This window comes from Sinomonas humi, assembly GCF_000802235.1.
In the GTDB taxonomy this organism is placed as follows: Bacteria; Actinomycetota; Actinomycetes; order Actinomycetales; family Micrococcaceae; genus Sinomonas; species Sinomonas humi.
Genome location: NZ_JTDL01000140.1, coordinates 54,312 through 163,344 on the forward strand (window position 1 = coordinate 54,312; position 109,033 = coordinate 163,344).

General features: G+C 67.3%; 115 protein-coding genes, 2 pseudogenes and 1 riboswitch (2 of these 118 only partly in view). Of the genes and pseudogenes, 62 read left to right on the forward strand and 55 right to left on the reverse strand.

All coding sequences use genetic code 11. The annotated features are described in order from the left end of the window. Nucleotides 1–13, reverse strand: partial view of a hypothetical protein gene (locus LK10_RS15055; RefSeq protein ID WP_043125324.1) — the beginning only. The gene continues 476 nt to the left of window position 1, outside the view; 13 of the gene's 489 nt are visible here — the first part of the coding sequence; its start codon is at nucleotides 11–13; its stop codon lies beyond the left edge, outside the window. Between the two features lie 292 nt (nucleotides 14–305). Here LK10_RS15055 and LK10_RS15060 point away from each other — a divergent pair, with 292 nt between their 5' ends. Beyond that, on the forward strand, nucleotides 306–1,511 hold the full coding sequence (locus tag LK10_RS15060) for a Fic family protein (protein WP_043125326.1): 1,206 nt from the start codon (nucleotides 306–308) through the stop codon (nucleotides 1,509–1,511). A gap of 75 nt (nucleotides 1,512–1,586) precedes the next feature. On the opposite strand, the gene LK10_RS15065 is transcribed toward LK10_RS15060, so the two are convergent. From LK10_RS15065 to LK10_RS15105, 9 genes are all read right to left on the reverse strand, one after another. Further along, the gene (locus tag LK10_RS15065; protein WP_043125327.1) at nucleotides 1,587–1,766 is read right to left on the reverse strand and encodes a hypothetical protein; all 180 of its coding nucleotides are present in this window, start codon (nucleotides 1,764–1,766) and stop codon (nucleotides 1,587–1,589) included. Between the two features lie 130 nt (nucleotides 1,767–1,896). Beyond that, a complete protein-coding gene (locus LK10_RS15070) occupies nucleotides 1,897–2,481 on the reverse strand; it encodes a recombinase family protein (protein ID WP_043125329.1) in 585 nt (194 codons plus the stop codon). Next, nucleotides 2,478–3,071, reverse strand: coding sequence for a hypothetical protein (locus tag LK10_RS15075; protein ID WP_043125330.1), 594 nt, complete (start codon nucleotides 3,069–3,071; stop codon nucleotides 2,478–2,480). Before LK10_RS15075 ends, LK10_RS15070 begins: the two co-directional genes overlap by 4 nt. Beyond that, entirely contained in the window at nucleotides 2,965–4,272 is a 1,308-nt protein-coding gene (locus tag LK10_RS15080; protein ID WP_081998585.1) for a relaxase/mobilization nuclease domain-containing protein, read from the reverse strand. The genes LK10_RS15075 and LK10_RS15080 overlap by 107 nt, the downstream gene beginning before the upstream one ends. Further along, nucleotides 4,269–4,724: a hypothetical protein gene (locus LK10_RS15085; protein WP_231567793.1), complete on the reverse strand. Its 456-nt coding sequence runs from the start codon at nucleotides 4,722–4,724 to the stop codon at nucleotides 4,269–4,271. The genes LK10_RS15080 and LK10_RS15085 overlap by 4 nt, the downstream gene beginning before the upstream one ends. A gap of 128 nt (nucleotides 4,725–4,852) precedes the next feature. Next, nucleotides 4,853–5,161, reverse strand: a complete 309-nt coding sequence (locus LK10_RS15090) for a hypothetical protein (protein ID WP_052207418.1) — start codon at nucleotides 5,159–5,161, stop codon at nucleotides 4,853–4,855. Between the two features lie 81 nt (nucleotides 5,162–5,242). After that, a complete protein-coding gene (locus LK10_RS22360; RefSeq protein ID WP_197061955.1) occupies nucleotides 5,243–7,960 on the reverse strand; it encodes a hypothetical protein in 2,718 nt (905 codons plus the stop codon). 275 nt (nucleotides 7,961–8,235) lie between these two features. Further along, nucleotides 8,236–8,541 carry a helix-turn-helix domain-containing protein gene (locus tag LK10_RS15100; protein WP_043125332.1) on the reverse strand — a complete coding sequence of 102 codons (306 nt, stop codon included), beginning with the start codon at nucleotides 8,539–8,541 and terminating at the stop codon, nucleotides 8,236–8,238. A gap of 300 nt (nucleotides 8,542–8,841) precedes the next feature. Further along, complete coding sequence (locus tag LK10_RS15105) at nucleotides 8,842–10,356, reverse strand: recombinase family protein (protein WP_043125334.1); 1,515 nt, start codon at nucleotides 10,354–10,356, stop codon at nucleotides 8,842–8,844. A gap of 823 nt (nucleotides 10,357–11,179) precedes the next feature. Between LK10_RS15105 and LK10_RS15110 the strand changes: the two genes are divergently transcribed. From LK10_RS15110 to LK10_RS21985, 3 genes are all read left to right on the forward strand, one after another. Then, entirely contained in the window at nucleotides 11,180–11,929 is a 750-nt protein-coding gene (locus tag LK10_RS15110; protein ID WP_156144196.1) for a hypothetical protein, read from the forward strand. Between the two features lie 118 nt (nucleotides 11,930–12,047). Next, entirely contained in the window at nucleotides 12,048–12,575 is a 528-nt protein-coding gene (locus tag LK10_RS15115; protein WP_156144197.1) for a hypothetical protein, read from the forward strand. Nucleotides 12,576–12,582: 7 nt separating this feature from the next. Continuing rightward, nucleotides 12,583–12,768 (forward strand): hypothetical protein, encoded by a 186-nt coding sequence (locus tag LK10_RS21985; RefSeq protein ID WP_156144198.1) that lies wholly within the window; start codon nucleotides 12,583–12,585, stop codon nucleotides 12,766–12,768. A 492-nt stretch (nucleotides 12,769–13,260) separates the two neighbouring features. On the opposite strand, the gene LK10_RS15120 is transcribed toward LK10_RS21985, so the two are convergent. The 4 genes from LK10_RS15120 to LK10_RS15135 all read right to left on the reverse strand — a co-directional run bounded on the left by LK10_RS15120 (nucleotide 13,261) and on the right by LK10_RS15135 (nucleotide 15,047). Continuing rightward, nucleotides 13,261–13,554: a hypothetical protein gene (locus LK10_RS15120; protein ID WP_043125341.1), complete on the reverse strand. Its 294-nt coding sequence runs from the start codon at nucleotides 13,552–13,554 to the stop codon at nucleotides 13,261–13,263. 111 nt (nucleotides 13,555–13,665) lie between these two features. Beyond that, a complete protein-coding gene (locus LK10_RS15125; protein ID WP_043125343.1) occupies nucleotides 13,666–14,019 on the reverse strand; it encodes a hypothetical protein in 354 nt (117 codons plus the stop codon). 310 nt (nucleotides 14,020–14,329) lie between these two features. Then, complete coding sequence (locus LK10_RS15130; protein WP_052207419.1) at nucleotides 14,330–14,677, reverse strand: hypothetical protein; 348 nt, start codon at nucleotides 14,675–14,677, stop codon at nucleotides 14,330–14,332. A gap of 148 nt (nucleotides 14,678–14,825) precedes the next feature. Further along, nucleotides 14,826–15,047: a hypothetical protein gene (locus tag LK10_RS15135; protein WP_043125345.1), complete on the reverse strand. Its 222-nt coding sequence runs from the start codon at nucleotides 15,045–15,047 to the stop codon at nucleotides 14,826–14,828. 487 nt (nucleotides 15,048–15,534) lie between these two features. Here LK10_RS15135 and LK10_RS15140 point away from each other — a divergent pair, with 487 nt between their 5' ends. The 9 genes and pseudogenes from LK10_RS15140 (at nucleotide 15,535) to LK10_RS15180 (ending at nucleotide 20,436) form a co-directional block, all read left to right on the forward strand. Next, nucleotides 15,535–15,882 carry a hypothetical protein gene (locus LK10_RS15140; protein ID WP_052207420.1) on the forward strand — a complete coding sequence of 116 codons (348 nt, stop codon included), beginning with the start codon at nucleotides 15,535–15,537 and terminating at the stop codon, nucleotides 15,880–15,882. Between the two features lie 119 nt (nucleotides 15,883–16,001). Beyond that, nucleotides 16,002–16,496 carry a hypothetical protein gene (locus tag LK10_RS15145; RefSeq protein WP_043125348.1) on the forward strand — a complete coding sequence of 165 codons (495 nt, stop codon included), beginning with the start codon at nucleotides 16,002–16,004 and terminating at the stop codon, nucleotides 16,494–16,496. Between the two features lie 169 nt (nucleotides 16,497–16,665). Then, complete coding sequence (locus LK10_RS15150) at nucleotides 16,666–17,100, forward strand: hypothetical protein (protein ID WP_043125351.1); 435 nt, start codon at nucleotides 16,666–16,668, stop codon at nucleotides 17,098–17,100. Between the two features lie 7 nt (nucleotides 17,101–17,107). Continuing rightward, complete coding sequence (locus tag LK10_RS15155; protein WP_043125353.1) at nucleotides 17,108–17,482, forward strand: hypothetical protein; 375 nt, start codon at nucleotides 17,108–17,110, stop codon at nucleotides 17,480–17,482. A 90-nt stretch (nucleotides 17,483–17,572) separates the two neighbouring features. Then, nucleotides 17,573–18,229 carry a hypothetical protein gene (locus LK10_RS15160; RefSeq protein WP_156144199.1) on the forward strand — a complete coding sequence of 219 codons (657 nt, stop codon included), beginning with the start codon at nucleotides 17,573–17,575 and terminating at the stop codon, nucleotides 18,227–18,229. A 119-nt stretch (nucleotides 18,230–18,348) separates the two neighbouring features. Then, a complete protein-coding gene (locus tag LK10_RS15165; protein WP_043125357.1) occupies nucleotides 18,349–18,861 on the forward strand; it encodes a helix-turn-helix domain-containing protein in 513 nt (170 codons plus the stop codon). Between the two features lie 25 nt (nucleotides 18,862–18,886). Next, nucleotides 18,887–19,429, forward strand: a pseudogene (locus LK10_RS15170) (PIN domain-containing protein); the annotation flags it as partial. 309 nt (nucleotides 19,430–19,738) lie between these two features. Further along, nucleotides 19,739–20,143, forward strand: a complete 405-nt coding sequence (locus LK10_RS15175) for a hypothetical protein (protein ID WP_043125359.1) — start codon at nucleotides 19,739–19,741, stop codon at nucleotides 20,141–20,143. 110 nt (nucleotides 20,144–20,253) lie between these two features. Next, entirely contained in the window at nucleotides 20,254–20,436 is a 183-nt protein-coding gene (locus tag LK10_RS15180) for a hypothetical protein (RefSeq protein WP_043125361.1), read from the forward strand. A 465-nt stretch (nucleotides 20,437–20,901) separates the two neighbouring features. Here LK10_RS15180 and LK10_RS15185 read toward each other — a convergent pair whose 3' ends face one another. Further along, nucleotides 20,902–21,216 (reverse strand): helicase associated domain-containing protein, encoded by a 315-nt coding sequence (locus LK10_RS15185; protein ID WP_231567797.1) that lies wholly within the window; start codon nucleotides 21,214–21,216, stop codon nucleotides 20,902–20,904. Between the two features lie 197 nt (nucleotides 21,217–21,413). Here LK10_RS15185 and LK10_RS15190 point away from each other — a divergent pair, with 197 nt between their 5' ends. Beyond that, on the forward strand, nucleotides 21,414–21,638 hold the full coding sequence (locus LK10_RS15190) for a hypothetical protein (protein ID WP_156144200.1): 225 nt from the start codon (nucleotides 21,414–21,416) through the stop codon (nucleotides 21,636–21,638). 236 nt (nucleotides 21,639–21,874) lie between these two features. Here the strand turns inward: LK10_RS15190 and LK10_RS15195 are convergent, their stop codons facing one another. Together LK10_RS15195 and LK10_RS21505 are read right to left on the reverse strand one after the other, a co-directional pair. Then, complete coding sequence (locus tag LK10_RS15195) at nucleotides 21,875–22,162, reverse strand: hypothetical protein (RefSeq protein WP_043125370.1); 288 nt, start codon at nucleotides 22,160–22,162, stop codon at nucleotides 21,875–21,877. A 289-nt stretch (nucleotides 22,163–22,451) separates the two neighbouring features. Continuing rightward, on the reverse strand, nucleotides 22,452–23,522 hold the full coding sequence (locus LK10_RS21505; protein ID WP_081998600.1) for a DUF805 domain-containing protein: 1,071 nt from the start codon (nucleotides 23,520–23,522) through the stop codon (nucleotides 22,452–22,454). A 544-nt stretch (nucleotides 23,523–24,066) separates the two neighbouring features. Here LK10_RS21505 and LK10_RS23070 point away from each other — a divergent pair. From LK10_RS23070 to LK10_RS21990, 3 genes are all read left to right on the forward strand, one after another. Continuing rightward, entirely contained in the window at nucleotides 24,067–24,375 is a 309-nt protein-coding gene (locus tag LK10_RS23070) for an RNA polymerase sigma factor (protein WP_081998601.1), read from the forward strand. Continuing rightward, nucleotides 24,372–24,536: an RNA polymerase sigma factor gene (locus LK10_RS21515; protein WP_081998587.1), complete on the forward strand. Its 165-nt coding sequence runs from the start codon at nucleotides 24,372–24,374 to the stop codon at nucleotides 24,534–24,536. Before LK10_RS23070 ends, LK10_RS21515 begins: the two co-directional genes overlap by 4 nt. A gap of 136 nt (nucleotides 24,537–24,672) precedes the next feature. Continuing rightward, nucleotides 24,673–25,404 (forward strand): hypothetical protein, encoded by a 732-nt coding sequence (locus LK10_RS21990; protein ID WP_156144201.1) that lies wholly within the window; start codon nucleotides 24,673–24,675, stop codon nucleotides 25,402–25,404. Between the two features lie 85 nt (nucleotides 25,405–25,489). On the opposite strand, the gene LK10_RS20995 is transcribed toward LK10_RS21990, so the two are convergent. After that, on the reverse strand, nucleotides 25,490–25,996 hold the full coding sequence (locus LK10_RS20995) for a MarR family transcriptional regulator (RefSeq protein WP_052207423.1): 507 nt from the start codon (nucleotides 25,994–25,996) through the stop codon (nucleotides 25,490–25,492). 44 nt (nucleotides 25,997–26,040) lie between these two features. On the opposite strand from LK10_RS20995, the gene LK10_RS15215 reads away from it, so the two are divergent. Beyond that, entirely contained in the window at nucleotides 26,041–26,703 is a 663-nt protein-coding gene (locus LK10_RS15215) for a hypothetical protein (RefSeq protein WP_043125375.1), read from the forward strand. Between the two features lie 332 nt (nucleotides 26,704–27,035). Next, a pseudogene (gene trpS / locus LK10_RS15220) lies at nucleotides 27,036–28,024 on the forward strand (tryptophan--tRNA ligase). Between the two features lie 210 nt (nucleotides 28,025–28,234). On the opposite strand, the gene LK10_RS15225 reads toward trpS, so the two are convergent. From LK10_RS15225 to LK10_RS15240, 4 genes are all read right to left on the reverse strand, one after another. Beyond that, nucleotides 28,235–28,588: a hypothetical protein gene (locus LK10_RS15225; RefSeq protein ID WP_043125377.1), complete on the reverse strand. Its 354-nt coding sequence runs from the start codon at nucleotides 28,586–28,588 to the stop codon at nucleotides 28,235–28,237. A gap of 299 nt (nucleotides 28,589–28,887) precedes the next feature. After that, nucleotides 28,888–29,298, reverse strand: a complete 411-nt coding sequence (locus LK10_RS15230) for a hypothetical protein (RefSeq protein WP_043125379.1) — start codon at nucleotides 29,296–29,298, stop codon at nucleotides 28,888–28,890. Nucleotides 29,299–29,570: 272 nt separating this feature from the next. Further along, on the reverse strand, nucleotides 29,571–29,993 hold the full coding sequence (locus tag LK10_RS22710) for a toll/interleukin-1 receptor domain-containing protein (protein WP_231567794.1): 423 nt from the start codon (nucleotides 29,991–29,993) through the stop codon (nucleotides 29,571–29,573). A gap of 512 nt (nucleotides 29,994–30,505) precedes the next feature. Next, nucleotides 30,506–31,105 (reverse strand): TetR/AcrR family transcriptional regulator, encoded by a 600-nt coding sequence (locus LK10_RS15240; RefSeq protein ID WP_043125384.1) that lies wholly within the window; start codon nucleotides 31,103–31,105, stop codon nucleotides 30,506–30,508. Between the two features lie 122 nt (nucleotides 31,106–31,227). Here LK10_RS15240 and LK10_RS15245 point away from each other — a divergent pair, with 122 nt between their 5' ends. The 4 genes from LK10_RS15245 (at nucleotide 31,228) to LK10_RS15260 (ending at nucleotide 33,905) form a co-directional block, all read left to right on the forward strand. Then, a complete protein-coding gene (locus tag LK10_RS15245; protein WP_052207424.1) occupies nucleotides 31,228–31,842 on the forward strand; it encodes a DUF6230 family protein in 615 nt (204 codons plus the stop codon). Then, nucleotides 31,833–32,282, forward strand: coding sequence for a DUF6114 domain-containing protein (locus LK10_RS15250; protein ID WP_043125568.1), 450 nt, complete (start codon nucleotides 31,833–31,835; stop codon nucleotides 32,280–32,282). The genes LK10_RS15245 and LK10_RS15250 overlap by 10 nt, the downstream gene beginning before the upstream one ends. Beyond that, nucleotides 32,279–33,070, forward strand: a complete 792-nt coding sequence (locus tag LK10_RS15255; protein WP_043125387.1) for a hypothetical protein — start codon at nucleotides 32,279–32,281, stop codon at nucleotides 33,068–33,070. Before LK10_RS15250 ends, LK10_RS15255 begins: the two co-directional genes overlap by 4 nt. Before the next feature lie 349 nt (nucleotides 33,071–33,419). Beyond that, nucleotides 33,420–33,905: a hypothetical protein gene (locus LK10_RS15260; protein WP_052207425.1), complete on the forward strand. Its 486-nt coding sequence runs from the start codon at nucleotides 33,420–33,422 to the stop codon at nucleotides 33,903–33,905. A 148-nt stretch (nucleotides 33,906–34,053) separates the two neighbouring features. Here LK10_RS15260 and LK10_RS15265 read toward each other — a convergent pair whose 3' ends face one another. Together LK10_RS15265 and LK10_RS15270 are read right to left on the reverse strand one after the other, a co-directional pair. Continuing rightward, nucleotides 34,054–34,923 carry a class II glutamine amidotransferase gene (locus tag LK10_RS15265; protein WP_043125389.1) on the reverse strand — a complete coding sequence of 290 codons (870 nt, stop codon included), beginning with the start codon at nucleotides 34,921–34,923 and terminating at the stop codon, nucleotides 34,054–34,056. A 217-nt stretch (nucleotides 34,924–35,140) separates the two neighbouring features. Continuing rightward, a complete protein-coding gene (locus LK10_RS15270) occupies nucleotides 35,141–35,899 on the reverse strand; it encodes a hypothetical protein (protein ID WP_156144202.1) in 759 nt (252 codons plus the stop codon). Nucleotides 35,900–36,009: 110 nt separating this feature from the next. On the opposite strand from LK10_RS15270, the gene LK10_RS15275 reads away from it, so the two are divergent. The 4 genes from LK10_RS15275 (at nucleotide 36,010) to araA (ending at nucleotide 40,984) form a co-directional block, all read left to right on the forward strand. After that, nucleotides 36,010–37,008 carry a LacI family DNA-binding transcriptional regulator gene (locus LK10_RS15275; RefSeq protein ID WP_043125393.1) on the forward strand — a complete coding sequence of 333 codons (999 nt, stop codon included), beginning with the start codon at nucleotides 36,010–36,012 and terminating at the stop codon, nucleotides 37,006–37,008. 78 nt (nucleotides 37,009–37,086) lie between these two features. Then, nucleotides 37,087–38,766 carry a xylulokinase gene (locus tag LK10_RS15280; protein ID WP_052207426.1) on the forward strand — a complete coding sequence of 560 codons (1,680 nt, stop codon included), beginning with the start codon at nucleotides 37,087–37,089 and terminating at the stop codon, nucleotides 38,764–38,766. Further along, nucleotides 38,763–39,467 (forward strand): L-ribulose-5-phosphate 4-epimerase, encoded by a 705-nt coding sequence (locus LK10_RS15285; RefSeq protein WP_052207427.1) that lies wholly within the window; start codon nucleotides 38,763–38,765, stop codon nucleotides 39,465–39,467. Before LK10_RS15280 ends, LK10_RS15285 begins: the two co-directional genes overlap by 4 nt. Further along, complete coding sequence (gene araA / locus LK10_RS15290; protein WP_043125396.1) at nucleotides 39,467–40,984, forward strand: L-arabinose isomerase; 1,518 nt, start codon at nucleotides 39,467–39,469, stop codon at nucleotides 40,982–40,984. Before LK10_RS15285 ends, araA begins: the two co-directional genes overlap by 1 nt. 125 nt (nucleotides 40,985–41,109) lie before the next feature. Here the strand turns inward: araA and arfA are convergent, their stop codons facing one another. Continuing rightward, entirely contained in the window at nucleotides 41,110–42,630 is a 1,521-nt protein-coding gene (gene arfA, locus LK10_RS15295) for an arabinosylfuranosidase ArfA (RefSeq protein ID WP_043125400.1), read from the reverse strand. A gap of 118 nt (nucleotides 42,631–42,748) precedes the next feature. Next, nucleotides 42,749–43,813 carry a LacI family DNA-binding transcriptional regulator gene (locus tag LK10_RS15300; RefSeq protein ID WP_331377488.1) on the reverse strand — a complete coding sequence of 355 codons (1,065 nt, stop codon included), beginning with the start codon at nucleotides 43,811–43,813 and terminating at the stop codon, nucleotides 42,749–42,751. A 542-nt stretch (nucleotides 43,814–44,355) separates the two neighbouring features. Here LK10_RS15300 and LK10_RS15305 point away from each other — a divergent pair. From LK10_RS15305 to LK10_RS15315, 3 genes are all read left to right on the forward strand, one after another. Then, nucleotides 44,356–46,143, forward strand: a complete 1,788-nt coding sequence (locus LK10_RS15305; protein WP_043125404.1) for an ABC transporter family substrate-binding protein — start codon at nucleotides 44,356–44,358, stop codon at nucleotides 46,141–46,143. A 186-nt stretch (nucleotides 46,144–46,329) separates the two neighbouring features. After that, entirely contained in the window at nucleotides 46,330–47,859 is a 1,530-nt protein-coding gene (locus LK10_RS15310; RefSeq protein WP_043125406.1) for an ABC transporter permease, read from the forward strand. Nucleotide 47,860: 1 nt separating this feature from the next. Then, nucleotides 47,861–49,084, forward strand: a complete 1,224-nt coding sequence (locus LK10_RS15315) for an ABC transporter permease (protein WP_081998589.1) — start codon at nucleotides 47,861–47,863, stop codon at nucleotides 49,082–49,084. A 28-nt stretch (nucleotides 49,085–49,112) separates the two neighbouring features. Here LK10_RS15315 and LK10_RS15320 read toward each other — a convergent pair whose 3' ends face one another. Further along, nucleotides 49,113–49,736, reverse strand: a complete 624-nt coding sequence (locus tag LK10_RS15320) for a PH domain-containing protein (protein ID WP_043125582.1) — start codon at nucleotides 49,734–49,736, stop codon at nucleotides 49,113–49,115. 191 nt (nucleotides 49,737–49,927) lie between these two features. On the opposite strand from LK10_RS15320, the gene LK10_RS15325 reads away from it, so the two are divergent. Both LK10_RS15325 and typA read left to right on the forward strand, forming a co-directional pair. Further along, on the forward strand, nucleotides 49,928–51,703 hold the full coding sequence (locus tag LK10_RS15325) for an ABC transporter ATP-binding protein (protein ID WP_052207445.1): 1,776 nt from the start codon (nucleotides 49,928–49,930) through the stop codon (nucleotides 51,701–51,703). Nucleotides 51,704–51,907: 204 nt separating this feature from the next. Beyond that, nucleotides 51,908–53,833: a translational GTPase TypA gene (gene typA / locus LK10_RS15330; RefSeq protein ID WP_043125408.1), complete on the forward strand. Its 1,926-nt coding sequence runs from the start codon at nucleotides 51,908–51,910 to the stop codon at nucleotides 53,831–53,833. A 110-nt stretch (nucleotides 53,834–53,943) separates the two neighbouring features. On the opposite strand, the gene LK10_RS15335 is transcribed toward typA, so the two are convergent. Further along, nucleotides 53,944–54,435 (reverse strand): helix-turn-helix domain-containing protein, encoded by a 492-nt coding sequence (locus LK10_RS15335; RefSeq protein WP_043125410.1) that lies wholly within the window; start codon nucleotides 54,433–54,435, stop codon nucleotides 53,944–53,946. Between the two features lie 66 nt (nucleotides 54,436–54,501). Between LK10_RS15335 and LK10_RS15340 the strand changes: the two genes are divergently transcribed. Beyond that, the gene (locus tag LK10_RS15340) at nucleotides 54,502–55,776 is read left to right on the forward strand and encodes an MFS transporter (RefSeq protein WP_043125413.1); all 1,275 of its coding nucleotides are present in this window, start codon (nucleotides 54,502–54,504) and stop codon (nucleotides 55,774–55,776) included. Between the two features lie 12 nt (nucleotides 55,777–55,788). Here the strand turns inward: LK10_RS15340 and LK10_RS15345 are convergent, their stop codons facing one another. Further along, a complete protein-coding gene (locus LK10_RS15345; protein WP_043125415.1) occupies nucleotides 55,789–56,031 on the reverse strand; it encodes a putative acetyltransferase in 243 nt (80 codons plus the stop codon). Nucleotides 56,032–56,239: 208 nt separating this feature from the next. Here LK10_RS15345 and fdxA point away from each other — a divergent pair, with 208 nt between their 5' ends. The 3 genes from fdxA (at nucleotide 56,240) to LK10_RS15360 (ending at nucleotide 59,151) form a co-directional block, all read left to right on the forward strand. Continuing rightward, a complete protein-coding gene (gene fdxA, locus LK10_RS15350) occupies nucleotides 56,240–56,563 on the forward strand; it encodes a ferredoxin (protein ID WP_043125416.1) in 324 nt (107 codons plus the stop codon). Between the two features lie 2 nt (nucleotides 56,564–56,565). Beyond that, complete coding sequence (gene dapC, locus LK10_RS15355; protein WP_269429519.1) at nucleotides 56,566–57,756, forward strand: succinyldiaminopimelate transaminase; 1,191 nt, start codon at nucleotides 56,566–56,568, stop codon at nucleotides 57,754–57,756. Nucleotides 57,757–57,867: 111 nt separating this feature from the next. After that, the gene (locus LK10_RS15360) at nucleotides 57,868–59,151 is read left to right on the forward strand and encodes a citrate synthase (protein WP_043125418.1); all 1,284 of its coding nucleotides are present in this window, start codon (nucleotides 57,868–57,870) and stop codon (nucleotides 59,149–59,151) included. A 317-nt stretch (nucleotides 59,152–59,468) separates the two neighbouring features. On the opposite strand, the gene galE is transcribed toward LK10_RS15360, so the two are convergent. Next, the gene (gene galE / locus LK10_RS15365; protein WP_043125421.1) at nucleotides 59,469–60,485 is read right to left on the reverse strand and encodes a UDP-glucose 4-epimerase GalE; all 1,017 of its coding nucleotides are present in this window, start codon (nucleotides 60,483–60,485) and stop codon (nucleotides 59,469–59,471) included. 130 nt (nucleotides 60,486–60,615) lie between these two features. On the opposite strand from galE, the gene LK10_RS15370 reads away from it, so the two are divergent. Then, nucleotides 60,616–61,188, forward strand: coding sequence for a TetR/AcrR family transcriptional regulator (locus LK10_RS15370; protein ID WP_043125422.1), 573 nt, complete (start codon nucleotides 60,616–60,618; stop codon nucleotides 61,186–61,188). Between the two features lie 47 nt (nucleotides 61,189–61,235). Beyond that, complete coding sequence (locus tag LK10_RS15375; protein WP_043125423.1) at nucleotides 61,236–61,847, forward strand: hypothetical protein; 612 nt, start codon at nucleotides 61,236–61,238, stop codon at nucleotides 61,845–61,847. Nucleotides 61,848–61,868: 21 nt separating this feature from the next. Here the strand turns inward: LK10_RS15375 and LK10_RS15380 are convergent, their stop codons facing one another. After that, nucleotides 61,869–62,720 carry a hypothetical protein gene (locus tag LK10_RS15380; protein ID WP_052207428.1) on the reverse strand — a complete coding sequence of 284 codons (852 nt, stop codon included), beginning with the start codon at nucleotides 62,718–62,720 and terminating at the stop codon, nucleotides 61,869–61,871. A gap of 66 nt (nucleotides 62,721–62,786) precedes the next feature. Next, a complete protein-coding gene (dapD, locus tag LK10_RS15385; RefSeq protein ID WP_043125590.1) occupies nucleotides 62,787–63,806 on the reverse strand; it encodes a 2,3,4,5-tetrahydropyridine-2,6-dicarboxylate N-succinyltransferase in 1,020 nt (339 codons plus the stop codon). A gap of 60 nt (nucleotides 63,807–63,866) precedes the next feature. Between dapD and dapE the strand changes: the two genes are divergently transcribed. Further along, nucleotides 63,867–64,997, forward strand: a complete 1,131-nt coding sequence (dapE, locus tag LK10_RS15390) for a succinyl-diaminopimelate desuccinylase (RefSeq protein ID WP_043125426.1) — start codon at nucleotides 63,867–63,869, stop codon at nucleotides 64,995–64,997. Here dapE and LK10_RS15395 read toward each other — a convergent pair. The 4 genes from LK10_RS15395 to LK10_RS15410 all read right to left on the reverse strand — a co-directional run bounded on the left by LK10_RS15395 (nucleotide 64,987) and on the right by LK10_RS15410 (nucleotide 68,269). Next, nucleotides 64,987–65,838 carry an amino acid ABC transporter permease gene (locus tag LK10_RS15395; protein WP_052207429.1) on the reverse strand — a complete coding sequence of 284 codons (852 nt, stop codon included), beginning with the start codon at nucleotides 65,836–65,838 and terminating at the stop codon, nucleotides 64,987–64,989. The genes dapE and LK10_RS15395 overlap by 11 nt on opposite strands. Continuing rightward, complete coding sequence (locus tag LK10_RS15400; RefSeq protein ID WP_043125428.1) at nucleotides 65,835–66,482, reverse strand: amino acid ABC transporter permease; 648 nt, start codon at nucleotides 66,480–66,482, stop codon at nucleotides 65,835–65,837. The genes LK10_RS15395 and LK10_RS15400 overlap by 4 nt, the downstream gene beginning before the upstream one ends. Nucleotides 66,483–66,551: 69 nt before the next feature. Beyond that, nucleotides 66,552–67,451, reverse strand: coding sequence for a glutamate ABC transporter substrate-binding protein (locus LK10_RS15405; protein ID WP_231567795.1), 900 nt, complete (start codon nucleotides 67,449–67,451; stop codon nucleotides 66,552–66,554). A 62-nt stretch (nucleotides 67,452–67,513) separates the two neighbouring features. Continuing rightward, on the reverse strand, nucleotides 67,514–68,269 hold the full coding sequence (locus tag LK10_RS15410; protein ID WP_043125429.1) for an amino acid ABC transporter ATP-binding protein: 756 nt from the start codon (nucleotides 68,267–68,269) through the stop codon (nucleotides 67,514–67,516). A gap of 93 nt (nucleotides 68,270–68,362) precedes the next feature. Between LK10_RS15410 and LK10_RS15415 the strand changes: the two genes are divergently transcribed. The 4 genes from LK10_RS15415 to LK10_RS21525 all read left to right on the forward strand — a co-directional run bounded on the left by LK10_RS15415 (nucleotide 68,363) and on the right by LK10_RS21525 (nucleotide 71,109). After that, nucleotides 68,363–69,211, forward strand: a complete 849-nt coding sequence (locus tag LK10_RS15415; protein WP_081998591.1) for an LOG family protein — start codon at nucleotides 68,363–68,365, stop codon at nucleotides 69,209–69,211. After that, nucleotides 69,208–69,534 carry a DivIVA domain-containing protein gene (locus LK10_RS15420; protein WP_043125432.1) on the forward strand — a complete coding sequence of 109 codons (327 nt, stop codon included), beginning with the start codon at nucleotides 69,208–69,210 and terminating at the stop codon, nucleotides 69,532–69,534. The genes LK10_RS15415 and LK10_RS15420 overlap by 4 nt, the downstream gene beginning before the upstream one ends. Continuing rightward, the gene (locus LK10_RS15425) at nucleotides 69,531–70,796 is read left to right on the forward strand and encodes a hypothetical protein (RefSeq protein WP_052207430.1); all 1,266 of its coding nucleotides are present in this window, start codon (nucleotides 69,531–69,533) and stop codon (nucleotides 70,794–70,796) included. The genes LK10_RS15420 and LK10_RS15425 overlap by 4 nt, the downstream gene beginning before the upstream one ends. A gap of 145 nt (nucleotides 70,797–70,941) precedes the next feature. Continuing rightward, nucleotides 70,942–71,109, forward strand: a complete 168-nt coding sequence (locus LK10_RS21525; protein WP_077489993.1) for a DUF3117 domain-containing protein — start codon at nucleotides 70,942–70,944, stop codon at nucleotides 71,107–71,109. Nucleotides 71,110–71,202: 93 nt separating this feature from the next. Here LK10_RS21525 and LK10_RS15430 read toward each other — a convergent pair whose 3' ends face one another. Beyond that, nucleotides 71,203–71,832 (reverse strand): O-methyltransferase, encoded by a 630-nt coding sequence (locus LK10_RS15430; protein ID WP_043125434.1) that lies wholly within the window; start codon nucleotides 71,830–71,832, stop codon nucleotides 71,203–71,205. Nucleotides 71,833–72,025: 193 nt separating this feature from the next. On the opposite strand from LK10_RS15430, the gene sigE reads away from it, so the two are divergent. The 3 genes from sigE (at nucleotide 72,026) to LK10_RS15445 (ending at nucleotide 73,900) form a co-directional block, all read left to right on the forward strand. Further along, entirely contained in the window at nucleotides 72,026–72,643 is a 618-nt protein-coding gene (gene sigE, locus LK10_RS15435) for an RNA polymerase sigma factor SigE (RefSeq protein WP_043125604.1), read from the forward strand. Between the two features lie 8 nt (nucleotides 72,644–72,651). Then, a complete protein-coding gene (locus LK10_RS15440; protein WP_156144203.1) occupies nucleotides 72,652–73,401 on the forward strand; it encodes an anti-sigma factor in 750 nt (249 codons plus the stop codon). 109 nt (nucleotides 73,402–73,510) lie between these two features. Continuing rightward, entirely contained in the window at nucleotides 73,511–73,900 is a 390-nt protein-coding gene (locus LK10_RS15445; RefSeq protein ID WP_408021464.1) for a twin-arginine translocase TatA/TatE family subunit, read from the forward strand. Nucleotides 73,901–73,910: 10 nt separating this feature from the next. Here LK10_RS15445 and LK10_RS15450 read toward each other — a convergent pair whose 3' ends face one another. Genes LK10_RS15450 through LK10_RS15460 form a run of 3 tightly spaced genes read right to left on the reverse strand, consistent with a single transcriptional unit; the run spans nucleotide 73,911 to nucleotide 76,916 of the window. Continuing rightward, nucleotides 73,911–75,026 carry an Mrp/NBP35 family ATP-binding protein gene (locus tag LK10_RS15450; RefSeq protein WP_043125439.1) on the reverse strand — a complete coding sequence of 372 codons (1,116 nt, stop codon included), beginning with the start codon at nucleotides 75,024–75,026 and terminating at the stop codon, nucleotides 73,911–73,913. After that, entirely contained in the window at nucleotides 75,023–75,640 is a 618-nt protein-coding gene (locus tag LK10_RS15455; protein WP_081998593.1) for a DUF1003 domain-containing protein, read from the reverse strand. The genes LK10_RS15450 and LK10_RS15455 overlap by 4 nt, the downstream gene beginning before the upstream one ends. Then, nucleotides 75,633–76,916, reverse strand: a complete 1,284-nt coding sequence (locus LK10_RS15460; RefSeq protein ID WP_043125441.1) for a magnesium transporter MgtE N-terminal domain-containing protein — start codon at nucleotides 76,914–76,916, stop codon at nucleotides 75,633–75,635. The genes LK10_RS15455 and LK10_RS15460 overlap by 8 nt, the downstream gene beginning before the upstream one ends. 86 nt (nucleotides 76,917–77,002) lie before the next feature. Here LK10_RS15460 and LK10_RS15465 point away from each other — a divergent pair, with 86 nt between their 5' ends. Then, the gene (locus tag LK10_RS15465) at nucleotides 77,003–77,971 is read left to right on the forward strand and encodes a general stress protein (RefSeq protein ID WP_081998594.1); all 969 of its coding nucleotides are present in this window, start codon (nucleotides 77,003–77,005) and stop codon (nucleotides 77,969–77,971) included. Between the two features lie 135 nt (nucleotides 77,972–78,106). Here the strand turns inward: LK10_RS15465 and LK10_RS15470 are convergent, their stop codons facing one another. The 5 genes from LK10_RS15470 to LK10_RS15490 all read right to left on the reverse strand — a co-directional run bounded on the left by LK10_RS15470 (nucleotide 78,107) and on the right by LK10_RS15490 (nucleotide 84,423). Continuing rightward, the gene (locus LK10_RS15470) at nucleotides 78,107–79,366 is read right to left on the reverse strand and encodes a sugar ABC transporter permease (RefSeq protein WP_043125442.1); all 1,260 of its coding nucleotides are present in this window, start codon (nucleotides 79,364–79,366) and stop codon (nucleotides 78,107–78,109) included. Next, nucleotides 79,363–80,175 (reverse strand): ATP-binding cassette domain-containing protein, encoded by an 813-nt coding sequence (locus LK10_RS15475; RefSeq protein ID WP_043125615.1) that lies wholly within the window; start codon nucleotides 80,173–80,175, stop codon nucleotides 79,363–79,365. Before LK10_RS15475 ends, LK10_RS15470 begins: the two co-directional genes overlap by 4 nt. 177 nt (nucleotides 80,176–80,352) lie before the next feature. Then, nucleotides 80,353–81,462 carry an ABC transporter substrate-binding protein gene (locus LK10_RS15480; RefSeq protein ID WP_043125445.1) on the reverse strand — a complete coding sequence of 370 codons (1,110 nt, stop codon included), beginning with the start codon at nucleotides 81,460–81,462 and terminating at the stop codon, nucleotides 80,353–80,355. Nucleotides 81,463–81,570: 108 nt separating this feature from the next. Next, nucleotides 81,571–82,770 (reverse strand): ROK family transcriptional regulator, encoded by a 1,200-nt coding sequence (locus LK10_RS15485; RefSeq protein ID WP_043125447.1) that lies wholly within the window; start codon nucleotides 82,768–82,770, stop codon nucleotides 81,571–81,573. Nucleotides 82,771–82,821: 51 nt separating this feature from the next. After that, nucleotides 82,822–84,423 (reverse strand): aminopeptidase P family protein, encoded by a 1,602-nt coding sequence (locus tag LK10_RS15490; protein WP_052207432.1) that lies wholly within the window; start codon nucleotides 84,421–84,423, stop codon nucleotides 82,822–82,824. A 79-nt stretch (nucleotides 84,424–84,502) separates the two neighbouring features. On the opposite strand from LK10_RS15490, the gene LK10_RS15495 reads away from it, so the two are divergent. Next, a complete protein-coding gene (locus tag LK10_RS15495) occupies nucleotides 84,503–85,351 on the forward strand; it encodes a PHP domain-containing protein (protein ID WP_043125449.1) in 849 nt (282 codons plus the stop codon). A 21-nt stretch (nucleotides 85,352–85,372) separates the two neighbouring features. Here LK10_RS15495 and LK10_RS15500 read toward each other — a convergent pair whose 3' ends face one another. From LK10_RS15500 to LK10_RS21995, 3 genes are all read right to left on the reverse strand, one after another. Next, nucleotides 85,373–86,245 (reverse strand): DNA-methyltransferase, encoded by an 873-nt coding sequence (locus LK10_RS15500; protein WP_043125619.1) that lies wholly within the window; start codon nucleotides 86,243–86,245, stop codon nucleotides 85,373–85,375. Nucleotides 86,246–86,273: 28 nt separating this feature from the next. Beyond that, nucleotides 86,274–88,082, reverse strand: coding sequence for a DEAD/DEAH box helicase (locus LK10_RS15505; protein WP_043125452.1), 1,809 nt, complete (start codon nucleotides 88,080–88,082; stop codon nucleotides 86,274–86,276). 428 nt (nucleotides 88,083–88,510) lie between these two features. After that, the gene (locus LK10_RS21995) at nucleotides 88,511–88,984 is read right to left on the reverse strand and encodes a hypothetical protein (protein ID WP_156144204.1); all 474 of its coding nucleotides are present in this window, start codon (nucleotides 88,982–88,984) and stop codon (nucleotides 88,511–88,513) included. A 267-nt stretch (nucleotides 88,985–89,251) separates the two neighbouring features. Here LK10_RS21995 and LK10_RS22000 point away from each other — a divergent pair, with 267 nt between their 5' ends. Next, the gene (locus LK10_RS22000; RefSeq protein ID WP_156144205.1) at nucleotides 89,252–89,389 is read left to right on the forward strand and encodes a hypothetical protein; all 138 of its coding nucleotides are present in this window, start codon (nucleotides 89,252–89,254) and stop codon (nucleotides 89,387–89,389) included. 316 nt (nucleotides 89,390–89,705) lie between these two features. Here LK10_RS22000 and LK10_RS15515 read toward each other — a convergent pair whose 3' ends face one another. Genes LK10_RS15515 through thiE form a run of 3 tightly spaced genes read right to left on the reverse strand, consistent with a single transcriptional unit; the run spans nucleotide 89,706 to nucleotide 93,010 of the window. Next, nucleotides 89,706–91,418, reverse strand: coding sequence for an RNB domain-containing ribonuclease (locus tag LK10_RS15515; RefSeq protein WP_408021463.1), 1,713 nt, complete (start codon nucleotides 91,416–91,418; stop codon nucleotides 89,706–89,708). A 48-nt stretch (nucleotides 91,419–91,466) separates the two neighbouring features. Further along, the gene (locus tag LK10_RS15520; RefSeq protein ID WP_043125454.1) at nucleotides 91,467–92,309 is read right to left on the reverse strand and encodes a prephenate dehydratase; all 843 of its coding nucleotides are present in this window, start codon (nucleotides 92,307–92,309) and stop codon (nucleotides 91,467–91,469) included. Further along, the gene (gene thiE, locus LK10_RS15525; RefSeq protein ID WP_043125456.1) at nucleotides 92,306–93,010 is read right to left on the reverse strand and encodes a thiamine phosphate synthase; all 705 of its coding nucleotides are present in this window, start codon (nucleotides 93,008–93,010) and stop codon (nucleotides 92,306–92,308) included. The genes LK10_RS15520 and thiE overlap by 4 nt, the downstream gene beginning before the upstream one ends. A gap of 14 nt (nucleotides 93,011–93,024) precedes the next feature. Beyond that, nucleotides 93,025–93,158, forward strand: a riboswitch (TPP riboswitch). A gap of 23 nt (nucleotides 93,159–93,181) precedes the next feature. Between thiE and thiO the strand changes: the two genes are divergently transcribed. The 3 genes from thiO to LK10_RS15540 are packed head-to-tail and all read left to right on the forward strand — an operon-like array spanning nucleotide 93,182 to nucleotide 95,446. Then, the gene (thiO, locus tag LK10_RS15530; RefSeq protein WP_052207434.1) at nucleotides 93,182–94,372 is read left to right on the forward strand and encodes a glycine oxidase ThiO; all 1,191 of its coding nucleotides are present in this window, start codon (nucleotides 93,182–93,184) and stop codon (nucleotides 94,370–94,372) included. Continuing rightward, nucleotides 94,369–94,623, forward strand: coding sequence for a sulfur carrier protein ThiS (thiS, locus tag LK10_RS15535; RefSeq protein WP_043125461.1), 255 nt, complete (start codon nucleotides 94,369–94,371; stop codon nucleotides 94,621–94,623). Before thiO ends, thiS begins: the two co-directional genes overlap by 4 nt. A 1-nt stretch (nucleotide 94,624) precedes the next feature. After that, a complete protein-coding gene (locus LK10_RS15540) occupies nucleotides 94,625–95,446 on the forward strand; it encodes a thiazole synthase (RefSeq protein ID WP_043125464.1) in 822 nt (273 codons plus the stop codon). An 82-nt stretch (nucleotides 95,447–95,528) separates the two neighbouring features. On the opposite strand, the gene LK10_RS15545 is transcribed toward LK10_RS15540, so the two are convergent. From LK10_RS15545 to LK10_RS15555, 3 genes are all read right to left on the reverse strand, one after another. Next, nucleotides 95,529–95,840 carry a hypothetical protein gene (locus tag LK10_RS15545; RefSeq protein ID WP_043125466.1) on the reverse strand — a complete coding sequence of 104 codons (312 nt, stop codon included), beginning with the start codon at nucleotides 95,838–95,840 and terminating at the stop codon, nucleotides 95,529–95,531. Nucleotides 95,841–95,845: 5 nt separating this feature from the next. After that, nucleotides 95,846–96,070, reverse strand: coding sequence for a DUF3107 domain-containing protein (locus LK10_RS15550; protein ID WP_043125467.1), 225 nt, complete (start codon nucleotides 96,068–96,070; stop codon nucleotides 95,846–95,848). Between the two features lie 74 nt (nucleotides 96,071–96,144). Continuing rightward, nucleotides 96,145–96,741, reverse strand: coding sequence for a TetR/AcrR family transcriptional regulator (locus LK10_RS15555; RefSeq protein ID WP_081998603.1), 597 nt, complete (start codon nucleotides 96,739–96,741; stop codon nucleotides 96,145–96,147). 124 nt (nucleotides 96,742–96,865) lie between these two features. Here LK10_RS15555 and moeB point away from each other — a divergent pair, with 124 nt between their 5' ends. After that, nucleotides 96,866–98,053, forward strand: coding sequence for a molybdopterin-synthase adenylyltransferase MoeB (gene moeB, locus LK10_RS15560; RefSeq protein ID WP_043125472.1), 1,188 nt, complete (start codon nucleotides 96,866–96,868; stop codon nucleotides 98,051–98,053). A gap of 83 nt (nucleotides 98,054–98,136) precedes the next feature. Here moeB and LK10_RS15565 read toward each other — a convergent pair whose 3' ends face one another. Next, nucleotides 98,137–99,492 carry a glutamyl-tRNA reductase gene (locus tag LK10_RS15565; protein WP_043125474.1) on the reverse strand — a complete coding sequence of 452 codons (1,356 nt, stop codon included), beginning with the start codon at nucleotides 99,490–99,492 and terminating at the stop codon, nucleotides 98,137–98,139. 120 nt (nucleotides 99,493–99,612) lie between these two features. On the opposite strand from LK10_RS15565, the gene hemE reads away from it, so the two are divergent. The 9 genes from hemE to hemL form a co-directional block, all read left to right on the forward strand. Continuing rightward, nucleotides 99,613–100,668: a uroporphyrinogen decarboxylase gene (gene hemE / locus LK10_RS15570; protein ID WP_052207435.1), complete on the forward strand. Its 1,056-nt coding sequence runs from the start codon at nucleotides 99,613–99,615 to the stop codon at nucleotides 100,666–100,668. A gap of 7 nt (nucleotides 100,669–100,675) precedes the next feature. Continuing rightward, complete coding sequence (gene hemG, locus LK10_RS15575) at nucleotides 100,676–102,139, forward strand: protoporphyrinogen oxidase (protein ID WP_052207436.1); 1,464 nt, start codon at nucleotides 100,676–100,678, stop codon at nucleotides 102,137–102,139. 84 nt (nucleotides 102,140–102,223) lie between these two features. Beyond that, nucleotides 102,224–102,952 carry a hydrogen peroxide-dependent heme synthase gene (gene hemQ, locus LK10_RS15580; protein WP_043125478.1) on the forward strand — a complete coding sequence of 243 codons (729 nt, stop codon included), beginning with the start codon at nucleotides 102,224–102,226 and terminating at the stop codon, nucleotides 102,950–102,952. 74 nt (nucleotides 102,953–103,026) lie between these two features. Then, nucleotides 103,027–104,178: a ferrochelatase gene (locus LK10_RS15585; RefSeq protein WP_052207449.1), complete on the forward strand. Its 1,152-nt coding sequence runs from the start codon at nucleotides 103,027–103,029 to the stop codon at nucleotides 104,176–104,178. Nucleotides 104,179–104,180: 2 nt separating this feature from the next. Further along, a complete protein-coding gene (gene hemC / locus LK10_RS15590; RefSeq protein ID WP_043125481.1) occupies nucleotides 104,181–105,170 on the forward strand; it encodes a hydroxymethylbilane synthase in 990 nt (329 codons plus the stop codon). A 2-nt stretch (nucleotides 105,171–105,172) separates the two neighbouring features. Then, entirely contained in the window at nucleotides 105,173–106,081 is a 909-nt protein-coding gene (locus LK10_RS15595) for a uroporphyrinogen-III synthase (RefSeq protein ID WP_043125483.1), read from the forward strand. Then, the gene (gene hemB, locus LK10_RS15600; RefSeq protein WP_043125486.1) at nucleotides 106,078–107,058 is read left to right on the forward strand and encodes a porphobilinogen synthase; all 981 of its coding nucleotides are present in this window, start codon (nucleotides 106,078–106,080) and stop codon (nucleotides 107,056–107,058) included. Before LK10_RS15595 ends, hemB begins: the two co-directional genes overlap by 4 nt. Nucleotides 107,059–107,109: 51 nt before the next feature. Further along, complete coding sequence (locus LK10_RS15605; RefSeq protein WP_043125489.1) at nucleotides 107,110–108,162, forward strand: LLM class flavin-dependent oxidoreductase; 1,053 nt, start codon at nucleotides 107,110–107,112, stop codon at nucleotides 108,160–108,162. A 35-nt stretch (nucleotides 108,163–108,197) separates the two neighbouring features. Then, nucleotides 108,198–109,033, forward strand: partial view of a glutamate-1-semialdehyde 2,1-aminomutase gene (hemL, locus tag LK10_RS15610; protein ID WP_052207438.1) — the 5' portion only. The gene runs 532 nt beyond the window's last position; the window shows 836 of its 1,368 coding nt (coding positions 1–836); the start codon lies at nucleotides 108,198–108,200; its stop codon lies beyond the right edge, outside the window.

Below are 109,033 nucleotides of genomic sequence, written 5' to 3' on the forward strand. Positions count from 1 at the left end.
TCTCGCCGGGCATCGGTTTCCTCCGTCTCCTGCTGATCCCACATTCTGCCTGTCCCTGGTCCGAACCGTCCATGTCCTCGACGTCGTCGCGGCCGGAGGCATCGGGCACGGGTACTGCGGAGCTGACCTGTGGTTCCCCCTCCTGGCGGATGATCAACAGTGGGACCGGCCCACTCGCTAGATGCAACGGAGCTAGTCCACGGTTTTCATGTCCGGAACTAGTTGAAAAGATCCTGCGTCAGATCTTTTCAACTAGTAAGCTAGTTGAAAAGATCGTTGTAATGGATTCCCAGGTTGGAGGGCGGATGACCGTGCAGGAGGTCCCCGCGGGGACGTGGCCCCGTGTCACAGCCGAGCCGCTCGAGTGGACGAGCCGCCACGAGTACGGGCCGCGCGCGGCGCTGGGGGAGCGCAGGCAGCGTTACCGCGCTGCCGTGCCGGCTTTGATCGGCACGGCGTCCTACGCGCCCTCGGGCAGGCTCGCGGCCGAGCTCGAGGACGCGGCCGTGGCCGTGCGCGAGTTCGACGCCGAGCTCGGGGCCGGGCTCGCGCCGTTCGCCTCGGTCCTGCTGCGCACCGAGTCTGTCTCCTCGTCGATGATCGAGAACGTCTCGGCCAGCGCGCGCAGCGTGGCCATGGCCGAGCTCGGCGACACCTCCAGGCGCAACGCGACCCTCGTCGTGGACAACGTTGCGGCGATGCGCGCAGCGCTGGCCGCGGCCGACAATACGACCCCGGAGAGCATCCTCGCCATGCACCGGGCCCTGATGGTCCACTCCGACCCCGATCAGGCCGGCCACTGGCGGCAGGAACCGGTCTGGATCGGGACCAGCGCCACGAGCCCGGTGGGCGCCGACTACCTCGCGCCGCGGTTCGAGCGCGTGCCAGCGCTGATCGAGGACCTCGCCGGCTTCGTGCGCCGCAACGACATCCAGGTGCTCGCGCACGCGATGCTCGCCCACGCCCAGTTCGAGACCATCCATCCGTTCACCGACGGCAACGGCCGCACCGGGCGCGCGCTCCTCCAGGCGATCCTGCGCGGGAAGGGCCTCACCCGAAACGTGACGGTGCCGATCTCCGCCGGGCTGCTCGTCGACGTGCGCTCCTACCACCGGGCACTCGACGCCTACCGTGAGGGCCAGCCCGACGAGATCGTGCGGATGGGAGCAGCGGCCGCGTTTCTGGCGATCGAGAACGGGCGCGAGCTGGCCGCGGACATCGCGCGGGCGCGCGAAGGCTGGAACGGGAAGGTCACCGCCCGGGCCGACAACGCCGTCTGGAAGGTCATGGACCTGCTGGAGCGCCAGCCGGTGGTGACCGCGCGCGTCCTGGCGGACGAGCTCGGCCTCTCCTCCACGACGGCCTGGCGCGCGATGGGCCAGCTCGAGGAGGCCGGCATCGTGGTGGGGGTGGACAAGCACAGGATGGGCCGCAACTGGCGCTCCGAGGAGGTGCTCCGGGCACTCGACGCGTTCGCGCAGCGCGCGGGACGCCGCGGCCGTGCGGATTGAACGACGCCTGGGCTGACAAAGAAGGCCTCGCCGGTGTGAACCGACGAGGCCTTCTTCGTAGTGGGTGGTCGGAGCTCAGCTGGCTCGTCGGGCCAGCCTACGGACGGCCTCGGGGACTTCTTCCCCGGCCTTGGTCATAGCCGCCTCGTAGACCTTCGCGGCCGCGATCCTGTTCGCGAGCCTCTTGGACACCACACCGGCGCCGGGCTTCTTGCTCGTGACGCCTGCGTCATTGCGCTTGGTCTCGTCAGCCATCAGTGTCCCTCCGTTTCCTGCTGTTCCCATTCTGCCTGCTCCTCCTCGTCGCAACCATGTCTTGTATTTAGTTATCGCCGAACACACCAGCCCACCAGCCGGGCCTGGTCTGGCACGTCTCAGGTCGGCTTCACGACGCTGCGGCCGCTGAACGGTGGCGATAGTACGTTGCCTTGGACCAGCCGACGGTCCTGGAAGCCTCCACCACGCCGAGTCCTTCGGAGTCGATGAGGTGCTGCACGGTCCGGAGGTTCAGCGCCACCTTCTTCGCATCCGGCGCAGGCCGTCCGAACCTGACCCCTCGCGCTCGGGCCGCATCGACGCCTGCCTGGACGCGCTCCTGGATGAGCTCGCGCTCGTACTCGGCGAAGGTGGCCATGAGGCTGAGCATCAGGCGGCCTTCACGGGTCGACGGGTCGATGCCATCGGAGAGGGACCTCACCTCGACGCCCCGGTCGAGGAGGTCCTTCACGGTCGTGATGACATCGATCATCGAGCGCCCGATGCGGTCGATGCGCCACACGACGAGCTCGTCGTCGGCGCGGAGGCGTTCGTCGAGGTCTGTCCATCCCGAGCGGGTCCTGGCTTCCCTGGATCCGGACACCTGGTCGGAGAAGATCTGCCTCGAATCCACGCCGGCATCGAGGAGCGCCCTCCGCTGGAGATCGTCGTCCTGCTTGTCTTTGGTGCTCGTGCGGGTGTACCCGTACTTCATCGCCTGTTCCTTCCCAACAGCTTCGCGGCTTCGTCGAGGGCGGCCTTCACCCAAACGGTCATGCGCCACAGCCCGAACCCTGCGCCGGCGACGAGGCCGGTTAGACCAATGCCCGCGGTGATCTCTAGCCAGAGTGCCCAGTCCTGGGCGAGGACCCACTGGATGCCCACCACGAGGGCCCAGATGGTCTGCACCGCCATGAGCAGCGCGACAGCGACGGGGAGGAGGGCCAGCCCCATCCGGGCCGCCGCCGCCCATCCCAACGGCTTCTGCAGCCGCTCGGCGACCTCCACGAGGCGCTCGGCACTCTGCCGGGCAGCGTTGAGGCGTCCAGTGGCGGCCTCAACGTATTCCGCGGCGGTGCTGGCCGCACCGGAGGCGGTCTCCCGGATCGCCTTCACCGCCTCATCCCTTGCCCTGTGGAGCGTCCGTCCAGCGACGTTGAGAGCTTCGTCGTACTTCGCAGCGAATCCGCTGGCCTGCTCAGAGCCCCATACCGTCGTCCTCTCGATCCGGGTCGCCGCCGAATTCAAAGTCGAGACGGCGGCGCCGATCTGCTTCCCGTCGATCGCGCTGGCGAGCGCGCTCATCGTCTGGCCGATCTCGTGCAGCTCGCTCTTGGTTCTCTCGTGCGTCGAGGAGTCGTTGGGCGCGGGCACGGATGCCGCCGTGATCGATTGCAGGAGCCGTAGCTCCATAGCTGCGTTCTGCCTGTTCGACTCCTCGTCCATGGCCTTCACGTAAGAGGCGAGCTTCTGCTGCCGGTCCGCCAACACCGCGAGGCGGCTGTTCTGTGCCTCGACGGCGGCGCGGAGCGAGTCCAGCACCTCCATCACCGTCTCGGTCTGCGATACAGGCAGCTCCTGCTGCGCGTCGTGCTGCTTCAGCCGTTCGAGCGCTGCGCTCATCGTCCCGCTCCTTCTGGGTCTGGTTCTGCTGGTGGTAGTCGAAGAACGCCTGGGCGCCCTCGGGGATGAAGTCCGCCGAGAGTGCGGAGGTGCGCTTGCGGCGTTCGGACCGGCCGCTCTCGCCGCGCCGGTCTTCGATGTAGAGCGTCCAGGTCTCCTGGCCTTGGCGTTTGCCCTTCTTCACGACCGAGGTGTGCAGGCGCATCCTGGGCACGGGCGTGCCGTCGTGGCCGGGCAGCCGATTCTGTTCGGCAAGCACCGCCATGAGCGTTGCCTTGTCCGTCGTACGGGGGTCGCCGAGTGCGGCAGTCATGCGGTCGCCCATCTGGCGGTCGAGGGAGCCTTCGGCGAAGTCCTCCCGCCGGAGCTCCCAGTCCTTGGGCTGGTGCTCGACGCGCTTGACCACCGAGAGGCCGTGCTCGGCCATCAGCTCGTCGTTGACAGACTGCACGCCGCGCTGGTCGCCTGCCTTCCGGTCGTGGAACGTCCGGTACTGCGAGAGCGCCCTTCCGGTGGCGTTGTCGTGGTTGATCACGAGGATGTGGTTGTGGGCTTTCCCGCCACGTCCGTCGATGTGCGTGACGACGAGAGCGTCCGAGTCCGGATGCATCTTCTTCGCGAGCAGGTACCCGAGGTCGTTGGCGCGCTGGACGTGTTCGGGATCCTGCGGGTTGAACTCCTCGTCGCTGAACGACTGCCGGTAGTGGAGGGCCTCGACTTCGCGGCGGGTGTTCTGCGTCAATGCACGGGCTCGCGCGGCGAATGCGCCGGGCGCGCCAGGCACGTCGCACGTGATCGCCGCACCCCGTGAGTTGTCCTTGCCCCTGATGTATTGCTCGGTGTCGGCAGCACTGTTGCTCGGGCTGTAGTGCGTGGTGCTCATCCGGCCCGCCGATCACCCAGCAGTCCACGCACCTCGCGCAGGAGACTGATCAGCTCGGGCACGGCGATGTCGAGAGACACGGGCTCACCGGCACGGGCGCGGCGGTCGAGGTCGTTGACGTTGATCGCCAGTGGGCGGATCTGGGCGGCCAACGCCCGAACGTCGGCAGAGACCTGAGCTCGTTGCTCGCTGTCGACCAGGGCAGCGGCGACGGCAGCGTCGAACTCATCCGTCCGTGACGCGTGGAGCGCGTCACGGACGACGGCCTTCACCCACACGCCGGGCTGGAGCCCGAGGCGGCCCGCGCGGGCGCGGACCGCAGGAAGGGTCGTGTGGCCGAAGTCCACGTCGAGCTTCGCGCGACTGGCACGACGCTTCGCGCCGTGGCTCTGACACACCGCTTCCACAGCATCCCGACCGGCGTTGCTTTGGGTGTCGGGCTGCTGTTCCACCGGTACGTCAGAGCGGCAAGCAGTAGCCCCGTCAGACATCTCGCTGGCGCTCGTGCCTTCCGGTGCTGCTTGCGAGGGGGCTGCGCCCCCTTCGATCCCCCTGGAGCGGACGCTCGACTGATCGTCCATCATGCTCCCTCCCCGAACGCCCGGCGCGTGAAGCCGTCGCCGTCCGCCGGCGCCGGCGAGCCTGTTGCAGCGGCGGAGCGGCGGGCACTGTCCGAGCTCTTGGCCCTGCGTGCCTCCAGAGCGTCCAGAGCCGACCTGACCAGGGTGTCGTAGAGGTCTGGGTCCTGCGTGCGGAGCAGCTCGATGACCTTCGCATCGATCTTCTTCTGTTCAGCAGCGGCCTCGCGCTTGAGCTTCGCGATGCGCGCGGCCGCCTGCTTCTTTGCCTTCGCGATCTCGGCGTCGAGGTCAGTAATCGTGTTCTTCATGCCAGGCTTCCTTTGTCCGGGTTGGTGCGCGGAGCCGATCCCGCAGTGCGGCGACCACGCGATGTGGTCCGGGCTTTTGGATCAGTACGGCAGGCGGTCAGCGTCGCCGGGGCTGGCCCCGAAAGGCATCGCGAGCATGCGGTGGAGGTAGGGGTCCAGAGCATGCAAGGGAAGCATCTGAGAGGTGCGCTCGGGTCTGCGGGCGTTCTTCCAGTCGCCTTCGGAGACCGTCCCGAGCCCCCACTGCGCGAGCCAGGCGATCTTGTCGGTGACGGTCATCGATCGGTCGGCCAGGGTGGGAATGCTGACGATGCCCTGGCGGTGCGCCATGACGATGCTCATGAGCACCGAGCGCTGGGCGGTGACGATCCGGCGGCCCTTGCCGTGGGTGTACTTGATGTGCCATGCCGCCCATTCATCGACGGTGCGAAGGCATCCGGTCTTCGACATCTCGCGAGCGATCTCTCTCGCGCGCAGGCACTCCTCGACGGTCTCCCACGGCTCGGTCGTGAAGGTCGCCATCTCGTGACGCGATCCGTCCGGGAGGGGGACGAACTCGGCGGTCATCGAGCCCATGACGGGGCGCCGCTTGAGGTCGAAATCCATGGATCGGGGTGCCGACACCCAGGAGGGCAGGAAGTCTTTGCGGTTGTCCTTGCGGGAGAGCTCGCTGAAGCTGGGGAACCGCTTGTATTTGTTCTCGACGCGTCCCGTGCGGGTGACGACCAAGGTCAGCAGGTGCTCGCGGTCCTCCGGGCTGTCCTCATCCACGCCCTCAGGGCGCTTGATTCCGTTGTGGGCGCAGACCCCGCCGGGCGAGAGCGAGACGTTGCCGCGGGTCGTGAAATTCACCAGATCGTTCTGACGGTGCTTGTCTTCCCATATGGCCGGGTCACCGGTGAGAGCCGTACGAGCCTCCTGGAGGTGATCGGCCAGCCCGTAGAGATCGAGGTCGTTGACGTCGTCAAGGGTCATGTCAGTGATGAAGCCGTCGGTCGTGACGCTGTAGACCGCACCCCCGCGTTCGGTGATCTGGTTCATCGTCGCGAGCAGCTGCGCCCTGACCAGACTCGTCGACGTCGCTGCATGGTAGGGACTGGTGATGGCGGAGCCGCCGACGCTGTCCATCTGCTGCTCGTGGGCGTTCCATGCGCGTTGCTCAGCGACGTCCTGGGCGGTCTTGCCGTAGACCGAGCTCGCCGCTGTCTTCAGCGTCTGCTCTTCAATGGACTTCGCGCCAAAGAGCACCTTGGCGGTGTTTCGGTCGTCGATGAGCTGCTTCACTCCGTGACGAAGTACTCGTGAAGGACTACCGTCCTCGCGCGTGACAGGTGTTGCGGTGTAGCCGATCTGGCAGAAGACTTCAGCACCGAGGGTGAGCGCGAGCCACAGCTCGGGGCCGCATGCCCAGGTGCCGGCCGTTCCCTCGCTGGTGCGCGGATAGACGAGCGTGTTGTCAGCGACGATCGGCAGGCACGGGAAGCCAACGTCCGGAGGGAACGCGAAGGACACGAATCCGACGATCGGTGTTGTCGGCTCCGGCACGTCCGCGAGTGTGAGTCGGCGTTTGTTCACGGTGGTGTCGATGACGCCGACTTCCCAATCAAGGTCCTGGACGAGCGACATGGCGGTCGGGTAGGCATTCTGCGCATCTATGTCGACGGTTGGATGGGGGTAGTAGCCGGGCGCGCTGCACGCGTTCAGACCCCCGTGGTACGCCTTGGCATAGGCGGACATCAGCTGGTCGGCTGCACCATCGACGGGACGACGGAGACGTTTGCCGTAGAAGCTGAGCTGGTCATCCTCGTCCACGATCTCCACGCCGTCCTCCTGGACGAGTCCGGCGAACAGGAGCCGGAAGTCGCTAGGAGACTGGACACCGAAATAGTCGGATCCCGCCGCAACGAGCGCAGCAGCAGCGCCACCGCTCAGGGTGATCGGAGGGATGACGCCATCGCCCCAGAGCCGCGCGAGGTATTCGACGACGATGACGGCATCGTTGACGCCGTACTCGAGGAAATCGACGAGGTGGGCGGCCCGGTAGCCAGTCATGTTGAAGATCCAGTTGTCCGGGACCTCGAGCTTCGGGACATCGCATGCAGGCCCGATGACCGACAGGCTCTTCTTGCCGGCAGGGGCGTGGCCCATTGTGTCCCGGACGGTCACAGACAGTACCCGCCACCAGTCGCCTTGGCCGTCGCCGCGCTGGAGGCGGAAAGGCAGGAGCGTGACGAGACCGCCGGCAGCAGACGTGAGCCGCGTGAGGTGGTCCGTGACGAACCGGTCGTCGCGGAAGGCCGTGAGATCAGCGGACCCGTAGTGGGACGCGAGCACTATCGGAACCCGCCAGGGCGCCAGGGCCGCCGCACGGGCCTCCCAGTCACGGGCATCCGCCTCCCACGCCAGCGCGGCATTCTTCGCGGTCCCGTTGGGAGGCTCGGCAAGCACCCGGTCTCGGCGCACGCCTCGGTCGTCGACGCCGTCGGGCACGAACGGGGAGTGCCAGAGCCGGGCGGCCACGACGACCTCCCACAGCGCGGCGTGGAGGCTGATGCGTCGCTCATCGAGAGGCAGGATGACCATTTCGACCATGAACGCCGGATCGAGAGGGTGGGGGACTGCGAACTGGTACGAGTCGATGACGCGCGTGCCGGAGCCGGTGGTCGTGAATTCCGTGTCGAAGCCGACGACGATCCCGGCGCGGCCTGTGCCCATGGCGCGTACCGAGGGCAGGTCGCCAAACGAGATAGGTGCCGCCGAAGCGGTGCCTTGAATGGGCTGCGCTGGCGGCGGGGTCATAACCCCGTAATTCGGGGGGCCCATAGGGGGCTTATGACCCCGTGATGAAAACCCCGGAATTCCGGGGAAGTCGACCGCTCCTTTGCGCTCGATTGCTCCGGGCACCTTCAAAGTGCCCGGAGCAATCGAGCGGTTCTGAGCGGAATGGGCCGGGTGCGCCGGGGACGTGTGCGCGGCGAAGGTGCCCCCGCGTCGAGTGCGTCGGGCGAGCACCTGGAAGCGTCCGCCGCCATCCTCGATCTCGTGGGCCTTCCATCCGGCAGGCACCGGGGCGCTCATGCAGCACCTCCACCTAGGAGGCCGGCGAGGCGTTCGCGCTGTTCCTTCGAGAGCCGGGGTGCGGAGGCGACGAGCCGGTCGATGGCGGCACTGACGGAGGCGTGCTCCGTCGGGCGGCCGACGACGGGCTTGACCATGGCCTCGAGGTCGGTCTCGAGGATGACATAGCGCCGTCCAACCCGCTCGGCAGGGAGTTCGCCGGAGGCGATCTTCTTGCGGAGGGTTGAATACGCACCGTAGCCACGAGCGACGCCTTCCTGAAGCGTCAGTCGGGCAGGGGGAGCAAGGGTGGCGGCAGGCAAAGGCCCGCTCCTCTCATGAGGAGTGAGCACCTTGTACCTCTTACAGGACGCTACCGCGCTTGACCCTGCCAGGGTCGCTTCCGGCCGACCCAACCTCACCAGACACGGCTCAGAGGCTCATCATGCGCTGGTGATCGCACTCGCCAAGAGTTTGGGAACATCTCTCGACGGGAGGGATCCCGTCCCCTTTGCCCCGTCGGGTGCACCTGACCGGATGGTCAGACAACTACAATTGTAGCGCTCCTTGACAGCAGAATAACGTCATTGCTGTCGTCGGCGAGTCGCGTGTCGGGTCCTGATTCACCGCCATGTGACCGTGACAGAATCTGGATCGAAGGCCTTGACTCCCCGAGGATGCGGATGGAGCCGCACCTCGCAGAGGATCTCGATCGCCTGCCGGCGGAGGGCTAGATCGCCGGCATCGAAGGCGGACAGGGGGTCACGGGCCTTCAGAACGCTGTTGTGCGACATCCCAAGCGAGAGACGCAGGCGCTCCACCTCCAAGGTGTCAATAGCGGCGTTTTCCCTGTCACGAATGCGCTTGAGATCGAGCCCTTCAATGAGCTCGTCGTCGTAGTCGCGCTGCGCCCTGTGGATCCGGGCGCGGCGTTCGTCGATCTCAGTCTTGATTTCCAGCATTCGTGGCTCATCAGCAGATGGCAGGAGATCGTGGAGGTCCGGCAGCGCGAGCCGACGGCGGACAGCTTCCACTACGAAGTCATCGATCTGCTCCCGTGACCGCATGATGTGTCCCGCGCACCGGTAACGCTGACCGTGTGCCTTCACCGGCCTGTCGCATACCGCACACCGATACAGGCCTGAGCCAAGATGCTTCCGGTCGGTCCCCGTCCGGTTCGAGATTCGCGCAGGGTCGTCGAGGCGGTCCTGCACAGCTTCCCAAACCGGAAGAGCCACAATCCCGTCCCAGTTGCCGGTGATCGGGTCGCCGTGCTCGTCACGTAGGATCTGGGCCCGCCAGGATCGCCGCCGATCACCGTTGGCCAGAACTTCCTTCGGGGTGTATGTGCTGTAGCCGGCATAGCGCGGGTTGCGCAGGATGCCCAAGACGGTTGACGACACCCAGGGACCGTCCTCTGGAACCGGGCGTGGCTGGAGGCCTTCTTCGGCGCGGCGGGCGTTGCGCTCGATCATCAGGGTCCTGTTGTGCCGGGGGAGGGCCGGGAGGTGGGGAACATCTGCACCCCGGTAACCGGACAGAGCCGCGGCAATCGCGCGCAGCGACGCCCCAGAGGAGAACGCGGCATACATCTTCCTGACTGCTTCCGCCTCGTGCTCGATGACCTCACCGTTGGTGGCATAGCCGAGCGGGCGTACTCCCTTCGGTGGCCTCCCTTGCTCGGCGCGCTGGCGCTGAGCCCGCGACTGCCGTTCGGCCTTGACCTCGATCTCGTTGCGGGCGATCGCCGAGAACATGTCGGCCGACAACCGGCCAGCCGCTGTCGTGCAGTCGATGTCAGAGCCCTTGGCGAAGGTCAGCAGTACATGATGCCGCTGGGCTGCCTCGATGATTCGGACGCCGTCTGTCCGGTTGCGCTCCAAGCGGGGCCATTCCTGGGCAACGACGACGTCGATGAGCCCAGCTTCGATGTCCTTGAGGAGCCGTTCAAAGGCTGGGCGCTTCTTGTGCCCCTTGCCGGAGATGTCGTTGTCCTCGTAGACGCCGACGGCTAGCCAGCGTCGGGCTGCGATCAGCGCCTCGGCGTCCTCCCGGTGCCTGTCCACGCCGAGGCGCGTGTTCTCGCGGTCTTGGGAGATACGCAGGTAGACGGCTGCACGCCGCTGCTCGGAACCCATGAGGACACGCTACAGCTTATTTTGCTACAGAACTTTAAATAGATCCGGCCGCACCGGACGGGCCCTGCGCAGGGCGGTTCCGCGGGTGTTTTTCCGCCCCCAGTTCGCTGGCACAGTGTGGATCTTCCTCGGATTATCGAGGAGAAGAGCCCGTACCGTTTCTGGGTTTCAGAGACGGGACGGGCTCTTCACGGGTTGGTCAGTCACCCTTCAGCTTCCGCAGGTACTCGTCGATCGTAAACTCGCCGCGGAGACAGGCATTGATGTTCTCGACGGTCTCAGGGGTGGGCGGCAAACCATCCAAGGCCCAGCTTATCGACCGTGGCCTCCAGCTGCCTGTGTCCGATGGCGTGGCCGCCGACGACGGCGTGCCTGGATAATTCACCGCCGGCGCCTCAACGGTGGTCCATGTGGTGGGCGTCGAACCAGTGGTGCACTAGCTGCCCCAACGTACTCCGGAGAGCGTCGTCGCAGCTCTGCGGGGGCAGCCGCCGAGGCTTCGGCCGTGCTGTCTGAGGGGCCGCCCGAGGGGCCGAGCGCGTCCTGAGTCCGTCGCTGGCGTAACAAAGAGAGCCGGCTCCGTCATCTCCGCGACGGTCCAGTTCTGTCCATCGGGACCGGAGACTGCTCGTCGCCGAGCAGACCTATTTTCCTACGGCTTTGCCGATGACCGGCGGACGGGGTTCTGCCCGGTCGCGCGGGCCGTCTCACCGAGGCTACCGTCGTCCTCATGACTCTCCATGTGCGACCCAGAAGGAGCCGGCGCGGAGCGTCGAGTGCGAAGCGATTGCGGCGCTACGTGCGGCCCACAAGGACCTACGACATGGGGATCAGCAAGGAGGCCCTCGCAGCCGGGTGGCGCAACGTCCTCGCAGCCCGGCTGCGACTCAAGCGCGACAAGAAGTTCCGGCGCCGGACCCCGCGCCGGGTGTGGTTCCTAGCGGAGATCAACCTGCCGCAGGTGCACCCCCGGTACCGCGTCCTGCACACCGAGGTCGGTCGTCGCATTCACAGTCTGGTCGAGACCCCGGCCGTCCGGGCGCCGAACTTGGCCGATGGAACAGGCCCGGTCGCGGCGGCAGTGGAACCCACGGAGGAAGGCAGAGATCTGCCACCACAGCCTGCCTCCCGTGCCCCCGTTGTTGTTGTGGCGCCCGCCGCAGTCGACGCCGGCGAGGCCGAGCATTCGGGCAACGTCACCCTCTACCTGGCCAAGGAGCTGAACCAGTGGCTGTCAGAGCACCATTGGGCTTCCGGCCTCTCGTACCCGGACATCGTGCTGGACGCCGTCAGCTGGGCAGCCGCGGGAGACCGATTCAGCGAGATCTTCTCGCCCGACAGCAGCACCGTCCCGCTCAACGACATCTTCGGGCGGCCGCGTGTTCCCTCCCGACCGTCACTGGGTCCATCCGAAGCCGAGACCCGCGCAATGCGTGTCCGCAAGGACCACCTGAAGGTGATCGACGCACTCGCCAGCACCTGGACGGGTGGCAACAGGAACGCCTTCCTCGTCGATGTCCTCAAGGCCTATCGCGAGGCCTGTCGTGGGCAAGAGAGTCAGCGCTTGGTGTGACGGGGGCCGATCATCCGCGAGCGGCACCAGATCCGCGTGCTTCTCGCAGCGCCGCTGGCCCTTGGCGGCTGATTGGCCCGCTGCCATGATGGCCGCAGATGCAGAAAGGGGGATGCCGATGTCTGCTGGCGAGGAGCGATCCCTGCCCCGGAGGGAACAGATCGCCCTGCGGATACGCCACGGTATCCGCATGGCCAAGCTGCGGGTCGCCTTGGACGGGGCCCGGGGACGTGAGACCCCACCCGCAGTAGTGCAGCTGTCGCAGCTGCCCCTGCCGCTGCTGCCGTCGGCTGTTGAGGAGCGATCCCCGGCGTCGAGGGAAAAGACGGCGCTACGGATACGCCACGGTATCCGAATGGCCAAGCTGCGGGTCACTTTGGACGGGGTCCTGGGACGTGAGACCCCTCCGGCCGTGGTGCAGCTCTCGCAGCTGCGCCTGCCGCCGCTGCCGTCGCCTCTGGAGGCCCTGAGGTCGCCAGAGGGGAGGCTCCGGAAGGATCCGGAGTCACGCAGGGAGACGGCCCTCTACCTGCGCCGCTCGATCCGGGCCGTGCGGCTGAGGGTTGTCCTGGACGAGGAGCTCGGCCGGCCCACTCCCGAAGCAGTGAAGCAGCTGTCCCGGTTGAAGCTGCCGCGACTGGAGTAGCCGCTCGGTGGCCTGCCCGACTCCCAAGCCCGTGGCCCGGCTCTGCTGCCGATCCTCGTCGACGACAAGCAGGACGAAGTCATGGACGGTTCCGAACTACCTCGCACGCCTGAACCTCAACGACGGAACCGTCACCCCGCTGGAGATCTCCGGCACCAACGTCGTCCCCCACGGCGTCATCTACATGCCCTGAAACAGGGCCTGAGCCGGGCCGAGGGCCTCGGACCGACACCGCGTCGGTCCGAGGCCCGCGCGGTATCACTGCCTGCCCAACGGCGATGTCAACGACAAGACGGCGGGGGGCGCTGAAGGAACCGGTCAAGAAGCAGAAAATCGTCGGCACTGGGATCTCGGCGTCGTCTTGCTTCCTATGGCCTCCGAGGCGCAGATGTTCCGGGACACCCGAGCGGAGATCCCAAACTAGACCAGGACGGGGACGCCTGAGCACCTTCCAAAGTGAGTCGTATTGGCCCTCGTTCCCGTTGGCATGGTCATCACGAGTCTGGACGCATTTTCGAGTCCATGAGCCTGGGCGCAGGATCGAGCCGCATCGGCTCGGCCGCCCGGACTAAGGGGCGGCGGGCTAGCTGGGGCAGCCGATGAAATCCCACCATGCGCGCCAGTGGCTGCATCCCAAGCCACGATGCGTGTACAGGGATGAACCCACCCGAGGCTCAGCATTCGCCTACATAGGCTGTTGAATTCGTCCGCTTCTGCGAGGGGATTCCAGCCAGCGGCGCCCGCGCACGACCGCGAACGCAATCGTGCCGACAGGTGGGATAACGACAATCATAAGCACCCACAGGATTCGGACCCGACGGGGCAGGCGCAAATCCGTCGCCGCCATTACGAGGACTATGACCCAAATCAATGCGAGCAACAGTGTGGGCAATGCCGCCAGCGCAGCAAGCCAATAGTTCGGCGGCAGCGGGCTGGCCGCCGACGTGGAAAGGAACATCACTACGAGTTGCTGGCCCATTCTCCACTCCCCATGCACGTCAAGTTGAACCCAGACATCCCACGATCCGTACTAGCGCACCAGCTGATGCAGTCGCTGGTGCTCCTCTTTGAGAGCGCCAGGGTTCCGCGTTCAGATGCGCGGCATGCCGCCCAGACCGCCTCCGCCTCCTAGAAGCGGTGGCTTGGGGAAGCTGTCCGGGTCGTGGTCCTTGTACTCGCCGCGCGAGTCCCTCGTGGCGACCACCGCGAGACGTCGCCGCCGGATCACCAGGGATGCGATTCCAAGCGATACCGCACTCACCATGCAGAGGATTCCGGCGACACCGGCCAGCAAGGACATGCCTGCGGCCGCGCCGGTGACAGCGAGCCAGATGTCATAGCCGAGCAGCGCCGCGGGCAGCAGGAGGAACCCCGCCGTCGTCATCAGGCTGTCCGGGAGCGCGAGCCGTTCGCTGCTGTCCCGGTTCTTCGATGCTCGAATCATCAGTCCCCCCAAATCGTGGACACCGACCGCCTTGCAGGCCACGGGCCCTGGATTCCCCGGCCATTGCGCCTGAGCCAGCCAAATCTCTCCCCGCGAAGAGGGTTCTGTCAAGGCTCCGCGCAGGCCATGATCGGGTAAGGGATCCAGGGCATTCTCGGCCCCTTGTGTGCTACCCCACCGTCTGACGGCAACTGCGATCGCCTCCGGTCTGGACTAGGAGGCGGCCCAATAGGTGTCGATGACACCTATTGGGTATCTGCGTGGCCGAGGTTGGTCCGCATATGCGGGACTGACTGATGGTTGCGGTGCCTCAAGAACAGGTTCTGAGGAAGCTCGTAGCGGCGGAACGTTCGTGGAAGGTCACCGTGTGGCCGACGTCGTCTCGGAAGATGGCCGTCGGGCCGTCGACCGTCATCGTTCCCGATTGGTACGGGTTGCCCCAGCCTGGGGGTGGATTGCCGTTGCCGTCGTCCAAGGGTTCTGCGGCAACGTAGAAGGTGTCGCCCACGCGTGTTTCATAGACTCCACAGTGGGTGTAGAGCATGAAGGTCGTCGCCGTCTTCGTCGAGGCTCCGGTGGTGACGCCCGTTGGCGCGCATCCGCACAGCACGGCCAGAGACGCTGCGACGGCGATGCCGCGGATATGCCGTGCTGCCATGGGCCAAGCCTCTCGGGAAGGTGCTTCACCGGTCAAGGGTCCACACCAGCCCCAACGTGTTCCGCGTGGGACAACAGCGAAGAAGACACCAGGATCGACCGCCTCTGGAGCGCGGGACGAGTCAGGTCAATCCGCCTTCACGGGTTGGTCAGTCACCCTTCAGCTTCCGCAGGTATTCGCTCGCGGAGAGTCCACTGCGCAGGAATGCGTTGATCTCTTCGATGGTCTGACGGTCAGGTTCCATGCCCTCCAGGGCCCAGCTGGCCATGGTGTCGATGGTGAGCTCGTGCATCTGCTCAGGGGTCAGGACGCGGTCAGCCTGCTCGGGGGCCGTGGGCATCGGGTGTGTGCGTTTGCGGGCGGTAGCCATGGCGGCCTCCTCTGCTGGTTCTCCCAGACTATCGACTGGGGTCTCACGGGGCGCCTGTGCTCGACGGAGTGGCTGTCAGTGAGGACGTGCTCGGCATACTTCGTTCGCGCCCGCCAGAGCGCCGGCCGGTGAAAAAAATGCAGCCCGAAGGCTGCAAAGTGTGGACACTCGGATACCGCTCTTGGGCCAGCATTGGCCACGAGGGACCGCACGATGGCCGCACGGGACCGCGATTCCCGCTGATCCGGGCCTCGTCCTCTGCTGGCGGGCCTCCAGGAGAACCGCTGGCCCAGAAAGCGCCCATTCTTGGGCCGGAATTGTCCCAAGAACGGGCGGCGTCACGCGGCTCCCCTCGGGACCCGGCCCGCTTCCGCCCAGGTCTGGCCACTTAGTGGCCAAGAACGGGCCCTCCCTTGGGCCCCCAGGTGTCTGGGCAATCGTCTGAGTGGCAGACGGAGGAGCGCCCAGCGCATGCGATAGTTGCGGCATGAAGCAGGGGAAGCGGATTGTCGGGGGAGTGGTCGGCACGGTCGCTGTCATCGGCGTCACTTCAGCGGGCATTCAGCTCTGGAACGTTCATCGGATGACCTCTGACTGGATGCTTTGGCCGAAGGCGGTGCCCTCCAAGGTCCAGTTCGCTGATCGTGATTATCAATGCGGGCCGAACCCGGTACCAAACACGCACTCGCTCGAGGGGTTGACCAAGCAGGGAAGGACCGCCGGTGGAGCTGACATCTACGCGGCCGACCAGGGGGCACAGAACAGCACCGTGACTTGGATCGTTATCGCGACGGGCCCGGCAACCTACGCATGCGATCTCATGGGCGGCCCGTAGCCACAAACAGGCTGTTGACGGAACGGGCACGATCGTTCCCATGTCGATTGCCTGCGCGCATACTGGGGCCACTCAGCGCCCGATTCGGCGGTCGTCTTGAACAGGGATGGAGGCCTGGAGTGGTCCGACGTCGAGCCCTGCCCGGAACCGTACCGGCACGTGGCGGTCTCTTCGGCGCGGCCGTGCTGTTCACGGTCGCGGCGCTGGCCGGCTGCGGCCTCGGGCCGAAGCCGACTCCTTCCCTAGACCAGCTGCGCTCCGACTCGGTGACCTCCGTGCAGTACCCCTCCGCCGCGCTTGTGGGCACCGCCGCTGCCGACAGCAACAACGACTTCGGCCCGAACTCGGCATTCCTGGACCGGACGTGGGCGACCAGGGGCCAGGCCTCTGCGGTCTTCGCGTTCTTCGACCGCAAGCTGGTGTCGCTGGGCTGGACGCGCCACGACGGCGCCGGCGTCGGCACCACCTCGTGGTCGGACGCCCAGACGTGGACACTCGGGAAGCGCATCTACGAGGTCGCCATTGACGCACGGGACCATGCCGGGCGCGTTGCAGCACTCCACCCGGACGTCGTCGCCACCACGGACACCGTCTTCGAAACCCTTCAGGAATAGCGACGCGCATTCTCGCACTTGGTGGGCCCTTCTTGGGCCAGCGGTGTGGATCGCTCTTTGACGGCCGTGAGCAGGCCGTGGAGTGAGCTATCGGCCTCAGCGAACTCGAAGTTCGAGAACGAGAGGCCAGCAGCGAGGTCTAGAGCGACGGCCCGAGTAGGATCCGGTCATGATGTCTGCTCGACCGAGGGTCATCTCGGTGCGGCACGGAGGTATTCGGCCGGCTGGCTCCTGGCTCTATGTCTGGATCGACACGGCGGACGGCTCGATCGCCTATGTGGGTGCTACCGGGTTCGACCCGGAATTGCGGGCGTACCTGCACCTAACGAGCCAGAACCCCGATCACGGGCGGGTGCGAGCAACCGTTCCGGACTACGAGAAGCGCGACTTTGACGTGCTCTCGTTCGAGCTGGCCGAGGATGTACCGCGGGATCAGGCGAAGAAGTTGCTGATCGCGAGACTTGGGGAGGAGCGCCACATCGAGACCGAGGACGTCGGCATCGAAGCAGTGCGCTCTGTAATCGACCCCATTGTCGACGCGGTCGAGGGATACATCGGAGCGCTTCGTTCTGTCCGGCCCTGTCCCGTGGCAGGCAATCGATAGGAGTGGAATGGATTTCCCTCCCACGTGGGACCGTGCCCGCCAGGAACCGGAGCGGTCCCAGCCGCGCAGGCAATCCCCTGGCATGCGGGGTCTTCGCATCGCCGTCCTGGCCGCTGACGCCCTGCCTCTGCTGGCCGTCATCCTCATCCGTTTGGCTTTGCCTCCGCACTCCGGAGAGGACGGAGAGGCTCAGTTCTGGGCCGGACTCTTGCTGGCGTACGCCCTGACTCTCCTCTTCGGATTTGCTCTGGTCCTCAACGTCATTTACCTGATCGCACTCGGAATAATGCGCAGACGCTACGACAACGGATACGGCCCGATCTCGCGCGCCCTTCTGTTCCTGCTCCCGGCGGCCGCGACCCTGGGGCTCATGATTCGGTGAAGACCCTTGCCGATGATTACACTCCTGTGCCGAATTCGGTTCACCAGTGAAATGCAGCTGAGTGTGTCGGAGTCCGCCAAGCGGCTTGGAGTGTCCGAACGTCGCGTACGCGCCATGCTTGGGGCCGGCGGCATCGGCGGCGAGAAGATCGGCGGACGCTGGATCGTCACTGATCTCGATCGGGGCGCCGTCGAGCGCGCGCCGATCCGGCCTCTCTCCCCTCGGGCATGCTGGATCCTCATCGACTCCGCCGACGCTTCCCGAGCGCGCGCAGCGCGCGTGACGTCGGCCGTGGAGAAGCATAGGCTCGGTGAGCGTCTCGGCCGGCTGCAGGCTGCACCTGATCCGCTGCCGCTCCTGCGCGCGTGGCTCGTCAACCGCGCTGTGTTGCGCGGGCTTCGCGCGAGCCTGGAGGACCTGAAGGACCTGCGCGCCGACTCCAGGCTGGCACTCTCAGGGGTCTCGCCCCCGGAGGCCGGTCTCCTGGCCGGCAACGAGGTCGAGGCGTATATCTCAGCGGCGGACCTGAGAGACCTGGTCGACGACTACCTCCTCGTCGAGCCGCGACCGCACAGCCCCGCGAACGTGGTGCTCCACGTCGTCTCCGCCGAGGGCGCTGAGAGTCTGGCCGGTCACAGCGTCCCGCTGCTTGCCATCGCCGCGGACCTGGCCGAGCGCCCTGGGGTCCGCGAGCATGATGCCGCCCGCGACCTGGTCAGGAGGATTCTTGACGATCAATCTGCCTGACATGCCGGAGCCCGGAAGTCCGGACGCGCAGCCTCTGGGCGGTAGCCCGAGAGGCGCGTATGCTGGAAACGATCAAAACGAGCGGTGTGCTCGTTTTGTCTGATGGAAGGAGGAAGGCCATGGCACAGACAGCAGCCGCCGCGCCGAGCGCGCTCCTGCCTTCGGCGGAGCAGGCGGAGGTCATCGACTTCATCGAGTCCCTCCGCGCACGCGGCGGCACGCCCGCAGAACCCAGCGCCCGCATCGTCTCCGCCGACGGCACGCGGGGCGTGGTGATCCCGGAGTCGATGTTCCAGATCCTGGTGGACGTCGCCGAGGCGCTGAAGGCCGGGCTCGCGGTCACCGTCGCTCCCCGGCACCTGGCGCTCTCGACCCAGGAGGCCGCGGACCTCCTCCAGATCTCACGGACCACGCTGGTCCGCCTGCTCGAGTCGGGCGCGATCCCCTTCGACAAGCCCAGCCGCCACCGCAGGGTACGGCTCGAGGACGTGCTGGAGTACATGAAGCGCCAGCGGGCGGCCGCAGCGCAGGCCCTGGACGACATGGTCGCTGACGCCGAGCGCCTCGGCATGTACGACGTGGCCGGCGAAGAGATCGCCGATGCCCTGAAGCACGCGCGCAGGGCACGCTGACGGGTGGTCGGCGCTCCTTGACGCGTGCGTCCTCGTCCCGAGCGTCAAGAGGGTCGTGCTGCTGGAGGTCGCCGTCCAAGGCGTGTGCCGGCCCCTCTGGAGCGCTGAGATCCTCGACGAGACCGAGCGGGCCATCCGCCGGATCCGAGACGTCCGCGGCGAGGACGCAGAGGTCACCTCGGGCTACATCGCCCGGCTCCGCTCCCAGTTCGGGGTGGCGTTCCCCGATGCGATGGTCACGGGCTGGGAGTCGATGGCCCACGTCTTCGACCTCCCCGATCCCGACGATCGCCACGTCGTCGCGGCAGCTGTCGTCGGGCGCGCCGACATGATCGTCACCGAGAACGTCCGGGACTTTCCGCGCGACCGGCTCCCCGATGCCCTGTTCGCCGAACCCACCGACGCCTTCCTGCTTGACTCGCTGGACCTGCACGAGGAGCGCGTGGTCCGCGCAGTGCGCAACGTCGCCCGGAGGACCGGGAGGTTCGGGCTGCCTCGGTCCGCGTCGGAGATCGCCGCCCAGACCGGCTGCCCGGGATTCGCGGGCGCGATCGAAGGGCTGATCTAGCCCGTGGCAGACGACGAACCACAGGCAGCGCGCCCGGCGCCGCGGTTCCTGACGCCGAAGGGCGTCCAGGAGGAGCTCCAGATCTGCCCGTCGCAGGGTTTCCTTCCCGCCGAGTACACTCGCGCTGTTGGGGGAGCGCGGGCAGTTAGCGAGCAGCACCCGCAGTCAGAACCAAAGCCTTGGCCAACAGAACCTCCGGTAGGGCTGTGGTCGAGCCAGCCCCCGAATCCGGCGCCGGTCCTCTGGCAGGCTCCTCCGGCAACACAGCCCCGGCCGTGGCCGACCCAGTTCAACCCGGCGCACCGCGGGATGCGGTTTGTCAGCGCCCATGAGGCCGAGTACTCCCGGCGGTGGCGCCTCGCCATCGGAATCGCCGGGCTCGTCCTCGAGGCCGAGGGCCGCTACGTCTCCCAGAGTGCGATGACGAACGCGGTGCTCATCATCGCCGGCTACGTCCTCGTCGCACTCGCCTACCTCGCCGTGGGCATCTGGAACATCCTTGCCCGCCGTGGGGTATCGGCAGGCCCCGTGAGCGCCAGCCTCGTGCTCTCAGCGATCGTCATTGCCCTCATCGTGCTCCTGCTGGTCCGGTCGGCCGAGACCGGAGTCGCCCCGCAGTTCGGCGGGATCATCACCAACGTGCTCATCATCCTGCGCTCGATACGGATCCTGCGGATGAAGAAGGAGCCGGTTCCGTACGCGACTGGATACTGAGGCGTGCCCGCGGGGCCTGGGTCCGGTTGGGCGGGCCGTGGCCGAACGCCGACACTGCCACCCGATACATGGAGATCGGCCCCTCGATGAGAGGCGGCTATAGTCCCGCCATGGGCGCCATCTCTTCGACGAGGATCGTGAAGGTCCGCTTAGGACGCGTACAGCCAAGCGGCTCGTGGCTCTATGTCTGGATTGATGTCGAACAGCGGGCCGTGGTCTACGTCGGCGGGACGGGACGAAATCAGCGGCGCTCCGAGTGCGAGCACGCCACGCACCGAACCGAGGTGAGCTAGCGAACCAGAGCGACGCATCGCGGCCCCTCCGTTGCGTAGGATCCATTCCTTTGTGGGTCACCAATCATTGATGGAGCACCACCGGGGCCGCCGTCTTGCTCTCCGTCGAAACGACAAGAAGTGGACCGTATGCCATCTCGAGCTCGGCTGCCGCAGCCGGCGAAAACTTCTGCAGGTGCAGCAGCACGACCACGTCCTGCACGACGTCCGGCCCGTAGGAACTGAAGATGCCGCGTCACAGACCTGCCGTCGCCGCTAATGCTGCTCCACCGCCTGCACGTCATGATGATCCGGCGATCCGAGCAGCGGTGCGACCGCACTGTGGTTCCCTCAGCAGGGGCCAGCAGGATTCCTGCACGGGGCCGCCCCGCCGATCAGCTGAGCCTATTGACGCTGCGATGGAGGGCCGCCACATGGCTTCCGGTAGTTCCCCGGCACAGCGCGGAGCCGTGCTCGCCTGCCCTGCTACTCCATGGCACGGGCTCGGGCCAGAGGGGGCGCGGGTGTGACGGCGTCGAAGGCCCAGCCTGCCCCGAACGCGCGGTCGATCATCCGCCGGCGTTCCGCGGACAGCGTTCCGCGCCGGGCGTCGGCCCGCTGGGCCTCGAGCCATCGGCCGAGGCTTGCTTCGTGCGGGCTGGCGGTCGAAGGCCGCGGTGTCCGTCCGTGGCTGCCTTGGAAGGCGACGGCCTGCTCGAGCATCCTGCTGAAGACCTCGTCGCTGCTCTGCGACGGCAGCTGGATGCCGGTGATCTGCCATGCGAGCTCGCGTCTGAGCATCTCGTCCACGTGATTTCCCCAATGTTTGGAATAATGCGGCCCAGCCCACATTAGACATGTCAAGTGTGTGACGCCAGAGGACCAACGCTCTCGGATCAGCAGGCTCGTGCCCGACGCGGGGCACGCCCCCGCCCCCACTTCCACGCAAGGCAGAGAGCCACGACAATGGCCGTCACCGACGAGTCGGCTTTGCCTGCTTGAGCGAAGGGTCCGTCTGGCACGCCATCGACATGCTCCGGGTTGTCGCCGCGCACCATCGGAGCGCTGACGTGGATCAGGACCGGATCCACGTGATCTTCGCGACCAACGGCCTCCGCAGCGACGATTCCGACAGGCATCCTGCCGTGATCTCGGTTCGCGACTTGGAGGCTGCCACTGCTGTTGACGAGTTCGTCCTGAGAGTCGTAGTGGAGGACAAATAGCGGTCCCTCATTAGCGAATTCAGCATCGACAGAAGGTCCTGGAAGCCGCTGGACACCTCGTTGGAGGATCTCATCCGGAGGCGCCCTGAAGATCTGGACCGGATCACAAAGTGCGTGGTCGAGCGCACCCGACCAGACTGGCACCCAGGCGCAAGCGATGTGGAGGAGTGGCTGGACTCAGGGACCACCACCGCCCTGGCCGACGGGTACCTCTCCGGCAGCTGCCCTGACAGGCCTCACCTCACAGGAACCGTGTTGTCCTCGTACAGGAATGTGGGTGAGAAGAGGGGGATCGCGCTGGGGGGCAGCTTGTAGCAGAGCATCCCGTCACCGTTCTGGTCCGCCGCCCGGATCTTCTGGGCGAACTGGGTGTTCGCGGCGAACCCCACCACGTAGTCCACGGTTCTGAGCTGCCAGCCTGCCGGGCACCCATATGCACCGGGATCGGCCTTTGCCGGTGCCGCGACGCCGAGCGCCGCCATCCCTGCGCAGGCTGCCGCCAGCGCCGCTGTCTTGAGTCTCATCACGTGCTCCTCGATGTGCGTCCGAGACCAATTCACAGCCCCCAGGCTCGCGGTGGATTCGCGACCGCCCAGTGCTGTCGGCCGCCTTGACCCCCGCGCCGGATCGTATGGATCGCCAATGGCAGCTTCTCGAACGACGGGGCGCACGACAATACGCGCCTATGCGTACCGTCGTGCTCTCAATAACGGCCGAATGCCGTGATACTTCGGGCTCAGCCGCTGCCGGCTAAGCATCACGTTGGCATCGCCGCCTCTGGCGGCAAGGCAGCCGACATCTCCGGGGCGCCCCCTAGCTGCAGGTGATCCTGTCCAGCCTCACCTGGTCGCCCTTCAGCGTCGCGCTGAACGGCACGCCCACCTCCAGCGGATCCCCCTGGACGAGCATCATGATGGACTGCGAGCTGCTCCCCACCGGTGTCCCATTGCTCAGGAGCGTCATCTCCACCGTTCCCCCGTAGCACGTGCCCGACGTCACCTTCTCGATCAGTACCGTCGCGCAGCCGCCGCCGAAGCTCGTGCACGCGTTCTTCCCGGACTCCCATTTGAAGTACAGGCTGCTGCTGTACTTCTGCCACCCAGGGGCCGACTCGACCTGTGCGCGAAACGCAGCCTCCCTGGCGTCGGTGGCCGGGGCAGGTCGAACCGGGACAGCCGGGACAGCCTGCTGCCGGGGCTGGACGGTCTGCTGCGTGCGCACCGCCGCGGAGGTGGCGACCGACGCCGTCTGCCCGGTCTTGGACTGCTCGGCAACGGAGACTCCGGCCACGATCAGAAGCAGGAGGACGAGGCCGCCGACGAATGCCAGCACGAGGCGTCGATCCCCGTCTGATGGGGCGGTGGCCGTGCTGGCCGCAGCACCGGTCGGCAAGGTCTCCGGCGGCGCCGCTCCCTGCTCTGCGGGGGCCGCCGCCGCAGTCAGGTCAGCCAGCGACGCCGGTGTGTTGGCACTGGGCAGGTCGAATCGCGAGCCGCGCGAGTTCGACTCCAGCGCCAGCATGACCAGCACGGCGATGGAACCGAAGGGGACAAGTCCCAGGAGCAGCCACCACCCGCTGAAGTTCGCGTCGTGCAGCCGTCGCACTGCGAGAGCGAGGCCCGGAACGAGGGTCGCGAGTGACACGACCAGGCCGCCGATCACCACGAGCCCGACCCCCGAGCGATCACCGGAGGAGCCCGCAGCGTACCCGATGCCGTACGCAACCAGGGAGGCGACAGTCCCGAGCAGCCACATCAGCCAGTACTCGCTCCGGCTCGCCCGCCCCGTGAACGTGAGGCCCTTCTTCCAGAACCGGACGAACGCCTCACCGAAGGCCGCACCGTGGCGCGGCTGGTCGAGACGCGGCTCCGGCGACTGCATCATGGTCACGGCGACCTTCTTCCCCAGCAATAGCAGCGGACGGCGTCAGCGTACGGCCCAGCGCGCCCTCGCACCAGAGCGCTCCACTTGCTTCCCTAGCATGACGCCCGACCGCCGCTGGCGCCGTCACGTCCCTAGCGCTGCACTCGACAGCCGATACATCGAGAATGCAAGACGTCTTAGCCCGGATCACTCTGTCGGCTATCGACTGAGTGCCGCACCAGACGGAAGGTTAGGGAAGCCTCAGAAGCGGGCCTGAGGCGCTCTGCGGGGCGCCCGCGGCTCCTGAGCAATGACTCCCGCCGAGGCCCCCACGCCGGGCGCTTCCCGGGGACAGCATCTCGGGACCAACGCGCAAGCGGGGCGCCGCGGACGCCTGTGACACGCGGTTCGGACCGGCGACGGTGCAAACTGTGCTCGTGAGCGACCCCGTCGACCGGCTATTACTTGGGGGCTCATCTGTGACTCCTCATCGTCACCACCATACGTTCAGGCACACCGGGACCTGCCATCGACGTAGGCAGGTGTCCGTCCACCACAGGAGGAACTGGTCTCGATCACCTTCCTGGAGGCCTGGAGGCAGAGGACCAGCCTCAGACCGGAGAAGGACACGCTCCTGCCGTGGCTCCTCGGAGTCGCGACCAACGCCGACCGCAACCGCACCCGGGCCTCTCGTCGGCACGCTGCGTTCCTTGCCCGGCTGCCCTACTCGAACCCCCGTTGGGGTGAGAACCAGTCCGACCACGCAGACGCAGTCGCCTCGAGGCTCGACGCCGAAAGAGCCGAGCGCGAAATGCTCGACACCACCGCCGGACTGACCGACGGCGAACGCGACGTCGTCCTACTGTGCCGATGAACGGGTACGGCCAAGGCGAGGCCGCCAAGGCCCTCGGGATCCGGCCGGGCACCGTGAAGTCGCGGCTCCACAGGGCACTCGCCAAACTTGCCGTCTTGAACGCTGGCACCGAATCGGTGGACCAGGTCCACGCCGCCTTCGTTGAAGCGAGGATGCTATGAACCTGAGCGAGATCTCCTACCCGAAAGACACGAAGAGCCGCGTCCGGAACCTGCTCGTCCAGGAAGCGCGCCGGGAGCCGAAGCCCGCGCGCAGGTGGCGAAGCCTCCCTGTCGTCATGTCGTCGCCGGTGCCACCGTGGCAGGCACTACCGCCGCCGGGATCTACACGGCGCTGGCCCCCGTGAACGACAAGCGCGACATCCGCTGCTACTTCCACGCTGACCTCACCACGGTGCACCATCTCAAGCCACCGCAGGAGGGCGCGATGCCCCCGTACGTCACGGCCGGCATTTTCGATACCGATGGATCGAACGCGACGAAGGACCCGAAGACGGGCCATCTGGTCACCGGGATGAAGCAGGTCAGCGACCCGGTGAACCTCTGCAGCCGCATCTGGAGTGAAGGGATGATGAATCCCGACGGGATCACCAACGACCTCATCCCCGCGGACTTCGTGGCCCCCGCCCCCGGGGATCCGCACTCGCGGACACGACTACGAAGACCAGAACGGCAGTCCGCTCGTGCCGGATCCGCACCTGCTGGGGACCTTCGGGCACTACATCCCACACCTCAGCGAATGCGTCGTGGACAACACCGTCGCCGTCATCCCCGGCGGCCCCGAAGTCTGCGCCCACCTCGGAGTCCCGACGCTGCAGAAATAGCCCGCTCCGAACCGGGTGGTCCCGAGTCAGTCGAACCACCAGCCGTGCACGACCCTGACGAGCTCATGGACCGGGCGGCCCTGCACGGCGATGAGCACGTCATCAAGCTCACCGACGCCGTGCTCGACACCTACGCGGCTACGGGCGATCCCCTCCTCCTCGCAGCCGCGACGGCATGTGCCGATCGGATCGAACCACCGCTCTGAGCCTCCGCTGACCGGCCACCGATCGTCCGCCGACGCGGGATTTCGACTGGCGGGCCGCCGCCGAATCGCTGCTGGCCCTGGCCGGTCAGCCCGAGCGATCGGTGCGGGGGACTCCATTGCCCGGTCGCTGATCGAGGTAGTCGTGGATGAAGGCGGTGTGTTCGGTCAGGAAGGCGGCGATGTCCCGCAGCGCCGCGTTGGAGCGCGCAGCCGCTTGCCGGGTTGTGGCCACCTCGATGGGGCCGAAGAGGTCGGCACATCGTGCCTCTGCCTCTTCGGTCATCGTGACCCGCGTGCGGCGGCGGTGTTCCGGATCTGGGGAGCGGCGCACGTACCCGGCGGCCTCGAGCCTGTCCAGCACGGCACTGGTGGCCCCCGTGGACATGCCCAGGGCTGATGCCAGCGCCGCAGGTGAGTCGGTGCCCGAGCCGATCATGTCCAGGGCCCGCTGGTCCGTGCGGTTGAGTCCCAGGAGCTGGGCGGCGTACTGGTCGAGGCGGTCCTGCGCGACCGAGAGATCGCGCAGGGCGTCCACGACCTCGTCCTGGGGGGCGCGCAGGGACGCTGAGTGGGGTGTTGACGGGTCGATCACGGATACGATATTACTCCAATATGGAGTTACTCGAAAATAGAGCAATGCTTCGTGGTCAGGTCGTCCGCCGGTTCGCGGTCGCGGCCGGCATCCTCGGGCCCCTGCTTCTCGTGGCCTACTTCGCGACGCCCGCCTTCGTGGGCTGGCCCTACGCCGGCGCGGACCCGGACCAGCTGGTGGCCTATGCGAACGGCCACACACTGCTGTTCTACGCGGGAGGCTGGCTTCAGGTGACGGGGGCGGCGGCCAGCATCCTGTTCTTCCTCTGGATCGTGCACCGGTCCCGCGCACGGGGCACGCTGGCAGGTGTCGTCACGAGCACTGCTGCGGCGGTGCTGCTGGCGGTCGTCTGCGTCGAGGCGGCGCTGCTCGAGGCGGTGCCGATGGCTGCGGCGGCCGGGGACAGGGCGACCGTCGCGACGGCATTCGCCCTCTCGAACGGGGTCTTCGCGCGCATCTTCGGTCTCGCACCGGCGCCTCTGCTGCTCGGCGGGATCGGGGCCGTGCTGCTCCCCGGAGGGCTTCTGCCCCGGTTCCTCGCGTGGTCGGCGATCGGCTTGTCCGCCGCATTCGTGCTCTCCGGGATCGCCGCCGTCTTCGGACCCGTCGGGTTGATCGTGTCCATCGTGCTCTCGGTCCTCCAGGCGTTCTGGACGGCCGGGGCGGCCATCACGACCCTCGTCCGGCGACCCGGCCGCCCCCGATGAGGCCACCACCGCCGCGTCGTAGTTCCCGCGGAGACCGAGTGCAATGGAACACTCGGGGATCACGGACTGAGGGGATGGGCCGGAAGCGCAGAGTCTCGATGATGATGCACCGCGTTTACGCCGGGCAGCGGACAGACCATCGGGGGCAGTGCTGGTGATCTTTCACGCGCAGGGTGGGTGCCGTGGGCTACGCTTTTTTCATGCGTTCCCTCCGTTCTTCGTGGTGGTGGCTGCGGTAGCAGCCAGGTGACGCATGTCCGCGGGCTGCATGGCAGCCCGCGGTGGTCGCGGTGATCCGTCGGTGCAGCCCCTCGTCAGGAGGGATGATCGGAATGGATTCGTTTGCTGCGACGCGTTCGCGGGTGCAGGGGCTCGAGGGCCGCATCAACGCCGACCCGGAACGTTTCCGGGTCCTCACTGGGGAGCGCCCGACCGGGCTGCTGCATCTGGGCCACTACTTCGGCACCATCCGAGAACGAGTCCGCCTGCAGACCCTGGGTGTGGAGACGTTCGTGATCCTGGCCGACTATCAGGTCATCATCGACCGGGACACTGCGGCGAACGTCGCGGTCAATGTGCGCGAGGCTGTGCTCGACTATCTTGCGGCCGGTCTGGACCCGGCCCGAACCACGGTCTTCACCCATTCGGCCGTCCCGGCTTGAACCAGCTGGTCCTGCCGTTCTTGAGCCTGGTCACGGAAGCGGAGCTGCACCGCAACCCGACGGTCAAGGCCGAGCATGCCGCGTCGGGCAGGGCACTGAGCGGGCTCATGCTGACCTATCCCGTGCACCAGGCAGCGGACATCCTCTTCTGCAAGGGCAATCTCGTGCCTGTCGGGAAGGACAATCTCCCGCACGTCGAGCTCACGCGCACGATCGCGCGCCGCTTCAACGACCGGCACGGGCACACCTTCACGGAACCGGAGGCCCTCGTGACGGACACCCCGGAGATCCCGGGTCTCGACGGGCGCAAGATGTCGAAGAGCTATCGAAACGCGATCGCCCTGTCGATGACGGAAGATGAGACGGCTGCGGTGATCCGCCGGGCCCGAACTGACGACGACCGCCGGATCACCTACGACCCGGGACGCCGTCCCGGCGTCTCCGGGCTGCTCTCGATCGCGGCCCTGTGCAGCGGGTCGACCCCTGAAACGATGGCCGAACAGCTGGGCGATGCCGGAGGCGGGGCCCTGAAGCGGATCGTCACAGATACGGTCAACGCATTTCTGGCTCCACACCGCCAGAGGCGCTCCGAACTCGCGGCTGAGGCTGGCCTGGCCGACCGGGTGCTCCGCGCCGGCAACCACGGGGCGCGCGGATAGTCGTTAGACATCGCTGACAGCCGTCCAGCAGGACCAGACGGGGAGCTCCCACATCGGCCCAGCCTTCCTCCTGCTCTTGGCTGCCTTCCCGTGGGGTGCCCTCGCATTCTTCCTCGCTCGACCGTTCCGCCGTCTTCCCTGAGCCGAAGCAAGCCCGCGACGGCACTCGGATTGCCTGCCTCAGTCTGAGAGCGCGATAGGCTAGCGCGTTCAGATGCGCGGCATACCGCCCAGGCCACCTCCGCCGCCCAGAAGCGGCGGCTTCGGAAAGCTGTCAGGGTCGTGGTCCTTGTACTCGCCGCGAGAGTCCCTTGTGGCGACAACCCCGAGCCGTCGCCGCCGGATCACCAGGGAAGCGATTCCAAGCGATACGGCACCCGCCGCGCAGAGGATTCCGGCGACACCGGCCAGCAGCGACATTCCGGCGGCCTCGCCGGTCACAGCGAGCCAGATGTCATAGCCCAGCAGCGCCGCTGGCAGCAGCAGGAACCCCGCCGTCGTCATCAGGCTGTCGGGGACCGCCAGCCGTTCGCTGCTGTCCCTGGCTTTCGATGCTCGAATCATCAGTCCCCCCAATCTTGGACGCCGACGGCCTGCCTGGCCCCGGGCCCCGGATCCTCCGGTCAATGCGCCGGAGCCAGCCAAATCTCTCCCCGTGGAGAAGGTTCTGTCAATGACCCGCGCAAGCCATAATCGAGCTCGTCGCCGCGCACCAGCGGGACGGCTGGGTGGTTCGGGCCCATGACAGAGCTGAGCGTCGGCGGCGCGGAGGCACGGCTAACTTGTGGCGATCAGGGGATAGGGGCGCAGACGAGAACCCGGTCGATCCGGGGCCGTCCGTACCGCAAGACGAACCCGACTGGTTACCCGGCAGACTTTCTCTCCCGTGCGTTGAGGCGCAGGCGCTTCATTGCTGTGACGGGGTGGCGCATGACGTCACGCCGAATTTGTTCCCTCTCCTCGCGGAGGACCATCTGGGTATATCCGCTCGACTGCACTTTTCTGGAGTAGTTGGCAAAGGCAACACGAGCATCGCTCCACCGGCGTTCTGCCGCCTTAAAGCGCTCCTTGTTGACGTCCGATGGATCCGCAGCGAATTGGCTACCGACGTGTTCAACTGCCGAGTACGAGTGCTCCAAGTGTTCCAGCAGAGTGAATCCCTCACGCTCGGGAAGAACCGCGCGCCAACGATCGATCGGATAACGACTCGCAGCGATGTGGAAGTCACCACCCCGCGTCTGAGGGTTCCAGGCCACCAGCTCCAGATCCTTCATCGCAACTTTCCACTCTTCCCATAGATCGTCGTGCCGTTCCCGTTTCGCTCGCCTCCGATCAGGGATCCAGAAGAACAAAGTTGCAAGAACACCGGCCGGGACACCCAGTCCAAACCCGACGAGAGCATTGGGCCAATCGATCACTTTTTGTAGGCACCCCCTGAGCAGTTTCGGGTCTAGCGGAGAGCGGGTTCTTCTGCCAGCGTTCCCCGCCTCGGCTGTCTTGACGGATTAAACCAGGGGCGGCCGTAGAGAACGTACTACACGTGCAATTAGAAGGCGTCGATCGAAACCAACTCTCGGATCTTGGCGGCGATCACTTCCATGGTGTCCTCCGCCGTGCTCAAACCGCTTCGGGAACCGAGCAGGGGACTGACGTCTCGCAGTTCTTCGTATGTCGTACCGTGGACGATGGGCACGAGCAGCTCACGTGCTAGTAGCGCTGAGAGCTCTTTCTCGGCGATGCCTGCTGCCTCCAAACGGCGCAGGAACGCACGCGTGACCAGAACGAGACCGGCTCGAGACCTGGCCAGCCCCTTATCGATTTCGCGCAGCAGTGGCGTGCCGAGCAGCACGTTCTTCTCGCTAAACCAGACCGACACGCCAGCCGCCTTCAGCCGATCGTGCAACTGGGCGGCCGCACCTTGTCTGTCGTCCCAAGCGTGGCAAAGGAAGACATCCCACCGGTCGGGCACGGTCCCCTGCGTCTCGATGTGCTCTCGAATTGGAGTTAGAGCCCTTACTTGAGCGGGCGTGTATGCGACCGATGAGTTGCTGGGTGACCACCTCGGCCGTGCAGTGCGTGACGAACCGCTCGTAGAGCCGCCGGAAACACCTCCACCAGGTAGCGTGTAGTTCGGTATGTACGAGGGGCGATATGAGTAGGAGAAGGAGCCTCGTCGACCGTGAACCGGGCATGCCGCTGCGCCGCTTGCTGTCTTGTGGCCGTGGACCGGCGCTGTACATCCGGTCATGCTCAGATACTAGGTCGCGAAGGTGCCAAATCTCGTCTACTCGACCCGGTAACCTCGACGAGCATCAACGAGGCATCGCACCAGCCCCGCGTAGTGCGTGCCGACGATTCCAGAGGGTTTTTGGGTACTGAACGTGGTGGAGTTCCGCTTCAACGTGTGATCCGGGTGGGGCAAGAGTGGGCTAGCCGACCTTCGACCGCCGTTGAAGAGTAGCGGGGCCCCACGCCCGGGCCTCAGAGCCGCTGGTCGCGGATGGAGTTGACCATGCCGTGCAGGGACGCCTCCAGGAACCGCACGATGCCGTCGGCGTTCGTCTCCCGCTCGATCGCCAGGCTGATCAGGGTCTCCTCGGCGAACGCGACCCAGGACCGCAGGGCGACGCGCAGCAGCGTGGTGTCCGCCAGGCCAAGCTCGATGAAGGAATCGTACAGGCGCTCGGCGTTCAGGTCCCGTGACTCGTCCACGATCCTCCGCACCTCGGGGTCGCCGCTGGCAGTGCCCCTGACCAGCGAGTAGAAAGTTCCGCGGTGTTCCTGCACGAACACGGCGATCCTTAGCAGCGTGTCCCGGATCCGCTCGCGCGGCGCGAGGTCTTGGCGGGGAACGCTGGCGACGAGCAGGCTGTCCCGAGCCGTCGTGACCACTGCGCGGTGCATGCCCTGCCGGGTCTCGAAGTAGTGGAACACCAGTGGGCGCGAGACGCCTGCCCGGCGTGCGAGCTCGTCCATGGTCAGCTCGTCCAGCGCGTGGTCGGCCAGGAAGTTCACTCCGACGGCGATGAGCTGCGCCCTCCGATCCTCGGGGCTGAGGCGGACGCGCTGCTGCTCGGACACAGCAGAAAGTCTACTGATCGGCGGGCTTCCTCACCGGCAGCCTATTGACTAGCAGTCAATAGGCTCGGTATCTTCGACCGAGTTCCCGCCGCTCGGGGCGGGGCCCTGTTCCAGGAGGATCAATGAAGTTCCCCGTCTCGCAGCGCGTCCGGAGGATGCGCGCGTCCCACGCAGGCCGCATCATGCTCGTCGCCGTGCCTTCGGCCCTCGCCGCCTCACTCCTCATGGGCGGCGTCGCCGAGGGAGCGGTGCCCGTCTCCTTCGCCGTGTCCGGCAGCCAGTTCCAGATCGGTGCCTCCAAGCTCGAAGGAACCGGGTTCTCCCAGTACGCCGGGGTCGCCAAGGACACCGAAGGCAAAGAGCATCCCGTGGCTATCGCCAACATCAAGAGCGCCACCCTCTCCGATCTATGCCAGTCCGTGGTCACGGAGACTCCGCTCGGCAAGGTGGGCGTGCTCATCAAGGCTGGCGGCGGCGGCAGCCCCGCCTCGGCCTCCGACCTGCAGATCGGGATGACCGGGCTGAAGGGCGATGCGGCCTTCGGCAACATCCGCATCGGCGTGGACGCCTCGACCGTCAACACCGCGGCGAAGGGTTCCGCCGGCGACTTCGCGCAGGACTCCGGCAGCATCTCTATCACGAACCTGCAGCAGACGGCTTGGAGCACGCAGGCCTCGGTGTTCACCCTGACCGGGATGAGCATGCAGCTGACGGATGGGTCCAAGGGATGCTTCTGAGCAACCGCGCGTCGACGACGACGGAGGACGGCATGCACGTGCGGTCCCCGAGCGCCACAGCGCCCCGACGGGCGACCGGGTTCCGCGACTGGCGCCGGGGGCGGCCGTTCATCGGCGGACTGCTGGCCGCCCTCGGCGGGGTGGAGATGTTCTTCTCCGGCCAGCTCGATCTCGGCCACCTGCACATCCAGCTCGGGATCGAGGGGCTCCAGGCCACCGTCATCCCGATCGCGTTGGTGCTGCTGGGAGTCCTGTCGGTCACGATGCCGGCCCACCACGTGTTCTACGGAAGCCTCACGCTTGTGGTGGCCATCTACTCCCTCGTCGGCGTGAACATGGGTGGATTCATCATCGGCATGCTCCTATCCGGGGCCGGCGGAGTCCTGGTCGTCGCCTGGATGGGGCCGCCGGGAGCCAAGCGAGGAAAGAGGGCGGAGTGAACGCACGCCGCATCCGCGCCGTGGCCGCTGTCCTGACCGGCTCGGTCCTCGCGCTGCCCTTCACGCTGGGAGCCGCTCGGGCCCCTGAGAGCGCCCCGACTGCACTGTGCGTGCCGCTCCTGATCTCCTGCCCCACCTCGACGCCGAGCCCCTCGACGCCGAGCCCCTCGGCGCCGCTGCCGGGCACTCCCACCCAGGGGCCAGCCGCCCCTGGGCTGCTCCCCACGGTCCCCGGCACCGCGCTGCCGGGCCTCGCGTCCAGCCCCAGCGCGCCGGCGGTCCCGGGAGCGGGGTCGACGGCGAGCCCGGCCCCCACCGGGACCCCCGAGCCCACGTCCAGCACCCCGGTGGCGGCTCCCCGAGACAGCGGGACGCCCGTCTTCACCAAGACGCCGGCCTCGATGGGCTCCCAGAGCCTGTCTTTCACGGGCCTCAGCTCGGTCAGCATCGTGACCGTGCCGACCGCGGACGGCAGCGGCCAACGCGCCCTGAAGATCACCGCCGACTCGATCACCATCACCGGGTTCACCCTCACCGTGCGGCACGCCAACGGCCCCGGCCTCGTCACGTCGGCGGACAAGATGGTGCTCAGCGGGCACGTCAGCGTCTACCTGGGGTCGGTCACCGGCACGACTTCCAACGGGCACAGCCTGGCGCTAGGAACCGATACGCCTCCGCCGCTCGACGACGTCGCGCCCGGGCTCCTGAGGGTCACCATGGGCCTCGTAGGAGCCACGGCAGACTCGATCAGCTACACGAATACCGACCAGCGAATGGTGCAGCCCTAGCCTTCCTGCCGGCCCCGGCGGCGGCGCTCCGGCGGGAGAGGCATCGGCTTCGCGGTGGCCGGGTCCGCGTTGAAGGCTGGCTCCGTCGTAGGCGCGGGCGGCGAAGCCCTGGTAAATGACCGCAGCGCCGGTGTTGCTGCTAGCGGTACTATCGAACGCCCGAGACGCGAGCTTCCAGGACGATTAGCGCCATCTGGTCGGTGCGCATGGGTCGCCCCGGTGTTCCAGTGCAGCCACGACCAACGCGGCCTTCACCACCTCTGGTGTGTTCCTGGGCGCCCGGGCGAGGCTTTTGGAACGCGTCCGAAGACGCTTCTAGTACTCGTTCGCCCGAAGGGAGCACCAACATATGATGTCCACCCGCCCGCCTGCGACGGTTGGCTCCGCTTGGATTCATCCGCTGTCCAGGCCGTTTGTGATCATTGGCGTACTCGGCGTGATTGGCGGCGGCTTGCTCTCGGCCATCACGGCGCCGGCGCCCAGCTACCATGCCAGCTGGGCGGTTGCCTATACGGTCCTCGTCATTGGGGTCGCTCAGATCGCACTCGGGGTGGCTCAGACTTCGCTCACCGGTGCAGCGGTTGGGGGCCGCGCTGTCGTGGCGGAGGCTGTCTGCTGGAATCTGGGCAATGCCCTCGTGCTCGCCGGCACTCTGGCCGGCGCCTTGGCCGTCCTCTACGCGGGCATCGTCCTCTTCCTCGTGGCGCTCGTCCTGTTCGCGATCGCTCTCCGACACGGCCGCCGGGGGATGCCGCTTGTGGTCGCGTGGGTGGTCCTCGTGATCCTCTTCGTGAGCGCGCCAGTCGGCGTCATCATCCAGGCACTTACGGGCTGAGCCGACGGCGCATCCTCCTCGTGCTGGTGAGGTGACGGGCCCGGTGCTCCCTCACGGCACCGAATGGGTCGTGGCCGGACCCGCCACTCCTAAGGGCCTACCCTCCGGTAGCCTTCCAAAACGGGGCGCTCAAGTGCAGCCGCGACGGCTAGTCCTCGCGGGACTGCTGGGATGCCGCGGCATTTGCATCAAGATCTGACAGCTCCATTTGCATAGCTGGCCGGGCAGGGAAGGGACGGTTTGACCGCGGGCGCAGATCAGGACCGACATGGATTAGCTCGCCGGATTCCATGAGGCGCCACCGCGGATCGTCATCCATCCTCTTGGTGGCGATGAGGACGCGATCCGAGATGTCATGGCTGCGAACGCTGATCCGAGGGCTCGTTGCCTCAAGGCCATCGGGCGTGGCGGCGGGTCCAACGTGATCCTCGCGCACGTAGAGCTCGTGCGACTCTGGATAGCGAAGCGCCCACATGCCCGTGGCCGTGGTGATGATGAAGTTCAAACTGAAGATCGGGAGATGTCCGGCCATCCAGGAAACGGCATTGACAATGCCTTCCTCAAGGTTTCCTCCGGAATGGCGGGTTTCGGCCGTGATGAGGGCGAACATGCGCTCGCTGTCCGTCTCGCCGTGCACGAGGCCTGCCGCCCCGACGTCCTCAAGCCGCCGCTCCAGCTTGTCCAGCCCAGCGAGAGCTCCGTTATGGGCGAAGAGCCGGCCGCCTTGCTCAAACGGATGGGTGTTCACGTAGGTGTGGGCACCGGTGCTTGCGTACCGAACATGGGCGATGAAAGTGGTGCTTTCGAGGCTGCGGGCTTCCCTCGCGAAGGCCTGGTCCTGCCAAGCGGCCAAGGCTTGCTTCTCGACCCTCGGACGCCCCTCCGGAGTGAAGACGCCCACGCCCGTTCCGTCGGGCTCCCGGCGGCTCTGCTCAAGCAGACTGGCCGGAGCGTTCAGCAGCCAGAAGGTTGCCTTGGCTCGCGCTTGTCCTGAATGGAGTCCGAACAGGCGGCACATTGCCCCTCCCAGCGCCCTTTCATGCAACGTCGTCTGTCGACAGCGACACTCTACTCGCCCGGCTCATCGCCTCGGACGCGAGTGAAGGCTCCAACATTGCTGACGGTTCACCGAATCCTCTTGGCACGGAAGAGGCGTTAGAGGCAGCTTTCTCTATGGGGACCCGCCTTCACCGGCCGGTAGCGGGGCCGAGGAAGGGCGGGTCCCCCTGCGAGTTCTATGCCCGAGGTGCCTCCCCAAGGGCCGGGCGGAGAGCCGCTGGGTCGAAGGTCCCTTGTTCGCGAACCGCAGCCGCCCATCGCCTTGGATCCCGCAGATGTTCGCGGGCGAACTCTGCGACCGGGTCCGCGGGCTCGTGCATTGACGCCCACCCAAGGTAGGGAAGGTTGCGTTCGTAGGCGAGAACGAAGGTCATCAGGAATGCACCGGCGCGCTCGCGCAGGTCGTCGTCGGCTGCGAGGTAGTCGATCTGCGGAAGGGCCGCGAGGGCGAATGCCTCGGTGTCCTCGGTGGCGTCTTCCGGTGGTCTGGGAACCTCGCCGGTCTCGAAGACTTTGAGCGCAACGGGAAGAGCATTGTCCCTGAGCTCGTCGTCCCGGTCTTCGCAAACGCCGTCGAGGACTTCCCGATATGCAAGGGTGTTTGCGACGTTGGCGGACATAATGCCGCAAGCGGCGCCCGGTGACATGTCGCCGTCGTCCGCTCTGCTTTCGGGATTCATGAATCCGTCGGCGACGGTGCTCGCAAGCATTCCCACTGCCTCACAGATCTGGCGCCGTGCGCCCGGTGTGGCGCTGGGGAAGTCACCGGCAAGCGTCTGAAGCGTACGCGGCGGTAGCAGGGCCAGTGCAGTTCGGGCAGTCGGTTCGTCTGTCGGCCAGAGCCGCCCATCGAAACCCATGAGGGTTCCGGTCTCAGGATCGGCGAGGGGGCAGAGCATGGTGAGGACGTCATGTGCTTTGTCGGCGTGGGTCACCCTCACTGTCTTCCCGCTCATCGCGGCTCTCAACCCGGCGAGGCTTGGTCGCTTTACCTCGACTCCACGAATCGGCTTTCCTGCCCGGATCTGGTCCTAGAGTGTCCACTGTGACCCAAACCCCCGCACCCCGCGCCCCGGGAGTCCGAGAAGTTGCCGCCGCCGCCGGCGTCTCCCGCCAGACGGTCTCGCGGGTGTTGAACGATTCGCCGAGCATCAGGCCTGAGACGCGGGAGCGGGTGCTAGCCGCAATGGCCGAACTGCAGTTCCGCCCGAATCGGGCTGCGCGGATGCTGACGACGGCGCGTTCCCACACAGTAGGGGTGCTCGCTTCCTCCGCGTCATCGCTGTACGGGCCTGCCTCGAGCCTCGACGCTGTGGAGAAGGCTGCGCGCGACGCGGGCTATTTCGTCACGGTGGCTCACGCAGCTTCTCCGGCCAGGGAGGAGATCCTGGCTGCACTGGACCATCTCGTCGCCCAATCGGTGGACGGGGTTGTGGTGATCGCACCACAGCAGCGGGTGCAGGAGGCTATGGCCTCGGTATCCTTCGGCGTTCCGGCCGTCGAACTGCACGGCGCGGGTGACAAGGGCGGATTGGTGGTGGACCAGGCTGAGGGGGCACGGCTGGCCGTGCGGCGCCTCATCGAGAAGGGGCACCGGAGGATCCTGCACGTGTGCGGCCCGCTCGACTGGGCCGAGGGCCGAGCCCGTCATGAGGGTTTCCTGCTCGAGGCCGAGAGGGCTGGAGCCGAGGCGTTCGTCTCGCGGGAGGGGGATTGGACGGCGGCTTCTGGTGCCGCGATCGCCTCCGAATTCCTCTCCGACTCGAGTATCACGGGGGTCTTCTCCTCGAACGACCAAATGGCCCTCGGAGTCCTGCATGCCGCCCGCGTTGCTGGACGCCGCGTGCCCGAGGACCTCGCCGTCGTCGGCTTCGACGACATCCCCGAAGCCGCCTTCTTCGCCCCGCCCCTGACCACCGTGCGGCAGGATTTCGCTGAGCTCGGCCGCCGCGCTGTCGCTCGCCTGGTCGGACTGATCGAGGGACGCGAACTCGCGTTCGCTGAGCCGGTCGCGCCCTCGCTCGTGGTGCGAGAGTCCGCCTGACGCTTGCCCCTTCCGTTCGTTGCGGGCATACTCGTACCCAGTAATGTGACCGGTCACAAGGAATGCAGGGATCGCACTATGGCACTTCAGCCGACGCCGCTTGGCGCCCGTGAGGCGATTTTCCGGGCTCGCACGGCCCTTGGGATCGAGCTCGGTTCTACGCGGATCAAGGCGTGCCTGACTGACATCGAGGATCCCTCGCTTGTGCTGGCAGTGGGCAGTCACGAGTGGGAGAACGAGTTCGCCGACGGGATGTGGACTTATTCGCTCGAGTCGGTCTGGGCCGGTCTGCAGGCTGCCTATGCGGATCTGCTCGCCGACGCTGAGCGGCGTCACGGGGCGCGGCCGGACTCGTTCGGCGCGATCGGGGTTTCGGCGATGATGCACGGCTACCTCGCGTTCGACGGTGCTGGCGAGCTGCTCGTGCCATTCCGGACATGGCGGAACACGACGACCGGCCCGGCGGCGGCGGAGCTGACCGGGCTGTTCGGAGTGAACATCCCGCTGCGCTGGTCGATAGCACACCTGCACCAGGCGGTGCTCGACGCCGAACCCCACGTCCCGGACATCCGGTTCTGCACGACTCTTGCCGGCTACGTCCACTGGCGCCTCACGGGCCGGAAGGTCATCGGCGTCGGGGATGCCTCGGGGATGTTCCCCATCGATGCCGAGACCAAGTCCTACGACCTCGGGCTTGCCGCCCGCTACGACGAGGTGGCCGACGGCCGGGTGCCGAAGCTTGTGGACGTGCTGCCCGAAGTCCTCCTCGCCGGCCAGAGGGCCGGCGAGCTCACCCCGGAGGGGGCGGCGCTGCTGGACCCGACCGGGAGGCTGAAGGCGGGCATCCCGCTGTGCCCGCCCGAGGGCGACGCCGGCACGGGAATGGTCGCGACCAACTCGGTCGCGCCGCGGACCGGGAACGTCTCGGCGGGGACGAGCATCTTCGCGATGGTCGTCCTTGAGCACCCTCTCGGGGGCGTCCACCACGAGCTCGATCTGGTGACCACGCCCGCTGGGGACCCGGTGGCGATGGTCCACTGCAACAACGGCGCGAGCGAACTCGCGGCCTGGGCGGGCCTGTTCGGCCGCTTCGCCGCCGTCGTCGGCTCCCCTCTGCAGCCGGACGCAGTCTACGAGGCCTTGTTCTCCGAGGCGCTGAAGGGCGAGGAGGCCGACGCCGGCGGCCTCCTCGCGTACAACTACCTCGCCGGGGAGCCGATCACCGGATTGGAGCGGGGGCGCCCCCTTATGGTGAGGACCCCGGACAGCCAGCTGACGCTTGGCAACTTCGTCCGGGCCCAGCTCTACGGCGTCTTCGGCACCCTCGCCTTGGGGATGCGGACTCTGGCGGCTGAGGGCGTCGACTTGGAGCGGCTGTTCGCCCATGGGGGCATGTTCCGCACCGCTGGCGTCGCGCAGCGGTTCCTGGCAGGTGCCCTGGACGTACCGGTGTCCGTCGCCGAGACCGCCTCTGAGGGCGGTGCGTGGGGAATCGCGGTGCTCGCCGCGTACCTCCCCGTGGCCGAGGCAGGGAACGTACACCCGGATCTGGGTTCTTGGCTGTCCCAGCGCGTGTTCGGAGGCTTCGCCTTCGAGACCCTGGCCCCTGATCCCGATGACGTCGCGGGCTTCGCGGCGTACCTCGAACGCTACCGCGCCGGGCTGGCAGTCGAACACGCCGCCGCAGAGGCCATCCCACTGAAATCCGCCGCAATCCCGCTCGAGGATGCGACCGCCCCGGAAGGACCGACCGCATGACGCACGAATCCGAGACCCCAACGATCCGCGCCGCGCGCGAGCAGGTCGCCGCGCTCCACACAGAGCTCGTCCGCTACGGCCTGGTCGTGTGGACGGGCGGGAACGTCTCCGGACGCGTCCCGGGGGAGGACCTGTTCGTCATCAAGCCCAGCGGCGTCGACTACGACGTGCTCGCGCCCGAGGACATGATCCTCTGCACGCTCGAGGGCGAGGTGGTCGCCGGCTCGCTCGGCTCGGAGCGTTCACCGTCGTCGGACACCGCGGCGCACGCCTACGTGTACCGCAACATGCCCGAGGTCGGGGGAGTGGTGCACACCCATTCGACGTACGCCACGGCGTGGGCGGCGCGCGCAGAGGCCGTCCCCTGCGTGATCACCGCGATGGCGGACGAGTTCGGCGGCGAAATCCCGGTGGGCCCCTTTGCGATCATCGGCGATGACTCGATCGGCCGCGGGATCGTGGCGACCCTGACCGGCCATCGCAGCCGCGCAGTGCTCATGCAGAACCACGGCGTGTTCACCATCGGCAAGGATGCGCGGGACGCCGTGAAGGCTGCCGTCATGGCCGAGGATGTCGCCCGCACCGTTCACATCGCCCGCCAGGGCGGAGCGCCGGTGCCTATCCCACAGGACGCGATCGATTCCCTCTTCGACCGCTACCAGAACGTCTACGGACAGAACCCGGAAGGATCCCTCGCCTGATGCCCAAGCTCACCACCGCCCTCGACGCCTACGAGGTCTGGTTCCTCACCGGCAGCCAGCACCTCTACGGGCCCGAGACCCTGGCCCAGGTCGCCGAGCAGTCCCGCCGCATTGCCGACGAGCTCGCCGCGGCCAAGGCCGTGCCCGTCAAGGTCGTCTGGAAGCCGGTCCTGACCGACGCGGACGCGATCCGCCGGACCGCCCTCGAGGCCAACGCGGCCGACCGCGTCATCGGCCTGATCGCCTGGATGCACACCTTCTCCCCGGCGAAGATGTGGATCGCCGGCCTGTCCGGGCTCCAGAAGCCGCTCCTGCACTTCCACACCCAGGCCAACGTCGAGCTCCCGTGGGGCGAGATCGACTTCGACTTCATGAACCTGAACCAGGCCGCCCACGGGGACCGCGAGTTCGGCTACATCCAGTCCCGCCTCGGCGTGCCGCGCAAGACCGTCGTCGGGCACGTCTCAGACCCTCGCGTCACGGACAAGATCGGCACCTGGGCGCGCGCCGCGGCCGGCTGGGCGGCGACTCGGACCCTCAAGCTCGCCCGCTTCGGGGACAACATGCGCTTCGTCGCCGTGACGGAGGGCGATAAGACCGAGGCCGAAATCCGCCTCGGCGTCCAAGTCAACACGTGGAGCGTCAACGAGCTCGCCGCCGCGGTCGAGGCAGCCGATCCGGGCGACGTCGACGCGCTCACCGCCGAGTACGAGGACCTCTACGACGTCGCCCCCGAGCTGCGCAAGGGAGCCGAGCGGCATCAGTCGCTCCGTGACGGGGCAGCGATCGAGCTCGGCCTGCGCTCCTTCCTCGAGGGCGGTGGATTCGGGGCGTTCACCACGAGCTTCGAGGACCTCGGATCGCTCAAGCAGCTGCCCGGCCTGGCCGTGCAGCGTCTGATGGCCGAGGGCTATGGCTTCGGCGCCGAAGGCGACTGGAAGACAGCGATCCTCGTCCGCGCCGCGAACGTCATGGGCGCCGGGCTGCCCGGCGGCGCCTCACTCATGGAGGACTACACCTACGACCTCACGCCGGGCGCGGAGCGGATCCTCGGCGCCCACATGCTCGAGGTCTCCCCGTCCCTGACCACCGCGCGGCCCACCCTCGAGGTCCACCCCCTCGGCATCGGCGGCAAGGAGGATCCCGTCCGGCTCGTCTTCACCGCGGACCCGGGCCCCGCCGTCGTCGTCGCCCTTTCCGACATGCGCGACAGGTTCCGCCTCGTCGCCAACGCAGTCGAAGTCGTCGAGCCGTCGGCGCCGCTGCCCAAGCTCCCCGTCGGCCGGGCTGTCTGGAAGCCGGCCCCCGACTTCGACACCTCGGCGACCGCATGGCTCGAGGCAGGCGCCGCCCACCACACCGTCATGAGCACCGCCCTCGGCGTCGAGGCCTTCGAGGACTTCGCCCGCATCGCCGGAACCGAACTCCTTGTCATCGACCAGGAGACGACCTGCCGCGGCTTCGCCCGAGAACTGCAGTGGAACGCCGCGTACTACCGACTCGCGCAAGGCATCTGACAGAGACAGCGCGGCGTGCCTCCCCCAACGGAGGCACGCCGCGCTGTCGCGTGTGAGGGTTTCAGCCCTTGAGCCACGAGGCGAGGACGGCGGTCGCATGGACCTGCGGGAGGACTACTGCCCGTTCATTGCTCACGTCCCAGCTCGATGACGGTCCAGGACACGGGCGGGAGCGTCACGTGCACGAGGTTGCCTTCCTCCTTCGCGAGGCCGTCGCGAGGCACGACGGCGCCGGGGTCCTCGGCGCTGTTGCGCCGGTACGGATCGTCGTCCGTCAGCAGGCTCACCTTCCGGACCTTCGCGCCCGGGATCGCACCCAGGTCGATTTCGACGTCGATTGTCGTGCCGGGAGTCCGATTGACCAGGAAGGCGGCCCCTGAGTCCGAGTCCTCGTCCCACGTGGCAACGCCGTCGACGCTTGCGACCGCACCGTGCTCCTGCGTCTCATGCGTCGGGGCGTCGAGGTGCAGGGGGACAGCGACACCGCGGGCCAGCCGGGCGGCCTGTGCGAACGGGTGGAAAATGGTCTGCCGCCAGGCCGGCCCTCCTGGTTCGGCCATAATCGGGGCGATCACGTTGACGAGTTGGGCCTGGCAAGCGGCGGTAACACGGTCGCAGTGCTTGAGGAGCGAGACGATGAGCCCGCCCACCACCACGGCGTCGGCGACGTTGTACTTGTCCTCGAGCAGTCTGGGGCCGACGGGCCACTCGTCACCGCTCGGCACCTTCGATTCCGCACGGCCTTGGTACCAGACGTTCCACTCGTCGACGGAGATCGCGATCTTCTTGCTGCTTCGACGCTTGGCACCCACATGGTCCGCCGTCGCGATGATGGCCTCGATGAAGTGGTCGAGATCGACCGCGGAGGCGAGGAAGCTCGCGAGGTCTCCGTCCTTCTCCTGGTAGTAGCGATGGAGCGAGATGTAATCGACCTCGTCGTAGCAGGCCTCAAGCACCGTGCGTTCCCAATCGCCGAACGTCGGCATGAACGGGCCGGAGCTTCCGCAGGCCACCAACTCGAGGTCGGGATCGACCATGCGCATGGCGCGGGCGGCGTTCACGGCTGCGGTTGCATAGGCTTCGGCATTCATATGGCCGATCTGCCAAGGCCCATCCATCTCGTTTCCGAGGCACCACATCCGCACGCCGTACGGCTCCTCATGGCCGTTCGAGCGCCGCTGTTCGGCCATCGCTGTCGGCGCCGAGCCGTTGACGTAGTCAAGCAGGTCGACCGCGTCGAGGACTCCCGCCGTTCCCAAGTTCACGGCCCACATCGGTTCGACGCCGGCCTTGGTGCACCAGCTGAGGAACTCGTCGGTGCCGACTTTGTTGGGCTCGAGGCTGTGCCACGCGAGGTCCAGCCGTGCGGGCCGGTCTTCGACCGCGCCGACGCCGTCGCGCCACCGGTATCCCGAGACGAAGTTGCCGCCCGGGTACCGGACGATCGTTGCCCCGAGCTCGCGGACGAGTTCGAGGACGTCCGTCCGGAAGCCTTCCTCGTCTGCACTCGGGTGGTCGGGTTCGAAGATGCCTGTGTAGACGCAGCGCCCGAGGTGTTCCACGAAGGAGCCGAAGATGCGGCGGGAGACGGGGGCGAGAGCTTGGCGCGGATCGATCACGCCACGAGCAATGGTAGGGGACGACATAGGACTCCAATCGGTTGCGGCGCCGGAGGCGAGACCACGTCGGTGTGATCTGCGCCTCACGTTACATCGTTGTAATTGAAGGGACAAGAGGTCATTGTGACCGGTCCCAAATTGGGGCCTAGACGTTCGCGCCGCCCGTGCTGTCCCGGTGCTGGATGGAGAAGGGGACCATCACGGTGCGCGGTGGGCGGCCGCGGTTCTCTATCTGCTCGAGCAGCAGGCGGACTGCTTCCTCCGCCATAGTGCGGCGGCTGAAACGAACGCTGGTCAGGGCTGGAACGGCATACGGACTCATGGCGAGGTCGTCGAACCCGGCCACGGAGACGTCCCCGGGGACCGAGTGTCCGGCGGAGGCGAGGACCGAGAGCGCGCCGTAGGCGAGGCTGTCTGTGAAGCAGAAGAGCGCATCGGGCGGCTCGTGGCGGGCAAGGAACTGGGATAGAGCGTTAGCTCCGCCCTCGGAGTGCCAGTCTTCGCAGATGATCTCGAGTTCGGGAGCCCATGGAAGGCCCGCCTCGGCGAGCGCTTCCCGATAGCCCCTTGTGCGGGTTTCGGCCGTGGCAGCGGCTCCGGGACGCCGCGCACCCAGGACCGCTATCCGCCGTCGTCCTTGCTCGGCGAGCATCCGCGTCACGGCGCGGGCTGCCCCCACGCTGTCCACGCCGACTGCGTCGACGATGTTCTGCTGCACTTCGCCGAGGATCACAGCCGGGGGCAGGACCATGCGCGGCGCGATGGCGCTCTGGTCAAGGACGAGCGGATTGAGGATCAGGCCGTCGACGAGGTTCGCCCGGGCCCGCGTGAGCAGTTGGAGCTCTCGCTCGGGGTCGTAGCCTGTCTCTTCAAGCTGGATCGCGAGCTGGTGGCGGTGGGCGGCCTCGACCACTTCATGGACTAGTTCGGCAGAGTATGGGGTGCTCAGGTCTGGGAGCGCGAGTGCAATGAGGCCGGAGCGTCCGTTCCGCAGACCGCGGGCGGAAAGGTTTGGGACGTAGTCGAGGGTCGCCATGGCGGCTTCGACCCGTTCGCGAGTGTCGGGATTGACCGGCACCGTTCCGTTGACGACGTTCGAGACTGTCTTCGGGGACACGCCCGCGAGACGTGCAACATCCCTGACCGTGGCTCGCATCGGCCGCCTCCCATATTGAGCCATGGCACTCGACTGGGCCATGGCACTTGCCATGGCTCTCGATTCTTCCATGGGAGGCGAAAGCGGTGGTGAGGGCCGACGGCGGCTGGGGAGGAAGGTCACCTCCACCGAGCGTGTCCTTCCGACGCCGCCGGCCCAGTCCCCATGAGGCCCTTGCTTGACCTAGCGTCCACGCTAGAGACCTGTGGGGCTGAGGAACAAGGCCCTAGGTCCCTTCCGCCTGGCTTGATGCAAGGCCTAGTGGGCCACGCTCCCGGTACGTTGAAGGGCTGATCGAGGGCAGCAATGTAGCGATTGGACTGGGAGGCCTACCGTGGAGTATTCCGCGAAAGCCCGCGGAAGAAGCGATTGAGACTTCCCAATCAGAGTCGATGAGTCGGAGACGTCTGAGGGAAATCTGAAAGATATGTTGCAGCTCGATAACAACCGCAATCTGAAACGTCGCTTTCGTAGCCAGCGCCCCGTTACTGTGCGTAGGCTGTGTGGCATGTGAGGCGCGCCACGTCCCTGCGTCTGGGGGTAGGGCCCTCCGCCGGAAGAGTCCGGCACAGAATTCACCAAACATAGGAGGCGGAATGCGTTTCAGGCGTATTTCGAAGGTGGTTGGGGTTGCAGCTGCGGCTGTCCTAGCACTCAGCGCCTGCGCGACCCAAGGCGGCGGAACGGCGGCATCGTCTTCGTCGAGCAGCGGGGCGGCCAAGACCGGCGGCAGTGCCACGGTTGTCGAGGTGAACGCGTTCAACACGTTCAACGCGAACACGGCCAACGGCAACACGGACATCAACTCGAAGATCAGCTATGCGACCCACATGGGCTTCTACTATGTGGACAACAATCTGAAGATCGTCCACAACGACAAGTTCGGTTCGTACGAGAAGACCTCGGACAACCCTCTGACCGTCAAGTACACGATCAACGACGGCGTGAAGTGGTCGGACGGTACTCCCGTGACGGCCTACGACGTCGCTCTCAACTGGGCGGCCAACTCGGCTTGGTTCGATGATGCGAACGCCGATGGCACGACCGGGACGAGCTACTTCTCGACGGCGGCCTCTACCCAGGGTCTCAACAACACGAACTTCCCGGACGTCTCCTCGGACGGCAAGACGTTCACGTTGACGTACACGACGCCCTACGCCGACTGGGAGAGCGCGATCGGCGGCAACAACGGCACCATCGACATCCCTGCGCACATCGTTGCGAAGCATGCCGGTCTCGCGGACGCCAAGGCGCTCTACGACCTCATGAAGGGTATGAAGAAGGGCGATCCGGCTCACCCGCAGCCGGCCAACGAGACGCTCAAGAAGGCTGCTGACTTCTACAACACGGGCTTCGACACCAAGACCCTTCCCTCGGACCCGAACCTGTTCCTTTCGAACGGCCCGTACATCGTCAAGGACATGGTGCCGGACCAGTCCATGACCCTCGTGCGCAACAAGGACTACAACTGGGGTCCCGCGGCTCACCTCGACCAGATCGTCGTGCGCTACATCGGCTCGGCCCCGGCTCAGATCCAGGCGCTCAAGAACGGCGAGGCAGACATCATCGCCCCGCAGGCTTCGTCTGACACGATCCAGCAGCTCAAGGCGCTTCAGGGCGTGACGGTCGATCAGGGCAACCAGCTCTCGTACGACCACATCGACCTGAACTTCAACGGTGTCTTCGCTGACCAGAACGTGCGTACGGCGTTCATGCTCACGGTTCCCCGTCAGGACATCGTGAACAAGCTCATCACTCAGATGGACCCGAACGCGAAGCCGCTCGACTCGCAGATCTTCGTGCCGCAGCAGGCGGGCTACGCCGACTCGGTCAAGAACAACGGCTCGTCAGCCTACGATTCGGTCAACATCGACAAGGCCAAGCAGCTCCTCGCGGGCAAGACGCCGACCGTCCGGATCATGTACAACAAGGACAACCCGAACCGCGTTGACTCCTACACGCTCATTGCGGCGAACGCCGCGAAGGCGGGCTTCAAGGTGGTCGACGACGGACTGGGCGCCTCGGACTGGGGCAAGGCACTGGGCAACGGCACCTACGACGCCTCGATCTTCGGCTGGATCAACCCGGGCATCGGTGTCTCCGGCGTCCCGCAGATCTTCCAGACGGGAAGCGGCTCGAACTTCAACAAGTTCTCCGATCCCCAGGCGGACGCGCTCATGAAGCAGCTCATCCAGACCACTGACCAGGCAAAGCAGGTCAGCCTCGAGCAGCAGATCGATCAGAGGATCTGGGCTTCGTCCTACGGCCTCCCGCTCTTCCAGGCGGTCGGCGTGGATGCGTACAGCAACCGCGTGACGGGCGTGAAGTACATGCCGAACAGCAGCGGCGTGTGGTGGAACTACTGGGACTGGGCGACCACGTAACCACCTTCAGTTCTGATGCTGTGAAGCGCCGGGACCGAGCTCCATGGTCCCGGCGCTTCACAGCGCCACCCGGCATACCCGCCACCCGCCGTCGGGCCCCCGCCGACCGCGGGGCAGAGCCCCAGGCCCCCTAACGAGCTGTCGTCCCACCTATCCGGCAGCCGACTTCCAGAGGTACAACAAACCATGGTGACTTACGTCGTCCGGCGCCTCATCACCGCAGCCTTGATCCTCCTCGGCGCATCGTTTCTGGTCTACAACCTGACTGCGCTCTCCGGAGATCCACTCGCTGATCTGCGTGCCAGCAATCTCCCCAATGCGGCGCAGCTCATGCAGGCGCGCGCCCAGCTTCTCGATTTGGGCACCCCCGCCCCCATCCGTTACTTCAAGTGGCTCGGAGGAGCTGCCGGCTGCATCGTCGGCAACTGCAATCTGGGCATGAACCTCGTGGGCCAACCGGTGACCCAGGCCCTCGGTCAGGCCCTCGTCCAGACCCTGACGCTCGTCACCGGCGCCACGGTCCTCGCGATCCTTATCGGCGTGGCCCTCGGCATCATCACCGCACTGCGCCAGTACAGCGCGCTCGACTACGGCGTGACGTTCATGGCGTTCCTCTTCTTCTCTCTGCCGATCTTCTGGGTAGCCGTCCTCCTCAAGGAATTCGGCGCGATCGACTTCAACAACTTCCTCAACAACCCCGTCATCCCGCTTCCGGTCTCGCTGGGAATCGGCGTGGTGTTCGGCATCGTCGCAGCAGTCGTCTCATCCGGCGCCCCACGACGACGAGCCATCGTCGGAGCGATTGCGTTCGCCTTCGTCTCGCTCGTCTGCATCGTCGCGAGCCTCACCCGCTGGTTCGCCACCCCCGGACTGGGCCTCGGAGTCATCGTCATCCTCGGCGTCGGACTGGCCTTCGGGATCACCGTCCTCGTCGCCGGCCTCCAGAACCGCCGCGCCCTCTACGCGGGCCTCACAACTGTGCTCGTCGGCGCGATCATCTACTTCCCGATCCAGCCCCTGCTCGATGTGGCCACCGGACTCATGATCTTCATCCTCGCGGTCATCGCGGTGTTGGTCGGCGTGGCCGTCGGATGGTTCTGGGGCGGGTACGACCGCGGGCAGGGCATGCGTGTCGGCGGCATCACCGCGTTCCTTGTCGCTGCAATGGTGCTCCTCGACCGGTTCATGCAGGCCTGGCCTGCCTACTTCAGCAACGACAGCATCCGCGGCCGCCCGATCGCGACGATCGGCGCGAACACCCCGAACCTCCAAGGGGACTTCTGGCAGCAGGGCCTCGACAGCTTCACGCACCTCATCCTGCCGACCATCGCCCTCGTGCTCATCTCCCTCGCGAGCTATACGCGTTACACGCGCTCTTCGATGCTCGAGGTCATGAATACCGACTACATCCGCACGGCCCGAGCCAAAGGCGCGAGCGAGCGGTCCGTCGTCATGCGCCACGCCTTCCGCAACGCGCTCATCCCGATCTCGACCGTCGTCGCCCTCGACATCGGCCAGCTCATCGGCGGCGCGGTCATCACCGAGACGGTGTTCTCGGTGCCCGGCATGGGCTACATGTTCCTGCAGGGCATCTCGCACGTCGATCCGAACCCGGTGATGGGCGTCTTCGCATGCGTCGCGATCACGGCCCTCGCGTTCAACCTCATCGCGGACCTCGTGTACTCCGCGCTCGATCCTCGCGTTAGGGTGAAGTGACATGAGCCAGCAGTCTCAGCAAGAAGACGTCACGGCCAGCGTCGGCGGGGACACCGCCACTGCCGCCCAGCCCGCCGCAGGCATCGAGCCGATCGTCGAGGCGAAGGGCCTGAGCCTCGGGCAGATCGTCAGGAAGCGTTTCTTCGGGCACTCCGGCGCACTTGCGGGCCTTGTCGTGTTCGCGGCAATCTTCGTGCTCGCCTTCTCCGCCGAGGGCTGGGGCCCGTTCCCCGGCTGGTGGAAGTACCGGTATGACCAGGTGACCCCGCTCGTGAACTTCGGGCAGCCCACGTGGACGTTCGTCCCGTTCAGCTTCGGCGACCACCCGTTCGGCCAGGACCGGATCGGCCGTGACCTCTTCGCGATGACCATGCGCGGTGCGCAGCAGTCGATCACGATCATGATCATCATCGGCCTCGTGGCCGGGATCATCGGCGTCGTCGTCGGAGCCCTCTCCGGCTACTTCCGCGGCTGGGTCGAGGCCGTCCTCATGCGCATCACCGACATCATCATCATCATCCCGGTGCTGCTCCTCGCTGCCGTCATGTCGCAGACCGCGGGGCGGCGCGACTCCGGGAGCTGGTTCGCGCAGTTTGCGGCGACCAATGGCGTGGTGGTGCTTGGCATCTTCCTAGGCCTCGTCGCCTGGGTGTCCCTCGCCCGCCTCGTACGCGGCGAGTTCCTCTCGCTTCGCGAGCGCGAGTTCGTCGACGCAGCGCGCATCTCGGGTGCGTCGAATATGCGCATCATCTTCAAGCACATCCTCCCGAACGCCGTCGGCGTCGTGATCGTCAACGGCACGCTCCTCATGTCCTCGGCGATCCTGCTCGAGACCGCGCTGAGCTATCTCGGCGTCGGCGTCAAGGCGCCCGACACGTCGCTCGGCCTCCTCATCTCTCAGAACGAAGAGGCTTTCTCGACCCGTCCGTGGCTGTTCTGGTGGCCTGGCCTGTTCATCGTGCTCATCTGCCTCAGCATTAACTTCATCGGCGACGGCATGCGCGACGCGTTCGATCCGCGGCAGAAGAAGTTCAACGCGAAGAAGGCGAAGTCCAGGCAGAGCAGGGCGCAAGGGGCCCCCGTTGGGACTCCCGCGGTCGCCACCGCCGGGGGCTCGGTGCCTTCGCTCGATGTCGACGGCACGATCAACCCGGCAAGGGGCGTGGTGCCGGACGAAGAGGCCCACGGCGGAGCCCCAGACTCCGAGCGTGACGGGACTCCGTGACGTGGGCGCGATCCCGGCGTTGCTTGCGCTAGACGAGGGTTGCGAGGGTCGCGGCGGCAAGCAGGACTGCGACAGCGAGAATCCACCACTCGGCGCCGCGGGCCACGGGCGTTTCATCGACCCGGCCGCCTTCGAGCAAGCCGCGCTCCACCTGATCCGCCCAGCGGCGGCGCACAAGGAGCGCGGCCTGGCCCGAGACGGTGTGGCTCAGGTCGCCCGGGCGCACGGTCTGGCCCGGGCCGTAGCTTGTCGCCGGCAGACCCGTGAGGCTCTCCGGGCGGGCGTGCCGGGCGCCCAGGACGCCGGGGGCCGGGGCCGCCCAAGCGGCGAAACGCCCGGCTCCCGTCCCCAGGGTGAGGGCGTACTTCGTGTCCACGAACGCGAGCGCCTCCCACGAGACCCCGATGCGGCGGAGCGGGTTGACGAGTTCCACCCCAGCGTCGCTTACGACGACGGCGGGTCGCCAGAACAGGGACCAGCCCGCGAACGCCATGAGCGCGAGGGGCGCCGCGAAGCGCAGGCCCGTGATGCCCGACTGGGCGAGCGTGACGACCAGTCCGAATGCAGCGAGGGCCCACAGGACAACGGCGAGCGCCTTGTTGCTGCGGGCCTTGAAGACTTCGACGGAGCCGGTGTGGTGGAGGGCGCTCATTCCCTCATCATGCAGGATCGGCCCCACGATATTCGCCAATTCCGTCCGGGAGGGTTCATGACCCCCGGCACGGTGCAGGGAAGGAAGAGCAGAGGATGACCGAGAACCTCGGCATGGCAGGAAAGCCTGGACGACAGCGCCGCTCGGAAAGGGGCGGAGGCATCGTCGCCGCCGATCTCGTCAAGGGCCAGATGGTCCTCGAGGTCAGGGACTTGAGCGTCGACTTCGGAGTCGAGAAGGAGTGGGTGCCTGCGGCGATCGGCCTCAACTATGAGGTGCGCGCCGGCGAGGTCCTGGCGATTGTGGGCGAGTCGGGCTCGGGCAAGTCGGCGAGCTCCATGGCGCTGCTCGACCTCCTCCCCTCGAACAGCCGTGTGAAGGGCAGCGTGAAGCTGACCGGCCAGGAGCTGCTGGGGAAGGACCGCTCGACGATCCGCCGCGTGCGCGGCAACGACGTGGCGGTCATCTTCCAGGAGCCCATGACGGCCCTCAACCCCGTCTACACGATCGGCAATCAGATCGTCGAGACGATCCGCCTGCACAACCCGATCTCGCCGGATGAGGCGAAGTCGCGGGCTCTCCGGATGCTCGAGCTCGTAGAGCTCCCGGATCCGATGAAGGCCTTCAAGTCGTACCCGCACCAGCTCTCGGGCGGCCAGCGCCAGCGCGCGATGATCGCCCAGTCGCTCTCGTGCGATCCGAAGCTGCTCATCGCCGACGAGCCCACGACGGCTCTCGACGTCACGGTCCAGGCCGAGATCCTCGACCTCATGCGCCACCTCAAGGACAAGCTCAACAGCGGCGTCATCCTCATCACCCACGATATGGGCGTGGTGGCAGACCTCGCCGACCGCATCGTCGTCATGCGCCGCGGCCTGATCGTGGAGTCAGGCACGGCCGAGCAGATCTTCCGCAATCCGCAGCATGAGTACACCCAGGCGCTGCTTGCCGCGGTGCCTCACCTGGGCCAGGGCTCGGATGCGGAGGCCGAGGTGGACATCACGGCCGCCCTCGCCGCCGCGACCGGTGCTGAACTCGATGCGGTCGACGCCGCGGAGCTCGCCCACCGCGAGCAGGAGAACCGGGAAGCCCTCGCGGAGGCGGCCGAGGCCGAGGCGAAGCGTCGCGGCACCCCCGTGCTCGAGCTCAAGGACGTCGCCATCGAGTACCCCAAGCAGGGGCGCGTCCCGGCTTTCCGCGCGGTAGAGGGCGCGAACCTCATTGTGTATCCGGGTCAGGTTGTGGGCCTCGTCGGGGAGTCGGGCTCCGGCAAGACGACGATCGGGCGTGCCGCCGTCGGCCTTCTCCCGGTCGCGGAAGGTTCGCTCAAGGTCGCAGGCAGGGAGATCTCGGGCCTCAAGAAGAACTCGAAGGAGCTCCACGAGATCCGTCGCTCGGTGGGCATGGTGTTCCAGGACCCGTCGTCGTCCCTCAACCCCCGCCTTCCGATCGGCGAGTCGATCGGCGAGCCCATGTACCTCGCGGGCGTTGCGAGGGGGGCCGATCTGCAGAAGCGCGTCGAGACCCTGCTCGACCAGGTCGAGCTGCCCCGCTCGTACCGCAACCGCTACCCCCACGAGCTCTCGGGGGGCCAGAAACAGCGTGTCGGAATCGCGAGAGCCCTCTCCCTCAAGCCGAAGCTCATGGTCGCCGACGAGCCGACCTCGGCCCTGGACGTCTCGGTCCAGGCCAAGGTCCTCGAGCTGTTCCAGGCCCTCCAGAAGGAGCTCGGCTTCGCGTGCCTGTTCGTCACCCACGATCTGGCCGTCATCGACGTCCTCGCCGACCACATCTGCGTCATGCAGCGCGGGCGGATCGTCGAGCAGGGCTCGCGGGATGCGATCCTCCGCGATCCGCAGGAGGCATACACGCAGCGGCTGCTTGCCGCCGTGCCGCTCCCGGATCCGGAGAAGCAGCGCGAACGGCGCGAGCTGCGGGAGCTCCTGCTCGCGAGCGGCATCGACTGAACCCTGCCGTCTGATGGTCACGTAACGACGGTGAACACCGGCGGGACGTGACCATCAGACGGGTGCGAGGGACGCGACACCTTGGGGGAGAGCGTAAACTAGTAGAGCTGGCCCTTCCGAGGGTCTGTTCCGTTGTGCCGCCAGCGCGTCGTGCCGATGCCCGGCCCCGGACCATCGCGACCCACCGAATCGAGCCCAAAGCGTATGTCTGAAACCGTGTCCACTGTCTTCCGCACTGACCTCCGCAACGTCGCCATTGTCGCCCACGTCGACCACGGCAAGACGACGCTTGTCGACGCCATGCTCAAGCAGACCAACTCGTTCGCCGCTCACGGCGAGATCGAGGACCGCGTGATGGACTCGGGCGATCTCGAGCGCGAAAAGGGCATCACGATCCTCGCGAAGAACACGACCGTGCAGTACGCAGGTCCGGCCGCGGCCGAGGTAGGGGAGCCGGGCGGCATCCTCATCAACGTCATCGATACCCCGGGCCACGCCGATTTCGGCGGCGAGGTCGAGCGCGGGCTCTCGATGGTCGACGGCGTCGTGCTCCTCGTCGATGCCTCCGAGGGGCCGCTCCCGCAGACCCGCTTCGTGCTCCGCAAGGCCCTCGCCTCGCACAAGCCGGTGATCCTCGTCGTCAACAAGACGGACCGGCCCGATGCCCGCATCTCGGAGGTCGTGAGCGAGACCATGGACCTCCTCCTTGGCCTCGCCTCCGATCTCGCCGACGAGGTCCCGGACCTCGACCTCGACAAGGTCCTCGACGTCCCCGTCGTCTACGCGGCAGCGAAGGTGGGCGCGGCGTCGCTCGAACAGCCCGACGACGGAACGGTGCCGGCCAATGACAACCTTGAGCCGCTCTTCGAGACGATCGTCAAGCACATCCCGGCGCCGACCTACGACCCCGAGGGTGTCCTCCAGGCGCACGTCACCAACCTCGACGCCTCGCCGTTCCTCGGCCGCCTCGCGCTCCTGCGCATCTACAACGGCACCCTGCGCAAGGGCCAGCAGGTAGCGTGGGCCCGTCACGACGGCACGATCAAGCCGGTCAAGGTCACCGAGCTGCTCGCCACGAAGGCCCTCGAGCGCGTCCCGACGGAGTCCGCGGGTCCTGGCGAGATCGTCGCCGTCGCCGGCATCGAGGACATCACCATCGGTGAGACCCTCACCGACATCGAGAACCCGCAGCCGCTCCCTCTCATCAAGGTGGACGATCCCGCGATCTCCATGACGATCGGCATCAACACCTCCCCGCTCGCCGGCCGGGTCAAGGGCGCGAAGGTGACGGCCCGCCAGGTCAAGGACCGCCTCGACAAGGAGCTCATCGGCAACGTCTCGATCCGCGTCCTCCCGACCGAGCGTCCCGACGCGTGGGAGGTCCAGGGCCGCGGCGAGCTTGCCCTCGCCATCCTCGTCGAGCAGATGCGCCGCGAGGGCTTCGAGCTCACGGTCGGCAAGCCGCAGGTCGTCACGAAGAAGGTCGACGGCCACGTCCTCGAGCCGACCGAGCACATGACGATCGACGTGCCCGAGGAGTACCTCGGCGCCGTGACGCAGCTCCTCGCCGCGCGCAAGGGCCGCATGACCAACATGGCGAACCACGGAACCGGCTGGGTCCGCATGGAGTTCATCGTCCCGTCCCGTGGCCTCATCGGCTTCCGCACCAAGTTCCTCACGGACACGCGCGGCGCCGGCATCGCGTCGTCGATCTCCGAGGGCTACGAGCCGTGGGCCGGCGAGATCGAGTACCGGACGAACGGCTCTCTCGTAGCTGATCGGGCGGGGGTCGCGACCCCGTTCGCGATGATCAACCTCCAGGAGCGGGGCACGTTCTTCGTGCAGCCCACCGCCGAGGTGTACGAGGGCATGATCGTGGGCGAGAACTCGCGCGCCGACGACATGGACGTCAACATCACCAAGGAGAAGAAGCTCACCAACATGCGCTCCTCCACGGCGGACAACTTCGAGGGCCTCACGCCCCCGCGCACGCTCACGCTCGAGGAGTCCCTCGAGTTCGCGCGCGAGGACGAGTGCGTAGAGATCACGCCGGAGCAGATCCGCATCCGTAAGGTCATCCTCGACGCGAACGAGCGCCTCAAGGCGAACCGCGCCCGCGCCCGCGCCTGAGGCCCGGGCAGGGCAGGAAGACAGCTACAGGCAGAACCAAGCGGACGACGGCGGGTGCGCACCCGCCGTCGTCCGCTTTCCCGCCCTTATGCGTGCCGTCCTGGCGAGCGTCAGTCGGCCGTGGGGTCTCTGTGGTGCGCGACCATGAGCGAGGTCGCGTGCCCGTCTGGATCGCTGGGCAGCGCGGCATACTCGTCGACGACGGCGCGCAGTTTGGCCAGGAGCTCCGCTTGGTGCTCGGCGTTGAGCTTGAGGCCGAGGCGCCAGACTTCGATGTCCTCGGGGTCGAGGGCCGCGGTCTCCTGGACGAACGTCTCGATGAGCACCGGCGCCACGTCGTCGACGCGCTGGCCCCATGAGCGGCGGGTAGCGAGATACGGCACCTCGCGCGCGCCCCGACGCCCGCGGCGTTCATCCTGCGGCTCGAGGAATCCCGTCGCGACGAGCGTCCGCACGTGGTGGAGGGTCGAGGCGGGATTGAGGCCGAGGAGGTCCGCAATCTCCTTGTTCGTGCGCGAGTGGTGCAGGCAAAGGCGCAGGATCCGCAACCGCAGCGGTGAGCTGAGTGCGCGGCCCTTCGCGACGTCGTCGGACGATTGCATGCCCCCACTCTACCGATCCACCGCCAAGTGATTGACACTTCCCAATCGGAAGCGCACACTGACGGCATGCACCCCTCACCCATCGGCTCGAGCACAGCCGTGCCGCTCACAAGGCGCCCGGCGTTCGTCGTGTTCTGGGCGGGTCAAGGCGTCTCCCAGCTCGGCGCCCAGCTAGGCCAGCTCGCGCTCCCGGTCCTCGCGGTGAGCCTTCTCGGCGCGAGCGAAATGGACCTCGGCGTCCTCAACGCGGCGTCGATGGCCGCGTTCCTCGTGGTCGGCCTTCCGGCTGGAGCCTGGGTGGATCGCTGGTTCAAGCGGCGGACCATGGTTCGCGCAGACCTCATCCGTATGGCGGCCATGCTCGCCGTCCCCCTGCTCTGGTGGGCCGGCCTCCTCCAGATCTGGCACCTCTTCGCCGTCGCGACAGTGGTCGGCGTGGCCACCGTTTTCTTCGACGTCTCCTATCAGAGCTATGTGCCGGTGCTCGTGGACCGCGCACTCGTGGCCGACGCGAATGGCAAGCTCGAGGCCACGGCTCAGGTTTCGCGGCTCGGCGGCCCCGCACTAGGTGGTTTCATCCTGACTGGCGTGAGTGCCCCGCTGCTGTTCGCAGGAGAAGCCGCCGGCTATCTCGTCTCGGCGCTGTGCCTGCTGCGAGTCCGTGATTCGGAGGTCAAACCCGAGAGGGTGGAGGGCAGCAGGCTCTCGCACGAGATCCGCGAGGGCGCCTCGTTCGTGGCGCGGCATCCGCTCATCCGCCGCGTCGTCCTCAGCACCGCGGTAGGCAACCTGTTCTCGTCGATCACGTACGTCCTCATGCCCATCGTGGTCCTCCGGGAACTCGGATTCGGGCCAGCCGGCTTCGGCACGATGCTCTCGATCGGCTCGATCGGAGGGGTGCTCGGTGCGCTTGCCGCCCCGCGCCTCGCCTCCCGCCTCGGCGAGGGCCCGCTCCTCCCGCTCGGGCTCATGGTCGGCGGGGCCGCCGTCGTCCTCTTTCCGTTAGCCCTCGCGTCCGGGCCCGGGCCGCTTGCGCTCGGGCTCCTGAGCGCGGGGGAGTTCATCATGAGCTTCGGGGTGATCGTCTTCAACGTCATGCAGGTGAGCATGCGCCAGCGGGTCTGCCCGCCCAGGCTCCTTGGCCGCATGAACGCGTCGATCCGGTGCCTCGTGTGGGGCGTCATGCCTATCGGAAGCCTCCTCGGCGGCTGGCTCGGGGAACGGCTCGGGATCGGCCCCACTCTGTGGGTCGGGATCGTGGGGCAGCTGTTCGCCTGCGTTCCCGTGGCGACTGGGCCGTTCTTCCGGCTCCGGCAACTGCCGGACGCCCAGGGGGAGTGACTTCCCTGCGCGCTAGGCCTCGTGGCGGGGACGGCGTAGGGCTGGGGGAGGCGGGACCGCCTTCGCCGCGACGACGACGGCGAGCGGCACCTTCGTGACGCCGCGTCTGGTCGCGATCACTGCCGCAACGCCGTCCAGCTCGGTGAGGTCGCCCAGAGCATCCGTGTAGCCGCCTTCGATTCGATAGCGGACGACGACGCGCGTCCCGAGCGGCAGCGAACGGAGGACGTCGGCGGGGCGCTGGGTTGGGGGCACCGGACCATCCTAGGTGCCCGGCGCTAAGCACCTCCCGAAAGGGCGAAGCCGGATGCTACGCCGTGTGACGGGATATGACAGGACCCGCCTTCCGCCGGCCGCCACGGCGGGACCGGCTGGATTGGCGCGGTTGCGCGGGATGATAATAGGCTCGTTCCGCCGGGACGCTGGACGTCCCCCATCAGCAGAGTCGTCAGAAGGTGCAGCAGTGACATATGTGATCGCGCAGCCGTGCGTGGATGTGAAGGACAAGGCCTGCGTCGAGGAGTGCCCGGTCGACTGCATCTACGAGGGCGAGCGGTCCCTCTACATCCACCCGGACGAATGCGTCGACTGCGGCGCGTGCGAGCCCGTGTGCCCGGTCGAGGCCATCTACTACGAGGATGACGTCCCGGACGAGTGGGCCGACTACTACAAGGCGAACGTCGAGTTCTTCGACGATCTCGGCTCTCCGGGCGGTGCCGCCAAGCTCGGCAACACCGGCAAGGACCACCCGCTCGTCGCGGCTCTGCCCCCGCAGAACCAAGCCTGAGCGTGCAGCAGGGCAGCGGCGCGGCTGACGCGGGCGAGAGTCGGAGCGGCCTCGGGACCGAGCGGGCCTTCGGGCTCGACCTCCCCGATTACCCATGGGAGGCCATGGCGCCCTATCTCGAGACCGCGCGGTCCCATGAGGGCGGCGTCGTCAACCTTTCCATCGGCACCCCCGTTGACCCGACGCCGGAGCTCGTCCAGGAAGCCCTTCGAGCCGCCGCCAACGCACCCGGGTATCCAACCGTTCACGGCACACGCGCCGTCCGCGAAGCCGTCGTCGAATGGTTCGCCCGCCGCCGAGGAGTCGCGGGCCTCGACGAACAGGCGGTCATGCCGACCATCGGTTCGAAGGAACTCGTGGCCTGGCTCCCGTTCCTGCTCGGCCTCCGTCCGGGAGACGTCGTCGTACGCCCCCGCGTCGCCTACCCGACCTACGACATCGGCGCTCGCCTCGCCGGGGCGAGCGCGGTCGCAGCCGACAGCCTCGACGAACTCAACGCGGCAACCCGCGCCCGCGTCCGGCTCGTTTGGGTCAATTCGCCCGGCAACCCCACGGGTGCTGTGCGTGGGGTCGATGAGCTGCGAGCCGTCGTCGACGACGCTCGGGGCCTCGGCGCCGTCGTCGCCTCGGACGAGTGCTACGCGGAGCTGGGATGGGGTCCCTGGGACGTCCAGCGGGGCGGTGCAGCTGTGCCCTCGGTGCTGGATCCCCGTGTCAGCGGAGGCGACTTCGGCCGCCTACTGAGCGTCTACTCACTCAGCAAGCAGTCCAACCTCGCCGGCTACCGCGCCGCGTTCGTCGCAGGCGCACCGGAGCTCATGCCGAACCTCGTGAACAGCCGCAAGCACGCAGGAATGATCCTGCCGTTCCCTGTCCAAGAGGCCCTTCGGGTGGCGCTCGGGGATGACGCCCATGTGGAGGCACAGAAGGCGCGGTACCGCGCTCGGCGCGAACGCCTCATCCCGGCGCTCGAGGCGTTCGGCCTCAAGATCAGCCACTCTGAAGCTGGCCTCTACTTGTGGTGCAGCGCGGGGGAGGACACCTGGAGCACAGTGGCGCGCCTCGCCGAGCGCGGCATCGTCGTCGGGCCTGGGGTCTTCTACGGGGACGACGGCGCGGGCCACGTCCGCGTGGCCCTCACCGCGAGCGACGAGCGGATTGACGCCGCCGTCGAGCGCCTCACGCACTCCTAGGCTCGGACCGGCCCTACCTCCCGTACGGCGTCGCAACCAGCGCCGATTCGTTCCGTGCGAGCGGTCGGGAGTAGTTTTGGAATGTTGCGAGCTACCCATGTAAGGGGAACCATGACTGAGAAGAACGGTGCCACCCTGCGCCATGAAGGCGGGGAGCTGACCCTGCCCCGCATTGCCGCGGTCGAAGGCAACGACGGCTACGATGTGTCGAAGCTTCTGAAGGAGACAGGTGCTGTCACCTTCGATCCCGGCTTCATGAACACTGCGGCGACCACTTCGTCGATCACGTTCATCGACGGCGACGAGGGCATCCTCCGCTACCGCGGCTACCCCATCGAGCAGCTGGCCCAGCACTCGAGCTTCCTCGAGGTTTCCTACCTCCTGATCTACGGAAACCTCCCGACGCCGTCGGAGCTCGAAAGCTTCGACCAGCGGATCCGCCGCCACACGCTCCTGCACGAGGAGCTCAAGAGCTTCTTCGCCGGGTTCCCGCGCGACGCTCACCCGATGCCGGTGCTGTCTTCGGCGGTGTCCGCGCTGTCGACGTTCTACCAGGACTCGCTCGACCCGTTCAACGAGGAGCAGGTCGAACTCTCGACCATCCGGCTCATGGCGAAGCTGCCCGTCATCGCCGCGTACGCGCACAAGAAGTCGATCGGCCAGCCGCTGCTGTACCCGGACAACTCCATGAACCTCGTGGAGAACTTCCTCCGGCTGTGCTTCGGCCTTCCGGCCGAGCCGTACGAGCTCGATCCGCTCGTGGTCAAGGCCCTCGACCTTCTCCTCGTGCTGCATGCGGACCACGAGCAGAACTGCTCGACGTCGACCGTCCGTCTCGTCGGCTCGGCCAATGCGAACCTCTTCGCCTCGATCTCGGCCGGCATCAACGCGCTCTTCGGCCCGCTGCACGGCGGCGCGAACGAGGCTGTCCTCAACATGCTCCGCCGCATCCAGTCCGAGGGGATCAAGCCCGAGGACTACATGGAGAAGGTGAAGAACAAGGAAGACGGCGTGCGCCTCATGGGCTTCGGGCACCGCGTGTACAAGAACTACGATCCGCGGGCGAAGATCATCAAGGCCACGGCTCATGAGGTGCTTTCGAAGCTCGGCGGAAACGACGAGCTCCTCGACATCGCGATGCGGCTCGAGGAGAAGGCCCTCGCGGACGACTACTTCATCCAGCGCAAGCTCTACCCGAACGTCGACTTCTACACCGGCCTCATCTACAAAGCGATGGGCTTCCCGGAGAAGATGTTCACGGTGCTCTTTGCGATCGGCCGGCTTCCGGGCTGGATCGCCCAGTGGCGCGAGATGATCAAGGATCCCCAGACGAAGATCGGCCGCCCGCGGCAGCTCTACGTCGGCGAGGCGCAGAGGGACTACCCGGTCCGCTGAGGACCGACCTCAACACCTCTCCCTCCCCCCGATCGTTTCGGGTACGGATAATCCCCCCCAGAAACCGTTTCGGGTACGGGTAATCGCTCCAGAGACCGTTTCGGGTACGCCAACTTCGCGTCCTGGTCATTTCGGGTACGACGACGCCGGCCCTCGCCTTTCAATGGAAGGCGAGGGCCGGCGTCGTCCGCATGTGAAGAGAAGTTCGCGCACCCGGAACGGGTGAGAGGCGGTTTATCTGTACCTGAAACGGCGTAGGAGGGGTTTATCTGTACCTGAAACGCCGTAGGAGGGGTTTATCTGTACCTGAGACGTGGTTAGGGGGCGCGGTAGCCCATCGGGTTGTTCTTCTGCCACCGCCAGTGGTCTTCGCACATCTGTGCCACCGTCTTGGTGGTGGACCAGCCAAGGTCGTGCAGAGCGGAGGAGGGGTCGGCCCAGAAGGCGGGCAGGTCCCCGGCGCGTCGGGGTGCGATCTCGTACGGAATCGGTGCACCGACTGCGGCCTCGAAGGCGTGCAGCATCTCGAGCACGGAAGTCCCCTTGCCGGAACCGAGGTTCCACCGGAAGACGCCGGCGTGGTCCTCGAGGTACCGCAGCGCAGCTGCATGGCCTTCAGCGAGGTCGACGACGTGGATGAAGTCGCGCTGGCAGGTGCCGTCGGGCGTCTCGTAGTCGCCGCCGAACACCATGAGCTTCTCCCGCCGACCCACGGCGACCTGGGCGATGAACGGAACGAGGTTGTTGGGGATGCCCTGTGGGTCCTCGCCGATCCGTCCTGAGGGGTGCGCACCTACGGGGTTGAAGTAGCGCAACAGTGCGATATGCCACCGCTCATCCGAGGCGCCGAGGTCGCTGAGGATGTCCTCGATCTGCTCCTTCGTGCGCCCGTAGGGGTTCATGGCCCCGATCTCCATCTTCTCGATGTACGGCGTCGGGTTGTGCTCCCCATAGACGGTCGCTGAGGAGGAGAAGACGATGGTGCGGACATCGTGGCGTTGCATCGTGCGTAGTAGCGCGATCGTGCCAGCGACGTTGTTGTAGTAGTAGTCCAGGGGGATCGACACGGACTCGCCCACGGCCTTGAGCCCCGCGAAGTGGATCACGGCCTGCGGGGAGTGCTCGCCGAAGACGGCGTCGAGGGCGGCCTCGTCCGTGATGTCGGCCTTGACGAAGGTCGCCTCGCGCCCCGCCAGTTCGCCGACCCGCCGAAGTGACTCTTCGCTGGAGTTCGAGAGGTTGTCCACCACCACGACGTCATGACCACCCTCGAGGAGGGTCAGAACCGTGTGGGAGCCGATGTAGCCGGTGCCACCGGTCACAAGGATTCGCATGGGTCTATCCTACGGGCGCACATGTGGCCACTCGTGGTGGGAGAAGTGGGCACTCGTCGGGAGTGGGTGAGTCGGGAGTGGGTGAGTGGCCGCGCACGGATGCGCCTCCTCCGTGTGCTAGACAGGACGGGTGCCCAGATTCGTCGACCCGGCCGCGCGCCGTCGTGAGATTGTCGAGGCCGTCAAGCGGATCGTGGCCGCGGACGGCCTTGCCCGCGTGTCCCTGCGAGAGGTCGCCGCGGAGGCGGGACTCGTGGTCGGCTCGGTGCGCCACTATTTCGAGACAGCAGAGGACCTCCGTGTCCATGCGTTCGAGAGCGTTGCCGACGACGTCGTGCGGCGAGTCGAGGACGCCGACGACGTCGTAGCCCAGCTGTGCCAGCTCCTCCCGCTCGACGTGGAACGCGCCGTCGACCTCTGCGTCTTCAGCGCCTTCCGCTTCGCGGCCCGCACAGACGAGTCTCTCCTCGAAGTGGCGGACTCGGCGCACGCCAGGATCGCAGCCGCCGTCGGCCGTTCGGTGCTCGCCGTGCTCCCCGAGATGGCACCCCACGAGCTCGTGGCCGAAGCCGAACGGCTCCTCGCCACAGCGGAAGGCCTCTCGCTCCACGCCTTGGTCCACGGCAGGTGGCTCGACGCGGAGCTGTGCGTCGCCGTCGTGCGCGCCCAAGCGGATACCCTCGGCCGGGTCCCGATTGCCTGAGCGGGAATACACTGGAAGGTGCTGATGGGACGCAAGGAGCCGACACCATGCACCAGACAGCGGGGCCAGGGTGGCGTGTCACGATCGACACGTCTGAACCCATGCTGCTCGCCCTCTATCTCAAAGACAATGCGGGGCTGACCGGGGCGGGCATTCCACCGCTCGCCCCAGTCGAACCGCGAATCCGCGAGTGTGACCACCACCAGCTCACGCAGCACGTAGGCGGCGTCGAGGCGCTGCGGCGCGAGTGGGAGGAATGGTGGGCAGGTCTCGTCGGGGATTCGCCCGAGGCCGTCCCAGACGTAAGCCCGCCCGAGTTCACCGCGTTCAGCACTGCACCAGCGCTCCAACGCTCCCTTCAGGCGCACTTCGGCAGCGCCTTCACCTGGGCCCGGGAGCGACGCGCGGAGTACGAGCGGCTCGAGGCGCGGCGGGAAGCCAGAGGAGATCACCGGATCCTGCAGGAGATGGTGGCAGGGCGGCAGCTCGAGGTCGGTCCTCTTGCGAAGGACTTCGATCTCAGGATCATCGAACTGCCCCTGGCTGAGGACAGGGCTTGGCTTGTGGCGAGCGACAAGGTGATCATGAGCCAGTCCCTCATGGACGACGCCGAGAACTTCCGGAGCTTCTTGGCACCGGTTCTCGAGATCCTCGTCTAGGGGAGGGGCGCGGGGGCGGCCTCAGGGCGCGTCAGCTACCGTGATGACGACGACGCCGGGGGGGTTCTGCGCGGCGCTCCAGCCCTTGTCGCCGTCGCGGATCCAGGCCTGACCGTCCACTTGGACGCGCGTCACGCCCATCCCTTTCGCGTTCGCGACCGCCCACTGGGCGACCGACCATGCAAGGGTCCCGGACGCCTGGACCGAAACGGTCTTGCCGGCCACGACCCCAACAGCCGTCTGCCCGTAGTCCTCCTCGAGCGCGGATCGCACGGTGGAGGGATCCCCCGCGGCGTCGGGCTTGCGAAGCGTGCAGTTGAGCGAGGCCTCGGAATTGCCGGTCAGGGCGGAGGCATAGGCTCGGCCGAGGTCCTCCTGCTGTGAGTACGCCTCTGGAAAGGCCGAGCGCTGAACCTTCTGAGCGGCCTCGGTGACGGTCATCGACTCGTATCCGGGAACCTTGACGAGCGCATCGTAGAACGCGTTAGTCGCGTAGACCGGGTCCATCAGCTGCTCTTCGCTGCCCCAGCCCTGCGAGGGCCGCTGCTGGAAGAGCCCCCGCGAGTCGGGGCCGGCCTTGTCCCCGTAGTTGATGTTGCGGAGCTTGGCCTCCTGCATCGAGGTGGCGATGGCTATGGTCGCCGCGCGGGCCGGAAGTCCGCGGCGCACAGCGATCGCAGTGATGAGCGAGGCGTTCGCGGCCTGATCAGTGGCGAGGCTCTCTTCGTTGCCGTTGAGGAGCGCCGTGCAGCCCTCGACGATCGGCGCCTCACCGCGATTTAGGACAGCCGAGGCGATGTAGACGCCGGTGCCGGCGAGCACGAGGGCGACGACGAGCGTGAGCCATCGTCGCACGGTGCGGGCCAAAGCCAAGGCGGGGCTCCTTGCTCAGTGCCGGGCCTGGAGGCCCGGCACTGCTTCTCTCAGACGGGCGTGGAGTCAGTTTGCGTGGAGAGCCTCATTGAGTTCGACCGTCTGTCCGCTGCGGGGAAGAGCCTCTACCTGGCCGTTGGTCGAGTTGCGGCGGAAGAGGAGGTTCGGCTGGCCGGAGAGCTCGATGGCCTTGACGACCTTCTCTGCATTCTCGCCGAAGGCATCCTTGAAGCCGCTGATCCGGACTCGCGTCCCGGCGGTCACGTAGAGCCCAGCCTCAACCACGGAATCGTCACCGATCGAGATTCCGACGCCGGAATTGGCGCCGAGCAGGACGCGCTCACCGAGCGAGATGCGCTCCTTGCCACCGCCCGAGAGCGTCCCCATGATGGAGGCTCCACCCCCGACGTCGGTGCCGTCTCCTACGACGACCCCTGCCGAGATGCGCCCCTCCACCATCGAGGTTCCGAGCGTGCCGGCGTTGAAGTTCACGAAACCCTCGTGCATGACAGTCGTTCCCTCGGCGAGGTGTGCACCTAGGCGCACGCGGTCGGCGTCGGCGATCCTGACCCCCGAGGGCACTACGTAGTCCACCATCCGGGGGAACTTGTCCACGCCGTAGACCGTGACTGCGCCGCGGCGGCGGAGCCGGGCACGCGTCGACTCGAAGCCAGCGGGATGGCAGGGGCCGAAGTTGGTCCAGACGACGTTCGGGAGCTTGCCGAAGAGCCCGTCGAGATTGACGCTGTTGGGCTTGACGAGCCGGTGCGAGAGCAGATGCAGGCGGAGGTAGGCGTCTGCGGTGTCGGCAGGCGGCTGGTCGAGGTCGATCTGCACGAAGACGACCTTGGTTTCCGTGCCGCGATCCGTGTCGGTGCCGTTCTCAGCGGCTGCGACGAGCTCGGCGGGAGCCGAATCCACGACCGACTCATCACTGAGGTGCTCGGCGGCGGTGCCGAGCGAGGGGGAGGGGTACCAGACGTCGAGGACGGCGGCCTCTTCGGCCCCGTCAGCCCCGGTCCCCACGGCGATCGTGGCAAGGCCGAAGCCGTGGGCAGAGCGGGGTGCGGCGGAGGTTTCAGTCATGGGCCCAAGTCTATAGAGCGGGGTCTCGGCGAGCCGAAAGTTGGCCTCCTGCACGGGGCTATGCTTGCTCGCGTGACTCCAGTGACGCTCGACATCACCCAGGAAGTGTCCCTCCTCACCGCCGCCCTCATCGACATCGAGAGCGTTTCAGGGAACGAGCGGGCAATCGCTGACGCCGTCGAGTCGGCCCTGAATGGGCTTGCGGACCTCCGCGTGATCCGCGACGGTGATGCGATCGTTGCCCGCTCGGAGCTCGGCCGCGGGGAGCGCGTCATCCTCGCGGGCCACCTCGACACTGTTCCCCTTCCCACGTCCGACGGCGCGCGCGGCACCGTGCCGTCGTCATGGGATGGCGGACCGGGGGCTGGAACCCTCTGGGGCCGTGGGGCGACCGACATGAAGGGCGGCGTCGCCGTCCAGCTCGCGCTTGCGGCGGCACTCTTCGGTACGGACGACGGCGCGCGGCGGCCGAGCCGGGACGTCACCTTCGTCTTCTACGACCACGAAGAGGTCGAAGCGACCAAGAGCGGGCTCGGGAGGCTGGCTCGGGCGATGCCAGAGCTCCTCGAGGGCGACTTCGCGATCCTCCTCGAGCCCACGGCCGGCACTGTCGAGGGCGGGTGCAACGGCACTATGCGCCTCGAGGCCTCCACGATCGGGGAGGCGGCGCATTCCGCACGCGCCTGGATGGGCCGGAACGCGATCCACGCCGCCGCCCCGATCCTGACCCGCCTTGCCGACTACGAGCCGGCGACGGTTACGGTGGACGGCCTCGATTACCGTGAGAGCCTCAACGCCGTCCGTATCACGGGCGGCACCGCGGGGAACGTCATCCCAGACCGGTGCACCGTTGAGATCAACTACCGCTTCGCTCCTGACAAGACGCCTGCCGAAGCCGAAGCCCACGTGCGGAAGCTGCTCGAAGGCTTCGACGTGGTCCGTACCGATGGCGCCGCAGGCGCCCGCCCGGGACTCACGCACCCCGCAGCGGCCGCGTTTGTCGCCGTCGTCGGCCGCGAGCCCAAGCCGAAGTACGGCTGGACCGATGTCGCCCGCTTCAGCGAGCTCGGGGTCCCGGCGGTGAACTTCGGACCCGGAGACGCGCTGCTCGCCCACAAGGACGACGAGCGCGTCTCCGCCGAGGATGTGCGCGAGTGCTTCCGGGCGCTGCGCGACTGGCTTACGGCCTGACCAAACCCCTGCCGGCTCTGAAGTCCGATACCTTCTGGCTGCGCCGAAGCTGCCGTTCGGCGAGCTTGGCCAGCCCCGAAAGGATGAGGCACATCCCGACGTAGAGCACGCCCGCGACGATCGCGGAGGGCACGATCGGTGTGCCGTACTGGACCTGCGAGCCGAAGAACTTGGCCTGGAACAGGATCTCGTTGTACGTCACGATGAAACCCAATGCCGTGTCCTTGAGGGTCACGACGAGCTGGGAGATGATCACGGGCAGCATCGCCCTCACGGCCTGCGGGAGCAGGATGCTCGCCATGACCTGGGACTTCCGGAGCCCAATCGCGAGGCCCGCCTCGCGCTGGCCCTTGGGCAGCGACTCGATTCCGGCCCGGAACACCTCGGCGAGCACCGAGCCGTTGTACAGGATGAGAGCGACGACGACGGCCGTGTAGGGCGGCCACCTGACCCCGAGCGCGGGCGGGAGCCCGTAGTACAGCATCATCATGAGGATGAGCACGGGGATCGCGCGGAACAGCTCCGTGAACCAGTGGAACGGCCGGGAGACCCAGGGACGATCCGAGAGCCGCCCGACCGCGAGCACGAGTCCCAGCACGAGGCTTCCCGCCGCGGCGACGCCGAATGCCGAGAGCGTCGCCCCTGCAGCCTGGATGAGCGTCTGCTGGACGCGGGGGAACGAGAAGATCTGCCACTTCGCGGCGGTGAACTGGCCCGTCTCCGCGAAACGCCAGATCACGAACCCGATGATCGCGAGGATGACGATGGTCGAGACGGCACCGAAGACGAGGTGCCTTGCGCGGGCCTTGGGGCCTGGGGCGTCATAGAGAACCGAGGTCATCGGGCCACCTTCCACTTCTTCTCGAAGTAGCGCTGCAGCTGCGCAAGGATGAGGACGAGGATCACGAAGAAGAGTGCGACCCACAGGAGGACCGTGAGGGCGGGCTCGCCTCGCTCGGCGAGATACGCGCGGATGGCGCCGGCCTCGTACACCGAGAACCCGGCGGCCACGGTCGTGTTCTTCAGCAGTGCGATGAGCACGCTGAACAACGGCGGCAGCACCGAGCGGAAGGCCTGTGGCAGCACGACGAGCGTGAGGGTCTGAACGAACGGGAGGCCGATTGCCCGTGCTGCCTCGGCCTGTCCTACCGGCACCGTGTTGATTCCGGAACGGAGGACTTCGGCGACGTAGCTCGCCGTGTAGAGGCTGAGCCCCACGATGGCCGAGACCGTGAAATCGATCTCCGGCAGGCCGAGCTTCGGGTAGCCGAATGCGAAGAAGAAGAGGACGAGTGTGAGCGGCGTATTGCGGACGACGTTGACATAGAGGGTTCCGAACGCCCGGAGGGCCGGGATGGGGGATACCCGCATCGCCCCGACGACCGTGCCGAGAAGGAGGGCGAACAGGCCCGAAACCAGGAACAGAATGATGGTTGTGCGGAATCCGGTCGTGAAGACGTCCAGATTGTCGAGGAGGGTATTCACGTAAGGGCCTACGCTTTCGAGCGCGAGCGTGGTGGGCGCGCCGTCTCGGGCGCGCCCACCACGGATCGATCAGTAGTTGTCGACGGCGGGCTGCTCGACCTTTGTGCCCGACTTCCCGAGTGTCGAGTCGTAGACCTTCTGCCAGACATCGTGGCCGTTCGTGAACGTGTCGTTGACGAATTTCCGCAGGGCGGCGTCCCCCTTCGTGACGCCCACACCGTACTTCTCAGTGGTGAACGGAGTGCCCACGACCTTGAGGTTGTCCGGGTCCTGTGCCGCGTAGCCGATGAGGATCGCCTGATCGGTCGTCACCGCGTCGACCTGTCCGTTCTTGAGTGCGTCCACGCACTGCGAATAGGTATCGAACGATCGCGCCGACGTCTGGGGGAAGTTCTTCTGGATGTTCTGCAGGGGAGTCGAACCGGTCGCGGAGCACACCGTCTTGCCCGCTATGTCCTTCTCGCTGTTGATCGTCGTGTTGTCCTTCTTCACGAGGAGCCCTTGGCCCGTGACGAAGTACGGCCCCGCGAAGTCGACCTGCTTCTTCCGGCTGTCCGTGATCGAGTACGTGCCGACGTAGTAGTCGATGTCGCCGTTCTGGATGGCCGACTCGCGGTTGGCCGACGGGATCGGCTTGAACTCGATCTTGTCTGCGCTGTAGCCGAGCGAGGCGGCGATCCACTTGGCGATCTCAATGTCGAAGCCGCTGTACTGGCCGGTCGCGGCGTCCATGAAGCCGAGGCCCGGCTGGTCCTGCTTGACCCCCACGCGGACCTTTCCATTCGACTTGATCTTGTCAAAGGTCGGGCTGCCGGTGAGCGAGACGTTGGAGGCCACCGAATAGGGTGCCGACCCTGAGGACTCGGGCGAGCCGCCCGATCCCGAGCCGCCGCCACACGCGCTGAGCGTGAGCGTGAGCGCCGCGGCTGCGGCGGTGAAAATGGCCTTCTTGGTGCGGAAGAGTGCCACGATATTCCTTTCTGTAGGGGCTCCCCAGCCCCGTTCTCAGACGCTGGTAATCCAGCGCCCGTTCAATGCGTGAGCAGCTTGGACAGGAAGTCCTTAGCCCGGCTGCTCTGCGGGTTCGTGAAGAACTGTTCGGGCGGGGCCTGTTCGACGATCTGCCCGTCTGCCATGAACACGACACGGTCGGCGGCTTTGCGGGCGAAGCCCATCTCGTGGGTCACGACGATCATGGTCATGCCCTCGCGGGCCAGCTCGACCATCACGTCGAGGACTTCGTTGATCATCTCCGGATCGAGAGCCGATGTGGGCTCGTCGAAGAGCATGACCTTGGGCTTCATCGCGAGCGCCCGCGCGATCGCCACGCGCTGCTGCTGTCCCCCCGAAAGCTGGGCGGGCAGCTTAGGCGCCTGATGCCCGACGCCGACCCGTTCCAGGAGGGCCATGGCCTCCTTCTCGGCGGTCGCCTTGTCCACGCCCTTGACCTTGATGGGGCCGAGGGTGACGTTCTCGAGGATCGTCTTGTGGGCGAACAGATTGAAGGACTGGAAGACCATGCCGACGTCGGCGCGAAGCCGCGCGAGCTCCCGGCCTTCATCGGGAAGCTTCTTCCCGTCGATGGAGATCGCGCCCGATTCGATCGTCTCGAGGCGATTGATGGCGCGGCACAGCGTCGACTTCCCCGAGCCGGAAGGGCCGATGACGACGACGACCTCGCCCTTGCGGACATCGAGGTCGATGTCCCGTAGGACGTGGAGCTGGCCGAAGTGCTTGTTCACGCCCTGCACGGAGACCAGGGCAGCCGAGGGTGCTTCGGTTGTCATAGGGCCAATGTAACGGAGATAACACTCCCGGGTTCGTGCACCTCGGAGGAAGGCTCCAATCGTGATTCAAGTGAGACCGCTAGCCTTGGAGGCATGACCACGGAATCACCGCGCCGCGACGATCGCTCAGTTCCTTCTCGGCGCAAAGGCCCGCTCGAGCTTCGGCGGCGACAGGCACTTCAGGGCACCTCCGACCAGCACCTGCTCGACACTCATGGGGCTGGCCGGTTCGTCCACACTGATCCGTGGCGCGTCATGCGCATCCAGAGCGAGTTCGTCGAAGGCTTCGGCGCGCTGGCCGAGCTCGGGCCTGCCATCAGCATCTTCGGGTCCGCCCGCACACTGCCTGGCAGCGGCTACTACGAGACCGCGGTCGAGATCGGACGGCTCCTCGCTCGCGAGGGCGTCGCGGTCATCACGGGCGGCGGCCCCGGCTCCATGGAAGCGGCCAACCGCGGCGCGGTGGACGGCTCTGGGACCTCAGTCGGTCTTGGGATCGAGCTTCCCTTCGAGACCGGGTTCAACCCGTGGGTCGACCTCGGCGTCAACTTCCGCTACTTCTTTGCCCGCAAGACGATGTTCGTCAAGTACGCACACGGGTTCGTCGTCCTCCCGGGCGGTCTCGGCACTCTGGACGAGCTGTTCGAGGCCATGGTTCTCGTCCAGACCGGCAAGGTGACCTCGTTCCCGATCGTCCTCGTCGGCACCCGGTTCTGGGGTCCGATGGTCCATTGGCTCCGCAACACCCTCCTGACAGAGGGAATGATCTCCGCCGAGGACATGGACCTCATCCAGATCACGGACACGGCCGAGGACGCGGTTGAGCTCGTACTGGCCGGCTTTCGCCGTGACAACCAGGAGCGGCGGGGCGGCATGTTCGGCTCGGCCGAGGAGGACGAGGAGGAAGAAGTGTGGTCACCAGAGAAGGCTGACGGCGAGTGAGCTTCTTCCTCGTCGTCCTCGCCATCGTCATTGCTGCCGGGCTCGTGTGGGTCGGTGCGTCGGTGTTCCGCGGCCGCTCGGTCCCTGACGTCCTCGACCGTGGCCTCGAGGAGCCGCTCTCAGGGCTTCCGCCCGTCCTCCTCCCGGAGCAGCCGAGCGCGGACGATATCGACCGCATCCGGTTCTCCCTCGGATTGAGGGGCTACCGCATGGATCAGGTCGACGACGTCCTCGAGCGCCTGCGCGACCGCATCGCCCAGCAGGACGCCGAGATCGCCCGCCTGCGCCAGCGGGCGCGCCCCGAGGTCGAGGCCCCCGAATGAGCCACGGGCTCGACGAGCGGCCCGGCGCGACGCGCGAGGCGCCGTCGTCGTCGCCCGTCCACGTCGCGCTTGCCGCGGCCGCACGGTCGACGGCGCTCTGGTTCGCGCGCAGGCCGTGGTGGCTGCAGGTCGTCCTGCTGTTTGCGGCGTCGAGGCTCGTCTCGTTTGGGATCTTCGCAGCGGCGGCCCTCCAGCAGGGGACCAACCCGTGGTTCGGGCCTCATCCTGACTACTTTCACTTCCTGCAGATCTGGGACTCCGAGTGGTACGGGCGCATCATCCAGAACGGCTACCCATCCGTTCTCCCGCGCTCGTCTAGCGGGACGGTCACGGAGAACGCATGGGCCTTCTATCCCGTGTTCCCCTACCTCGTCCGGTCCCTTGCGATCCTCACTGGGATCTCATGGCAGGTCCTTGAGCAGATAGTTCCCCTCGTCGCGGGCTTCGCCGCCGCACTCGTGATCTATCGACTGTTCCGGCACTTCGCCGGCCACAGCACTTCCATGTGGGGCGTCGCCTTCTTCGCCTTCTTCCCGGTCTCGGCAATTCTCCAAGTGCCGTACGCCGAGGCGCTTGGGACTGTGTTCCTCGCCTGGGCATTGCTGTGGATCGTCGAGCGGCGCTATCTCGTCGCGATCCCCGTCGTGGCCATCGCGTGCCTCACCCGGCCAGTCGGCGTGCCGCTCGCGGTGATGCTCGCGGCTCTGTTCGTCATCCGGTGGGCCCTGCGGCGCCGTCGTCCCCTTCCTCCGGGGGAACTGCCGCGCCTCGCTGCCCTCACCGTGGCGACGGCCGCATCGGCTCTGGCTTGGCCAGCGATCGCGTGGGCCGGGACCGGCGTGATGACGGCGTATACGGACACCGAGGCGGTCTGGCGCGGCAGTGACCTCGTGCCGTTCATGCCCTGGTTCGACACGGGCAAATACCTCTTCGGCCCCGTGCTCGGACCGGCCGCACCATTCGTGCTTGTCGCGGTCGTCGCGCTCTACCTCACGAGTGCCCACGTGAAGCTCATCGGAATCGAGCTGAGGCTCTGGTGCGGCGCATACGCGCTGTTCCTGCTGGCCTTCCTGTACCCCCAGACGAGCACCTTCCGGATGATGCTCCCGTTCTTTCCGCTCGCGCTCGCAGGCGCCGCGCTTTCGCGCTCGCGCGCCTACCGGGGCACCGTCCTTGTGATGTTCGTGCTCCTGCAGATCGTGTGGGTCGTCTGGCTTTGGGACTGGGCGGAGCTCCCCGGCGGCGGCGACTGGCCTCCCTGACCGGCGTGCTTGGCTACTCCGTGGTACCGCTGCTGATAATGTAAAGGTCAAGCACAAGGTGGCGAGGCCCCATCACCTCGGTGAGCGGAGGTGCGCCCGACGGCCTGCAGATTCGTGCAGGCAAACTACTGAAGGGGAAGTTCAGATGGCAGCCATGAAACCGCGTACCGGGGACGGCCCGATGGAGGTCACCAAGGAAGGCCGCAGCCTCATCATGCGGGTTCCCCTTGAGGGCGGTGGGCGGCTCGTGGTTGAGCTCAATGCTGAGGAGGCTGCGGAGCTCAAGGAATGCCTCGTCGGCGTTACCGAATGAACTCACCTTCGCGCGGGGCCCGCGCTGTGAAGGAGGCCAGCCCCTGAGGGGCTGGCCTCCTTCGTTTAACGCCCGGTCAACGGCTCGGTTCGGTCATCGGCGCGACGCAAGGAACAGGCCCGGCCCGGTCGGCAGGAGCGCCGTGTCGAGGCGTTCGTCTTCGAGCAGGCGCCGGTGGAGGGTGCGGAGGCGGACTGCGCTCGTTTCGCGATGCGCGGCATTGGCGGCGCGACCGTGGTCCAACGCGTCGTTGATGACGAGCAGGCCGCCTTGGCGCAGAAGGCGCACGCCTTCGTCGGCGTAGTCCAGCGCTCCGCCGGGATCGGCGTCGAGGAAGACGAGATCGTACGAGGCATCGTTGAGTCGGGGGAGGACTGCATGTGCGCGGCCCGGGATCGTGCGGACTCGGCTGGAGGGGATGCCAGCCTCGCCGAACGCCTGTCGCGCTGCCTTGAGGTGCTCGAGGTCGGTGTCGATGGTCGTGAAGGTCGAACGCGCGGGAAGTCCGCGGAGCAGGCAGACGCCGGAGACTCCAGCACCGGTGCCGACCTCGACGACGGCGTGCGCTTTGGAGGTGGCGGCGAGCACCGTGAGGACGGCGCCGACACCGGGGGAAACGGGAGAGACGCCCAGCTCGAGGGAACGCTCGCGCGCACGGGCCACGACAGTGTCCTCGACGGCAAGCCCCTCGGCGTAGGACCAGCTCGCGGACTTGTCGGTCATCTAGTAACGCTTTCGGCTCGGGATGCCTCAAGCCTATCCTCTCGGCGGCCGCCCACCGCGCTACGCTCTGGGCGGAATGACCAGCGAACCTTCAGCAAGGCCTGTCACACTGGGGTTCCGCAGCGGTTGCAGGTGGATCCGGAGTCCATGGCACAATGCGGCCGCCGATGCTGTGAAGGTGAGGTGCGTGGACGTGCTCAAGCAACGTGCTGCGACCCCCGAGACCCCTGCCGAGCAGGCCCCGGCTGACTGGGTGCCTCCCACGTGGGAAGAAGTGGTTGCCCAGCACTCCGCCAAGGTGTACCGCTTGGCCTATCGGCTGACCGGAAACCAGCACGACGCCGAAGACCTCACCCAGGAAGTCTTCGTCCGCGTCTTCCGCTCGCTCGAGAACTTCAAGCCCGGGACGCTCGACGGCTGGCTCCACCGCATCACCACGAACCTCTTCCTTGATCAGGCACGTCGCAAGAACCGCATCCGCTTCGACGCGCTCGCCGAAGACGCCGAAGCCAAGATCCCCGGCCGGGAGCCCGGCCCGGAGCGCAGCTACGAGATGAACAACCTGGATCTCGACGTCCAGGCCGCCCTCGAGGAACTCCCGCCGGACTTCCGCGCCGCCGTCGTGCTCTGCGACCTCGAAGGGCTCTCCTACGACGAAGTCGCGGCAGCGCTCGGCGTCAAGCTCGGCACGGTGCGCTCGCGCATCCACCGCGGCCGCACCCTCCTGCGCGAGAAGCTCGCGCATCGCGATCCGCGCCGTGGCGCTGGGAAGCCTCGGCTCTCCCTGCCCCGTGTCGCGGGCCTCCGCTGAGGCGGGGCATGAGCGAACGACGACGACTGGGAGCCTTGGGCGGCTTGGCCGACCATGGGCGTGATGCGGCGCACCTGCAGTCGTGCGCCGAGTGCCGGGGCGCGCTCGAGACCGAACGCCGCTATTTGGCCGCGCTGCGGGGCGCGCCCGTGCCCGCGGCCAGCTCCGCCCTGACCCAGAGGCTCATCGAGCAGACCCGGGAGCTCGCGCTTGAGGCGGAACTTGCGGAAGCAGCTTCGTCGAAGGGCCGGATGCTTCGTGCCGCAGGCGTCGCCCTGGCGGGAGCCGCTGCCGCGTTGGCAGCACTGGCCGTCACGGCCTATGCGGTCGCGGGAGACCCGACGGCGACCTCGCCGACCGCGAGCTGGCCCTCCGCCGTCGGGATCGAGAATGGGGGTCGCGTCCTCACGACCGCAGACCTCCAAGCGCTGTCCGCAGCGGGCTGGAACTGCCCCGAGCTCGAGCAGAACGGATTGCACGTCGAATCTGCTCGCGGTTACATCCTCAACGGGGTGCCGACTCTCGTGCTGCGCATCGGCGATGGCGCCCACGCGATCTCCCTGATGGAGCAGCGTCCCAGCAACGGTGGAACGCCCACGCCCCAGACCACGGTCCTCGCCTCGGACTTCCCGTCATCCGTAACCGCCAATTTGGTCCGCGAGTCCGTCCCGCCCCCCACCCCGCCTCCGGCAGAGAGCCCTGCCGACCGCCTCGCGCGGGGCCTTCACCTTGTTCTGAGCGCGGCTGGACGGCCCTGAATGCCCCAACGGGTCCTGAAAGCGTCGTAGAAGGCTGATGATATCCATGGAGGGCCGGACCGAATCGTCCGCGCCTATGCGCAGAAGGTAATCTTCGATCGTGCCCGGAATGAATGAGCTCTTCATCCTGCTGGTCATCGCAGTCTTGGTGATCGGCCCCAAGCGTCTGCCCGAATACACGCAGAAGCTGACCAACATCGTCCGGGAAGTGCGTCGCATGGCCTCGGGAGCGAGGGAGCAGCTCAAGGAGGAGACGGGGGTTGACCTCGACGAGGTCGATTGGCGCAAATACGACCCGCGTCAGTACGACCCGCGGAAGATCATCCGGGACGCGCTGCTCGAGGACAACACCCCTGCGCCGACTTCGACTGCAGCCGCCCCCACGGCTGCCGAAGCGGCCTCGCCTAGCCCGTCTGGAGAAGCCGCTGTCGCCCCGCTCCGTGTCGCCGAGCGCCTGGCTCCCGGCCAACCCGCTCCGTTCGACAGCGACGCGACCTGAGGCGGTGCGCCTAGCGCGGCGTCATTCCGAGGCTCCGGCCAGCAAGCCCTCGCGGCGCGGCGGCAAGTTGATCGGCAATGGCCCGGAGTGCCACTGCCGAGGGCGAATCAGGGTCGCTCAGAACTATGGGTTCGCCAGCGTCCCCGCCCTCGCGAAGGGCGACGTCGAGTGGAACCTGGCCGAGGAGCGGCACCGAGGTCTCGAGCGCTGCGGAGAGCCTCTCGGCCACGCGCCGGCCCCCGCCGCTCCCGAAGACTTCGAGCACCGTCCCGTCCGGGAGGGCCATCCCCGACATGTTCTCGACGACTCCCGCCACCCGCTGACCGGTCTGCGCCGAGACCGACCCCGCACGCTCGGCGACGTCGGCGGCCGCCGCCTGCGGGGTCGTGACGACGAGGAGATTCGCGTTGGGCAGTAGCTGTGAGACCGAGATGGCGACGTCGCCGGTGCCCGGTGGGAGATCCAGGAAGAGGACGTCGAGGTCTCCGAAGTAGACGTCAGCGAGGAACTGTTCGAGTGCGCGGTGAAGCATGGGGCCGCGCCAGGCGACGGGTTGGTTGCCTGTCACAAACATGCCGATCGAGATGGCCTTCACGTCATGGGCCACCGGCGGGAGGATCATGTCGTCGACCTGAGTGGGCCCTTGGGTGATGCTGAGCAGGGCGGGAACCGAGAAGCCGTGCACGTCCGCGTCCACGATCCCGACACGGAGCCCACGGGCCGCGAGTTCGCACGCGAGGTTCACGGTCACCGAAGACTTGCCCACTCCGCCCTTGCCGCTCGCCACGGCGAAGACTTTCGTCAGCGACTCGGGGCGGCTGAAGGGAATGCCGCGCGAAGGCCTCAGGCGCTCCTTGAGCGCCTGCCGCTGCTCCGGCGTCATGACCTCGAGCTGGACGTCGATCTGCGCGACACCCGGAATCTCGTGAAGCGCGGCCCGGACATCGGCCTCGATCGTGCTCCGCAGGGGGCAGCCCGCAATCGTGAGCAGAACGCGTACGGTTACCCGGCCGCCGTCGACCGCTACCCCTGCGAGCATCCCAAGCTCATCGATAGGACGGCGCAGCTCAGGGTCGACAACGGTCGAGAGCGCAGCGCGGACCGCTGCCTCGTCAGGTGAGCTCACTGGTGGTCGGTCCTTTCGGGCGGTACGCTGTGGGGCGTCTCCGCGGTGTTGAGATTCGCGCGATCCTTCTTCTCTTTGCGCTGCTTGTGGGCCGACGCGGCGGCGGCCGCGTCCCGGTCTGCGAGCTCCTCGAGGATTGACCGCAGTTCAGCCCGCAGCTCGGCCCGGACGAAGTCGCGCGTTGCCACCTCCCGCATCGCGAGTCGCAGCGATGCGAGCTCACGGGTGAGGTATTCGGTGTCCGCGAGGCTGCGCTCGTTCCGGGAGCGGTCCTGCTCAATCTGGACGCGGTCGCGGTCGTCCTGCCGATTCTGCGCGAGCAGGATCAGGGGGGCCGCGTACGAGGCCTGGAGCGAGAGGATGAGCGTGAGGAGCGTGAAGTTGAGCGACTTGGGGTCGAACTGCCACGGCTCGGGCGCGAGCGTGTTCCAGCACAGCCACACGACGCAGAAGAGCGACATGTACACGAGGAACTGGGGTGTTCCCATGTAGCGCGCGAAGCGCTCGGCGAAGCGGCCGAACGCATCGGGGTTGGGGGCGAAGGCCGGGAGGAACCGGGCCCGCGTCTCGAGCGGGGTGTCTAGACCGGGAACCAGCTTGCGGGGATCAGCCAAAGCGTCCTCCGAACTTCCTCAGCGGCGGAGCATCGTCGTCGTGCGTGCGCCAGTCATCCGGCAGGAGGTGGTCGAGGAGGTCGTCGACGGTGACCGCGCCGACGAGTCGGCCGTCCTCGTTGACCACGGCGAGCGAGTTCAGGTTGTACTGCGCCATCGAGTAGGCCACGTCGTTGACCGGCGCGAGGTCGGAAACGGGTTCGAGTCCCTTGTCGACGATCGAGCCGAGCTGCTCGGGAGGGGCGCTCCGAAGCAGCTGCTGGATGTGGACGGTGCCGAGGTAACGGCCCGTGGGTGTCTCGAGGGGCGGGCGGCAGATGAAGACCGCCGAGGCGAGCGCAGGGCTCAGCTCCTCGCGCCTTACGTGCGCAAGGGCGTCGGCGACCGTGGCCTCGGGAGGCAGCACGACCGGGACCGGCGTCATGATCGAGCCTGCTGTGCCCTCGTCGTACTGCAGGAGGCGGCGGACGTCGTCGGCCTCTTCGGGTTCCATGAGCTGGAGGAGCTCCTCGGCCTTGTCCGCGGGGAGGTCGGCGAGGAGGTCGGCGGCGTCGTCGGGGTCCATCTCTTCGAGGACGTCGGCCGCACGCTCGTTGTCGAGTGAGGAGAGAATCTCCACCTGGTCGTCCTCCGGGAGCTCTTGGAGGACGTCGGCCAGACGTTCGTCCTGCAGCTCCGAGACGACTTCGAACCGCCGCTGGTCGCTCATCTCCTGGATGGCGTCAGCGAAGTCCGCCGGGCGGAGGTCCTCGTGGCTTGCGAGGAAGTGGGTCGCCGCGCGCGTCCCGCCCCGGGTGTCCAGCCGGGCGTCCTCCCAGTCCACGAGCACCGTCTCGCCGCGCCGCAGCCCGCGCAAGCCGCGGCCGGGCGCCTCCCTCCGCACGAACAGCTTGCTCACGAGCCAATCACCGTTGCGTTGCTGGTCCATGGCCACATCCTCGACCGTGCCCTGGGCACCATCGTCCACGAGGGTCACGCGGTGGTCGAAGAGGTCTCCGAGTACGAGCATCTCGGCGCCGCGCTGCTCGAACCGGCGGAGATTGACGAGGCCGGTCGTGATGACCTGGAACTGGTCCATCGACGTCACCCGCGTCATGGGGACGAAGACGCGCCGCTTGCCGGGAACCTCGACGACTACGCCCACGGCCTGCGGTTCGCGCTTCCCACGGGCGATCACGACGACGTCCCGCAGCCGCCCCACCCGGTCGCCGAGAGGGTCGAATACGTCGAGGCCGAGGAGCCGCGCGACGAACACGCGGGTGGGAATGGGACTCACGCCCCTAGGCTACTCCAGAGGCAAGTCGCTGCTCACTCTGAGCGGAAACACAGGCCGAGAGCGGCTTCTCGGGTAAGAATAAAGGCATGTCGAACATCTTCGGGTCGTCTGGCCACATCGATCAGACGCGGTCCCTGCCGCAGGGTGACGTGATCGGATCGTACACCTCCTATCTCGATGCCCAGAAGGCGGTCGACTACCTGGCGGATCAGCAGTTCCCCGTCGAGGTCGTCGCCATCGTGGGCAACGACCTCAAGCTCGTGGAACGCGTCACGGGCCGCCTGAGCTACCCGCGAGTCGCGCTGAACAGCGCCCTGAGCGGCATGTGGTTCGGCCTCTTCGTCGGGGTGCTGCTCTCGTTCTTCTCCTCGGGCGCGGGCTACTTCTCGATCATCACCTCGGTGCTCATGGGTGCCGCGTTCTTCATGCTGTTCGGCATCGTGACGTATGCGATGCAGCGTGGCAAACGAGATTTCACGTCAACGAGCCAGGTCGTCCCGACGAGCTACGACGTCGTCGTGGCCTTCGAGGCCGCCGCCGAAGCGAGGCGGCTCCTTCACCAGCTTCCGATGGGGCAGAGCCAGCAGGGGTGGGGCGGTCACCAACCGTGGCAGCAGCACGGTGAGCAGGGACCGCACTACGGCGGCCCGGGGCAGCATCAGGGCCATCAGGACTGGGGCCAGCAGCCGGGGCAGTGGCAGGATCCCAGCCAGCAGGGCCCAAGCCAGCAGGACCCGAGCCAGCAGGGCCCACAGCGGCCCTCGGGCTGGTCCGACCCGTACGGCGTCAACTCTCAGTCTCAGTCGGGGCAGGAGGGCCCGGCAGAGCAACAGGAACCGGTTGAGCCGCCTCGAACCGGCTCGGGCTACCGGGATCTGCCGGATGGCCGCCCACAGTACGGCGTGCGGATCGACCCGGACCGACCTCAGGGCCCGGAGCCCCAGGGATCCGAGCACGGGAGCTCCGAGCACGAGGGCCACGCACCGCGGCACGCTGAGTCCGATGGCGGCTCCACGGCCCCGGAGCACAAGGACGACGACGCGCCCGAGCGCTAGCTGCTGACGCGCACGTGTTTCCCGCACCACAGGGATGAGGAAGGGCGGTCTGCCAAGTGGCAGACCGCCCTTCCTCTTCAGTTTCCACATGCCTTTGGGGTGTGGCCTCCCTGGCTGGAGCGCCCGCTCCCGGTTCTACGCTTGGCCGTGGGACGCCCGCGACCGGCGCGAGAGGGAGTCAATGATGACTGCCAGCAACAGGACCGCGCCCGTGATCATGAACCGGATCGAAGCGTCGAGGTTCAGCAGGGTCAAGCCGCTCGAGATCGACTGGATGACCAGGATGCCGAGGAGGGCAGACCATGCGCTGCCGCGCCCGCCGAAGAGGCTCGTCCCGCCGATGACGGCGGCTGCGATGGCGTTGAGGTTGGTGTCGGTGCCGCCGCTCGAGGCACCGACGGATGCGAGTCGGGCTGCCGCGAGAAGGCCGCCGAGCGCGGCGAACGTCGAGCACAGGACGAAGACGCTGATGTAGATGCGGTTGACCTTGATGCCGGCGCGGCGTGCCGCTTCGACGGAACCGCCGACGGCAAAGACAGCGCGCCCCCAGCGCGTACGTGTGAGCAGGAAGTTCATCAACACCACGAGCAGCACGAAGAAGACGAACATGGCGCCCACCCCGCGGTCGGTTGCGAGGTACCAGACGCTCACTCCGAGTGCGATGAGGAGCAGAACGGACTTGACCAGCATGACGCTCATGGATCCGGACGAGAGCCCCGCGGCCCGACGTCGTCGTGATCTGCGCCAGTCGCTCCAGAACAGGCCGATTGCTGCGATTGCCGCAAGCGCGTAGGCGGCCCACGGCGGCAGGAACATCTGCTGGGCGAAGGTGACGAGCCACGTGCTGAACGGGATGTTGATCGAGCTGTTCGGCCCCAGAACCCACAGCTGCAGACCCAGGAAGCCGAGCAGGCCAGCCAGGGTGATGACGAAGCTCGGAACGCCGAAGCGGGTGAAGAGGAGACCGTAGACGATGCCGGCCACGGTTCCCGCGAGGACCGCGGCGACCACAGCGAGCACTGAGTTCCAGTGGAGCTGGGTGAGCGTGACGCCCAGGACGGCGGCGGAGAGGCCGCTCACCGAGCCGACCGACAAGTCGATCTCCCCGAGCAGCAGCACGAGGACTATGCCGATCGAGATTGTCCCGATTGCCGCGCACTGGAGGCTGAGGTTCACAAGGTTGTCGGCCGAGAGGAACGCGGGGTTCAGGATCTGGAACACGGCCCAGATCACGATCAGGCCGATCACGACCGGGAGCGAGCCCAAGTCTCCGCTGCGTACACGCCTGACGAAGCTCTCGACGGCTCCGGTCAGGCCCTCGCCGTGGAAGAGCCGTTCGTCCTGGAGATCGGCTGCTCGCTCCGCCGCGCTTCCGGCCGTGGCGGTGTTGCTCATGATGCGTTCCTCTCGGTGTTGCGTGCTTCCGCCCTGCGAGTGACGACGTTGTCGGTCGCTCCGGTGATCGCGGAGATGATCTCTTCGTAGCTGACGTCCGGGACCCGGAAGTTGCCGTTGTTCCTGCCGAGGCGGAGGACGACGACGCGGTCCGCCACGGCTTGCACGTCGGCCATGTTGTGGCTGATCAGGATGACCCCGAGTCCCCGTTCGCGGAGGCGCTCTATGAGATTGAGGACTTCGGCTGTCTGGGCGACTCCGAGTGCTGCCGTCGGCTCGTCGAGGATCACGATGCGGGGTTCGCCGATGAGGGAACGAGCGATCGCCACGGTCTGCCGTTGGCCGCCCGACAGCGACGCTACCGCGATGCGCACCGACGGGATGCGCGCCGAAAGCTGGCGGAGCAGGCTCCACGAGCGCTTCTCCATCTCCTCCTCGTCCAAGGTTCCCTTGGTGATTTCGCGGCCGAGGAAGAGGTTCGAGACGACGTCGAGGTTGTCGCAGAGGGCGAGGTCCTGGAAGACGGTAGCGATGCCGAGCTCCCGGGACGCCGCGGGGCTCCCTATGCTGACGGGCTGACCGTCGAAGCTCACGCTTCCCGTGTCATGCGAGTAGACGCCTGCGAGGATCTTGACGAGGGTCGACTTGCCAGCGCCGTTGTCGCCGACAATGGCGACTACTTCACCGGCGTGCACGTCGAGGTCGATTTCGGTGAGGGCCTGGACGGCGCCGAATCCCTTGGAGATGCCTCTGAGGGAGAGGACGGGTTGGCGCGTCGCCGGTTCGGGCTCGGCGACGGCGGGGTCCATCGTCACGGCGTTCTCCTTTGAGCTGGTGGTTCTGCAGGTGCCGCTGTCTTAGCGGAAGCTGCTGGTCTGAATTGGTGCTGATACCTGAAGAATTGGTGCTGATACCTGAAAGGGTGGGAGCGGACGGCACGGGACGGAGGGCCTGGAATGGCCCTCCGCCCCGTCGCCGGCTAACTCCTACTTGATGCCGTACTTCGCGCACGCAGCCGCGTACGTGCTCGTACAGATCTGAGCCGCGGAATTGGAGCCATAGAAGCCGTCCTTGACGACCGTCGACTCGATGTTCGTCGCGGTCACCGCGACGGGAGTCAGCAGGAACGACTGGATCGCGTTGCCGCCCGTGGTGTTGACGGTGGTATCGCCATTGGGCTTCTTCCCGTTGACGAGGTCGATGGCAAGCTGGGCAGCCCGCTCGGCTTCGGGCTTGATGGCCTTGTAGACCGTCATGTACTGGTCGCCGGAAAGGATCCGCTGGATGCCTGCGAGCTCAGCATCCTGGCCGGTGACGGGTGGCATCGGGGACACGTTGGCCGCCTTGAGCGCTGCGATCGCGCCGCCGCCGGTGCCATCGTTTGCCGCGTAGACACCCTTGATCTTGCTGCCGAACTGAGTGACCTGGCCGGCCACCCAGTTCTGGGCCTGCGCCGGATCCCAACCCGGTGTGTCGTACTCGGCGAGGACCTTGTAGCCGCTCGAGTCGATCGCGGAGTGGGCGCCCTTCTTGAACATTGCAGCGTTGGGGTCGGTCGGCGAGCCATCGACCATAAGAATTCCGCTGCCGGCAGGGACATTGTCCTGCTTGAGCTTGTCGACGAGCGCCTTGCCCTGAAGTTCGCCGACCTTCTCATTGTCGAACGAGACGTAGTAGTTCACGTCGGGGCTGTTGATCAGGCGGTCGTAGGAGACCACCGGGACGTTCTTCGCCTTCGCCTCATTCACGATCGACGCCGCCGCTTGGCCATCGAACGGATCGAGGACGAGCACCTTCGCACCCTGGGTCAGGAGTGACTCCGCCTGCTGCTGCTGAGTGCTCGCGCTGCCGTTCGCGTTCGAATAGAGGACTTGGCACCCGGCGCACAGAGACTTGATCTCTGACTCGAAGAAGGGCTTGTCAGCCGCCTCGTAGCGGGCTGTCACCGAGTCCGGCAGGAGCAGGCCGATCTTCGCACTGCTGGCATTCGCGGTCGAGGAGCCGCTGCTGGCTCCGTTCGAACATCCAGCCATGGAAACGGCCGTGAGCAGGACCGCAGCCGAGGCGACGACCGCTCGCATGGTGGCGATCTTCATTGAAAAAACCTCCCATTCGCAACCGCCTCCCTTGGCGGCTCCGTTGAGTTTCGCAGGAGGAAACCTTGGCGTCAAGAGTTGAACTCAAGGAGCTCGTTCGAGTCCTGATCATGCCCTTTCGACAGTTCCGGGTGCCGCCACGTCAGTGTCGATGGCAATGCAGTCGACCGCATAGGCAATCGCTCCTAGCGTCGCCGCCCGGAGCCCGAGCTGCGCCTGCACGATGTCCGGCACGAGGTCCTCGCCCACGATGATCGAGCTCTCGACGGCGTGCCGCAAGGGGCCGAGCAGAAGTTCGCCGGCGCGGGAGAGCTCGCCTCCGACGACGATCCTCTCGGGGTCGAGGAGGTTGCAGAGGTTTGCCGCTGCGAGGCCGATGTGCCTGCCCGCATCGGCGATGGCACGGATGCAGCGTGCGTCCCCTGACATCGCCTGGACGACCACGTCGCCGAGGTTCAGGCTCCCCAGATGGTCCCTCAGCACTTCGATGATGGCCGGGCCGGAGGCAACAGTTTCGAGGCACCCCCTGTTGCCGCAACGGCAGAGGGCACCGTTCTGGCGAACGGTGAAGTGGCCGAACTCCCCGGCCACTCCATGCGCACCGCGGAACAGCTGCCCGTTCAGCAGGAGGCCCGCCCCGATGCCGTCCCCGATCTCGAGCGTGACGGCATTCCGCTTGCCGCGCGCAGCGCCGTGCCGCGCTTCCGCGAGAGCAGCGAGATTCGCGGCGTTGTCCACGTAGACGGGCCGCTGGAGGCGTCTTGCGAGCGAGTCCGCGATCTCGACGCCGTCCCATCCGCGCATGATGCCTCCCCGCGCGATGGTGCCGGTCCTGCGGTCGTAGGGCGCGGGGAGTGCGAGGCCGACGGCGAGCACTTCCTCGCGCGAGGCCTCCACCGATTCGAGCATGTCGGTCAGGAGCAGGGAAACCCGATCGAGCTCGTTGTCGGCCCGATGGTCCCTCGCGAGCGGCATGTGGTTCTCGGTCACAACCGTATTTGCGACATCGGCGAGTGCGATCCGCATGTGGCGCGCCGAGAAGTGCACTCCCACGACGAGTCCGAGGGTGTGGGCGAGCGTCACGCGCTGGGCGCGGCGGCCGCTGCGGATGCTCTGCGTCGTGTGGAGCACCCCGGATGTGGAGAGTTCCTTGACGATGTTCGAGACGGTGGCCGGAGACAGGCCGGTGGCACCGGCCAGTTCGACCTGCGTCAGGCCCCCGTACTTCTTGATGACATCGATGATTCGCGCTCGGTTGGCTTCACGAAGTGAAGTCTGAGAGCCCGGGGTCCGGCGCTGGATTGCCACGAGGAGCAGGATACATGGCCCCGCCCCGGGGGAGGGGATACGGGGGTGGGATCAGAGCAGGCGGGCCATCCAGGCTTCAACATCGTCGACCTCGCGGGGGAGCGCCGAGGTGAGACTCACGGGTCCGTCAGAAGTCATGAGGATGTCGTCTTCGATCCGGACGCCGATCCCGCGATACTCCTCAGGTACGGCGAGGTCCTCTTCCTTGAAGTACAGGCCCGGTTCGATCGTGAAGACCATGCCAGGAGCGAGTTCGCCGTCGAGGTAGAGTTCCGCGCGGGCCTGTGCGCAGTCGTGGACGTCGAGGCCGAGGTGGTGGCTCGTGCCGTGCGGCATCCATCGGCGGTGTTGCTGGCCCTCCGGCGAGAGGGCTTCAGCGGCGGTCACCGGCAGGATCCCCCACCCTTCGAGACGGGCCGCGAGGACTTCCATCGCCGCAGCATGGATCTCGCGGAAGCGAACCCCAGGGCGGGCTGCGGCAAACGCCGCGTCAGCGGCATCGAGCACCGCCTGGTAGACGCGGCGCTGCGTCTCGCTGAACTTGCCGTTCACGGGAACGGTGCGAGTGATGTCAGCCGTATACAGCGACTCGGCCTCGACGCCCGCGTCGACGAGGAGCAGGTCGCCTTCCTTCACTGGGCCATTGTTGGTGATCCAGTGAAGGATCGTCGCGTGATTGCCTGCGGCGGCGATGGTGTCGTAACCGAGGTCGTTGCCCTCTTCTCGGGCTTTGGCGAAGAACGCCGTCTCAATGACCCGCTCCCCGCGATGGTGGGCCACGGCCCTCGGGAGGGCACGGATGATCTCCTCGAATCCGGCAGCCGTCGCGGCTACAGCCGCCTTGAGCTGCTCGACCTCCCACTCGTCCTTCTCGAGCCGAAGCTCGGACAGGGCCTCCTTGAGCTGATCGTCAAGCGCATCGAATTCGCTCAGGTCGAGGGCGTCGGGGTCCTGAGCCGTGTTGTAGCGAGCGGTGTCGATGAGTGCGTCAAGGTTCTCGTCGACCTTGCGAACGAGGCGGATGGACAGGCCCCCGACCTCCGGTGCGCCGACGCCCTTCGTGAGAGCCACCTCGAGTTCGTCGAGGTGGGCAGTAGCGAGGCCGAGACGCGCTTTGAGCTCGGCCAGGGTGGGCCGCGGGCCCACCCAGAATTCGCCGGTGTGCGCGTTTGCGTAGAACTGCTCGGTGTCGCGGCCTGCGAGCGGACGGAAGTAGAGCGTCGCAAGGTGGTGACCGCCGTCGTCGCCCGTTCCCTCTTCGACAGGCTCGAGGACGAGCACGGCATCGGGCTCGTGGTCGGTGCCAAGTCCCGTGAGGTGGGCGAATGCCGAATGGGGGCGGAACCGGTAGTCGGTATCGTTCGATCGCACCTTGGGCGGTCCGGCGGGGATCACGAGACGTTCGCCCGGGAAACGGTCGGAGATCGCACGACGACGGTGCGCGGCAAACGCTGCGACCTCGGCGAGGGGCGGGAGCTCCTGGTCGGAAGGGGCCCACTGTGAGGCCATGAAGCTCTTGAAGGCGTCCGAGGAGGGCCTTTGCGAGCGGTTGTTCACGCGTTCCTCGAGGGGTTGGACCGTCTGCTGCTCGGACTGGGCGCCGGGTTGAGGGCTGTAGCCACCGCCGGCCGCGGATTCGGAAGCAATCACCATGCCATTCTTCCACCGGCCTCCGCCAAGTCCAGCCCTTCGCTCGGCGGGGCGATGCGGCCGGGAAGGCTATCGTGGTCGCGTGAGGATCGATTTGCATGCCCACTCGAGCGTCTCGGATGGGACAGACACTCCTACGGGGCTCGTTGCGGCCGCGCGTGCTGCGGGATTGGATGCCGTCGCGATCACGGACCACGATTCGACGAGTGGATGGGCCGAGGCCACCGAGGCTGCCCTGAGCTTGGGGATCACGCTCGTGCCGGGCATGGAAGTCTCCTGCCGAACGCCTGAGGGGATCAGCGTCCACGTTCTGAGCTACCTTCATGATCCGCGCCATGAGGGACTCCTTGAGGAGATCACGAAGGCCAAGGACGCCAGGCTCAGCCGCGCGGAGCATATGGTTTCGCTGCTTGCCGAGGACTACCCGCTCTCGTGGGACGACGTCACGCACCACGTCGCGCCAGGCGCAACGGTCGGCCGACCCCACATTGCCGACGCGCTCGTTGCTGCGGGGATCGTCGAGGATCGCTCCGAGGCCTTCGCGACCATCCTCTCGTCGCGCTCGAGGTATTTCGTACAGCATTACGCTCCCGAGCCGGCGCTCGCCGTCGAACTCGTCCGCTCCGCGGGCGGGGTCCCGGTCTTCGCGCACCCCGTAGCGGAGGCGCGAGGGCGCATTGTCGGCGAGGCGACGTACCACGACATGATCGATGCCGGCCTCGCGGGGCTTGAGGTCTACCACCGGGACAACCCCGAGGCCCGGCGACCCTTTCTGTTCGAGCTTGCCGAGCGGAACGGGCTGTTTGTGACCGGATCCTCGGACTACCACGGGCTCGGCAAGGTCAACCGGCTCGGAGAGAACACGACGTCGGCCGAAGTGCTCGCGGAGATCGAACGGCAGGCGCGGGGCGCCGTCGTCGTTCGGGTGTGAGCGCGCGGCAGGCCGCGGGGCTCAGGCCGGACGCGCCTCCGCCCGCACAATCTCGGCTGACGGGAGCCGCGCGGCCATGATGTCGACGGCTTGAGGGTTCGAGTCGACGCACACGAAACGCCGGCCGAGCTCGTGGGCCGCCGCGCCGAGCGTGCCTGAGCCGGCGAAGAAGTCGAGCACCCAGTCGCCGGGGCGGGAACTCGCGGCCACCATGCGGCGTACGAGACCGAGTGGCTTCTGGGTCGGGTACCCGGTCTTCTCGCGTCCCGTGGGGGAGACGATGGTGTGCCACCAGACGTCGGTCGGAAGCTTGCCGAGTTCACGCTTCTCGGGTGTTACGAGCCCGGGCGCCATGTACGGCTCGCGGTCCACTTCCGCGCTGTCGAAGTGGTACATCGCGGGATCCTTCACGTACACGAGGATCGTGTCGTGCTTCGTCGGCCAACGCCGCCGGGCGCGGGCGCCGAAGTCATAGGCCCACACGATCTCGTTGAGGAAGCACTCGCGCCCGAAGACAGCGTCGAGCATGACCTTCGCGTAGTGCACCTCGCGGTAGTCCAGGTGCAGGTAGAGCGTGCCTTCGGGGGAGAGGAGCCGCCAGGCCTCGAGAAGGCGCGGTTCGAGGAAGGTCCAGTAGTCCCCGAACGCATCGTCGTACCGGTGGAGGGCGCCCTTGATCGTCTCGTAGCGCTGGCCCCCGAAGCCGACTCGGTCCCCCTCCGAGCTGCGAACCGTCGTGAGCGACTGACGGCGCTGTGCCCGGCCGGTGTTGAACGGCGGGTCGATGTAGACCATCGTGAACCCGCCGTCGGGCAGGGACGGGAGGTACTCCGCGTTGTCTGCCTCGACGACGAGGTCGGGGCCGTCCGGGCGCCACCCGCCGCCCGGACTCAAGGGGCTCACCGACACGCTGTCCCGAGCCCTACTCGGCCTGCGAGCGGCTGACGACCTCGCCTTCGACGCGGCGGGTCCGCGAACGACGACGCCGTGCGGCCCGCATGCCGCGATCGACGCCTTCCTCGGTGTCTCCTTGCAGGAACACGGCGGCGGCCGTGGCGGCGGGATTCTGTTCGGTCTCGCCAGCCTTCGCGCCCCGGCCCTTCCCCTGAGTGGGGACACCTTCGGCGGACGCAGTCTCCTCGCTGTTCACCGTGCGGCGTCGGCGCGGACGGCCCTCACCTCGCGACTGGCGGTCAGAGCGCCCGCGGCCGTGGCCGCGCTTGCCCTCGCCGTCGCTGCGCTCAGCGTTCGCCTCGCGATCGCCTTCGTTGCGCGCTGCGGGCTCGCGCCGTTCGCGCTTCTCGCCATGCTCGCGCTCACGGCCCTTGCCGCTGCGGCGGCGTGACTTCTTGGCAGGACCACCGAGGTCCTCGAGCTCCTCGCCTTCGACTCCCTCAAGAACACGCTTGTGCCGGGGCAGGCGCCCCTTCGTGCCCTCCGGAATGTCGAGGTCGGTGAAGAGGTGGGGAGACGACGAGTACGTCTCGACCGGCTCGGCGACGTCGAGCCCCAGAGCCTTGTTGATGAGCGACCAGCGAGGGACATCCTCCCAGTCGACGAACGTCACTGCGGTGCCCTTGTGGCCGGCACGGCCGGTGCGGCCGACGCGGTGCAAGTAGGCCTTCTCGTCCTCAGGGCACTGGAAGTTGATGACGTGGGTGACGTCTTCGACGTCGATGCCGCGAGCGGCTACGTCTGTCGCAACCAGGACGTCGACCTTGTTGTTGCGGAATGCGCGGAGGGCCTGTTCGCGCGCGCCCTGCCCGAGGTCGCCGTGCAGGGCCGCGGCAGCGAAGCCCCGGTCCACAAGTTCCTCTGCGAGCTTCGCAGCAGTCCGCTTCGTCTTGGTGAAGATGATGGTCCGGCCGCGGCCCTCGGCCTGGAGGATGCGGGCCACGACCTCGTCCTTGTCGAGTTGGTGGGCGCGGTAGATGACCTGCCGGATGTCCTTCTTCGTGATGGAGTCGTCGTCCGGGTCAGCTGCTCGGATGTGGGTCGGCCGGGACATGTAGCGACGGGCCATCGCGACGACGGGGCCGGGCATGGTCGCCGAGAAGAGGAGCGTCTGGCGGACCGCTGGCACGGCGCCGAGCAGCGTCTCCACGTCGGGCAGGAAGCCGAGGTCGAGCATTTCGTCGGCCTCGTCCAGCACGACGACGCGCACGTTCTTGAGGCTGAGGTGCCGTTGGCGATGCAGATCGATGAGGCGACCCGGCGTGCCCACGACGACGTCGACGCCGCGCTGAAGCGACTCGATCTGCGGCTCGTAGGCGCGCCCGCCGTAGATGACCTCGATGCGCAGATTGGTGCGCTTCGCGGCGGTCCTCAGATCCTGCGAAACCTGCACGGCCAGCTCGCGTGTCGGGACGACGATGAGGGCCTGCGGTGCGCCGGGAACGGGCAGCTTCGCGTAGTCGGGGCTGTCCGGGGAGACGGTGCGCTGAAGGCTCGGGATGCCGAACCCGAGCGTCTTGCCGGTGCCGGTCTTCGCCTGGCCGATGATGTCGTGCCCGCTGAGGGCGACGCCGAGCGTCATCGACTGGATCGGGAACGGGTGAAGGATTCCGGCGTCGGCGAGCGACTGGGCGATCTCCGGGAGGACGCCGTAGTCGCTGAAGGTCTTCTGAGCTTCCTGCCGGACGGGGGCGTCGTTGGTGATGGTCTCCTCGGTTTCGAGCACCTCGGCGCCCGAATCGTCCAAGAGGACTTCGTGTGTGTGGACTTCGTTCAAGGGGTGATGTCCCTCTCCATCTGGGCCTGGTCGAGCCGCTCGACGGACGAACCGGGGACGAGGGGCAGAGAGCCTCGCCTCGCCCGGAGGCGTTCGGAGCAGCCGCGCAGCAGCCATCCAGTGGAAGCCGATCGCGGGCTATCAGGGCGCCGGCGCCAGTGGCCAGCAGGGTAAAAAGCAGATCGCGGATATACGACCGGGCATCCAATAACATTCCAAGGATACCGTGGGGGGTTGCAATTCCGAGAATCGTGGCCTACGACACGCGTGTTGACCGAGCGAGTGGGACTTGCGATGGCCCGCCCTTCCCCGACTGATTGCCGCCGGTCCGCCGAGGTTCCGCCGGGTGTGGCCGGCTCCGATCCGGCTGACCCCCTTCCTCGACCGATTTCCGCCGGTTCACCCCGCAGCGGGACGAAGAAAGCGCATCAAGCCGCGCGGTATCGGCGCGCGCGCTCGAACGCCCGCTCGAGCATGGCTTGAATGCGCAAGGGGTGAGCAAGATCAGACCAGGTGATGCGGACGATCACCCACCCGTCGTCCACAAGGGCGTTCTCACGCTCTCGCTCGCGCTTGAGTATTTCGGATGTGGGGATAGCGCCGGTGTATTTCACGAGGCCGTCGAATTCGAGACCGACCCGCAGGTCAGGCCATGCGAAATCGAGACGATAGGTATGAGCCCCGACTTGGACGCCGAACTGCTGAACCGGCGCAGGCAGGGGCAGGGATCGAAGCACAAGGAGAGTTCTCGTTTCCCCTGGGGATTCGGAGAGCCGGCTCGCGGCGGCGACCACTGCGCGTGCGGCCTCAACGCCCCTCCGATAACGGGCTCTCTGGACAGCGGCGAGGAGTGAGTCTCCGTCGACCAAGCCCTGCGCGAGCGCCGACTCACACACGATCATGGCCGGCTCACGGGGGAGGATCCGGAGGCAGTCGACAACTGTCTCTGAGGGCGAAGTACAAGGGAGCCCTTCGACCGATTGGGTGGGGACGTTCGGCCTGTATGCCTTGACGACGTCCCTGGCATGGTCCCTCGACGAAGACTTGAACGGCTGCACGAGGTGAATTCGCCGTTCCGCTGTCCAAAGGCTCATTCCGAGGAGTGCAGCGGCACTCACACCCGAGTAGCTGAAGTTCAGGCTTGCTCCAGTTGAAGCACGTTCCAAAGCGTGAGCCCGAATGTGCCGGAGCCGTTCAAGGCGTTCACGGTGCGGAACGGTGCAGTCGGGGTACTTGGGGGAGGCGAGTCCGTAGCAGCCACGCCGGAGCCGAATGATCACGCCATCCGCCACGAGGTCCGGTACTGAGCGATCACCAAAGCCAAGGAGAGCGAGTTCTCGAGAAGTGCAGAGCCCTTCGGCAAATTGGGGCCGGGGCCCGAGGCGGGAGAGATCGAGAGGTTTCATGAACGTCACTCTCGCGCATTGGAAGACTGTGAATCCTCCGGTTAGCCGCGTATGTGGAGAACAACCGACACAGTTCTTCCCGCAGCCTCAGCGGGGAACCGGCGGAGATGGGTCGGGGTAGGGGGTCGGCCGGAAAGGTGGGGGTTCTGGGCGGCGGAAGGGCGGGGAACCGGCGGAGATGGGTTGGGGTAGGGGGTCGGCCGGGCAGGTGGACGGATTACACGCGCTCGAACAGGACCAACCGCTTCTGGATGTCCGCGGTCACGAGGCGAACGCGAATCGTCGTTCCGGATTCCATATCGCCCTCACAGCGCGCCGTGACCGGCGGATCCGCGAGCTGGACCGTGCCGAACGGTTTCGCGACACCCGCGGGACGCGTCCCGTTCTGCGAACTCGCGATGCGGTCCAGCGGCTGGTCCGGGCGGCCATTCCCGTTGGCCGCGCCCCCGTTAGCCGGGCCGCCATCGGCCGCCGTGCCGTTCCTCGGCACCGCGCCGTTGCTTGCCGCTGCGCCGTTGCTTGCCGCTGCGCCGTTGCTTGCCGCCGCGCCGTTGCTTGCCGCCGCGCCGTTGCTTGGCGCCGCGCCGTTGCTTGGCGCCGCGCCGTTCGTCGGCGACGGCTTCGAGCCTGAGACGACGACGGCGTCGAACGTCTGGCCCACGCGGTGCACGAGGAGCGCGGCCTCTACGAGGTCGAGGGAGGCCCGCTCGACCTGGGCTGCTCGAAGGTCCGACGCCGCCATGATGCTGGGCAGCGCGGGCAACGCATCGCGCACCCATCCGGGGACCTCGCCCTCGTTCGCCAGCGCCTCGCAGAGCACGAGCACGAAGCGGTCGACGAGACGGCGCAAGGGTGCAGTCGTGTGAGCGTACGGCGCAGCAATGGCCGCCTGCACGTGATGCTCGGGCACGCTGCCGTCGAAAGGGGTGTAGGCCGCCCCGCGGAAAAGGGCCGCAGCGGCATGGAGGATTGCGAGCTGGCACGGATCCGAGGCGTCAAGCGTCCTCAGATACTCGCCGTACGGGACGCTCGGGTCCCACTCTCGGCCAAGGGCCTGGGTCTGGCGGCGGAAGTGGCGCAGGGACTTCTCATCGGGAGGCGGCATCGTCCTCAGGATCCCGATCCCGCCGTCCATCATGAGCTTGGCAGCGGCCATCCCGGTCATGAGCGAGATCTGCGCGTTCCAGTCCTCGACGGGACGCGCGGAGGAAGCCTCGATCCGGTAGCCGCCGTCGTCCGTCGGCACGATGTCCTGCTCGGGCAGGTTGAGGCTCGCGCCGCCCCGCTGACGCTCCAGCTCGACCCTCTTGAGGCCCACCTCCTTGAGGAGCATGAGGGAATCGGTGGCGCTCCCCGCATCGATCTGCTGCTGCACCTCGGCATAGGCGAGCCGCGCGCGGCTGCGAACCCGGGCGCGCTGAAGTCCGACGCCGGTCATCTCCCCTTTCGCATTGAGGCGGAAGTCCCACACGAATGCCCCCCGGACCGAGTTGGCGAGGAGGCTTCCTGCATCGTCGGTGATGTCGTGCGGGTGGAGGGGAACCTTCTCATCCGGGGCGTAGATGGTCTGGCCGCGGCGCCGCGTTTCGGCGTCGAGCTCCCCGTCGGGCCGAACGAAAGCGGGCACGTCGGCGATGGCGTAGCGCACCCGGTAACCCGCGCCGTCCCGCTCGATATGAATCGCCTGGTCGAGGTCCGTGGATCCCGGAGGATCGATCGTGACGAACTCGATGTGAGTCTGATCGGGGGAGGGAAGTTCGAGCGATGCGATCGCCGCCTCGGCGTCTGCCAAGGCAGCCGGGGGATACTCGGAAGCGAGCTGGAACTCCTCGCGGAGCGCGGCGAAGGCCGCCTCGAGCGCCGCGCCGCTGGGCCGGCCGCCGGGGGCCGTGGCCGGCCGCGCCTTCGGGCTGATGTTTTGATAGCCCACGAGCGCCAGCCTAGACCCCCACGCCGCGAGCGGACAGAACGCTCTGGGTCAGGCCGTCTGGCCGAACCGCCGCGGATGCGCGGGGAAGACCCCGAGGAGGCGAAGCTCGGTCGAGAAGAACGCGAGCTCTTCGAGGGCACGCGCGAGCGGGGGCTCGTCAGGGTGGCCCTCGACGTCCACCATGAACATCGTGGCGGCGAACTTCCCGTTCACCATGTAGCTCTCGAGCCGCGTCATGTTGACGCCGTTCGTCGCGAAGCCGCCGAGTGCTTTGTACAGCGCCGCCGGGATGTTCTTCACCCGGAAGACAAAGCTCGTCACGAACGGGCCGTCGCCGACCTGGGGAAACTCGCGCGGGGGAGCGAGGATCACGAAGCGCGTGGTGTTGTGCTTGTGGTCTTCGATGTCGGACGCGAGGACCTCCAAGCCGTAGCGCTGGGCTGCGAGGGGAGGAGCGATCGAGAGCTTCGTCGGATCACCCCATTCAGCCACTTCGCGCGCGGAGCCCGCGGTGTCCCCGGCGACGACGGGAGTGAGTCCGTGCGTGCGGATGAATCCGCGGCACTGCGCCAGCGCGTGGACGTGGCTGTGCACCTCGCGCGCCCCCTCGATCGTCGATCCTTCGACGCCCATGAGGCTGAACCGGATGCGCAGGAAGTGCTCGCCGACAATCTGCAGCGCCGTCGTGGGAAGCAGCAGGTGGATGTCCGCGACGCGACCGGCCACCGTGTTGTCGATCGGGATCATCGCAAACTGTGCCTCGCCGCCGTCGACCGCGGCGAACGCGTCCTCGAACGTCGCGCACGGAAGGGCTTCAGCGTCCGGGAAAGCCTCGAGGGCGGCCATGTGCGAGTTCGCGCCAGGCTCGCCTTGGTAGGCGACGACGGTCACGCGGTTGCCGCGCTGGTCGCGAGGGCCGGCAGCTGGCCCTTGAGCCGGGCGGCGGCGTCCGCGGGATCGTCGGCTTCGGTGATGGCGCGCACGACGACGACGCGGCTCGCCCCGGCATCGACGACCTCGTGGACGTTGCTGTGGTCGATCCCGCCGATCGCGAACCACGGCAGCGTCGGGCGGCCCTCCGCCAGTGCCTCTGCGCTCCGCTCTGCCGCGTATTCGACGAGCCCGAGACCGACAGGCTTTCGGCCCGGCTTAGTGGGGGTGGCCCACAGGGGGCCGGTGCAGAAGTAGGCAAGGGCGGGGCCGTCGTCGGGCGTTGCGCCGCGCGCCGCCACGGCGAGGGCCGCGTCGACCTGCTCGGGTGCGTGCGTCGACAGGCCGACTGCAACGCCGTCCCCGACAACGCGACGTGCGGCAGCGAGGGGAAGGTCGCGCTGCCCCACGTGGAACACAGGCGCGCCCGAGAGGAGAGCGATGTCCGCGCGGTCGTTGACGGCCCACAGCTTCCCGTGGCGCTCGGCCGCCTCCTTGAGAACCTCGAGCAGTTCGAGCTCTTCGGCCGCCTCGATCTGCTTGTCGCGAAGTTGAATGATGTCGACGCCCCCAGACAACGCCGCGTCGATGAAGGACGCGAAGTCCCCGCGGTCCCTCCGGGCGTCGGTGCACACGTAAAGCTGGGCGTCGGTCAGAAGCATGGAACTAGACTAGACCTCACGACTGCGGGAGCCCGCGTGTGACGACCTGCCCAGGGCAGGCGGCGCCAGCCGGGCTGAGAGGGCTTGAGCCGACCGTAAGAACCTGATCCGGCTTGTACCGGCGTAGGGAAGGACGAGGATTTCGTGGAAGAGTACCGGGGCGACGCCCGCATGGCGGACGTCGCCGTCATCGGCGGCGGAGTCGTGGGCCTCGGGATCGCCTGGGAGGCAGCACGCTCGGGGCGGCACGTCGTCGTCGTCGATCCCGCCCCAGGCTCAGGGGCAAGCTTCGCCGCCGCGGGAATGCTGGCCGCGGTGAGCGAGTACCACTATCAGGAGGAAGAACTCCTCGGCCTGATGATTGCCTCCGCCCAGTACTGGCCCGAGTTCGCAAGCCCGCTCGCCGCGGAAGCCGGATACCTCCGGACCCCAACGCTCTGCATCGCCGCCGACGCCGCGGACCGTCAGGCGCTCGCCGACCTCCGTACAGTGCAGGAGCATTACGGCCTCGAAGTCCGCTCACTCTCGGTCCGTGAGGCTCGCCGCCTCGAGCCGCTCCTGGCTCCCGCGATCTCCGGTGCCTTCGAAATTGCCGCCGACCATCAGGTGGATCCCCGCCGACTCCTGTCAGCGCTGCTTTCCCGCCTCGGCGAGGAGCGGGTCGTTCGCGAGCGGGCGCGGGGCCTCCTGTGGGAAGGGGGCCGCGTTGTCGGCGTACGCCTGGCCGACGGCCGGGAGCTTCGCGCGGCGGAGACAGTCGTGGCGAATGGCCTCGAAGCCCGTTCCCTTGAAGGCGTGCCCGTCCCGCTTCCGCTTCGGCCGGTCCACGGCGACATCCTCCGGCTCCGGGTTCCTCCGCACCTCCGTCCACTCCTCACCGCGACGGTCCGAGGGCTCGTGCGGGGCAAGCCCGTCTATCTCGTTCCGCGCGAGGACGGGACGGTCGTGATCGGCGCGACCCAACGCGAGGACGGTTCCGACGGCGTCTCGGCAGGCGGGGTGTACGAACTGCTGAGGGACGCGCAGGCGCTCGTGCCGGCAGTCGCGGAGCTCGAGCTCTACGAGATGACGGCCCGCGCGAGGCCCGGCACCCCGGACAACGCCCCCCTGTTGGGCCGCGTCGCGGCACGGTGGGCGGGTAAGCCATCCGAGGGGGCACCGACGGACGACGGCGGCGACATCCCGGGTCTCATCGTCGCCACGGGCTTCTTCCGGCACGGGGTGCTCCTGACGCCGGTGGCCGCGCGTGTCTGCCGTGAAATCCTCGACGGCGCGACCGAGGAACGCTGGGCGGCGTTCCGGCCCGATCGGTTCATGGACCAGGCCCAACGGGATTCTGCAGCCTCAGGAAGGACCGCATGAACGCTTCACCAACGCTTGCGCTCACCGTCAACGGCGAGCGTCGGGATCTGACCGAGGGATCGAGCATCCTCGACCTCGTCGCCGCAACGACCGGGCGCTCGCTCGGCCCCGACGGCCGCCCTGCCGACGGTGGTCGGCTCGGCGTCGCCGTCGCCCTCAACTCGGAGGTGGTGCCCCGCGCCCGCTGGGCCGCCACCTCTCTCGCGGCGGGAGACGCCGTCGAGCTCGTCACAGCCATGCAAGGAGGCTGACATGGGAACATCCATCAATACGGCAGAGGCCACACGGGAACCGCTCCTCGCCGACGACCCGTTCGTGGTCGACGGCGTGGCACTCGGTTCGCGCCTCATCATGGGGACGGGCGGGGCACCGAGCCTCGACGGCCTCGGCGACGCCCTTGAGGCCTCGGGGACGGAGCTCACGACCGTCGCCATGCGGCGGTTCTCCCCGGCCGAGCAGGGTTCGCTGTTCCAGCTCCTCGTCGACAAGGGGATTCGTGTCCTCCCGAACACCGCCGGCTGCTTCACGGCACACGACGCGGTCCTGACCGCTGAGCTCGCCCGCGAGGCCCTCGAGACGGATTGGGTCAAGCTCGAGGTGATCGCCGACGAGACGACGCTCCTGCCGGACCCCATTGAGCTGGCAGACGCGACAGAGCAGCTCGTGGGCCGGGGGTTCAAGGTCTTTGCGTACACGAACGACGATCCCGCCCTGGCCCGCCGCCTCGAGCAGCTCGGTGCCGTTGCCGTCATGCCGTTGGGCGCGCCGATTGGCACCGGACTTGGCATCCTCAACCCGCACAACATCGAGCTCATCGTGGCCCGGGCGGAGGTGCCGGTCGTGCTCGATGCAGGGATCGGGACTGCCTCCGACGCGTCGCTCGCAATGGAGCTGGGCTGCGACGGCGTCCTCCTCGCAACCGCGGTGACCCGCGCGCAGGACCCTGTCCGGATGGCGACAGCATTCCGTCACGCCGTCGCGGCGGGTCGCCTCGCTGCTCAGGCGGGGCGCATCCCGCGCCGTGAGCATGCGCTCGCGTCGAGCCCCATGGAAGGCCGCGCGCAGTTCCTCTGAACTCGGAGGCAGTGGCCCTCTGAAACCGTGCCGTCGCCTCCGCAGGCCCTGCGGAGGGGCCCTGCGGAGGCGACGGCACGAGTCAGCCCCTGAGAACGCGGGTGAGGTCGGCGACGTCGCGCTTCTCGCGGCGACGCTCCACGAGCTTCGTCACTGCGAACGAGACCACGATGCCGAGCGCCATGGGAATGACCCACGGCATCCATGTGAGGCCTGTGAGGTAGCCCGTCCCGCCGGCGACCAGGACGATCCAGGCCAAACACGCGATGACGACGCCGAGCGCCACGGGCAGCATGATCCCGTACTTGCCGTGCCGCCGGTCGGCCGCCCACAGCGCAAAACCGATGCCGCCCGTCACGATCACGTCGATGACGAGCGACCAGACAGTCTCCACTTGCGTCAGAGGGCGCCGAAGCCCACGCGGCGCTGCTCCTGGGCTCCGAGCTCTACGTAGCCGATGACCTTCGCAGGAACGATGACCTGGCGTCCCTTCTCGTCCTGGAGCCGGAGCTCGGTCTGCCCCGAGATCGCCTCTGCCACGAGCTTCGCCACCGCGTCTGCGTCCTGGGTGGACTCGAGCACGATCTCACGGCCGACGTTCTGGATGCCGATCTTGATTTCCACGTGGTCTCCCTTTTGCTCAGTCAAAACATGAATGCGCCGTCCAGGCCTCAGCCCGCCGGTCTTCTATACGTACCTTAGGCCTCTTTGGGGAATCGAGAGATTCCGCGCCAAGCCAAACGCGAAACGAGATCGCTCGCGACGTTGAGGTCGAGATCTCGGGAGGTTTCGAGCCAGTATCGGGCGCTCACCTGGGCCATCCCGGCCAGTCCGCGGCCGAGGAGCTGCGCTTCGACCAGAGGCAGCTTGGTGTCTGTCGCGATGACGCGCGCGATGGCGTCGGCGAAGCCGCGGTTGAACGTCTCGAGCCGGGAGGCCACGTCGGGGTCGTTGACGAGATCGGATTCGAAGACGAGGCGGTGCGCCTTGTCGTCCTTCGCGATGAACTCGTAATAGGTGCGCATGACGGCGCGGACGCGCTCGCGGTTGTCGTTCGTCGAGGCGAGTGCAGATCTCATGAGCTCAGTCAGCGCCGCGAGGTGGCTGTCCAGAAGGGCGAGATACAGATCGCGTTTGGAGGGGAAATGCTGGTACAGCACGGGCTTGGAGACCTGAGCGGTCTCGGCGATGTCATCCATGGCCGCGCCGTGGTAGCCATTGGCTGCGAAGACTTCGAGGGCTGCGCTGAGGAGCTGCGCCCTCCGCTCATCCCTTGGGAGGCGCGGTGACCGCATCGATGCCGCGCGAGGCTCGGTGCTCACAGCCCCACCTTTCTCTCACGCACAAGCTACGGATTCACTTTACCCGCGAGTTGCCTCGCCCACGCATCCGCCACGCGTTCGGGCATAGGCTGGAGGCATGTCCCTGACCTCCGATCAGCTCACGCTCCCGCCGCTCGTGGAGCCAGCGCCGCCGCTCACTCCGGAAGAGGTCCAGCGCTACTCGCGGCACGTCATCATCCCCGAGATCGGGGACATCGGTCAGCGTCGGCTCAAGAACGCGAAGGTCCTCGTGATTGGCGCCGGTGGACTCGGCTCACCCGCGCTCCTGTACCTCGCCGCAGCGGGAGTCGGAACGCTCGGGATCGTTGACGACGACGCGGTCGAGCTCAGCAACCTGCAGCGGCAGGTCATCCACGGCGTCTCGGACGTCGGGCGCCCGAAGGCGCATTCGGCAAGGGACGCAGTGCGCGAGCTCAACCCCCTCGTCGACGTGCGCCTCCACGAGGTTTACCTCGACGCCTCGAACGCCCTCGAGATCTTCGCAGACTACGACCTCATCCTCGATGGCACGGACAATTTCGCGACGCGCTACCTCGTGAACGATGCCGCGGCGATCCTCGGCAAACCGTACGTATGGGGCTCGATCTTCCGTTTCGACGGTCAGGTGAGCGTGTTCTGGGAGAAGTACGGGCCAACGTACCGCGACCTCTATCCAGAAGCTCCACCCGCGGGGTCGGTTCCATCCTGCGGCGAGGGCGGCGTCTACGGGATGCTGTGCGCGACCATCGGCGCCTCAATGGTGACGGAGGCAGTCAAGCTGATCGCCGGCGTCGGCCGCACCCTGCTGGGGCGCGTCCAGCTCTACGACGCCCTGCACGCGGCGTGGCGCGAGCTCCGCGTCGCGAAGGACCCGGAGGGGCAGCCCATCACCGAGCTCACGGACTACGAGGCCTTCTGCGGTCTCGCCCCGGCCGCGCCGACCCCGGCCGCGGGTTCGGTCACGGCGGCTGAGCTGGCCGAGATGCTCGCCGCCCGGGATGCCGGCCTCGCGGATTTTGAACTCATCGACGTCCGGGAACCGGGGGAGTATGCGATGGTGAGCATTCCCGGTGCGCGCCTCATCCCTCAGGGGCGCCTTCTCTCAGGCGAAGCCTGGGGGGAACTCCCGAAGGACAAGCAGATTGTCTTCCACTGCAAGTCCGGAGTGCGTTCTGCGAACGTCCTCGCGGCCGCGCGAGATGCGGGATTCGGTACGGCGCGCCACCTCGAGGGCGGAGTCCTCGCCTGGGTCCGTGATGTGGAGCCGGACAAGCCGACCTACTGAGCAGCTCGGCCGGGCCGGGTGGGGCAGGTCGACGCCGAGTACGCCCATACCGACGCGCCCGTCGGCCGGCGATCCGCTTGCTGTCAGCCCGCCTGCGAGTGGTCGACCGGGCAATCCTCGGCACCCTGGCCGTCGCGATCCCGCTGGCCGTCTCGGTCGTCGCCGAGTGATTCGGCGACGACCGAGGGCAGCTCGATGCTGATCCCGTAAAGGGCGTCGAGCGCGGCAAGGTATTCGGCTTCGCGGCCCTGCGCTGCCAGCTCGCGCGCGCGGACGGTGGGTGTATGGAGGAGCTGCTTGACCATGCGGCGCATCGCGAACTCGACTTCTTCGGCTGCGGCCGTGCAACCGTGCCGAGCACGCACCTTCTCGATCTCGGCGTCGAGAACGGCCATGGTGTGGCGGCGCAGCGCTACGATCGCGGCGTCGGCCTGACGCGCTTGGCGCTGCGACTCGAAGTCCCTCGCGGCGGCGTCGACAATCCTGCTCGCCTCGCCGAGCGCCTCTGCCTGCTCCTGAGGGGCTGCAAGGCGCACGGACTCGAGGGTCACGAGTTCGACGTTCTCGAGCGACCCCACGGCGGGATCGAAGTCGTGGGTCAGAGCGAGGTCGATCACGATGAGCTGGTGAGGCGAGTCCGAGCGGATGGCAGCAAGCTCAACTGCTTCCATGGGAGTCGTGGAACCGCTGCATCCGATGAGCACGTCCGCGCGGGCGATTGCGTCGGGAAGCTGCTCCGTCGTCACGGCAATGCCGCCGCGCGCCGCGGCGAACTCCTCGGCTCGACCCGACGAGGAGAACACCTCGACGTGCGTGCAGCCGCGCTCGCGGAGCAAGGCCATAGTCGCACCGGCGTAGGCGCCCGTTCCGAAAAGGACCGCGCGCTTGCCCGACCAGTCGCGCTCTTCGGCGAGATCGGTCGCGAGGTCGAGGGCGACCGACACGATGGAGAGGCCGCGGCTGCCGAGCGCCGTCTGCGTGCCGACCTCCTTCGCGGTGCGGGAGGCCGCTTGGAACAGGCGGACGAGCGAGGGGCTCGCCGTTCCTTCCTGCTGGGCGGAAATGAGCGCGCGCCGGACCTGGCCCGCGATCTCGCGTTCTCCGACGACGGCCGAGTCCAGCCCCGAGCTCACCGCGAAAAGGTGACGGGCGACGTCGGCCCCGTCCTTGGTGCGGAAGATATCCGAGACCGTGGGGCTGGGCAACCCGCTCCGCTGGCTGATCTCGGCGACGACGGCCGAGCGCGCCGCTTCGAGGTCTTCAGGCGCGGGAGCCTCGGCGTAGATCTCGTAGCGGTTGCACGTCGAGAGGACGACGGCGCCTGAGACGGCCGGGGACTCGGAGGCTGATGAGGCCACGGTCGAAGCGCCGTTGCTCAAGAGGGCAACGGTTTCAAGATTCAGATCGGCGTGAGTCGCCACCATCGAGAAAACAACCACAGCCCGACCATCATAGCTTTTCGATCCGGTGTAGAACACGCCACCTTGAGCGTGATCTCGGCGACGCACTTGTGACACATCGTCAGCATGAGCCCTTGCCCCCTCTGAGAGAATCGGCCTATGACCCTCAGCCCTGACCACCCCCTCAAGGACGGCCGGACGGCGCAGTCTCCCCTCATCACCGCATATCGGGGAGCGCGCCCTAGCAATCGCCCAGTGTGGTTCATGCGCCAGGCCGGCCGTTCGTTGCCCGAATACCGCGCTGCGCGCGAGGGCGTCGGCATGCTCGAGGCGTGCCTCAAGCCCGAGCTCGCAGCGGAGATCACGGTCCAGCCCGTGCGCCGGCACGGCGTCGACGCCGGCATCTTCTTCTCGGACATCGTGATCCCCCTCAAGCTTGCTGGGATCGGCGTGGACATTGCGCCAGGAGTCGGGCCGGTGCTCGAGCGCCCCATCCGCACCCCAGAGGACGTCGCCGCCCTTCCGCGCCTCGACGACTCGGTCTTCGCCCCCATCCGGGAGGCCGTCCGCCTGACAGTCGAGGAGCTCGGCACCACCCCGCTCATCGGCTTCGCGGGCGCTCCCTTCACCGTCGCGGCCTACATGATCGAGGGCCGTCCGTCCCGCGACCATCTGGGGCCACGGACGATGATGCACGGTGATCCCTCGACCTGGCAGACGCTCATGGAGTGGACCGCGGATGCGTCCGGCCGGTTCCTCAGGGCCCAGATCGAAGCGGGTGCCTCTGCTGGCCAGCTCTTCGACTCGTGGGCCGGCTCGCTCGGACTTGAGGATTACCGCCGGAGCGCGGCCCCGTACTCGTCCCGGGCCCTGGACCACGTACGGGACCTGGGCGCGCCCCTCGTGCATTTCGGAACCGGCACCTCGGAGCTCCTTGGGGCGATGTACGAGGTTGGAGTCGATGCAGTGGGCGTCGACTACCGCCTTCCGATCCAGGAGGCCAACCGCCGTTTGGGCGGGCGCGTCGTCCTCCAGGGCAACATCGACCCAGCGCTTCTCGCCGCGCCGTGGAACGTCCTAGAGGCGCATGTGCGCGAGATCGTGCGCCAGGGCGCGTCTGCTCCGGGCCACGTCCTCAACCTCGGCCACGGCGTGCCCCCCGAGACCGACCCAGGCGTTCTGACCCGCCTCGTCGAGCTCATCCACTCCATCTAGGCGAGACATGGAACCACAGCAGGGCGCGGGGGGCGGGGAGCGCGCTGCCCGCGCCGTCGTAGTCGGCGGGGGAGTCTCCGGTCTCTGCGCTGCCCTGGAACTGCGTGGCCGGGGCATCGAGGTGACGGTCCTCGAGGCGACCGATCGGTGGGGCGGCTGCGTGGGGAGCCACGAGGTCGCAGGGCTCACGCTCGACAGTGGCGCGGAATCCTTCGCCACTCGGACTGACGGCGTGAAGAGCCTGCTGAGCGATCTCGGCTTGGCGGGCGAGATCGTAGCGCCCCATCCTTCGGGTGCGTGGGTTCAGCTGCCTGACAGGGCGGAGGAGCTGCCGAAGGCGGGCATCCTCGGCATTCCGTCAAGTCCTTGGGACCCCGAGGTGCGCTCGGCTCTGGGCTGGTGGGGATCGTTCAGGGCCTCGCTCGACCGCTATCTGCCCACCCGGCCACCGACAGACCAGGCGAGTGTCGCCGCCGTCGTCCGTGCCCGCATGGGCAAGCGGGTCCTCGAGCGGCTCGTCGCGCCCGTCGTGGGAGGCGTGCATTCGGCCGACCCCGAACTTCTCGACATCGACATGGTGGCGCCAGGGCTTCGCGCCCTCATGTCCGAGCAAGGCTCGCTCGCCGCGGCGGTTGCGGTCCAGCGCGAGCGCAGCGCGGCTCGGGCTGGGGCGAAGGCGGGTTCTGCCGTCGCAGGCATCCGGGGAGGCATGAACCGCCTTGTCGTGGCGCTCGTGAAACGATTGGCGGACGACGGCGTCACGCTGCTGAGCGGGCAGCGCGCCGAGCGCCTCGACCGCTCGGGCGAGGGCTGGCGTGTGCAGACCGCCGTGGGCGAGGGCGCGACGCAGACGTTCGATGCAGAGCTCGTCGTCGTCGCGCTCGGAGGGCCTGCGGCGGTCGAGCTGCTCTCGGACGCCGTTCCAGAGCTCGCGGGCCACGAGCCTGTTCCAGGTCCCGAGGTGAAGCTCGTGACGCTCGTTCTGGACAAGCCCGAGCTGGACGCCCGGCCGCGGGGCACAGGCGTGCTCGTCGCGCCGCAGTCGCCCGGCCTCCAGGCGAAGGCGCTCACGCACGCAACTGCGAAATGGCCTTGGCTCGCGGAGCAGGCCGGCCCGGGCACGCACGTCGTGCGGCTGTCGTACGGGCGGGCCGAGGAGAGCGGAAGGCCTCCCGACGACAGTCCCGAAACCGACGACGAGCTGTTCCGGGCCGCGCTCGCCGACGCTTCAATCCTGTTGACCGTACCCGTCGTGCCAGAGGATGTGTTGGGCTGGGACGTTGTGCGCTGGGAGGGTGCCCTGCCGTTCGCAACAGTGGGCCACCGCGAACGGGTCGGAGAGATCCGCCGGCTCGTCGCCGCCCAGCCGGGGCTCGCCGTCGTGGGCGGGTGGGCCGCGGGGAACGGGCTGGCATCCGTTGTGCCGGACGCCCGCAAGCAGGCCAGCGAGCTTGCGGACCGTTCCGTGTGACTTTGATCTCTTTCTACCGCTCTACAGCCTGTAGAAGTAGTTTTGAATTCGATTTGCCGTCTACGAAGGAGCACACTGGAAGCCATGAGCCACACTTTCGACGAATCTGTCACCAAAACTGCGCCTGAGGGTGGCCTCAGCGCCGAGGCTCCCGAATGGCTGTTCTTCACCCTTTGGGCCGTCTTCGGCCGGGTATCAGGCAGTGCAGCTCCCGCGGCGAGCGCCGTCTCCGACTTCGAGGCCCTCGTGGCTCGCCTCGGCGAGAAGGGTGTGACCGTACGCGGGCTCTATGATGTCTCCGGCCTCCGTGCAGGCGCGGACATCATGGTGTGGGTCCATGGGGCCAAGCCCGAGGACCTTCAGCAGGCCGTCCGTGACATCCGTCGCAGCGAGCTGTTCGCGGGAACCGAGCAGACCTGGAACGCGATGGGCGTCCACCGCGAGGCCGAATTCGCGAAGAGCCACACTCCGGCCTTCTCCCGCGGGGTCGAGCCGAGCACATGGCTCACCGTCTACCCCTTCGTACGCTCCTACGAGTGGTACCTCCTTCCCGCCGAGGAGCGCTCGCGGATGCTGCGCGACCACGGCATGCTCGGCCGCGACTTCCCCCAGGTCATCTCCAACACGGTCTCAGCCTTCGCCCTCGGCGACTGGGAATGGATCCTCGCGCTCGAGGCTCCCGAACTGGTCGACCTCGTCGACATGATGCGCCACCTGCGCTACACGGACGCGCGCAACCACGTGCGTGAAGAGGTTCCGTTCCACACGGGCCGGCGGATTTCCGCCGCCGAGGTCGCCGAGGTCCTCGCGTGACGGCGCCTGTCGCCGGCGCCGCCGAGTCGCTGCAGATCAGCACTTCGATCAACCCGGTCACCGAGGCCGGGCGGATGGAGCCGAAGGCCTACGACGCCGTCCTCCTCGCCTCATTCGGCGGGCCGGAGGGCCAGGAGGACGTCATCCCCTTCCTGCGCAACGTGACCCGAGGCCGCGGGATCCCTGACGAGCGCCTCGAAGAAGTCAGCCACCACTATCGCGCTTTCGGCGGCGTGAGCCCCATCAACGGCCAGAACCGCGAGCTCAAGGCGGCGCTCGAGGCCGAGCTCGATGCGCGCGGCATCGAGCTCCCCGTCTACTGGGGCAACCGCAACTGGGATCCGTACATCCCCGAGACGCTTCAGAAGATGTACGACGACGGCCACCGCCGCGTCCTCATGATCACGACGAGCGCCTACTCTTGCTACTCGAGCTGCCGCCAGTACCGCGAGGACATCGGCGTCGCCCTCACCGAGACCGGGCTTGCCGGCCGCCTTGAGGTCGACAAGGTCCGGCAGTACTTCGACCACCCAGGGTTCGTCGAGCCATTCGTCGAGGGCACGACGGCGGGCCTCGCCCAGGTGCGCGAGGCGCTGGGTGCCGTTGATGGCTCCCGCGATAGCGAGATCCGAGTGCTCTTTGCGACCCACTCCATTCCGACGCGTGACGCGGAGGCTGCCGGCCGCTCCGGCAGTGAGCCGCGCGAGTTCGAGGGTGGATCCGCGTACGTTGCGCAGCATCTCGCGAACGCGCGCGCTGTCATGGCCGCAGTCGCTCCGAACGTCGCCTGGGATCTCGTATACCAGTCGCGCTCGGGGGCTCCGCATGTTCCCTGGCTCGAACCGGACATCAACGATCACCTCGAGTCGATCGCCACCGGCGAGGGCGGAGGCCCGGCGGTCAAGGGCGTCGTCATCGTGCCGCTCGGCTTCGTGAGCGATCACATGGAAGTCGCGTGGGACCTCGATACCGAGGCGCTCGAGACGTGCGAGAAGCTCGGCGTCCAAGCCGTGCGTGTCCCTACCCCAGGGGTTCATGGCAAGTTCGTCGCCGGGCTCGTCGACCTCATCCGGGAGCGGACGTCAGAGGACACCGTTGCCGACCGTCCGCATGTAACCGATCTCGGCCCTTGGTACGACGTGTGCCGCCCGGGGTGCTGCGAGAACTTCCGGGGAGCGAAGCCAGTGATAGCGGAAGCAGGGGTTGAGCTGGGAGCAGGTCACTGACCATGTCCGTACGCATTGGCACGCGCGGAAGCGCGCTTGCGCTCACCCAGACGCAGCAGACCGCCGAGCTGCTCTCTGCGGTAGGCGGGTTCGAGACCGAACTCGTCCGCATCAAGACCGAGGGCGATGTCCGCACCGGCTCCCTCGCCCAGTTGGGCGGGACAGGAGTGTTCGTGGCTGCGCTTCGCGAGGCGCTTCTCGCCGACCGCTGCGACGTTGCGATCCATTCGCTCAAAGATCTCCCGACGGGCGGGACGCCCGGCCTCGCGATCGGCGCGATTCCGGCTAGGGCGGATGTGCGCGATGTGCTGTGCGCCCGAGACGGCCTCACTCTGGCTCAGCTTCCCGAGGGCGCGAAGGTCGGCACGGGCTCTCCCCGCCGCGCCGCCCAGCTCCGGGCCGCTCGGCCCGATCTCGAGGTACTCGACATCCGCGGGAACGTCGACACGAGGCTGGGCCGCGTTCCGGGCCTGCCCGGAAACGCACCTGACGCCCCAGGCGACCTCGACGCCGTCGTCCTCGCCGCCGCAGGCCTCACACGCTTGGCGCGCACCGACGTCGTGAGCGAGTACTTCGAGCCCGACGTCATGCTGCCCGCCCCAGGGCAGGGCGCCCTCGCTGTCGAATGCCGCTTCGACGACGCCCCCGCGCGCGAAAACGGCGTCCCAGTTCCGGACGCCGTGCAGGGGGTGCTCGCCCAAGCACTTGCCGCGATTGACGACGCCGACACGCGCCTCGCAGTGAGCGCGGAGCGAGCCCTGCTCGCGAGGCTCGAGGCGGGCTGTGCCGCGCCGGTCGGAGCGCTCGCGCGCCGCAAGGGGAGCCTGCTGTACCTCGACGCGGTCGTGTGCTCGCCTGATGGCAAGCAGAGCGTCCGGCTGAACAAGGCGACCGACGGCCTGACCGACGTGGGCGCGCACCTGCTCGGCATCGAACTGGCGGAGGAACTGTTGGCCCGCGGTGTCGCGGAGTTCGCGGAGCTGGGCGCCTGAGTATGTCCTCTTCATCGGGGCGTGGGGGCGGGCTTGGCGGACGGCGGATCCTCCTCACCCGCAGCCCCGATCGTGCGGGCGCGATGGCCTCAGCGCTCGCGGAGGCGGGTGCCGAACCGCTGCTCCTGCCTCTCATCGACTTCGAGCGTGCGTCCGATCGCGACGAGCTCGCTCAGGCGTTGGCCCGGCTTCAGGCAGGGGAGTACGCCTGGCTCGTGGTCAGCAGCATCACGACCGTGCGGGCCCTCAAGGGCTACTCGTTCGAAGAGGGGCTCCGGCTGGCGGACCTCGTGCCGGAGGGCGTCAGGGTCGCCACGGTCGGCCCCTCTTCGCGGAGAGTCCTCGAGGCTGAGGGGCTGCGGGTCGACCTTGCGCCTGAAGGCCGCCAGTCGGCCGAGGGCCTCCTCGGGGAATGGGCGTATGCCGACGACGGCGGGGCGGCCGGGTCCGACGGCGCGGGCGCGGTCCGCGTGTTGTTGCCACAGAGCGACCTCGCCGCCTCGACACTCGCGGATGGCCTCGCCGCCAGAGGCTGGGCCGTCGACACCGTGACGGCCTACCGCACCGTCGACTATCCAGCAGACCCACGGCGCCGCCTCACTGCGGAGCTCGCCGTAGGCACGGAGCCGGCGGGCGCCGTCGTACTCTCACCTCACGAAGCCTGCGCACAGCTAGCTTCGGGCGCCATCGACGCCGTCGTGGCCGCATCGCCCAGCGCCGCTCGCCGGATCGACGAGACCCTGCGCCCCCTCGGGAGCACATCCCTGATCGCCATCGGGCAGCCGACGGCAGAGGAACTGCGCTCGCTCGGGCACGTGGTCGCCGCCACCGCTCCGAAGCCGACCCCCGCGGGGATCGTGGACGCGGCCATTCACGCACTATCCCAGCAGCACCGGAAGGACAATCAATGAGCTTCCCCCACCAACGCCCCCGCCGCTTGCGCCAGACCCCGGCGCTGCGCCGGCTTGTCGCCGAGACCCGGCTGCACCCCGCCGAACTCATCCTTCCCGCGTTCATTCGCGAGGGCATCACCGAACCTGTCCCGCTGCAGTCCATGCCCGGCGTCGTCCAGCATTCGACCGATACGCTCAAGCGCGCTGCGGTCGAGGCGGCCGAGCTCGGTCTGGGCGGCATCATGCTCTTCGGCGTTCCGGAAGAGCGCGACCCGTCTGGCTCGGCATCTGTCGATCCGGAAGGGGTGCTCAACGCGGCCATCCGCAGCGTGCGCGCCGAGGTCGGTGACGAGCTCGTCGTCATGAGCGATGTGTGCCTCGACGAGTTCACAGATCACGGCCATTGCGGAGTGCTCGATGACCAGGGCCGGGTCGACAACGACGCGACGCTCGAGATCTACGCGCAGATGGCCGTCGCCCAGGCCGAGGCCGGCGCCCATGTGCTCGGGCCGAGCGGCATGATGGACGGCCAGGTCGCCGTCATCCGCCAAGCGCTCGACGCCGCAGGGCATCAGGACGTTTCGATCGTCGCCTACGCAGCCAAGTACGCCTCGGCGTTCTACGGCCCCTTCCGAGAGGCTGTCGATTCGCAGCTCAAGGGCGATCGCCGGACCTACCAGATGGACGCCGCCAACCGCCGCGAGGCGATCCTCGAGGTCGAGCTCGACCTCGAGGAGGGCGCAGACATGATCATGGTCAAGCCTGCGATGAGCTATCTGGACATCCTTGCTGATGTCGCGGCCATGAGCCCCGTGCCCGTCGCGGCCTACCAGATCTCGGGCGAGTACGCCATGATCGAGGCCGCCGCGGCGAACGGCTGGATTGATCGCAAGGCGTCAATCCTCGAGTCCGTGCTCGGGATCCGGCGCGCAGGTGCCAACATGGTGTTGACGTACTGGGCGCCTGAGATCGCGCGGTGGTTGCGCGAGGGGTAGCGCATACGCCTGCGAGGGAATGATCCCGCGGAGGGGGCGGTTTATATGCGTATGCATGAAACTAGCGAACAGGAATCCTCGGTCCTTATCGGCGTCAACACGTTCGGCGACGTCGGCCTGGGGCCCGACGGGGAGCCGAAGCCTCACGCACAGGTGATCCGGGACGTCGTCGAGGAGGGGAAGCTCGCGGACCAGGTGGGCCTCCACGCGTTCGGGGTCGGCGAGCACCACCGGAAGGATTTCGCTGTTTCGGCGCCCGAGGTTCTCCTCGCCGCCGTCGCAGCGCAGACCCAGACGATCCGGCTCGCGTCCGCCGTGACGGTGCTCTCCTCCGACGATCCTGTCCGCGTGTTCCAAAGGTTCTCGACGCTCGACGCCGTCTCGCACGGCCGCGCCGAAGTCATCCTCGGGCGCGGCTCCTTCATCGAGTCGTTTCCGCTCTTCGGCTTCGACCTCGACGACTACGAGGTGCTCTTCGAGGAGAAGCTCGAACTGTTCGACCGCGTCCGCTCGCAGAAGCCCATTCACTGGGAGGGACGCACGCGCGGCCCGATCTCGGGGCTCACGGCCTATCCCCACCTTGAAGAGGGGCTCCTCGACACGTGGATCGGAGTCGGGGGAACCCCGCAATCGGTCGCGCGGGCGGCGCACTACGGCTATCCCGTGAGCTTCGCAATCATCGGCGGCGAGCCAGCGCGGTTTGCGCCCTTCGTGGACCTCTACAAGCGCTCGCTCGAGAAGTTCGGCAAGCCGTACACCCAGCTCGCTACGCACTCGCCAGGGCACATCGCAGACACAGACGAGCAGGCCCGCGAGGAGCTCTTCCCACACTGGCTCGCCATGCGGAACCGGCTGGGCGTGGAACGCGGCTGGGGCCCGGGCAGCCGGACCGAATTCAACGCGCAGGCCTCACGGGCGGGCGCGCTCTACGTGGGCTCTCCCGAGACCGTTGCGCGCAAGATCGCCGAGACCCACAGGGTTCTCGGAACCGAGCGCTTCGATCTCAAGTATTCCAATGGCACCCTCCCGCACAGCGTGATGATGAAGAGCATCGAACTCTTGGGGACCAAGGTCGCGCCGTTGGTTGCCGACATGCTCGCGTGAGCTCGCCGGGCGCGGCGGATGGAAGAATGGAGCCCATGACCACCTCCGAGGACCTCTACAACCGCGCCCGCTCGCTCATGCCGGGAGGAGTGAACTCTCCCGTTCGCGCCTTCGGTTCGGTGGGCGGGACGCCGCGCTTCATCGTGTCCGCAAAGGGCGCGTACGTCACCGACGCCGACGGGCGGGAGTACGCAGACCTCGTATGCTCGTGGGGCCCCGCCCTGTTGGGACACGCAGTCCCGGAGGTTCTCGCCGCGGTGCACACCGCCGTCGACCGCGGCCTCTCCTTCGGCGCATCGACCCCGGATGAGGCGGCGCTCGCGGAACTCGTCATCGGCCGGGTGCCCGCGGTCGAACGGCTCCGGATGGTTTCGACCGGCACCGAGGCGACGATGACGGCGATCCGGCTCGCCAGAGGCTTCACGGGGCGCGACCTCGTCGTCAAGTTCGCTGGTTGCTACCACGGGCACGTCGACGGCCTCCTCGCCTCGGCGGGCTCCGGCGTCGCCACGCTCGCCCTTCCAGGTTCGGCTGGGGTCACGGCGGCGACCGCCGCGGAGACCCTCGTGCTCCCGTACAACGACCTCGGCGCCGTGGAGGCTGCCTTCGCCGAGCACGGTTCGCGGATTGCGGCCGTCATCACCGAGTCTGCACCCGCGAATATGGGCGTCGTGACCCCGGGGGAGGGCTTCAACGCCGGGCTCCGGCGGATCACCCAAGAGCACGGTGCATTGTTCATCGTCGACGAGGTGCTCACGGGCTTCCGCGTGAGTCCCGCCGGCTACTGGGGCATCACGGGCCAAGCGGAGGGGTGGGCGCCTGACCTGTTCACCTTCGGCAAGGTGATCGGCGGCGGAATGCCCGTTGCCGC

What these genes read in the sequence shown, in the direction of transcription:
- LK10_RS15060 (WP_043125326.1), top strand. Translation starts at nt 306, where the DNA reads ATGACCGTGCAGGAGGTCCCCGCGGGGACGTGGCCCCGTGTCACAGCC.
- LK10_RS15065 (WP_043125327.1), bottom strand. Translation starts at nt 1,766, where the DNA reads ATGGCTGACGAGACCAAGCGCAATGACGCAGGCGTCACGAGCAAGAAG.
- LK10_RS15070 (WP_043125329.1), bottom strand. Translation starts at nt 2,481, where the DNA reads ATGAAGTACGGGTACACCCGCACGAGCACCAAAGACAAGCAGGACGAC.
- LK10_RS15075 (WP_043125330.1), bottom strand. Translation starts at nt 3,071, where the DNA reads ATGAGCGCGCTCGCCAGCGCGATCGACGGGAAGCAGATCGGCGCCGCC.
- LK10_RS15080 (WP_081998585.1), bottom strand. Translation starts at nt 4,272, where the DNA reads ATGAGCACCACGCACTACAGCCCGAGCAACAGTGCTGCCGACACCGAG.
- LK10_RS15090 (WP_052207418.1), bottom strand. Translation starts at nt 5,161, where the DNA reads ATGAAGAACACGATTACTGACCTCGACGCCGAGATCGCGAAGGCAAAG.
- LK10_RS22360 (WP_197061955.1), bottom strand. Translation starts at nt 7,960, where the DNA reads ATGACCCCGCCGCCAGCGCAGCCCATTCAAGGCACCGCTTCGGCGGCA.
- LK10_RS15105 (WP_043125334.1), bottom strand. Translation starts at nt 10,356, where the DNA reads ATGGGTTCCGAGCAGCGGCGTGCAGCCGTCTACCTGCGTATCTCCCAA.
- LK10_RS15110 (WP_156144196.1), top strand. Translation starts at nt 11,180, where the DNA reads ATGGGGATCAGCAAGGAGGCCCTCGCAGCCGGGTGGCGCAACGTCCTC.
- LK10_RS15115 (WP_156144197.1), top strand. Translation starts at nt 12,048, where the DNA reads ATGTCTGCTGGCGAGGAGCGATCCCTGCCCCGGAGGGAACAGATCGCC.
- LK10_RS15120 (WP_043125341.1), bottom strand. Translation starts at nt 13,554, where the DNA reads ATGGGCCAGCAACTCGTAGTGATGTTCCTTTCCACGTCGGCGGCCAGC.
- LK10_RS15125 (WP_043125343.1), bottom strand. Translation starts at nt 14,019, where the DNA reads ATGATTCGAGCATCGAAGAACCGGGACAGCAGCGAACGGCTCGCGCTC.
- LK10_RS15130 (WP_052207419.1), bottom strand. Translation starts at nt 14,677, where the DNA reads ATGGCAGCACGGCATATCCGCGGCATCGCCGTCGCAGCGTCTCTGGCC.
- LK10_RS15135 (WP_043125345.1), bottom strand. Translation starts at nt 15,047, where the DNA reads ATGGCTACCGCCCGCAAACGCACACACCCGATGCCCACGGCCCCCGAG.
- LK10_RS15140 (WP_052207420.1), top strand. Translation starts at nt 15,535, where the DNA reads ATGAAGCAGGGGAAGCGGATTGTCGGGGGAGTGGTCGGCACGGTCGCT.
- LK10_RS15150 (WP_043125351.1), top strand. Translation starts at nt 16,666, where the DNA reads ATGATGTCTGCTCGACCGAGGGTCATCTCGGTGCGGCACGGAGGTATT.
- LK10_RS15155 (WP_043125353.1), top strand. Translation starts at nt 17,108, where the DNA reads ATGGATTTCCCTCCCACGTGGGACCGTGCCCGCCAGGAACCGGAGCGG.
- LK10_RS15165 (WP_043125357.1), top strand. Translation starts at nt 18,349, where the DNA reads ATGGCACAGACAGCAGCCGCCGCGCCGAGCGCGCTCCTGCCTTCGGCG.
- LK10_RS15175 (WP_043125359.1), top strand. Translation starts at nt 19,739, where the DNA reads ATGCGGTTTGTCAGCGCCCATGAGGCCGAGTACTCCCGGCGGTGGCGC.
- LK10_RS15180 (WP_043125361.1), top strand. Translation starts at nt 20,254, where the DNA reads ATGGGCGCCATCTCTTCGACGAGGATCGTGAAGGTCCGCTTAGGACGC.
- LK10_RS15185 (WP_231567797.1), bottom strand. Translation starts at nt 21,216, where the DNA reads ATGCTCAGACGCGAGCTCGCATGGCAGATCACCGGCATCCAGCTGCCG.
- LK10_RS15195 (WP_043125370.1), bottom strand. Translation starts at nt 22,162, where the DNA reads ATGAGACTCAAGACAGCGGCGCTGGCGGCAGCCTGCGCAGGGATGGCG.
- LK10_RS21505 (WP_081998600.1), bottom strand. Translation starts at nt 23,522, where the DNA reads ATGATGCAGTCGCCGGAGCCGCGTCTCGACCAGCCGCGCCACGGTGCG.
- LK10_RS21515 (WP_081998587.1), top strand. Translation starts at nt 24,372, where the DNA reads ATGAACGGGTACGGCCAAGGCGAGGCCGCCAAGGCCCTCGGGATCCGG.
- LK10_RS15215 (WP_043125375.1), top strand. Translation starts at nt 26,041, where the DNA reads ATGCTTCGTGGTCAGGTCGTCCGCCGGTTCGCGGTCGCGGCCGGCATC.
- LK10_RS15225 (WP_043125377.1), bottom strand. Translation starts at nt 28,588, where the DNA reads ATGATTCGAGCATCGAAAGCCAGGGACAGCAGCGAACGGCTGGCGGTC.
- LK10_RS15230 (WP_043125379.1), bottom strand. Translation starts at nt 29,298, where the DNA reads ATGAAGGATCTGGAGCTGGTGGCCTGGAACCCTCAGACGCGGGGTGGT.
- LK10_RS15245 (WP_052207424.1), top strand. Translation starts at nt 31,228, where the DNA reads ATGAAGTTCCCCGTCTCGCAGCGCGTCCGGAGGATGCGCGCGTCCCAC.
- LK10_RS15250 (WP_043125568.1), top strand. Translation starts at nt 31,833, where the DNA reads ATGCTTCTGAGCAACCGCGCGTCGACGACGACGGAGGACGGCATGCAC.
- LK10_RS15260 (WP_052207425.1), top strand. Translation starts at nt 33,420, where the DNA reads ATGATGTCCACCCGCCCGCCTGCGACGGTTGGCTCCGCTTGGATTCAT.
- LK10_RS15265 (WP_043125389.1), bottom strand. Translation starts at nt 34,923, where the DNA reads ATGTGCCGCCTGTTCGGACTCCATTCAGGACAAGCGCGAGCCAAGGCA.
- LK10_RS15280 (WP_052207426.1), top strand. Translation starts at nt 37,087, where the DNA reads ATGGCACTTCAGCCGACGCCGCTTGGCGCCCGTGAGGCGATTTTCCGG.
- LK10_RS15285 (WP_052207427.1), top strand. Translation starts at nt 38,763, where the DNA reads ATGACGCACGAATCCGAGACCCCAACGATCCGCGCCGCGCGCGAGCAG.
- araA (WP_043125396.1), top strand. Translation starts at nt 39,467, where the DNA reads ATGCCCAAGCTCACCACCGCCCTCGACGCCTACGAGGTCTGGTTCCTC.
- arfA (WP_043125400.1), bottom strand. Translation starts at nt 42,630, where the DNA reads ATGTCGTCCCCTACCATTGCTCGTGGCGTGATCGATCCGCGCCAAGCT.
- LK10_RS15300 (WP_331377488.1), bottom strand. Translation starts at nt 43,813, where the DNA reads ATGGCAAGTGCCATGGCCCAGTCGAGTGCCATGGCTCAATATGGGAGG.
- LK10_RS15305 (WP_043125404.1), top strand. Translation starts at nt 44,356, where the DNA reads ATGCGTTTCAGGCGTATTTCGAAGGTGGTTGGGGTTGCAGCTGCGGCT.
- LK10_RS15310 (WP_043125406.1), top strand. Translation starts at nt 46,330, where the DNA reads ATGGTGACTTACGTCGTCCGGCGCCTCATCACCGCAGCCTTGATCCTC.
- LK10_RS15315 (WP_081998589.1), top strand. Translation starts at nt 47,861, where the DNA reads ATGAGCCAGCAGTCTCAGCAAGAAGACGTCACGGCCAGCGTCGGCGGG.
- LK10_RS15320 (WP_043125582.1), bottom strand. Translation starts at nt 49,736, where the DNA reads ATGAGCGCCCTCCACCACACCGGCTCCGTCGAAGTCTTCAAGGCCCGC.
- LK10_RS15325 (WP_052207445.1), top strand. Translation starts at nt 49,928, where the DNA reads ATGGTCCTCGAGGTCAGGGACTTGAGCGTCGACTTCGGAGTCGAGAAG.
- typA (WP_043125408.1), top strand. Translation starts at nt 51,908, where the DNA reads ATGTCTGAAACCGTGTCCACTGTCTTCCGCACTGACCTCCGCAACGTC.
- LK10_RS15335 (WP_043125410.1), bottom strand. Translation starts at nt 54,435, where the DNA reads ATGCAATCGTCCGACGACGTCGCGAAGGGCCGCGCACTCAGCTCACCG.
- LK10_RS15340 (WP_043125413.1), top strand. Translation starts at nt 54,502, where the DNA reads ATGCACCCCTCACCCATCGGCTCGAGCACAGCCGTGCCGCTCACAAGG.
- LK10_RS15360 (WP_043125418.1), top strand. Translation starts at nt 57,868, where the DNA reads ATGACTGAGAAGAACGGTGCCACCCTGCGCCATGAAGGCGGGGAGCTG.
- galE (WP_043125421.1), bottom strand. Translation starts at nt 60,485, where the DNA reads ATGCGAATCCTTGTGACCGGTGGCACCGGCTACATCGGCTCCCACACG.
- LK10_RS15375 (WP_043125423.1), top strand. Translation starts at nt 61,236, where the DNA reads ATGCACCAGACAGCGGGGCCAGGGTGGCGTGTCACGATCGACACGTCT.
- dapD (WP_043125590.1), bottom strand. Translation starts at nt 63,806, where the DNA reads ATGACTGAAACCTCCGCCGCACCCCGCTCTGCCCACGGCTTCGGCCTT.
- dapE (WP_043125426.1), top strand. Translation starts at nt 63,867, where the DNA reads ATGCTTGCTCGCGTGACTCCAGTGACGCTCGACATCACCCAGGAAGTG.
- LK10_RS15395 (WP_052207429.1), bottom strand. Translation starts at nt 65,838, where the DNA reads ATGACCTCGGTTCTCTATGACGCCCCAGGCCCCAAGGCCCGCGCAAGG.
- LK10_RS15410 (WP_043125429.1), bottom strand. Translation starts at nt 68,269, where the DNA reads ATGACAACCGAAGCACCCTCGGCTGCCCTGGTCTCCGTGCAGGGCGTG.
- LK10_RS15415 (WP_081998591.1), top strand. Translation starts at nt 68,363, where the DNA reads ATGACCACGGAATCACCGCGCCGCGACGATCGCTCAGTTCCTTCTCGG.
- LK10_RS15425 (WP_052207430.1), top strand. Translation starts at nt 69,531, where the DNA reads ATGAGCCACGGGCTCGACGAGCGGCCCGGCGCGACGCGCGAGGCGCCG.
- LK10_RS21525 (WP_077489993.1), top strand. Translation starts at nt 70,942, where the DNA reads ATGGCAGCCATGAAACCGCGTACCGGGGACGGCCCGATGGAGGTCACC.
- LK10_RS15430 (WP_043125434.1), bottom strand. Translation starts at nt 71,832, where the DNA reads ATGACCGACAAGTCCGCGAGCTGGTCCTACGCCGAGGGGCTTGCCGTC.
- LK10_RS15440 (WP_156144203.1), top strand. Translation starts at nt 72,652, where the DNA reads ATGAGCGAACGACGACGACTGGGAGCCTTGGGCGGCTTGGCCGACCAT.
- LK10_RS15445 (WP_408021464.1), top strand. Translation starts at nt 73,511, where the DNA reads ATGAATGAGCTCTTCATCCTGCTGGTCATCGCAGTCTTGGTGATCGGC.
- LK10_RS15465 (WP_081998594.1), top strand. Translation starts at nt 77,003, where the DNA reads ATGTCGAACATCTTCGGGTCGTCTGGCCACATCGATCAGACGCGGTCC.
- LK10_RS15470 (WP_043125442.1), bottom strand. Translation starts at nt 79,366, where the DNA reads ATGAGCAACACCGCCACGGCCGGAAGCGCGGCGGAGCGAGCAGCCGAT.
- LK10_RS15475 (WP_043125615.1), bottom strand. Translation starts at nt 80,175, where the DNA reads ATGGACCCCGCCGTCGCCGAGCCCGAACCGGCGACGCGCCAACCCGTC.
- LK10_RS15480 (WP_043125445.1), bottom strand. Translation starts at nt 81,462, where the DNA reads ATGAAGATCGCCACCATGCGAGCGGTCGTCGCCTCGGCTGCGGTCCTG.
- LK10_RS15490 (WP_052207432.1), bottom strand. Translation starts at nt 84,423, where the DNA reads ATGGTGATTGCTTCCGAATCCGCGGCCGGCGGTGGCTACAGCCCTCAA.
- LK10_RS21995 (WP_156144204.1), bottom strand. Translation starts at nt 88,984, where the DNA reads ATGATCGTGTGTGAGTCGGCGCTCGCGCAGGGCTTGGTCGACGGAGAC.
- thiE (WP_043125456.1), bottom strand. Translation starts at nt 93,010, where the DNA reads ATGCTTCTGACCGACGCCCAGCTTTACGTGTGCACCGACGCCCGGAGG.
- thiO (WP_052207434.1), top strand. Translation starts at nt 93,182, where the DNA reads ATGGCGGACGTCGCCGTCATCGGCGGCGGAGTCGTGGGCCTCGGGATC.
- thiS (WP_043125461.1), top strand. Translation starts at nt 94,369, where the DNA reads ATGAACGCTTCACCAACGCTTGCGCTCACCGTCAACGGCGAGCGTCGG.
- LK10_RS15540 (WP_043125464.1), top strand. Translation starts at nt 94,625, where the DNA reads ATGGGAACATCCATCAATACGGCAGAGGCCACACGGGAACCGCTCCTC.
- LK10_RS15555 (WP_081998603.1), bottom strand. Translation starts at nt 96,741, where the DNA reads ATGCGGTCACCGCGCCTCCCAAGGGATGAGCGGAGGGCGCAGCTCCTC.
- moeB (WP_043125472.1), top strand. Translation starts at nt 96,866, where the DNA reads ATGTCCCTGACCTCCGATCAGCTCACGCTCCCGCCGCTCGTGGAGCCA.
- hemE (WP_052207435.1), top strand. Translation starts at nt 99,613, where the DNA reads ATGACCCTCAGCCCTGACCACCCCCTCAAGGACGGCCGGACGGCGCAG.
- hemG (WP_052207436.1), top strand. Translation starts at nt 100,676, where the DNA reads ATGGAACCACAGCAGGGCGCGGGGGGCGGGGAGCGCGCTGCCCGCGCC.
- hemQ (WP_043125478.1), top strand. Translation starts at nt 102,224, where the DNA reads ATGAGCCACACTTTCGACGAATCTGTCACCAAAACTGCGCCTGAGGGT.
- LK10_RS15585 (WP_052207449.1), top strand. Translation starts at nt 103,027, where the DNA reads ATGGAGCCGAAGGCCTACGACGCCGTCCTCCTCGCCTCATTCGGCGGG.
- hemC (WP_043125481.1), top strand. Translation starts at nt 104,181, where the DNA reads ATGTCCGTACGCATTGGCACGCGCGGAAGCGCGCTTGCGCTCACCCAG.
- LK10_RS15595 (WP_043125483.1), top strand. Translation starts at nt 105,173, where the DNA reads ATGTCCTCTTCATCGGGGCGTGGGGGCGGGCTTGGCGGACGGCGGATC.
- hemB (WP_043125486.1), top strand. Translation starts at nt 106,078, where the DNA reads ATGAGCTTCCCCCACCAACGCCCCCGCCGCTTGCGCCAGACCCCGGCG.
- LK10_RS15605 (WP_043125489.1), top strand. Translation starts at nt 107,110, where the DNA reads ATGCATGAAACTAGCGAACAGGAATCCTCGGTCCTTATCGGCGTCAAC.